Source organism: Massilia frigida (assembly GCF_011682175.1).
GTDB classification, from domain to species: domain Bacteria; phylum Pseudomonadota; class Gammaproteobacteria; order Burkholderiales; family Burkholderiaceae_D; genus Telluria_A; species Telluria_A frigida.
The window spans coordinates 1-115343 of record NZ_WHJG01000023.1 but is presented as its reverse complement, the minus strand read 5'-3'; the positions used below and the strand labels follow the sequence as shown (position 1 = coordinate 115343).

The following is a 115343-nucleotide window of genomic DNA, read 5'->3' as shown; positions in this document are numbered from 1 at the left end:
CAGATGGCCGCGTTGTAGCAGAGCGACGCTTCCATGATGTTCCATCCATAGTTCAGGCCGCCCTGGGATACGGCGGCGATATCGACTTCCTCGCGCCTGGACTGGCCGACGTCGGCGATGTACAGGCGCTCGGCGTCGAAGGCATAGCGCCATGGATTGCGCAGGCCGGACGCCCAGATCTCGGCGCGGCGCCCGGACTGGCCGGCGAAAGGGTTGGTCGCTGGAATGACGTACGGCTGCGCGCCGCGCGCATTGGCGACGTCCAGGCGCAGCATTTTGCCGAGCAGGAGAGTGAGGTTTTGCGCATTGCCGTTGGGGTCGCCCGCGCCGCCGCCGTCGCCCGTGCCCAGGTACAGGAAGCCGTCCGGGCCGAAGCTGACCAGGCCGCCGTAATGGTTGGTGGCGCCGGGGTGGGGGATGCGGATGATTTCCAGCACCGCCGATGGTTCGGCCAGGTTGCGGTTGGCGGCGGACACGCTGTGCCGTTCGATCACGATGTCGTTGCCGGCGTCGGTGTAATAGATGAAGAACCAGCCGTTGCTGGCGTACTGGGGATGGAAGGCCATCGACAGCAGGCCGCCTTCGCCGGTGACGGCGACCCGGTTGCGGATGTCGAGGAAGGGCGTGCCCAGCAGTGCGCCATCCTGCATCACCAGGATGCGACCGCTGCGCTCGACGATGAACTGGCGCGCGTCGCCGGCTGGCGCGGTAAGGAACACGGCGCCGCTCACGCTGGCCACTTCGCGTACGGCCAGCGCCAGGGTGCTGCTGCTGTAGCTGACGTTGACCACGGCGGTGGCGCCATCGGCCACGGTGGCGCTCTGGACCGGGACGGCGGCGCTCCAGGTCATGTTGCCGCTCAGGATGCTGTTGGCGCTGACGGTGTAGCTGCCGGGGGCCAGGCCCGACAAGGTCTGGCCGCTGCCGATGGTTTTTGCGTAGGATGCCGGGCCGCTGATGCGCACCGCCGCCGGCAGCCCGGCAGGCAGGTTGGCCAGGTTGACGCTCAGGGCGCCGTTGCCGGCCGGGCGCTTGCCGCCATCCGAGCCGCCGCAGGCGGACAGCAGGAGCATGGCAAGCGCGGCCAGGACGGTCCGCAGGTGGGGTGTGGGCATGTCATCCTCCGCAGTGTCTTGAGCGATTGACAATACGGGCCGTGCCGGCGGTGGTCTGTGCGCCATCGCACGCCGTTCAGCGGGCAGTGGCGGTAGCAGGGGTGCCGCTGCGCACGGCTAACTGATAGAACAGGAGCGAGGCCAGCGAGCAGCCCAGCAGCAGCGAAAACAGCATGGCCGGCGAGGCTTGGAACTGAAGCAGGGTCGCGATGGCGATGGGGCCGGCGGCACGCGACAGCAGCGCCGGCCCGGCCAGGGCGCCGGAAATGGCGCCATAGTTGCGCGCGCCGAACAGGATCTGCGGCAAGGTGCCGCGCACGATGGTCAGGATGCCGTTGGACAGGCCGTAGAGCACGCAGAACAGCGCCACCGCCGCCTGGTGCTGGCCCCAGAACAGCACGGCGAGCAAGGCGCCGGGCAAGAGCGCGAAGCAAAAAGTGCCGCTCGCTTGCGGGCGTGCGTGGCGGGCCAGGCGCATTTCGCCGATCCGGCCGGCGACCTGCATCGGCCCGATCAGCGCGGCCATCCACACCACGCTGGACAAGGGGTGGCCGTAGGATTGCAGGATGGGAATCAGGTGCGCCGACAGCGCCGAGAAAATGAAACTGTTGGCCGAGAAGGCAAAGGCGAGCTTCCAGAAGGCGGGATGGCGCAGCGCCTGGGCCAAGCTGAAATCGGTGCCCGTGGCGGCGGGTTTGCGCACCTCGGCTGCCTTGCTTGGCGTGCCCAGCAACAAATGCAGCGGCAGGCACAGCAGCAACTGGAGCAGGCCGTAGGCCAGGTAGGTGCTGCGCCAGCCGGCGCTGCCGTTCAGGTGCACCGTCAGGGGCCAGAACACGGTGCTGGCGAAGCCGCCGAACAGGGTGATGGTCGAGATCGCCTTGCGCGCGCCGATGCCGAACAGGCGGTTGAGGGTGGCGAAGGCGGCCTCGTACAGCACGGCCGGCATGGCCGCGCCGAGCACGGTCCAGGCCAGGTAGTAGGCGCTGGGGCCCCGCGCCTGGCTCAGCAGGATGAAGCCGAGCCCGCACAGCAGCGAGCCGCCGGCCATGACCAGGCGTCCGCCGTGGCGGTCGATCAGCATGCCGGCCGGGGTGGCGGTGAGGCCGGCCACCAGCAGGCACCAGGAAAACGCGCCGAACACGGCGGACGCCGGCAAGCCCAGCTCGCGCGCAATGTCGTGGGCCACGACGGCGAAGGCGTAGTACAGGGTGCCCCAGGATAGGATCTGGGTCGCGGCGAGAATGGCGATGGTCTTGACGGGGCGGAGAGGGTGGTCCATGGCGTGGCGTGCTTGCGCGTGGTTGGCGCAAGGGCGCATCCGGCAATTGTACGAGCAAGCTGAAAATATTGCTGACGGTCATGTTATTTCCGCGAATGAGGGCTGCTCAGGCGCTCGGCGGCAGCCGTCCGTACAGCAGCGCCTCGAACTCGTCCGCCGGCAGCGGTACGCCGAACAGGAAACCCTGGCCGTAATCGCAGCCGGCGCGGCGCAAGATCTCGTATTGCTGTTCGGTTTCCACGCCCTCGGCGATGACTTTCAGCCCCAGCTTGTGCGCCATGACGATGATGGCCTCGCACAGCGCCACGTTGGCCGCGTCGTGCTCCAGGTTGTAGACGAAGGACTGGTCGATCTTGAGGAAGTCGAGGTTGAACTTGCGCAGATAGGACAGCGAGGAATAGCCGGTGCCGAAATCGTCGAGCGAAATCTTGATGCCGGCCTGCTGGAAGGCCAGCAACAGCCTCGTCACCGCACTGTTGGAGGCCAGCAGCAAGCCTTCGGTGATTTCCAGTCCCACGGCGGGCGGGCCGGTGCCGCCGGTGAGGTCGATGGCATTGTCGGTCAGCCAGTGGCGGCAATTGTCGCCATTGGTGTGATAGAACTGGGCCGGAGACACGTTGACGTTCACCGTCAGCTGCTGGTCGACGCTGCGCCAGCGGCGCGCGTGCTCCAGCGCCTTGCGAAATACCCAGTTGCCGATCGTGACGATCTGCCCGGTGTGCTCGGCGATGGGGATGAAGTCGACCGGGCTGACCGCCCCGCGCGCCGGATGCTGCCAGCGCACCAGCGCTTCGGCCTTGCGGATGCGGCCGTCGTGCATGTCGATGATGGGCTGGAAATGGACCGCCAGCTGGTCTTCGGCGATGGCCCGGCGCAGCTCGTTGCTGATCGCCATGCGCGCCTGCGCCGCCTCTTGCATGCTGGGCGTGAAGTAGGTGAAGCGGTTGCGGCCGTTGTCCTTGGACTGGTACATGGCCTGGTCGGCGTTGCGCAGCAGCTCGCCCGCGCTCTGCGCGTCGCGCGGATACAGGGTGATGCCGATGCTGGCCGAGATATACGCCAGTTCGTTTCCGAGCAGGAAGGGCTTGGCCAGGTCGTTGCGGATTTTCTGGGCCACGTCGGTGACCGTGTCGACATTGTTCAGTTCGCTCAGTGTGATGGTGAATTCGTCGCCGCCCAGGCGTGCCACGGTATCGCTCTCGCGCACATAGGTTTGCAGGCGCTGGCCGACCTGCTTGAGCAGCATGTCGCCGACCTGATGGCCGAGCGTGTCGTTGATTTCCTTGAAATGGTCGAGGTCGATGAACAGCAGGGCCAGGGGCAGGCCGCTGCGGTGGGCTTTTTTGATGTCCATTTCCAGCCGGTCCTGGAACACATTGCGGTTGGGCAGGCCGGTCAGGCGGTCGATATTGACTTCGCGCAGGGCTTGCTCGACCAGCTGGCGGTCGCGCACTTCGGTCGAGAGCGAATAGGCTTGCTGCTGCAAGGAGGCGATCGTGCGCTGCAGCATGTGCACACTGGCCGCCGGATCGTAGCTCTCGGCCGGCAGCACGTGGCTGTGCAGGGTGCACACTTGGTTGAACATGGGCGCGTCGGCGACGGCCGGAAAGGCGTTCAGCGGATAGGCGCACAGCAGCTCGAAATCGAACTGGCGCTGCAGGTTGTTGAAGAAGCGCTCGACGCGGAGGGCGGCGTCGTGCTTGCCGACGGCATTGAGCGAGCAGTGCGAGGTGGCGCACAGGATCGCCACCATTTCGCCGAACACGCACACGCGCCCGCGGTGCTGCTCGCTGGCCTTGCGGATGACGTCGCCGATGGCGGTGCGGAAGCGGCGCTCGTCGGGCATGCCATTGTCCATGAACATGGGCAGCATGTGGTCGGCGTGCAAGGCCAGGTAGCTGCCGCCGGGGTTGTGGCCCTGCGCGTCGACCAGCCCGCGCGCGAACAGGCTTTCGTGCAGCATGTCGAGATGGCCACTGGTGGCGATGGCGATGCCTTGGTCGCCGCGTTCGAGGGCGTCGCCGATGTAGTCGGCCAGGCCCTTGATGAGAAAGACGTCGTCCTCGTAAAACTGGACCAGGTGATCGTTCATGCGCTGCGTGCAGATGGGTGACTGAACTGGTTAGACGCCGCCTTGCGCAATAGGTTCCGGCGCCGGCCTGGAAAGGTCAGCGCGCCAGCCCGGCCGGCAGCGTGCGGCAAGGCCTGTCGATGGGAGCGGGAGCGAGCGGGCGCGCACGCACTCACGCGCAGGCTGTCACGCCATGGCAAGGATGGCAAGCAGGCGGCGCGAAAGCGATGGCAAGGAATTAAGTCGGGGCGGCGGCGCCGGCGCTGCGGCGCGCGCCCTTCAGTGACTTACCAGCGGCGCAGGCGGCCGGTATCGAGGTGGACGAATTGCGAATCGGGGTAGTAGCCGACGCCGCCGCCGCGCGCGTTGAGCGCCGCCTTGTGCACATGCGCCAGGCTCTGGCCCGGCATGCGGATGTCGATGGCCTTGCCTTCGAGGTGCATGCTGTGGCGCGCCACGCCATCGCTGGCTTCGGCCAGCATCTGGTTGGTTTCGGGCGAGCGGTAGCCGGAAATGACGTGCAGGACCGGGTCGCGCCCGAGCTGGGTGCTGACCCGGTTGAGCAGCACCAGCAGTTGCGGGTCGATGTGGGCCACCGTGTTGTTGCGGTGGTCGCGCAACAGTTTGTTGATGTCGGTGAGCGATTCGGGCAGGAACTGGCCCTCGGCCCAGAACACGCTGCGCAGGCTTTCACCCGTGTGGGTGTTATACAGGCGCAAGGTGCGTTCGCCTGGTACAGCCTTGGCGGTGCGGGCCATGGCGGGAAGACTCAGTGCCGATGCCAGTACAACCGAACTCTTCAGAAAGGAGCGGCGTGGGTTCATGATCGATCCTTACGCTTATAACGAATACCCATGATACACACCCTTGGCGCCGCGCGCACGCAATTACGCGCGCAAACGGAAAAAGAGTCAAGTACAGCTAACACAAACAATGTTGGCAAATGTGGTGAAATTGTCACGGACCATTTTGGCATCTTTTCATAGAGGAAACGAAACAAGCTTTGGTGAAATGATTAAAAATATGAATTATTTACGTTGAGATTATTGCTACAACAATTATTTCCTTTGCTATAGTCTTTTGCACTTTTAAGAAAAGTAGCAAGCAGGCACCTCGACCTGTACGCCCATTGATCGAAATAATTCAAACATAAGGCAAGAGATGAATCGCACAGTCACCCCGCTGGGTACCCCACGGCGCGCCACCCGCGCACTCCACACGATCGCAGCCGTAGCCGCCCTGATGAGCGCGCTGCCGGCCATGGCCAGTCCTATCACCTTCGAATCGGTCCAGCCGAACGCCCTGGTCAACGGCGAATCGGTCAGCGAGGGCGGCTACAACATGTTGATTCTCGGTAGTCCGATTGCCGATGAGCTGAGCCTGACCGGCCCGTTCGCCGCCATCGCCAACAGCAACGATCCGGATACCTGCTTCTCGATCGGTTGCCCGGCTGGCGCCAGCGGCAATTTCCTTGCAGTTATCAACGATGGCGGCGTGAAATTCACGCGTTCCGGCCACCAGTTCCAGATCGGTGGCCTGAGCCTGGCGTTCCTGCCACCGGTTAGCATCCCTGACGGCAACTATGGCTTGCTGCAATTTTCCGGCATCCGTGCCGACGGCACCGTGGTGTCGAGCACCTCGGAATTCCCCGGCCAGAACGGCGGCGGCAGCTTCACCTTCGGTTCGGCCCTGATCGACCAGAAATTCCGCAATGAAGTGCTGACCAGCCTGACGGTCAATGCCTGCCTGTTCGACGGCAATGGCGGCTGCTACAACTCGCTGGCCAATCCGGCCAACGGCCAGGCCCAGTTCGCGCTGGACGATATCAGCTTCAACGCCGTGCCGGAACCGGGATCGTTCCTGCTGGTGGGCCTGGGCATCGGCGCCATCAGCCTGACGCGCCGCCGCAAGGCTGGCAGCACCCCATCGACCCCGGTTACCCTCTAAGCACGCAAGGAATTCCAATATGACACTCCGCCCTGTTTCCCTTGCCGTCATGCTGATGCTGGCTGGCCTCGCCACCACCACCTCCGCTGACGAAGTACGCCGTTCCTACATCGTGCAACTGGTCGACAAGCCGGTCGCCACCTACACCGGCCAGGTGGCCGGCCTGGCCGCCACCAAGCCGGCCGAAGGCCAGCGCCTGGACGTCGACGCGAGCGATGTGCAGAACTACATCAGCTACCTCGAAACCAAGAAATCGAAAGTCCTCAGCGGCGTCAACGCGGCCCAGGTCACCCACAAGTTCAACGTCGTCTTCAACGGCTTTTCGGCCATGCTGACCGACGCCGAAGTGCGCGCGCTGAAAAAAGATGCGGGCGTGGCCAACATCACGGCCGACTCCATCATGCAGATGGACACCAACTACACCCCGACCTTCCTCGGCCTGGATAAAGCCGGCGGCCTGTGGGAACAGGTTGGCGGCAAGGTTGCCGCGGGCGAGAACATCGTCATCGGCATCGTCGACAGCGGCGTGTGGCCGGAAAATGCCTCGTTCGCCGACAAGGTCGACGCCAACGGCGTGCCGAGCCACTCGGGCACCACCCTGGCCTACGGCGCGCCGCCGTCGACCTGGAAAGGCAGCTGCGACACCGGCGAAGGCTTCGCCCTGACCAACTGCAACAACAAGCTGATCGGCGCGCGCTACTTCAAGTCGCCTACCCAGGCCCTGCACTGGACCGAATTTAGCTCCCCGCGCGACTCGGTCGCCGGCGCCGAAGGCCATGGCGGCCACGGTACCCACACCTCGACCACCGCCGGCGGCAATGCCAACACCCCGATCGTCAATGGCGCCTTGACCCTGGGTCTTGCCAGCGGCATCGCGCCACGCGCCCGCATCGCCTCGTACAAGGTGTGCTGGACCGACGCCGCCTCCGGCAAGAACGGTTGCGCCACCGCCAACAGCGTGGCCGCGATCGAGCAAGCCGTCAAAGACGGCGTGAACGTGATCAACTTCTCGATCGGCCCGAACGCCGGCGGCGGCGCTTTCAACGAAGCGACCGAAGTGGCCTTCCTCGGCGCGGCCAGCGCGGGCGTGTTCGTGGCAGCCTCGGGCGGCAATTCCGGCCCTGGCGTGGCCACGCCCGCCCCGGTATCGCACATCAGCCCATGGCTGACCACGGTCGGTAACTCTTCCCACAACCGCCTGTTCGTCGGTACCGCCACCCTGGGTAACGGCACCAAGCTGACCGGTTCGTCGAGCAATGCCTCGACCGGCTCGGCACCGCTGATCCTGGCGCGCGACGCCGGCCTGGCCGGTGTCGATCCGGCCCTGCCGAAACTGCTGCAGTGCTTCGGCGCGGCCGATGGCGAGCAGCCGCTGATCGACCCGGCCAAGGTGGCCGGCAAGATCCTGGTGTGCGACCGCGGCGCCAACGTGCTGGTCAACAAGAGCCAGAACGCCAAGGATGCCGGCGCCGTCGGTGCGATCATCGCCAACGTCGTCGTGACCAACAACGCCATCCTCAACCAGTCGCATGCACTGTCGACCGTGCACCTGCCGGTCGCTGAAGGCACCACGCTGAAAAGCTACATCGCCGCCAATCCGACCAGTGCCATCGCTTCGCTGGGCGACCTGAAAGGCGTGGTCAATCCGAACGTGGCGGCACCGGTGATGAGCGGCAGCTCCTCGCGCGGACCGAACGTGGCCAACGCCAACATCCTGAAACCGGACGTCACCGCACCGGGCAGCGACGTGCTGGCCGGCGTCACCGCCGACCTGACCCGCGCGCAGCGCGATGCGATTGCCGCCGGCAATCCGTCGACCATGTCCGACTGGGCCTTCTACTCGGGTACCTCGATGGCCAGCCCGCACGTGGCCGGCCTGGCCGCGCTGCTCAAGCAACTGCACCCGACCTGGTCGCCAGCGGCAATCAAATCGGCGCTGATGACCAGCGCCGGCAGCACCCAGCCGGACGGCGTGACCGCGGGCGTGAAATGGGATACCACCGCCAAAGCCACCGGCACCTTGCCATGGGGCCAGGGCGCCGGCCACGTGACGCCGAACGGCGCCGCCAATCCGGGCCTGGTGTACGATGCCAGCGAGATCGACTACGCACGCTTCCTGTGCGGCCTGAATGCCGGCGTGTACAGCGCCGCGACCTGCCAGGCGATCGGCACCATCCAGCCGTACAACCTGAACCTGGCGTCGCTGACCGCCAGTAACGTGCTGGGCAGCCTGACCCTGAGCCGTACCGTGACCAACGTCGGCACCACCGCCGCGACCTACAACGCCACGGCCAGCCTGCCTGGCTACAAGGTCGAGGTGCAACCGCCGACGCTGACCATCGGCGCCGGCCAGAAAGCCAGCTTCAAGGTCAAGGTCACCCGCATCGATGCGCCGGTCGATACCTGGACCTACGGCAGCCTGGTCTGGTCTGACGGCGTGACCAACGTGCGCAGCCCGCTGACGGTGCGCGGTTCGGCCCTGGCGGCAGCGGCGTCGGTGTCGAGCGAATTTGCCACCGGCAGCAAGCTGATCACCATCGGTACCGGCTTCACCGGCGCCATGACGGCGGTCAAATCGGGCCTGCTGCCTGCGGTCGTGGAAACGCGCACCATCGGCGAAGCCGGCACCGACGCCGATATCTACCAGGCAGCTTGCCTGGCCGGCGGTGGTCCTGGCGTGAACGTGCACACGGTCAACGTGCCAGCATCGACCATGGCAGCGCGCTTCTCGCTGTTCAACGACGACACCAGCGGCGGCGCAGCATCCGACCTGGACCTGATCGTGGTTGGCCCGAACGGCGCCATCACCTCGAGCGGCAACGGCGGCTCGAACGAGCGCGTGCAACTGGTTTCGCCAGCAGCGGGCGCCTACAAGGTGTGCGTGATCGGTTACGAGCCAGCCGGCGGCGAAGCCGAGTACAAGCTGTCGTCGTGGGTCTTGCCAGCAGGCGCCACCAACGGCAACTTCAAGGCACTGGTACCGGCGTATTCGTATGTCGGCGGCACCGGCACGGTCAGCATGAGCTGGTCGGGCCTGGCGGCCAACCAGCGTCACCTGGGCGCACTGCGTTATGTGGTGGCAGGCGCTACCCAGGGCATGACGATGGTTGAAGTCAATACCGACGATCCGCTGCCACAGTTCGACGCTCCGCGTCGCGCCGCGCCACTGGCGAAGTAAGCTTGGCACGAGCAGGCGCGCCGCCCGGCGCGCCTGTGAAAAAAGGCTGCGGCATTCTTGCCCGCAGCCTTTTTTTATGGAGCGCCGCTGTTGCAGCGGCGCTATCGGTCAGCGCGCGTCGACCCCGCCCAGGCCGCGCGCTTGCAGCACGCAGCGTCCGGCGTTGCAGGTCGCGCCCGGGTCCTGTTCGACCGAGCAGGTCGACATCATGCCGCTTTTCTCGTTCACTTTCTTTTCGGCGGCCGCCTGTTCGGCCGCCAGCCGCGCCAGCAGTTCACCGTTGCTGCGCTTGGTCGACCATGGCAGGAAACCGGCCGGTCCGCCGCAGGCCTTGCTGCCGACCGGCAAGGTACGGCACTGGCTGGCGTTGTCGCAGGCGGCGTCGCCAATCTCGGCCGTGATGCGCGCGCCGAGCGAACTGGCCGTATCGCTGGCAGCGGCCGGCGCCGGCTTGGCGGGCGCGGCCGATGCGGCCGATGCCGTCGCGGACGTGTTGGACGGTCCGCCGCAGGCGGTGCCGGAGGCGATCAGCGCGGCTGCGAAGCACAGGCGCAAGAAGGAGGAGGGGATATGTTTTTTCATGCTCCCATCATCCCGGATCGATGCCACCTTGGCAAGCGTGGCACGATTCGCCGCTGCTTGGCGTCAGTTGCGTCCCGCCATCACGCCGCCATCCACATCCCACACCGCGCCCGTGACCCAGGCTGCGTCGTTCGACAGCAGGAAGGCCACTGTGTGCGCGATATCCTGGGCCGTGCCGATGCGTCCGATCGGGTGAAAGCCGTTAAAGCCCGCCAGCGCGGCCGCCACCTGGTCCTTGGGAATGAAGCCTTCGTACACCGGCGTGTCGACCACGGCCGGCGAGACGGCGTTGACGCGGATCTTGTGCTGCGCCAGTTCCAGCGCCAGGTGCTGGGTCAGCGCATGGATGCCGGCCTTGGCCATCGAATAGGCCGACGACGGCGTGGCGGCAACCGCCTGGCGCGCCCACATCGAGCCGATATTGACGATCGCCCCGGGCGCACCGCGCGCCACCATGGTGGCCACCACCGACTGGGTCAGGAAGAAGATGCCGCGGTTGATCGCCTGGTACTGGTCGTAGTCGGACGCGCCGTGCTCCAGGAACGGCTTGGGGAAAAAGATGCCGGCCGCGTTCAGGATCAGGTTGATGTGCGGATGGTCGGCGGCCAGTTGCTGGCGCAGGCGCGCCAGGTCGGCCGCGTTGCCGATGTCGCCGGCCAGGGTGTGCACGCGGCCGGGGGCGTCGAGCTCGTCGGCGGCGCGCGCATTCTTGGCCGCGTCGCGCCCGAGCAGCACTACCGCGCCGCCGCCGCGCAGCACCAGGCGGGCCGAGGCCAGCCCCATGCCGCTGTTGCCGCCGACGGCGAGAAGGGTTTGTCCTGCAAAGGTGGTGTTCATATGATGCCTTTCTATACCAACTAGTTGGTAGGTTATTGTTGCCAAAAAAATGCCGGCCAATGCCGGCAACCGGGATGCCGGATCAGACCAGCATGTTCGATACATAAGTGGTGCCCGCCAGGGCCGGGCTGGCGTCGCTGCCGAAGCCGCGCCCGACCATCATCGCCCCTTCCAGCGCGCTGAGCAGCCCGTAGGCTTGCGCATCGGCGCCGCCGCGCACGCGCAGCAGGCCGGCGCGTTCGCCCTCAAGGATGGTGTTGGCCAGCCAATCCAGGTTGAGCTGGAAAAACGCGCGCACTTCGAGCGCCAGCTCGGGCGACATGGCCGCCGCTTCCGCGCCCAGGATGCCGCACACGCACAGGCGCCGGTCTTGCTGGTAGGTGGCCGCGAACAGCTCGCCGTAGCGGGCCAGGCGCGCGGGCGCGTCCTCGCCGGTCTCGTCGATGGCGCGCAGCAGGGTGGCGAAACGGTCGCCATAGCGCTGCACGATGGTGTGCACCAGATCGGCCTTGGTGCGGAAATGGTGATGGATGCTGGGCTTCTTGATGTCGATTTCGCGCGCGATGTCATCGTACGAAAAGCCGTTATAGCCGTACTGCTGGATCAGCCGCTGGGCCGCGTCGACCACCCGCTCGGCCGAGGCCGACAATGTCGCAAATCGTTTTTCCACCTTGCCTCCACGCACCTACCAACTAGTAGGTTTGAATCATGCCCAAGGTCTGGCGCGGCGTCAAGCGTTTTTGGCGCAGGCGCTCGGCTGGAGCACCGGCAAGGCGGTCAGGCGCGGGACGAGGAATTCGATGCAGGCGCGCAAACGCGGCGCCATGTGGCGCGCGCTCGGCACCAGCAGCTGCACCGGCAGCGGCGCCGGTTCGTAGGCCGGCAACAGGCGCACCAGAGTGCCGGCGGCAAGCTGCTCGGCCACCTGGTAAGAGAGCGGACGGCCGATGCCGCGCCCGGCCAGCACCGCCAGCAGCATGGTGTCGATTTCGTTGACGATCAGGCGCGGCGCCAACCGTACCGCGAATTCGCGCCCATCCTCCAGAAACCGCCATTCGGTGCCCGCGCGCTGCTCGGAAAAGATGATGTCGTGGGCGTCCAGTTCGCGTGGGCTGGACGGCGTGCCGCGCCGCGCCAGGTAGGCCGGGCTGGCCACCAGCATGCGCCGCACCTGGCCCACCTGACGCGCCATCATGCCGGTATCGGGCAGGGGACCGATGCGCACCGCCAGGTCCAGGCCGTGCTCGATCATGTCCAGGTTGCGGTCGTTGAACACCAGCTCGACCTGCAGGGCCGGATGCAGGTCGAGGAAGTCGATCATGGCCGGGGCCACGTGGCGGCGCCCGAACACATTCGGCACGGTGATGCGCAGGCGGCCGCGCAGGGGCGCGTTGTCATCCTCGCGCACGGCATCGTCGTAGTCGGCCAGCACGCGGCGCGCCATTTCGGCCAGGCGCAAGCCCGCTTCGGTGGCGGCCAGGCGGCGCGTGGTGCGCTCGACCAGGCGCGTGCCGACCCGCTCCTCCAGCGCGGCCAGGGCGCGCGTGACGGCCGGGGCCGAGCGGCGCAGGCGCCGTGCCGCGCCGCTCAGGCTACCGGCGTCGAGGATCGCCACGAAAATCTGCAACTCATCAAAACGGTCCATGCATTCTTCCACCAATTGAAATAATCATTTTCAATTTACCACTATTCTCATTAAAGCGTGCAAGGGATAGCATACATTTCCTCTTCCACTTTTTGAATCGAGATGCCATGCAAGCCACTTCCCTGATCCTCCACGGCCTGACGGTGTCGGGCCATGTCCACCGCGTCGAGCTGCTGCTGCGCATGCTCGACCTGCCGTTCCGCTTCGTGCCGGCGCCAGCCGAGGTGCGCGACAGCGCTGCCTTCCGCGCGCTCAATCCGCTCGGACAGATCCCGGTGCTGCAAGATGGCGAGCTGGTCATCAACGACAGCAATGCGATCCTGGTCTACCTGGCCAAACGTTATGCGCCCGGGAGCGACTGGCTGCCCGAGGATCCTGCCGGCGCGGCCGCCGTGCAGCGCTGGCTGTCGATCGCGGCCGGCGAGCTGGCCTTCGGCCCGGCCAAGGCGCGCGCCAACGCGCTGTGGAATGTCCCGGCCGACCTGGTCCAGACCAGCGCCGTGGCGCAGCGCCTGCTGGCCTTCATGGACCAGCATTTGACAGCGCACAGCTTCCTGGCGGCCGGGCATGCCACGCTGGCCGACCTGGCCTGCTACAGCTACGTGGCGCACGCGCCGGAAGGCGGCATTTCGCTGGCGCCGTATCCCGCGCTGCGCGCCTGGCTGGCGCGAATTGAAGCCTTGCCGGGGTTTGTGGCGCTGCCCGCCTCGCCTTTGCCGGCCGCCGCATGAACACGCCATTCCACGAAGGCGAGCTCAGGGCGCAGGCGCTCGCTGGCGTGAGCAGTTCGGGGAACGGCATCCGCGCCTTCATGCCGGACCAGCACCGCGACTTTTTCGCGGCGCTGCCGTTCGTGCTGGCGGGAACCGTTGACGCCGATGGCCGTCCGCGCGCCCGCGTGCTAAGTGGCAAGCCGGGGTTTATCGACAGTCCCGATCCGGCCACCCTGCGCATTGCCGTGGACGACAGCGGCATGCAGGCCGGGCAGGCGCTCGGGCTGCTGGGGCTCGACTTCGCCACGCGCCGGCGCAACCGCGCCAATGGCATGGTGCGCAGCGTGGGCGCGGGCGAGTTGCTGATCGAGGTGCGCGAGAGTTTCGGCAACTGCCCGCAGCACATCGTGCTGCGCGACGTGCATGCGGTAGCGGCTGTGCCGGCGGTGGTGCGCGAGTTCGACGGGCTGGATGAGCGCGCCATGATCGCGCGCGCCGAGACCTTCTTCATTGCCACCAGCGGCGGCGCGCACGGGGTCGACATCTCGCACCGTGGCGGGCCGATGGGTTTCGTGCGGATGGAAGGCGACACCTTGATCGTGCCCGATTTCGGTGGCAACCGGTTCTTCAATACCCTGGGCAACTTGCTGCTCGACCCACGCGCGGCACTGTTGTTCATCCATGACGAGACGGGCGCCGTGCTGGAGCTGGAAGGCCGCGCGCGTATCGTGTGGGAGCAGGGCGCCGCGGTGCCTGGACAGGCGGGTGGACGCCACTGGCGCTTCACAACGGAGCGCGGGCGCATCAGCCAGGGCGGCTTGCCTTTGCGCTGGAGGCGCTAAAGCAAGCAGCCCGAGCCCGCGACGGCCTGCGGCTGGCGCTGGCCGCCGGTTCAGGCGGCCTGGGGGACCTTAACGGGAAACGTTCATCTGGAACACTGCCACGACCGGTAGACGGCCCTGGTAGTTTTCATTCAAGCAGGTAATTTTCCACTCATAGCTGCCCGGATCGAGGCGAACATTACCCCAGTTAAACGAGGGCGCCATGCGCGCGACGTTGTACCAGCCGTATTGCCGATCCTGAAACTCTTGCCTGCGGCGCGCCCCCAGGCTGCAGTAGGTCGTATTGGTGCTGTTAAACGCCAGTGTAAATGCTTGCGCGGTTGGAATCGTACGCACTTCGCCGCTACGCAGGGCGGCGCCATCGACGATGAAGTTGGCGCTCGGGCTTGGCGGCATCGGGGCGATCTGCGCTGACGCGAGCGCGGTGCCGGTCATGCCGTTGGCACCCGTGCAGGTCGCTTCCCAGCGGTATAAGCCGGGATTGAGGCGGACCGGCCCACCCCAGTTGTAGCGCACCCCGACGCTCGGTGCGTGATACCACAGGCTGCCATTGACATATCCCTTGATGGCGCAGTTCTGGGCGCCGACCGAGTCGAAAGCGAGGGGAAAATTAGCGTCACTGTAGATCGGTGCTTGCGGCGACATGCCAGCCACCCCAGGCGCCGGACTGGACGGGAGGGTGCCGATCTTGAATTCGACGGTCGGGCGCACCGCGTAGCCTTGGCCGCTCAGACTGACGGTACGCACCGCCACCCCGCCACTCGTGGCGCCGCCGCTCACCAGACGCGCGCGCACCGCCGTTTCTACCTGGCTTGGCGTCACCAGGGCCGGATTGGTCCTGATCAGATAAGCCGCCATGCCGGCCACGTGCGGCGCCGCGAAGGAGGTGCCGTCGCCTTGGGCATAGGTCGCCGTGTTGCCGGTCATCCAGGTGGACTTGATGTTCTTGCCTGGCGCCCATGCATCAACGCAGGACCCGAAGTTCGATCCGGGCTCGGGCCCGAAAATGCTGGTGACGGAGGGCTTGGGGGCGTTCATCGCCATGCCGCCATTGAGCGGCTGCACCGGCTGGCCATTGTTGTCGATCGCGCCGATGACCATCGCGCCGTCGGCGGGCAGTTTGTCGTTAAAACTGTAACTGCATGCATCCAGAAACTGGTTGCCGGCCGATTGGACGAAAAACGCACCGGGATAGCCTGTGGCCGGGTTCGGTGTGATCAGCGCACGGATACTCTCTTTAACGCCGATGATGGTGTCGATCATCGGGATATTCGTGGAGAAGTTGACGACGCCGATCCTGCGCCTGCCTTGAATCTGGCGCTTGACTTCTTCCATGGCCGCGATGATGTTGGCGGCGCTTTGACTTCCGGGGGAGCAGGTGCTGTCGCCGTAGGCCAACGAAACCAGGCTGACGCCGGCGTCGACGCCGGTGACGCCGAAGTTGTTATTGATGGCTGCGGCAACGCCTGCGACGAACGTTCCGTGCTTGTATTTGCCGGTGATGCATTCGTTGTTCGTCGCCCAGCGGTTGTGGACATTCAGGTCGGGATGAACGTCGATGCCGGTGTCGACGATATAGATGGCCACGCTGTCGTCCGCAGTGGCAGCCTTCCCGCCGCCGACTGCCTGTATGCCCCATGGCAAGGTTGCGCTGCCGACCGCTACGTCGTCCCAGACCCCGCCGGCACTGGTATCGACCTGGACGTTGGGGCTGACCGCCTTGATGCGGCTGTCGCGGCTCAGTTGCTGCACCTGTTGAGGCGTCAGAAATGCGGCGAAGCCCTGAATCGTCCGGCTATACAGATGGGTTGCCTTGATTTGGTGAACCTGTTCGGTCTCGCGCAGCAACTGGAGGACTTTCGGATCATGCGACGATTCAAAGCGGGGATCGGGCGCAGTCTGGTTCAGGTACGGTTGCGATGCGCCATCGGCGAAGGTCACGATATAGTGAATGTTACCGGCGGCATCCTTGAGCGGCTGCGCGGCCTTGGCGCCGTTGCGGTCCGCCTGTGCGCGGCTCATCGCTTGTTCCGGCATGTTCATCTTGGGGACGATGGCGCGCTGTTCCGGCGGAACGGTGACGATCTTGTTGTCAGCCGCCTGCGCAGCGCAAGTGGCTGCAAGCGAGGCGATAGCGCTGGTCATGACGAGGGTAAACAGGGTCTTGCCAAATTGTTTGCTCATTCGTTTCCTTGTGGTGTGTGGGACATGCGCGGGCCCGCACTCCCGGCATCTTGCGATGCAAGGGGTGCGGAAGAGTTAATTATAACACAACTCTTTGCTAAATAGTCATTGTTTTGATATTGATAATTCAGCGTTGTGCAACTGCGCGTTGCGCCGGTCGAGGAGGGCTTGCGTGCCGCGGGAACGAGGGCAATGGCCGCATCATGCGCGCGCGGAGATGGTGCGACAGGAGGGCGCGGCCGGGGGGGGCTTCGTCATGGTCCTACCGGATGACGTGTCGGCCGGCCTGCCGTGGCCCATGCCGAAGCCGTTGATCCGGGTGCTCAGGCTGGCCGCCGAGATGCCCGCCGCCGGGCGAACAAGGTGTCGCCCTGGTTCACGCGGTGAGCTTGGTCGAAGTCGACGGCGGACTTCTCATGGGGGGCGCCGGCCCTTCGGCGGAGCACCGCATTTGACCCCGGTTTGCCAGGCTTGACCTGGTTTTGCAGCGCGCTTGGCGCATGGTTTTTTAGGTCGGCGAGGCAATGCCAATATACTGTCCGGCATGGAAAACAATCACCTCGTGTTGCGTGAAATAATCGATCTGTTCGTTGAACCGTCGCGCAAGGCGCGCTTTGTCTATTTATGGGAAAAACCGAAACGCCGCGCCCAGCTGCTCGACGAACTGCTGCATGATGCTGGCTACTTGCGGTACGACCGCAGGCAGGAACTCGATCCGCCCTTGTCCGATCCCGACCAGTTGCTGGCGCTGATGCGCAAGAAGGGCGCCGGCAAGACTTGCCACGCCTTCGGCTGCTCGGAATTCGATGGACTGGAAACCGACTTGCGCGCAGCGCTGGCCGAGGTGGCCGGGCGCATGTGCGAGGTGGTCCTGTATTCACGCCAGGCGCAAGTGGCGTTCGTGGAAGAGCATGACGGGTATCAGTTCATCCTGTCGGTGAAGTGATGCCCGCCGCCATGCCCGATCAGAACTTGTAACGCAGCCCGGCCAGCACTTCGCGTCCGGTCACGTTGTTGACCACCACGCTGTTGCGCGCGCGGCTGGCGAACTGGTCGTTTTCCTCGTTGGTGAGGTTCACGCCTTCCAGGGTCAGCTCCAGCTTCTCGTTGACCTTGTACGATACCGACACATCGACGTTGAAGGTCTTGTTCTTGCCTTCGACATCGTTGTTGTTCTGGCCCGGCACGCGCGTGACGAATCCCGACCGCTGCGAGGTCGAGACGCGTGCGCTGAACTTGCCGTCGTCGTAATACAGGGTGGCGTTCCACGATTTCGGCGACAGATTGAGCAAGTCGTCGGTGACGGTCTGGTTGCTGGCCGGCGAAACCGCGTAATCCATTTTCGATTTCACATAGGTGTAGTTCAGCAAGCTGCCAAAGTTGCGGCCCCAGCCCGGCAGGAAGGTGAACGGTTGCTGGTAGTTCAGTTCCAGCCCGCGCAGCTTGCCGCCTTCGGTATTGATCGGCGCGCTGAACTGGAACACTTCCTCGCCCGTGAAATTGGTCGGCAGCAGCGCCAGCGGCAAGCCGGTATCCTTGAACTTCACGTCGTTGCGGATGCTCTGGATGTAGGTGGCGATGTTCTTCTGGAACAGACCCAGGCCGATGAAGGCGATCTTGTCGAAGTACCACTCGAAGCTGGTGTCGAAGGCATTGGCGCGGAACGGCTTGAGCATCGGATTGCCGCTGGTGATCGACAAGGTGCCGGTGGTGGCCACGCTGCCGCCCAGGGTCAGGTTGGCCAGCTGCGGGCGCGACATCACCTTGGCGGCTGCGGCGCGCAGGATGACGTTCTTGGTGATGCTGGCGGCGATGTTGAACGACGGCAGCACGTCATGGTAGTCGTTGTCGACCGTGACGGCGGTGCCATTGCCGACGGCCTGGTAGCCGGTCGAACTTTGCTGCGTTTCGACATAGCGCACGCCCAGGTTGCCGCGCAGCGGAATACCGCCCAGCTCGCTCGTGAACTCGCCCATCAGGAACAGGCCATTGTCTTCTTCCGTCACCGAGCGGTTATTGCCGCGCGCATTGGCGTTGGTGATCGACGACAGGGTGAAGTCGCCAGGGCCGCCGGCCGGGCCGCTCTTGATGCAGTTGCAGTAGATTGTGGTTTTTATGGGGTTGCGGCCACGTTTACGGTGACCGGATTACCCGCGCGCGCCGCCGCCGCGACCAGGTAGCGTTCCCAGTCCTGACCCGTGAGGATCTCGCCGGAACGGCTCCACGCCGCGCCCGCGTAGTAGCGCAAGGGCTTGCCCGAGGCGACCGGCGCCACCACCAGATGGTTAAGCGGGTCTTCGGTAAAGCCGCTGGCCGACGGCAGGATAACGGCGCTGCCCATGGCGCCATTGCTGGCCTGGCCGACCCATTGCATCAGGATGCCGGGCGCCTTGTTGCTGACGGCAATTTGCGGGGTCTGGCCCTTGTCGGTCGGGGTCTTGTTCAAGCCCACGGCGATGTCGATGCCCGGCTTGCCGGCGAAGGTGAACGTGCTGTCGATGCGGTCCAGGTAGTGGCCGGCGTCGACCGTGAAGCGCTTGACCTCGGATACGGCGCTGCCGCCCGCATCCCAGCTGTCATAGCTGAGCTCGAAAACGGCGCGCACCGGACCGTTGGCCAGCACTTTCCAGCCGGTGAAGTTCTTGCTGGTGAACAGTACGGTGCCATCCCACACCCCGGTCCCGCCGGCGCCGCGCGTCTTGCCGACGTTGTACATGTCCATGCCTTCGCCTTCATCCTTGTGATAATGGTCGTGGCCCTTGTTGTACCAGCGCTCGACGACTGGATACGGCACCCGCTTGAACCACAGGTCGAGCCCGCTTGTGACCAGCACTTCCTTGCCGCTGCCGGCCGGGGCCGGCGCGCCCAGGGCCGGGCCGTAGGTGCGGTGTGCCAGCTTGTCGTTTTCCCAGGCGAAATCGTCCAGCCGCTCCGGCACGAAGCGGGCCAAGGCTTTCACCGGAAACGGCGGCGCCACCGTGTCGATTTTTTCGACCGTGAAGATGGCGCGCTTTTCGCCGGCTGCAAAGCTGTGCTGGAAAATCAGTTCGCCGTAAGCGATGCCGGTGTTTTTCGGGTCCTTGGCCAGCGGCGCGACATTGGTCACCTGGTAAGGCAGGACGCGGCCGGCCGCATCCTTGACGGCGATGCGCTGGATCAGCGCGCCGGGCAGGGCGCGGTTGATCTCGCTCCACGGCAGGACGATGGTTTCCGACGGCCGTTCGATGTCGAGCTCATGGCTGACCGTGATGGTGGCCGCGGGGCCGGCCTGGACCAGCGGGGAAGCCGCCGCGGCGGCCAGGGTAAGGATGGCGAATGATGGGGACATGGCGCTCTCAGTGATGTTCGCGATAGTTGGTCTGGCCGGCACCCTTGGACATGTAGTGATAGGTGCGCACCTTGTACTGGACGTCGACGTTCGGATTATTGATCAGCTTGATCATCTCGGCGCCGGCCAGCAGGGTCGGGCCGTAGCCGTGCAGGGCGAACGGGCTGGTCGGACGATTGTAGTAATACACCTGGTCGCTGGCGAAGGTGGTGCCGACGCAGGTGCCTTCGACCTGGCCCTTGTCGTTGATGCGGGTCGACAAGCCGGCCCAGCCGGCCTGGGCGATGGAGCCGTAGGTTGTCGGGCTGATCCAGCCCTGGTTGATGGCATGCGCGAACACGTAGACGAACATCGCGCTGGCCGAGGTTTCGAGGTAGGAATCGTTACGGTCGAGCATCTGGTGCCACAGGCCGCTGCCGGACTGGCGCTCGCCGATGCTTTTCAAGGTCGTGCGCAACTGGGCCAGCACCTGCGGATAGCCGGGATGGTCTTTCGGCAGCACGTCGAGCAGGTCGGACATGCTCATCACCGCCCAGCCGTTGGCACGCGCCCAGAAAAAGTTCGGCGCGTCGGGGTGGTTGGCGTTCCAGCCGTGGGTGTACAGGTTTTGCTGCTTGTTGAACAGGTAGCCGGTCATTTGCATGACGTTCTTGACGGCGTCGTCGAAGTGGGCGCGCTTGCCGGTCATGCGGCCCAGCTCGGCCAGGGCCGGGACCGACATGTACAGGTCGTCGGCCCACAGCGAGACCGCTTGCGGGCGCTCGCGCGCCATGGTGCCGTCCGCCAGGCGGAACTGCTTGTTGACCACCCAGTCGCTGCAGGTGGCGATGATGTTCGACAGGTCCGGGCCGATCTTCAGGGCGCGCGCGCGCATCATGGCGGCGCACATGGAGCCGGCGTCGTCGAGCGCGCGCGGGTCGAGGAAGCGCGAAAAGCTGTTGGCGCGTTCGAGCTTGAATTGATTTTCCTGGGCACGGAAGTAGGGCAGTTTGTCGGCGAAGAAGTTGAAGTGGCGCGCGGTCAGGTCGGTGAAGCGCTTGTCGCCGGTCGCTTCCCGGGCCTTGACCATGCCGGCGTGGACCACGCCCATTTCGTAGACCATGATGCCCATGTCCGAATGGCTCGCTTCGGTGATGGCGTTGGCGTTCGGCTTTTGGAAGTCAAGGATGGGCGCGCCGGTTTTCTTGTCGACCACGCGGGTCGGGGTGGCCGTTTCCATGAAGCCGCGGATGCGGTGCAGGGCGGCGGTGATCTCGGCCACCACGGGCTTTTTATATGGGACCGGATAGCTGCCTTCGCCCGGATCGCTCTGGTTCTTGTTGTCCGGATTGCGGTACGGGCCTTCGGCGTGGGCCGGGCTGCCCATGACGGCCACCGCGGCGATGGCGGCAAACAGTTTAAGTGCTGTATTCACATTGTCCCCTGTTATCAGTGATGATTTTTTAAGCGCTATTTGGTCAGGCCATTCTAGTTTGGTCAGGCCAAATGCGCAAGGCGGACTAGCCACTTGCGTCGCCCCATGGCATACTTTATCGACACGTGGATGATCTGGGAAGGTCGGCGATGGGGAATGCTGTTCGATGCTTGGTAGGTGTATTTGCCGGGGTGCTGCTGGTGGGGTGCGCTGATATGGTAACGAATTGCGCGTCAATGTCGGTGCCTGAAGCCGTCAACGCCAACGATTCCTTCCTCTACACTCAAGACCCTCATTCCCGCGCCGAGTGCCGCCTTGGCGCGGGAATGACGGATAAGACGATGGTGGCCGAGGAGGCTGTCGCTGCAACGGCCGCCGTACCGTACAACGCCGTGACAACCTACGCCAAGCTGGTGAAGGCCTACCCCTTCATTCAGATCGCCGACACCTGCGTCAACGCCGAGATCGTCACCATCAGCGCCATGGGCTATGTGCGCCGTGGCGCACACCTGCTGCAACTGGACCTGGTCCTGCCCGCGCAAACGGCGCGCGACAAAGGACCGGTGCCCGCCGTGGTGCTGGTCCACGGCGGCGGCTGGCGTTCCGGCGAGCGCGGCAACATGGCGCCGCTGGCGGCACGCCTGGCCGCGCGCGGCATCGCCGCCGCCGTGATCGACTACCGCCTGGCCGACGAAGCGCGCTACCCTGCCGCCATCCACGACGTCAAGGCCGCCCTGCGCTGGCTGCGCGCCAACAGCGCGGCCCACGGCATCGACCCGCAGCGCATCGCGGTGGCCGGCGGCTCGGCCGGCGGGCAGATCGCCAGCCTCGTGGGCGTGACCAATGGCGCGGACAAGTTCGATGCCGATGGCGCCGCCAGCATCGTATCGAGCGCCGCGCAGGCGGTCATCAACATCGACGGCCTGTCCGATTTCACCTCGCCGGCCGCGCGCGCGAACGAAGACGATCCTAAGAAAAAACCATCGGCGGCCGGCTTCTGGTTCGGCGCCAGCTACGCCGACGCAGCCGCACTGTGGCGCGAAGCGTCGCCCACCTCTTACGTCAACCGTGACACGCCGCCCATGCTGTTCATCGGCAGCGGCCAGGCGCGCTTTTCGGTCGGGCGCGACGACATGGTCGACAAGCTGCACGCCGCCGGCGTCGCCGCCCAGGTGGTGATGCTGCCCGATTCGCCGCACTCCTTCTGGCTGTTCGACCCGTGGATCACGCCCACGGCCGATGCCATGGCCGGCTTCCTGACGACCCAACTCCCTATTCCAACAACAACGAGACAACAACCATGACGACAACTCATCCCGCGCTGCGGGTCTTGCCACTGATCCTGCCGCTGGCGCTGGCCGCCTGCCAGGGCGCGCCCGGCACGCCGCAACCGCCGTGGACGGCGGACCTGGGCAACGGCCAGTACCAGAACCCGATCCTGCACGCTGACTATTCCGACCCGGACGCGATCCGCGTCGGCGACACCTACTACATGACCTCGTCGAGCTTCAGCAACACGCCTGGCCTGCCGCTGCTGCAATCGAGCGACATGGTCAACTGGGAACTGGTCGGCCACGCGCTGCCCAGGCTGGTGCCGGAGAACGTGTTCGCCACGCCGCAGCCGGGCAAGGGCGTGTGGGCACCATGCCTGCGTTTTCATGACGGCAAATTCTGGATTTTCTATCCCGATCCGGACTTCGGCATCTACGTCATCACCGCCACCAACTTCCAGGGGCCGTGGAGCGCGCCGCACCTGCTGGCCGGCGGCAAGGGCCTGATCGATCCGACCCCGCTGTGGGACGACGACGGCAAGGCTTACCTGCTGCACGGCTGGGCCAAGAGCCGGGCCGGTTTCAACAACGTGCTGACCTTGCGTAGCATGGCCCCGGACGGGCGCAGCCTGCTCGATGGCGGCGGCCAGATCGTCATCGACGGCAACAAGCTGCCGAATTACAAGACGCTGGAAGGGCCGAAGTTCTACAAAAAGGATGGCTATTATTATGTGTTCGCGCCGGCCGGCGGGGTCGAGGAAGGCTGGCAGTCGGTGTTCCGTTCGCGCAGCATCACCGGGCCGTACGAAGACAAGATCGTCATGACGCAGGGCAAGTCCAGCACCAACGGCCCGCACCAGGGCGCCTGGGTGACGGCGCAGGATGGCAGCGACTGGTTCTTCCACTTCCAGGACCGGCGCGCCTACGGCCGCCTGGTGCACCTGCAGCCGCTGCGCTGGAAGGATGGCTGGCCGCTGATTGGCGAGGAGGTCGATGCCAGCGGCGTGGGCCAGCCGTTCGCGCGCCACGCCAAGCCGCTGGCATCGGGCGCGGTGCGGGTACCGCCCACGGGCGACGAGTTTTCCAGCGCGGCGCTGGGGCTGCAATGGCAGTGGAGCGCGAATGGCAAGCCGGCGTGGTATTCGCTGGCGGCCCGGCCGGGCCAGTTGCGCCTGCAAGCGCAGCCGGGCACCAATCTGCGCGAGATGGCATCGGTGCTGACGCAGAAGCTGCCGGCGCCGGCGTTCACGGTCGACACCCGCATCGAACTGTCGGCCACGCGGGAGGGCGAGCGTGCCGGGCTGGTGCTGCTGGGGATGAAGTATGCATGGCTGGGGCTGCGCCGCGCCGGCACCGGCTCGCAGCTGGTGCTGGGTGTGTGCGAAGGCAACGAACACGCGTGTACCGAGAACGATCAGCTGGTGGTGCCGATTGACGCCAGCACGGCTTACCTGCGCATGACGATGGCGGACGGCGTGGCATCGTTCTCATACAGCCTCGACAACAGCAAGTTCATCGGGGCCGGCCAGCCGTTCAAGGCCAGCATGGGACGCTGGGTTGGCGCGCAGATGGGCTTGTTCAGCGCGGGCGGCACGCAGGGGCATGCCGATGTCGATTATTTCCGGGTCAGCCGCTGACGCTTAAAACGCCGGGTCGTTGGCCGCCATGCGCGAACGGCGCCAGCGCCAGACGTTGAAGGCGGTCAGCGCGGCCGGCACGGCGGTGACGACCAGCCAGGCGCTGGCATCCATGCCGCGCGTGATGACCACGCCGGCGCCGAGGGCAAAGGCGATCGCGCCGCGCAGCAGGATCCAGTTGAGCTGGGCTTTTGAATTAATTTTTTGCATGGGTCGATTTCTGGGCAATATGGGCGCCGCCGACGGGGGCGAAGGCGGTGCGGGTCAAACAGTCCGCTAGCGTATCACGAACACCGCTCAGGGCGCCGCCTGGCCCGGTTCCGGGTTCCATCCACGGCCGCCGCCGAAGCCGGCAAACACCGCCGCGCGGCTGGACAGGCGCGCCGCTTCCTGCGCGCTCAAGAGGTAGCCGCCGGCGCGCTGCGACAGGTCGAGCGGCTTGCCGTCCAGGCCGGTGCTGCCGAACTCGCGCCAGCCGCTGCTTGCACTCGCGCCGGCCGGGTTGGGCGCAGGCTCGCGCTGCACGCCCTTGCCGGCCCAGCCGGCTGGAGCGATGTGCTCGGCCATCTTGCAATTGATGTAGGCCACGTTATCCCAGGTGGCCGCCGTGCCCGGGCTGCGCGCCAGGTAAGTGGCGCCGGGCGGGACCTTGTTGGCCAGCGGGCCGGGACCGGGGCCGTGGGTCAACGCGCTGTTGAAGAACACGAAGCCGGGGTCCGGTGCGCTCACCGTACGCGCTTGCACCACGTAGCCGCCGCTGGACGGATTGGCGCTGTCGCCGACCGAGCGCAGTTCGCTTTCCTCGAACAGGGCTGCGCGGTTGGCGCCCCAGATGAAGTCGACGTTGCCTTCGATCAGGGTGCGGTAGAACCAGGAATAGCCTTTGACCTGGATCGTATCCTGCTCGCTGAAAAAACTGGCGTTGCGCGCAATCAGGCGGCCGCGATCGTTGTTGAAGTAGACGGTCTCCGCCTGCCCGGCGATCTTGTCGGAGCGCAGGGTGGTGTTCTTGAGGGTGAGCGTGTCGAGCGTGAGCAGGTCCGACGTTTCGGCCATCAGCAGCGCGCGGCCTCCCGTGAACGAGGGCGACTGCGGGCTTTGGCTTGCGCCCGAGCCGGGGTTGTAGCCATCGTTGTTGCCATTATGGATGACGACGCCATCGCGGCTTTCGCCCTTGATGGTCAGGTTGTCCTTGCCTCGGATGAACAGCATCTCGTCGTAGCGGCCGTTCTTGACGGCGATCGTGACCGGCGTGGCCTGGCCGGCGTGCTGCATTGCGTGGTCGAGGGCGCCCTGCACGGTGCGGAAATCGGCCGGGCCATCATCGTCCACGCTGAGAACGGGGCCGGCAGGAGCGGCGGCGCGGGTGCGGAAGGTCCAGCCGGCGGCCTTGCCGATGCCGGTGAACGGAGCGCCGTTGATGCTTGCGCCGGCGAACACGCCCGGCTCGACAATCACGTAGTAGGCGCTGCCGTAGGCGAGGCGGTGGGCGTGCGGGCGGATGGTGGCGCTGTTGCCGTCGATGCCGATCGGGTTGCGGCGGATGTAGCGCTGCTGGTCCTGGCCGGGGTAGCCGATGGCCGCGACTTCATCGCCGGGGCGGATGATGTCGACCAGCTTGTCATCGGACTGGCGGTAGATGCGCACCGAGCCGGTGCTGCCGGGGCGGGGTGGCTGGTCGAAGCGCAGGCGCAGCAGGGTGTCGGGCGGGACCGCGTCGGCGCGCGCGCGGGGCGAGAGGGCGCCGGCCAGGCCGGTTTTGTACGCGGCGGGCGGCGCGAAGGCCGGCGCGATGCTGGCGTCGATGATGCTTTGCACGCTCGGGTCGGTCACGCTGGCGAGTACGATGCTGGAACTGCCGGTTTTTTTGGGCGTGACCACGATGGCGTTGCCGCGCACGGTGGCGCTGGCCACGGCCGGGTTGCTGGAGCGGACCGTGAAGCGCGCCGGCGTAAGGCCGTCGCCGGCAAAGGCGCTGATGGGCAGCGTCGATGGCGGATCGCCAGCCTGCGCCTTGAAGCTGCTGGCGCCGACGGCGGGGGCGATGCGCATTGGTTTATGGGCTGGGTCGCCCACGCGGATGTCGTCGAGCTCGAAGCCTTTGCCGCTGCTGTAGATGCCGACCGCGCCGGGGATGGCCGAACCGGGCACGGTGGCGGTGGTGAGTTTTTCGCCGTTGAGGTAGACGCTGAGCGCCTCGCCAACCATGTCGAAGCGGACGGTGAGGAAGCGGCCCTGGCTGACGATGGCGCGCCTGACCTGTTTCAGGCGGCCGAGTTTGCCGTCGTGCTGGCGCACGATATCGGCCTGGACGGTCGGGCTGGCGTCGGCCATGTGCAGGCCGGCGCCGACCCAGTTGTTGGCGTCGACATGACGGCCCAGCAAGTACAACTGGCCGGGCGGGCCGGGCAAGGCGCGGATGCGGGCCTCGACAAAATAGTCGGCGGCGGGCGGCACCTGCGACAACAGCGCTCGCACCGCGGCCGGTCCCGCGTCGAGATGAAGCACCCTGGAGACCGATAACGGCAAACCGGGGTCTGACCTCTGATTCGAAACATTGCTAATCAGAGGTCGGACCCCGGTTGTAGGAGATTTTACCTTTGTGTCAGCCAGAATGTCAGCGGGCAGCAACAGGGCGAGGAGCAGAGAGGAGGTCAGGCGCTTGGACATGGCTCAGGATTCAGGGGGAAAGGCGGTATGCAAGGCAGTTGACCAACCGGTGCCCAACCGGGGTCTGACCTCGGATTCGAAACATTTCTAATTGGAGGTCAGACCCCGGTTGTAGGAATGTTGAACTGTGTTTTGGCATGGACATGGCTCAGGGCTCGGGGGCGAAGGCGGGGCGCAGGGCGGGGATTTGGCGTTGCAGCTCGCTCGCGACCATGCCGGAAAACAGGGCCGCGCCTTTGGCGCCGACGTGGGTGCGGTCGAAGCTGATTTTTGGGGTCCCTTGCGGTTCGACGGCCGCGCCTGGCGCCGCTACCACCTGCGCCGCATTCGTGGCGGCCGGCGGCGCTTGGGCCAGGGTGTCGGCTTGCGCCGATCCCATCGCTTGCACGGCGTCGGCGCTGATCTTGTTCAGGTCGATCAGGATGGCGCCGCTTTCGCGCGCCACGCGCCGTACTTCCGATGCCCAGGGGCCCAGGTCGTCGCGCAGGTAGCGGCCCTTGAAGCTGCGCCGCGTCAGCGGCGTGACCAGCACCGGTACGCCGCCCAGCGCGCGCGCTTCGCTGACGTAGCGCGCCATGTTTTGCGGGAACTGGGTGACGAGGTCGGTCGAGCGCCCGGGCTTGCCTGGCTGGTCGTTGTGGCCGAACTGGATCAGCACGTAGCTGGCGCTGTAGGCCGCGCCATCGCGCAGCAGCGCTTGCACTTCGTCCCAGCGCCCCTCGGCGCGAAAGCTGCCGGAGCTGCGCCCGCCGCGCGCGAGGTTGATGCAGGCGACGTCCGCACGCAGGCGCTGGCACAGGGCGTCGCCGTAGCCGGACCGGGTCGCCATGGTCGAGTCGCCGACGAGGATGATGCGCGCCGGCCGGGCCGCCTCGTCGGCCGCCTGCGCCGGGGCGCCGGCCGCGAGGCCGATGCAGGCGGCGGCCATCAGCGTGGAAAAGGGCTTCACCATCAGAAGGCGTAGTTGACGCGCACGTTGTAGGCGCGGCCGATCGGCTTGGCGATGTTTTGCGCGAACACCACGCGCGAGCTGAGACGCTGGTTCGACAGCGGCGGGTCGACATCAAGCAGGTTGTTCACGCCAAACGTGAACTTGAGCTGCTTGTTCCACGCGTAGTTGGCAGTCAGGTTGTACAGGATGTACGGCTCGATTTCATTATAAAACGGTTGGCCCGGCTTCTGGCTCGGCAGGGCGTTGGTGTCGATGTAGCTCGAGGTGTAGGACTGGGTCAGCTGGGTGCCGAAGCCGCCATTGCTCCACGACAGGCGCAGGTTGTGCTTCCACTTGAAGACGTAGGTGTTGGCCGAGGTGGCGCCGGTCGAGAGTGCGCCGGGCTGGCCGACGCTGTCGATCCAGTCGCCGCCTTCTTCGTTCTGGCCTTCGTACTTATTGACGTAGGTGCCGTCGAAGGACAGGCCGAAGCGCCCCATGGTGGCGGTCGGCAGGGTGGAGTTCAGGCTGGCGTCGATGCCGCGCGTGCGCAGGCCGCCCATGTTCAGGCGCGTCTTGGTGATGTAGGCCAGGGTGCCGTCGGCATTGCGCACGAATAGCCTGTTGTATTTGTTGACGTCGCCGAAGATCGTGTCTTCGGAAATCTGCGCGATCGTGCCTTTCATGTCGACGTTCCAGAAGTCGAGCGAGGCGACCAGGTTCTTGACCGGTTCGATCACGATGCCGGCAGTGAAGGTCTTGGATTTTTCCGGTTCGAGGCCGGGATTGGCGCCGGTCAGCACGGTCAGGGTGCTGCCGCAGACCTTGGCCGCGTCCAGGTTCAGGCCCGCGTACTTGGGATCGGTGGTGAGGGTGCCGGTGCCGCTGATGCCGGGCGTGGCGCTCGGGCACAGCACCGGATCATCCAACTTGGACGTCGAGGGCGCGCGCGTTTGCGGGGTGCCGTACAGCTCGGGCAGGGTCGGGGCACGGAAACCAGTGCTGGCGGTGGCGCGCAGCATCAGGGCCTTGGATGGTTCGTAGCGCACGCTGGCCTTGGGGTTGACGGTGGTGCCGAAGTCGCTGAAGCGGTCGGCGCGCACGGCCAGGTTCACATTGAGCTGCTTGGTGAAGGGGGCGTCGAGTTCCAGGTAGGTGCCCAGCACGGTGCGCGCGCCATGCGGGTAGCGGTTGGGCGTGCCGGAAACCTTGTAGACCACCGCGTCGCCGATGTCGCCGGAAGCGTCGCGGTAGGTTTCGCGGTGCAGGTCGGCGCCGACCGCCAGCGCCAGCGCGCCGCCGGCCAGCGGCATCAGCTCGCGGTTCATGGTCAGGTCGGGGCCGTAGTAGTGGACTTCGGCGCGGCGGTTGACCAGGCCGTCGGCGGAGATGCTGTCCAAATAGGCTTTGCCGGCCTGGTCCTGCTGGCCGAACGGGTTGAGCACGCCGTCGGCCACGCCTTTGTACAGTTCGGGCGTGCGCGCATAGCCGCTCAGGAAGCTGACGCTGCGCTTGCTGTAGGCGTAGTTGAAGCCCGCCTTGTAGTCCCAGCCCTTGAACTGGCCTTCTTCGGTGAGTACCAGGCGGTGGCTGTTCTGGCGGTCGTCGGTGATGGCCGGGCCGAGTTCGTCCAGGCTCCAGGTCAGGGCCAGGTCGGCGCCGTTCAGGCCGGCCACGGCGGGCACGCCGCCGGCGCCGCCCGGATACCATTGCCTCTTCTTGGTGATCATCAAGGGCTTGCGCAGGCCGGGATTGAGCTTGTCGTAGTCGGTCTGGGCGCCGAAGGGCTGGCGCGGATTCAAGGCGTCGATGTAGGACTCGGAACTGAGCAGCTCGACCGTGAGCATGTTGCCGTCGCCGTGGCGCAGGCTGTCCTTGGTAAGAAACGTGGTTTGCTTGTTCTCGGCCAGCAGTTGCGGGTACAGGTTCGGGTCGAGCACGCAGGTCTTGCTGCCGGCGCCGCTTGGCTTGGCCGAGGGCACGGTGTACTGGCCCGGATAGGGGGCGACGCAGCCGGCGCCAAAGTAGGGGTTGCCGGTGACGCTGGCCGGCTTGCCGTTGGCGTAGACGGTGTAGTTGGCCGGCGAGGACGAAGAGCCGGAGGTGTTGCTGGTGAAGGCGGTGCCGCCCAGGCGGGCGATGTCGTCCGGATCGCTGATGTTGGGGCGGTCGCGCTGCATCAGGGCGCTGCGTTTCTGGGTGTCGAAGGCGGCGTAGATGTTCCAGCCATCCTTGGCCAGGTCGCCGGTGCCGGTGGTCAGGCTCAAGCGCCGCTGGCCGCCGCCGCCGCTGCGCTCGGGTGCCACGACACTGGCGCTGATGCTGGTGCCGGAGATCGCGCGCTTGGTGATGAAGTTGACCACGCCTGCGATGGCGTCGGTGCCGTAGATGGCCGAGGCGCCGTCGCGCAGCACTTCGACCCGTTCGATGGCGCTCATCGGGATGACGTCGACGTTGATCGCGCTGTCGCCGATGGCTTCGTTGGCCAGGCGGCGGCCGTTGAGCAGGACCAGGGTGCGGTTGGTGTTCAGGCCGCGCATATTGATCATGGTGCCGCCGCCACCGCCGCCGACCGGTTCGTTGGTGGCGCCGGCGGTGAGCGAGGTGGCCACCTCGGACATCGTGGTCAGGCCGCGGCTGGCCAGTTCCTCGGCCTTGATGGTGGTCAGCGGCAGGGCGTTTTCACTGGCCAGGCGCTTGATGGAGGAGCCGGTGACGTCGACCCGCGCCATGGCGGCGTCGGCCTGCTGGGCGCAGGCCTGGTTCAGCAGGGTCAGCACCGCGATCGCGATGGAGGAAAGCAGCAGCTTGGGTTGCGCGAACCGGGATGGTGTTGGCACGGCGAGTCTCCTGATTGAATTGCTTTTATGGTTAGGCCAATTCTAGTTTGGCCTGACCAATTAATCAAGGTGGACTTGCCAAATGACTCCTCGTTCCCGCCACCACAACGTCGTTCCCGGCCTTGGCGGCCCCCTTGGCGGGAACCCAATTCCGTTCCGCAGCCGCAGACTGATTTGCGAACTTGGGTTCCCGCCAAGTGCCGCCTTGGCGCTGGAACGACGTGGTGGGGTGGCAAGAAAAAGATGTGGTGGTACTCTCGGAGTACTGAGTGGCGAGCAACGCCTCTGCGGTTCACCCCCGCGAAAACGTCCGCGTTACCCGTTCCAGGTGCGCGCGCATGGCTTGGCGCGCGCCAGCCACGTCATGCGAGGCAATCGCCTCCAAAATCTTGCGGTGATCGGTCAAGGTGGTCACGCGCAAATCCTCGGTCTGGAAATGCTCCTTGAGCTTGTGCCACAAACTGCCGCGCTGGTTCCACAGATAATCGACCACGCCCACCAGCGCCGTGTTCCCCGTGGCGCGTGCAATCGCCAGATGGAAGTTGCGGTCGGCCTGCTCGTTGCTGGCCCGGTCCTCATGGTGGTGCTCCATCTCCAGCACCGCCGTCAAAATCGCGTCAATCGCCGAATCGGTGGCCATCTTGGCCGCCAGCGCCGCGACTTCAGACTCGATCATGCGGCGCGCGGCCAGCACCTCGAACGGCCCAGGCCCCACTTCGGGCACATCGGCCTGCGCCGTGGCCTGCTCGCTCACGTACACGCCGGAGCCGCCGCGCACTTCCACGATGCCGCTCAGTTCGAGCACGATCAGCGCTTCGCGCAGCGAGGCCCGGCTCACGCTCAGCTTGGCGGCCAGGTCGCGCTCGGCCGGCAGGCGCTCGCCAGCCTTGATACTCTCGTCGCGAATGAGTTCTTGAATCCGGGTGGCCACCACACGGTACAGGCGCGGCTCAGGCGAGTTCGATTCTTGCGGCGCAGAGGGTTTCTTCATTGATTGCTGGATCCGGGTAAGGCGTGAGGGAGGGGGTGTGCATGCTCGCCTGATTTTAGTTTGCAATGGCTAATGTTGCAAGGTTCTCCCCCATGTGCGCGCTACCAGTTCGATTCACGCTCCGGGGTCGATGAAATGTGGTGGATCGACAAATCGGCGCCCTGGAATTCCTGTTCCGGATCGAGCCGCAAGCCCATGGTCCTTTTCAGCACGCCGTACACGAGGTAGCCGCCGGCCAGCGCGATGGCCACGCCGAGCACGGTGCCCGCCAGTTGCGAGGCGAATGATACGCCACCGAGGCCGCCCAGGCTTTTCAGGCCGAACACGCCGGCCGCAATGCCGCCCCAGGTGCCGCACAGGCCGTGCAGCGGCCACACGCCGAGCACGTCGTCAATTTTCCAGCGGTTTTGGGTGAGGGTGAACATGGCCACGAAAATCGCCCCGGCGATGGCGCCGGTGGCGAGCGCGCCGAGCGGGTGCATCAGGTCGGAACCGGCGCACACGGCCACCAGTCCGGCCAGCGGGCCGTTGTAGGTGAAGCCGGGATCGTTCTTGCCGAGCAGCAGCGCGGCCAGGGTGCCGCCGACCATGGCCATGAGCGAGTTGACGGCGACCAGGCCGTTCATCTTGTCGAGCGTTTGCGCGCTCATGACGTTAAAGCCGAACCAGCCCACCGCCAAAATCCAGGCGCCCAGCGCGAGAAAGGGAATCGAGGAGGGCGGATGGGCGGCGATGGCGCCGTTGCGCCCGTAGCGCCCGCGCCGCGCACCGAGCAGCAGCACGGCGGGCAGGGCGATCCAGCCGCCCACGGCGTGCACCACGACCGAACCGGCGAAGTCGTGGAACTCGGCGCCGAAGGCGGCCTTGAGCGCGGCCTGGATGCCGAAGCGCTGGTTCCAGGCGATGCCCTCGAACAGCGGGTAGATGAAGCCGACCAGCAAGGCGGTGGCGATCAGCTGGGGATGGAACTTGGCGCGCTCGGCAATGCCGCCCGAAATGATGGCGGGAATCGCGGCGGCGAAGGTGAGCAGGAAGAAGAATTTGACCAGCTCGTAGCCGTTGCGCGCCGCGAGCACCTCGGCGCTGGCGAAAAAATCGACGCCGTAGGAAATGCCGTAGCCGATGAAAAAATAGGCAATCGTGGAGACGGCGAAGTCGGCCAGGATCTTGACCAGGGCGTTGACCTGGTTTTTTTTCCTGACCGTTCCCAGTTCCAGGAAGGCGAAGCCGGCGTGCATCGCCAGGATCATGATGGCGCCGAGCAAGATGAAAAGCGCGTCGGCGGCGTGGTTGGTTCCGTTCATTGGACGATTCCCGATAAAGGTGCATGAAAGTGCTACTGCCCTTAAAGAAAGCAATAATCGTTCCATTTTGGTGCGAGCGGCCAAGCGCTTGATTTCATGGGGAAATGCGGCCGCCCGCGCGCCACCGCCCAGGGGCCGTGCACCACGGCGGCGCATCCATGTTGGTGCGCCTCAGGCGCCGCGATCGTGCCCGCGCAGCAAAAGGTCGAACTGGGGCGCGCTCAGCGGCCGGGAAAACAGATAGCCCTGGCCGAAATCGCAGCCGGCGGCGGTCAGCAGGTCGCGCTGTTCCTGCGTTTCGACGCCTTCGGCAATGACTTTGATGCCGAGCTTGTGGCCCATGACGACGATGGCTTCGCACAAGGCCAGGTCGTCCGAGCCGGCCACCATCTTGAGGACGAAGGATTGGTCGATCTTGAGGTAATCGATGTGGAATTTTTTCAGGTAGGAGAGGGAGGAATAGCCGGTGCCGAAGTCGTCGATCGACATCTGGATGCCGCTTTCGCGGAACGAGAGCAGCTGTTCGCGGATGCTGCAGGTCGATTCCATGAGCATGCCTTCGGTGATTTCGACCACGATTTCGGTGCCGACGTAGCGCCCCAGCACCGGATGGGCGCGCACGTGCGGCGGATGGCTGGCGTGGCTGGCGCCGGGCGAGTGGCGCCGGAACTGGGCCGGCGACATGTTGACGCTGATCTGGAAGTCGGGATCGATGCTGCCGCGCCAGCGCATGGCCTGGTGGAAGGCTTGCTGGAATACCCAGTCGCCGATGCCGACGATCAGGCCCGATTCCTCGGCCAGCGGAATGAATTCGGCCGGGCTGACCGGGCCGCGCTGCGGATGCTGCCAGCGCAGCAGGGCTTCGGCCTTGCGGATGCGTCCGCTGGCGAGGTCGACGATGGGCTGGTACAGCACGCGCAGCTGGTCCTGCGCGAGCGCGGCGCGCAGGTCGTTCAGGGTGCGCATCTTTTTCTGCGCGGCACGCTGCATCGATTGCATGAAGTAGCCGAACTGGTTGCGCCCGCGGTTCTTGGCCGCGTACATGGCCTGGTCGGCATTCTTGAGCAGGGTGTCGACGTCGGTGGCGTCGTGCGGGAACAGGGTGATGCCGATGCTGCCGGACAGGTACACGGTTTCGGCCTTGATGGCGAACGGTTCGGCCAGCGCGGCCAGCATGGCGTGGGCCACCCGCTCGACGCTGTCGAGGTCGTCGAGCTCGCCGAGGATGACGGTGAATTCGTCGCCGCCCAGGCGCGCCACGGTGTCGGCCTGGCGGATGCAGGCCGACAGGCGCGCGGCCACTTCGCGCAGCAGCTTGTCGCCGCTATCGTGGCCGAGGGTATCGTTGACTTCCTTGAAGTGGTCGATGTCGATGAACATCAGCGCCAGCGGCAGGCCGGAGCGGCGCGATTTGCGCAGTTCGTGTTCGAGGCGGTCATGGAACATGCTGCGGTTGGGCAAGCCGGTCAGGAAATCGAAGTTGGCCTGGCGCCAGATGGTGTCTTCGGCCAGTTTCTGGTCGGTGATGCCGGAAAACATGTTCACGCGGAACTTGACCTGGCCACGCTCGTCGTAAATGGTGTCCACGCGCAGCCATTCGGCGCATTCGTCGCCGTTCTTGTGGCGCGCCCACACCTTGCCCTGCGCATGGCCCGCCTTTTCCAGGCGCTGCAGCATGTCGCCGTTGTGGACCTGGCCCAGCGCGCCGGCCAGCAGCATGCTGGCCGGCCGGCCGATCAATTCCTGTTCGGTGTAGCCGCTCAGGCGGATAAAGGCGGGATTGACGGCCACGATGCGGCCGTTGGGCTCGGTGATCATGATCGCTTCGCCGATCGCCTCGTACACCATGGCCGACAGGTTCAGCGCACGCTCGGTCTTTTTCCATTCGCTGATGTCGGTGGAAATGCCGATGATGCCGATCAGGCGGCCCTGCCCGTCGCGGATCGGCGAATCGGTCACGTGCATGGGGAAGGTGCGGCCGTTGCGGTGGCGCACCAGGAATTCGCCCGACCAGCTGCCGCCGGCTTGCAGCCGTGCCATGATCTGGGCGGCCCGCTCGGTGCAGTTTTCGGCCGGGACCAGCTCGACGATGTTGCGTCCCAGCGCGTCGGCGGCCGGCCAGCCGTAGAGCTTTTCGGCGAAAGGGTTCCAGTACAGGATGGAGCCGGCCAGGTCGGTGGCGATGACGGCTTGCTCGACCGAGGCCAGCAGGCTGGCCTGGAACTGGATCTGTTGTTCGCAGATTTTCAGTTCGGTGATGTTGTCATGCACCAGCACCACGGCCGGCGCCCCGGCATGGTCGAGCGCGGTGATTTTGAGCGAGAACCAGCGCTGCTGGCCGGGCGCGTCGCAGGGATAGTCGAAGGTGGCGCTGCGGCGCCGCCCGGCCAGGGTGTCGCGCAGCAGCAGGCCGACCGGGGCGGCGTCGCCGCAGCCGTCCGAGGCGGCGCGGTCGCACACGTCGAGGTAATTGATGCCTTCGCAGACAAGGGCCGGATCGCCGCCGTTGGCCTGGGCAAAGTCGCGCCATGCCTTGTTGGCCGACAAGATGGTGCCGCGCTGGTCGATCAGGACGATATGCTCCAGCAAGGCGTCGATCGTGACCTCGGGGATGGAGTCGGGTAAGGCAGCTAGCATCGTCACACGGCCTCCCTGCGGCAGAGGGGGCAGAGCGCGCCGCGCATCCGCCAATCGTATTGGACAGCCGTGCCGAAAAAAAGTGCAGTCTTGTGGAAAATTATTTTGATCCGGCGGCGCTGGCAGCCAGGCGGACGGGAGTGTCGTCGCGGTGCCAGGCCTGGCACCGGGCGCAGAGACTTATTTCGGGGCGCTCAGGCAGGTTTTCATGAAGGCTTTGCGCTCGTCGCCTTTTTTGCCGGTGGCTTCGGCGTTGCAGGTCTTCATCTTGTTTTGCTGGGGCGTGGCGGCCGGGGCCGCTGGTTTGGCGCTCAGGCATTCCTTCATGAAGGTCTTGCGCTCGTCGCCTTTCTTGCCGCTGGCGTCGGCGTTGCAGGTCACCATCTTGTTTTGCTGGGCCGACTTGGGCGCCGGCGCCGCTGCTTCGGGCGCGGCGAAGGCGGCACTGGTGAACGCCAGCAGGGCGCAGGTCATCAACATGTTTTTCATCGGGGTCGTCCTCAATGGTTAGGTTATTCCGGAGTGCAACGGAGTAAATATACGTCAGATGGCTGCGCCGCCACCACTTTTTCTTGCCGCCAGGGCTTTTTGGGGCACTTCCTGCTGTCCATGATTTGAAGCGGTATAATTGCTTTTTCACGGTTCATAAGCGGTTCAACAGGAAGAATGACGCCATGAATACACCTTCCACCGAGCACGATACGGTGCGATCCGACGAGACTGGCGCTTACCGCAGCGGGGTGGCCGCGCGCCTGGCGGGCTTGCCCGTCGAAACCTTGCGGGTGTGGGAGCGCCGCTATGGCGTGTCCGAGCCGCAACGCTCGGCGCGCGGGCAGCGTTTGTATTCGAGCGCCCAGGTGCGCAGGCTGAGCCTGATCAAGCAATTGGTCGACCAGGGCCATCCGATCGGCGCCATGGCGCGCCTGCCGCTCGACCAGCTCCAGCATCTGGCCGAGCCCTTGGTACCCGACACCGGGGCCAGCGGCCCGATCCGGGTGGCGGTGGTGGGTGCCGGACTGGCGCGCCAGCTGGCCGCCGGTGGCCGCGAGCGGCTCGCGCTCGAGGTGCGCCAGTCCTGCGCCAGCCTCGATGAGGCGGCTAGCGCCTTGCGCGGCGTGGCCGCCGATGTGCTGCTGATCGAATTGTCCGAGCTGGACGATTCGGCCTTGCCGCAGGTGGCCGCCGTGCGCCTGGCGTGCGGCACGCCGGCGGTGGTGGTACTGTACCGTTTTTGCGCCAGCGCCACGATCCGCCATTTGCGCGCCCTGGGCTGCCTGGTGGCGCGCGCGCCGTCCGACATGGCCGAGGTGGCATTGCTGTGCCAGGTGGCCTTTCCGGCGCGGCGCGCGCATCTTGCGGCAGCGGCCAGGGGCGCTTCGCCGCGTTGCGGCGAAGCGCTGGCGGCGCGCCGCCTGGACGACCAGGCGCTCGCGGCCCTGGCGGCGGCCAGCAATAGCGTGATGTGCGAGTGTCCGCGCCATCTGGCCGATATCCTGATGATGATCGGCAGCTTCGAGCGCTACAGCGCGCAGTGCGGATCGCGCAATCCGGGCGATGCCGCCTTGCACCAGGAGTTGGGCCAGGCGGCGGCACAGGCGCGCACCCTGCTGGAAAACGCACTGGAACGGCTGGCGCGGGCCGAGGGCTTGCCGCTGCCGGATGGACTGGCGTGAGCCGGACCGCACTTTTTATCATCTTTCACAGGAACTGAGCATGTCGAACGGATTGACTACCGAATACCAACCGAGCACCGTGACGGTGTCGGAGCGCATCCGCGAGCGCCTGGTCGCCAGCAAGACGCGCTTCCACGCCAACGACAATATCGCGCGTTTCATCGAGCCGGGCGAACTCGACGAGCTGCTCGATGAAGTCAGCGCCAAGCTGCAAGGCGTGCTCGAAAGCCTGGTGATCGATACCGTCAGCGACCACAATACCCAGGATACCGGGCGCCGCGTGGCCAAGATGTTCATTAACGAAGTGTTCGGCGGGCGCTATGTGCCGATGCCGCCGGTGACCGAATTTCCGAATGCCTCGCATTTGAACGAGCTGATGATCATCGGCCCGATCACGGTGCGCAGCGCCTGTTCGCACCATCTGTGCCCGGTGATCGGCAAGGTCTGGATCGGCGTGATGCCGAACGAGCATTCGGCCCTGATCGGGCTGTCGAAATATGCGCGCATTGCCAACTGGATCATGAGCCGTCCGCAAATCCAGGAAGAAGCGGTGGTGCAGCTGGCCGACCTGTTGCAGGAAAAGATGCAGCCGGATGGCCTGGCCGTGGTGATGGAAGCGGACCATTTTTGCATGCAGTGGCGCGGCGTGAAGGATATGGATGCGAAAATGATCAACAGCGTCATGCACGGCTCGTTCTTGAAAGATCCGGCGCTGCGGCGCGAGTTTTTGTCCCTGATTAAACGCTGACCTTTCGGAGAATCACACCATGCTCGTCCGTCTCCTGTACGCCAGCCGCGCCATCGCCGCGCCGCAGCCCGATACGATCCACGACATCATGTGCCAGTCGCACGCGCACAATCCCGCCCAGGGCATCACGGGCATCCTGTGCCACAGCGAGCAGGTGTACATGCAAGTGCTCGAAGGCGGGCGCGAGGCGATCAACGCGCTGTACGCGAAAATCGTGCGCGATCCGCGCCACACCGATGTGGTGCTGCTGCACTACGAAGAAATCAATGAGCGCCGCTATGCCGGCTGGACCATGGGCAAGGCGAACCTGGCGCGCATCAATCCATCGACCCTGCTGCGTTTTTCCGATTTGCCGGGGCTGAACCCGCATGCCATGTCCGGCAAGAATTCGCTGGCGCTGGTCGACGAGTTGATGGCCAGCGCGTCGGTGGTCGGCCACCCGTAGGGGACCGGCCGCACAGGGTGCGGCCGGGGCGCCCGCGAACCCCGTCGTCGACAGGGGCTGCCCGCGAACCCCGTCGTCGACAGGGGCCGCTGGTAGGGCGTGGGGAAAAGCTTACTCTTCGTCAGCCGACACGTCGCCGGTCTTGCGGTTGTATTTGAGCGTGATCTTGTTCAGCTCGCACAAATCGAATTCATCCCACTCGACTTCCGAACCATCGTCGTCGAAGGTGATGCTCAGGCTTTGCAGGCAGTGCGCCCTGCTTGAAAATTTGATCAGGCGCGCTTTGTTGGGTGACAGGATTCCCTCGCCCAAACGGTCGTTGCCCCAGGTTTTGCTTTTGGCTGGCGCGATGTGGACCGCGCGGATCGGATAGCCGGTCTTGTTGACCAGCGTGAAGTCGGCATCACCGGCAATCGCGGCGTTGGCAAGCAAGGCGCTTGCGATGACGAGCATCTTGATTTTCATGAGTTCTCTTTCGTTATAGTTGTTTTGACCAGTCGTCCCGCCCATGGGCGGGTACCGCGCCGGATAATACATGGATGGGGCGCGTACGTACAGTGGCGTGCATTGCATGCCGCGCGATGAGGGGATACGTCACTGAACGGAACGCACGCACGCCGCCCGGACCGGATCCGATCCGGGGTAGCCAGGCCAGCATGCATTGCTGGCCTGCGCCCGTGCGCTGGCGCTAGGCGAGGCGCTAGGCGACGCGCTAGGCGACGCGCTAGGCGACGCGCTAGGCGACGTTGATCTGAACCCTGCGCGGCTGGGCGTGCGCGGCCTTGGGGATGCGGATCTTGAGCACGCCATGGTTCAGCTCCGCGCTCGCCTGCTCGCCGTCGAGCTCCCTGGACAGCGCGAAGCTGCGCTGGTAGTGCTGGTGCTTGACCTCGGCGTAGCGCGATTCCATTTCCGGCGGCACGTCGAGCGACACGGTGCCATTGATGGTGAGGCTGTTCGTTTCGAGGCGCAGGTCGAGCTGGTCCCGGGAGACGCCTGGTATGTCGGCCAGCAGCGTGATGCCGTTGGCGTCTTCGATCACATCCACCGGCGGTATCAGGACGCCGCTGCGGGCGAGGGCGGTGCCGCCGGTCTGGTCTGTGGAGCGGGATTGGGTCAGCGCGCCGGCGCCCGCTTCCGCAGTGCCCTGGGCGCTAGCGTTGCCATCTTCCATGGCCGCAGCGCCTTGACCGCTCCGGGTTCCGTCTGCCATCGCCGCACTGCCCTGGCCGCTGCCAGTGCTGGCAGAACCACCGGCCGCACCGCCGCCTGCGCCCGATCCGCTTATCGCTTCGCCGCCTGCCTCGCTGCCGGCGCCACTAGTGGCGCTGCTGCCAGCGCCGGCATTGCCGATGCCGCCCGTACTGCCGGCGATCCCTGCATCGGCCGGATTGCCCATGGGTGCCGGATTGCCTGCCTGGCCGCCAGCTCCCGCCGTGCCGCCGTGTTCGTTTTCCTTGGTTGTCATGCTGCCCTCCCGGTCAGTGCACTGAAATGCGGCGCGGCTGGCTTGCCTCGCGGCGCGCCACGCTGACGTGCAGGACGCCGTCGCGGTAGTGTGCCGCCACCGATTCGGGGTCGATGTCCTCAGGCAGGCTGACAACCCGCTTGAAGCGGCCCGCGAAGCGCTCGTTGATGTGTACCGTGGCGTGCTGCTGCGCGCTCGACAAGTCGTCGGCACGCTCGCCGGCGATGGTCAGTACCCCTTGTTCGAGCTGCACCTCGATCGAGGCCGGGTCGAGCCCGGGGACAAACGCGACCATCTCCACGCTGTGCGGCGTGCTGCCGACGTTGAGCGCGGGGAAGCCGCCACGGCCAAGGCCGCGGATGCTGGGTCCCAGGTCGAAGGCTTGCTCGATGTCGCGCTGAAGGCGGTCCATCTCGCCAAAGACATCGCCAGGAAACATGGATCGATACATCATCATGGTGTTCTCCCGTGTGGATAATGGGAGTTTGACCTTGCGCCCCGGGCGAGGTTCGCCGTCATGTGACGCGCGGGCGTTTCGGCGGCGCGTGTTTGCGCTTGATCAAAGATGTGTGCCGCCGTGGCGCGAAACTGGTGCGCGCCACGCGGCAGGGGGGACTTTACAGCAGCTTGAGCAGGGCTTCGGCGCCCGCTTCCGACGAGGCCGGATTCTGGCCGGTGACCAGCAAGCCGTCGGTCAGCACGTACGAGGCCCAGTCCGGGCCTTTGGAGTAGATGCCGCCGTGTTCCTTGAGCATGTCTTCCACCAGGAACGGCACCACCTTGGTCAGGCCGACCGCTTCTTCTTCGGTGTTGGTGAAACCGGTGACGCGCTTGCCGGCGACCAGCGGCTTGCCATCCGGACCCTTGACATGGCGCAGCACGCCGGGGGCATGGCAGACGGCGGCGACCGGCTTGCCGGCGGCGATCATGGTTTCGATCAGGCTGATCGACTGCTTGTCTTCGGCCAGGTCCCACAGGGGACCATGGCCGCCCGGATAGAACACGGCGTCGAATTCGGCGGCCTTGATATCGGCCAGCTTGAGCGTGGCGGCCAGGGCCGCTTGCGCCGCCGGGTCTTGCTTGAAGCGGCGCGTGGCGTCGGTTTGCGCATCGGGCTCATCGCTCTTGGGGTCGAGCGGCGGCTGGCCGCCGGCCGGCGAGGCCAGCACGACGCTGACGCCCTTGTCCTTGAGCACGTAGTACGGCGCCGCGAATTCTTCGAGCCAGAAGCCGGTCTTGTGACCGGTGTCGCCCAGTTGATCGTGCGAGGTCAATACCATCAATACATTCATGTGGACTCCAGTGTTGGGAAAGAAGCAATCCTGGCAGTGTGGCACAGATGTCGTTGCGGCGTCGTCCAGCAGCTTTTCATGCGGCTTGCAGTTCGTGGTACAGGGCCAGCATTTCCTGGCTCAGCTTGTGGCGCGGGTCGAGGTGGATCATGGGCAGGTTGCGGTCGTGCGATTCGCGGATGCGGATCGAACTCGACAGCTTGTTGCCGAGCACCGGCAAGCCTTCCGCGCTCAGTTCGTCCACCAGGCGCTGCGGCAGCCGGGCGCGCGCCTGGAACTGGTTGACGATGATGCCTTCGATCTCGAGCGCGGGGTTGTGGTCGGCCTTGATCTCGGCCACGTTGGCCACCAGGGTGTACAGCGCCTGGCGCGAAAAATCGTCGCAGTCGAAAGGAATCAGGCAGCGCTCGGCGGCGATCAGCGCCGACTGGGTGAAGAAGTTGTAGGCGGGCGGGGTGTCGACGAAAATCTCGTCGAAGTCCCTGGCCAGCTCGGTCAGGGTGTCGCGCAGCTTGTAGATCTTGTGGCGCGATTCGAGCTTGGCTTGCAGGTCGCCCAGCTCCGGGTGCGACACCATGAGCGAGAGGTTCTCGAACGGCGTGGGGTGCACGAACTCGCTGGCCGGTTTGGGAAAGACGATGAAGTTGAGCATTTGCTCGAAGTAGGCGCCCATGGTCGGCGTCACCTCGTTCATGGCCGCGCCGAGCAGGTAGCGGCTGGCGTTGCATTGCGGATCGATGTCGATCAGCAGGGTTTTCTTGCCCTGCTGGGCCGCGATGGCCGCCAGGTTGACCGCGATCGTCGACTTGCCGACGCCACCCTTCTGGTTGAAAATCACACGTTTCATCTGCCGGCCCGGGGAAAGTGATTGATTGCTCAATACTAGCATGCTGCGATGCAGCATCGGGACGGCGCGTGCGCTTGATGCGATGTGTTGCAACAGGCGGGCGCCGGCCGGGCACGTGGTCACGGCCGGCGCCGGGCGATCAGTCTTCCAGCAGGCTGCGCAGCATCCAAGCGTATTTTTCGTGCGTTTGCATGCGCTGGGTCAGCAGGTCGCAGGTAGGCTGGTCGTTGGCTTGCTCGGCCACGCTGAACAGGGCGCGCGCGGTGCGCACCACGCTGGCCTGGCCTTCCATCAGGTCGCGGATCATGTCCTTGGCGTTGGGTGTGCCGCTGGTCGGCTTGATCGTGGTCAGGGCGGCGAACTGCTGGTAGGAACCGGGCGCCAGCTCACCCAGCGCGCGGATGCGCTCGGCGATCAGGTCGACCGCCAGCCACTGCTCGTTGTACAGGGTCATGAACATGGTGTGCAGGGTCTGGAACATGGGACCGGTGACGTTCCAGTGGTACTGGTGGGTCTTCAGGTACAGGGTGTAGCTGTCGGCGAGCAGGCGCGACAGGCCTTCGACGATCTGCTTGCGGTCGGCGTCGGCAATGCCGAGGTCGACCATGGGGGCTGGCGAGGTTTTGCTGTTCATGGGTCTATGCTCCTGTATGAGGCGTGGATGGGAAAAGGGTGGAGAATATAGGCGATTTCAGGCCATCGCGTGCGCGGCGGCATGGATCTGGCCGACGATCTCGTAGGAATGCAGGCGAGCCTGGTGGTCGAACACTTGCGAGGTGATCATCAGCTCGTCGGCGCCGGTGCGCTCGATGAACTGGCGCAGCTGGCGCGCGACCGTGTCCGGCGCGCCGATGGCCGAGCACGACAGAACCTGGTCGAGCATGGCGCGTTCCTGCGGGCCCAGGGCGTCGAGGTAGCCGGACAGCGGCGGCTGCAGGCGTCCCGGGCGGCCGCTGCGCAGGTTCACGAACGCTTGCTGCATCGAGGTGGCCAGCAGCGCGGCCTGGTCGTCGGTATCGGCGGCGAACACGTTAAAGCCGAGCATCACGTAGGGCTTGTCGAGCTGGGCCGACGGGCGGAACTGGGCGCGGTACAAGTCCACCGCCTGCATCATCTGGGCCGGGGCGAAGTGCGAGGCGAAGGCGTACGGCAAGCCCAGGTGGGCGGCCAGCTGGGCGCCGAACAGGCTCGACCCGAGGATCCAGACCGGCACCTTCAGGCCCGCGCCGGGCACGGCCATGACCGGGCGGCGCGCGGTCTCGGCAAAGTAATCCATCAGCTCGGCCACGTCTTGCGGAAATTCGTCGGCGTCCGATTGCAGGTTGCGGCGCATGGCGCGCGCGGTGGCCTGGTCCGAGCCGGGAGCGCGCCCCAGGCCCAGGTCGATGCGGCCGGGATACAGCGACTCGAGCGTGCCGAACTGCTCGGCGATGACCAGCGGCGAGTGGTTCGGCAGCATGACGCCGCCGGCGCCGACCCGGATGGTGGTGGTGCCGCCAGCCACATAACCGAGCAGCACGGCGGTGGCGGCGCTGGCGATGCCCGGCATGCCGTGGTGTTCGGCCAGCCAGTAGCGGTTAAAGCCCCAGCGTTCGGCATGCTGCGCCAGGTCGAGCGTGTTCTGGAACGAGACGCGCGCGTTGCTGCCTTGGGTGATCGGGGACAGGTCGAGTACGGAAAAGGGAATCATTATCTGTGCCTTGGGACGGTAGGGGGGGCGGCGCGGCCTCTGCTTGGGCAGCGCAGTCTTACCCACATGGGGACGGGGGTGCCGTTTAAAAGGCGTGTCGTCCCCATGCCGTCAGGCCACCCGGAGCGCGGGCGCGCTGTATTGACAGGCGCCCGGCGTGGCGCTTCAGCTCAGCCGTCCCTGGCGTGGCGCGCGTCCCGGGGCGCCGCTGCCGCCCATGCCGTCCAGGCGGAACACGCCGACCACCTGCGACAGGCGCGCGGCCTGGTCCTGCATGCTCCCGGCGGCGGCGGCGGCTTGCTCGACCAGCGCGGCATTCTGCTGGGTCGCCGCATCCATCTGGGCGATGGCCTGGTTAACCTGGGCGATGCCGGCGCTCTGCTCGTGGCTGGCGGCTGAAATCTCGGCCATGATGTCGGTCACGCGGCGCACGCTGGCCACCACATTGTCCATGGTGCCGCCGGCGTCGGCCACCAGCTTGTTGCCGACCGATACCTTCTCGACCGAGTCGCCGATCAGCGCCTTGATTTCCTTGGCGGCCGCGGCGCTGCGCTGGGCCAGGTTGCGCACTTCCGAGGCGACCACGGCAAAACCGCGGCCCTGTTCGCCGGCGCGCGCCGCTTCCACCGCCGCGTTCAGCGCCAGGATATTGGTCTGGAAGGCGATGCCATCGATGACGCTGATGATGTCGACGATTTTGCGCGACGAGTCGTTGATCGAGGCCATGGTGTCGACCACCTGGGCCACCACCACGCCGCCCTTCATGGCCACCTCGGAGGCGGTGGCGGCCAGCTGGTTGGCCTGGCGCGCATTGTCCGAGTTTTGCTTGACGGTGCCGGTCAGCTCTTCCATCGAGGCTGCGGTTTCTTCCAGCGAACTGGCTTGCTGCTCGGTGCGCGAGGACAGGTCGAGGTTGCCGGACGCGATCTGGCTCGACGCGGTGGCGATGGTATCGGTGCCCATGCGCACCTGCATGACAATCTTGGCCAGGTCGTCGCGCATGGTGCGGATGCCGTGCAGCAGGCTGCTGGTATCGTCGTGCTTGAGGTCGATATTAATGCTCAGATCGCCTTCGGCGATGCTGCGCGCGATGCCGGCCGCATAGCCAGGCTCGCCGCCGAGCTGGCGCAGCAGGCCGCGCCCGATCACCAGGCCGAGCGCGAGCAGCAGCCCGGCCAGCGCCAGTGCGCCCAGCGAAAAGGTGAGCAGGCGCGCGCGGATGGCGGTGTCGACGGTATCGATGTACACGCCCGAGCCGACGATCCAGCCCCAGGGCGCGAAGCCCTTGACGTAGGACACTTTCTGGACCGGATCGTCGCTGCCCGGCTTGGGCCACATGTAGAACGAGAAGCCGGCGCCGCTGGCCTTGACGATGTCGGCGAATTCGACGAAGAGGTGTTTGCCGGTCGGGTCCGTGTTGGCGCTGACGTTGGTGTTGTCGAGCGCCGGCTTGATCGGATGCATCAGCACCACGGGCGTCTGGTCCTGGACCCAGAAGTATTCGGTCTTGCTGTAGCGCAGCACCTTGATGGCGGCCAGGGCGTTTTTCTGCGCCTCGGCCTGGGTCATGCCGCCTTTTTCGGCCAGGCCGTGATAGTAGGCGACGACCCCGTGCGCGGTTTCGACAGCCTGGCGCACATTGTTTTCACGTTCCTCCAGGATGAGGCGCCTCTCGGATACCAGGAACAGGGCGGTCAGCACCGCGATGCCGACGATGCTGCTGATGATCAGGGTGGCGAGCTTCCTGGCGATGCTCATCGATTCAAGAAAGGGAATACTCATGGCAACATCCTTTACGTGCATTCTGCGAGCCCGGCATCGGCGCCGCGCTCCGTGATGCTGTTGGAAAGCCACCGGGGCTGGCTGGCGACAGAAAGCGATTGCGCCGGCATCGCTGCGGGCTTGCCGGTGTGCCTTGCGCGGGTGAGCGCGGCCAGCCGCCGGCGGCTTGACGGCAAAGCGGCATCGGCGCCGCTGTCAGGCCGGAAATGACATATCGATGAAAAAGATTACTTTATAGAAATTGGAGAGTCAATTACTGGATGCCGGTGGCGGCGGAAATCGCTGCGGTCCGCCTGAAAAGCAACAGGCCGGCGCGCGCCCAAAATGGATATCTGGAAATAATGTGTCATTGCGCAGTCACCCGGAAGTCACTTTGTCGTAACATTAGGGCAATATTATCTTTTATGCTTGTCCGATAGATTGTGATCCAGATGATTTTCCAGGAAAGACATGCTCATGTTGTACTACACGCCAAGACCCCGTTCGATGCCGCTGGCTGCGCGCATCCTGTTTGCCGCGCTGATGGGCGCCAGCCTTGTCGCCTGCGGCAACGACGACCCGGCCCCGTCCACGCCGGTGGCGCACAATCCCGCGCCCGCGCCTGGCGCCGCCGACCCTTCGCGCGCCTGCAGCGCCAAGTCCGCCAGCATGCGCTGCGCCCCATGAGCGCGGTTTTCCCCCGCGCCACCCGATAGGCTTTACCGACCATGACGATCACACCCAACAGCAGACGCGCGTTCTTGCGCAAGGCCGCCCGCATTGGCGGCAGCGCCGCGGCGCTCTCCATGTTTCCGCCCGCGATAGGCAGGGCCCTCGCGGTCGCGGCCAACAACCGCACCGGCACCATCAGGGATGTCGAGCACATCGTCATCCTGATGCAGGAAAACCGTTCCTTCGACCATTATTTCGGCACCCTGAAAGGGGTGCGCGGTTTCGGCGACCGTTTCCCGATCCCGCTGCCGGCATCGGCCGCGATGGGCAAGCACCGGGTCTGGTACCAGCTCAACGACAGCGTGGCGGCGGCGCCGCGCGTGATCGCGCCCTTCCACTTAAATACCCAGCAAAGCTTCAATGCGATGCGGGTGGCCGGCACGCCGCACAGCTGGCCGAACGCGCAGTACGCGTGGAACCACGGCATCCTGGCCAACTGGCCGGCGCACAAGCAAAACCATTCGATGGGGTACTACAAGGAAGCCGATATTCCTTTCCAGTTCGCGCTGGCCAACGCGTTTACGATTTGCGACGCCTATCACAGCGCGTTCCAGGGCGGCACCAATCCGAACCGCGTGTTTGCCTGGAGCGGCGCCAATGACCCGCTCAAGCAGGGTAACGGCCCCGTGATCGGCAACAGCTACGACAGCGTCGAGCACGATCCCAGCGGCGGCTACGCCTGGATCACTTATCCGGAGCGGCTGCAGGCGGCCGGCATACGCTGGCAGGTGTACCAGAACATGGCCGACAACTTCACCGACAACCCGCTGGCCGGCTTCAGGCGCTTCCGCGATGCCTTTGCCAATGTGCCCGGCTCCGATCCGCAGTTGCGCGAACGGGGCATGAGCACGCGCGACCTCGACCAGCTGAAACTCGACGTGCAGGCCGACAAGCTGCCGCAAGTCTCGTTCATCGTCGCCACCGCCGAAGGCTCGGAGCATCCCGGGCCATCGAGCCCGGCGCAGGGCGCCGAGTACACGGCGGCCGTGCTGGACGCGCTGACCTCGAACACCGAGGTCTGGAGCAAGACCGTGCTGTTCCTGATGTTCGACGAAAACGATGGCTTTTTCGATCACGTGCCGCCGCCTGCCGCGCCATCGTACGTGCAATGGCACAGCGATGCGAGGCAAGCCGTGCTCGCTGGCGCTTCCACCGTCAGCACCGTGGGCGAATACCACGAGTTCGCCACCACCGAAACGATGGAAGCGCCCGCGCTCATGCACCGCCCCTACGGCCTGGGTCCGCGCGTGCCGATGTATGTGATTTCGCCGTGGAGCAAGGGTGGCTGGGTCAACTCACAAGTGTTTGACCACACTTCCGTGATCCGCTTCATCGAAACGCGCTTCGGGGTGATGGAACCGAGCATCACCCCGTGGCGCCGGGCCGTTTGCGGCGACCTGATGAGTGCATTCAACTTCAAGGATCCGGACGGCGCGGCCTTTTCCGGCGCCTTGCCGGACACCAAGGCGCTGGCCGCGCGCGCGCGCGCGCTGGGCGCCACCACCACCCCGGACTTGCCGCCCTTGCCGGAACTGCCGTCCCAGGCGAGCGGCACGCGGCCATCGCGCGCCTTGCCGTACGAGCTGCACGTGAGTGCGCGCGTGCATCCGGACACGGTGGACGTCGAGCTGCTGTTTTCCAACACGGGAGCGGCGGCGGCGGTATTCCATGTGTACGACCAGAACCAGTTACAGACGCCGCCACGGCGCTACACGGTGGAAGCGAACAAGGACTTGAACGGGGTGTGGGCGCTGGGCGACCAGCAGGGCAGGTATGACCTGTGGGTGCTGGGCCCGAACGGCTTTCACCGCCACTTCAGCGGCAGCGCCTCGCGCCAGGGGCCGCAGCCGGAAATCCAGGTGTGCTACGACATTGCCAACGGCGGCGTGTCGGCCAAATTGCGCAACAATGGCAGCGTGGCGGCCACCTTCGTACTCAAGGCCAACGCCTATCTCGACGCGCCGGCCTGGAGCGTCACGGTGGCGGCCGGTGCGCTGTCGGAGCAAGCCTGGCCGCTGTGCGACTGCGGCAACTGGTACGACTTCAGCGTGCGCGTGACGGAACTGCCCGGCTACGTGCGGCGCTTTGCCGGGCGCGTGGAAACGGGCAAGGATTCGGTCAGCGACCCGGCCATGGGCGGGCTGGCGCTGGCCGGCGATTAGTCAAGGACGCGGCGCTGCCTACGGCGCCGCCGAGAACGAATCGTGCGATGGGAACTTGGCTTTCATCCATTCGCGGTTCAGTTGCAGGGCCGTGACGAGGTCCTGCGGCAGCGTGTCGAGAATCTCCGGGTCGTCGCTGGGGGTATCGGCCAGCAGGCTGGCCAGGTGGATGATGCCGCCGAGCTTGCTGAACGGATGGGCCTCCAGCGGGTCCGACGAGCATGCCAGCGCGCGCACGATGGTCTCGGGGAAGTTCCAGCGCCGCCCCAGCTCGGCCGTGATTTCACCTTCGCAAAAACCCAGCAAACGCTGTTCGCGCTCCCAGCGCGCGCCGGGCAGGTGCGGCTGCTGTTCGATTTCCGCGAATGCGGTCGGTTCGGCCTGGTAGATCAGCAGTTCGCCCAGGCGCACCATCATCCCCGCCAGCCAGGCATCCTGGCCATCGCTGCCAAGGCTGCCCGAGAGCCACTTGGCATAGCCGGCGCACGCCATGCTGCTTTTCCAGAATTCATCGCTGTCCAGGCCCGGCAAGTCGGGGAAGGTTTCGGCGAAGCAGGCCGCCAGCGCCAGGGTGCGCACGTGCGACATGCCGGTCATGGCGATGGCGTCGTCGAGCGAATTGACGCCGCGCGAGACGCCGAAACGGGCGCTGTTGGCCAGGCGCATCAGCTTGGCGGTGAGCGCCGGATCGCGCGCGATGATGGAACTGATCAACTTGGCCGAGGCATCTTCATCATCGAGCGTCTTGATGAGGGAATGGGCCACTTCGGAGATCACCGGGAGTTTGACGTTCTGAAAAAATGCGGAGAGTTCGGACATAGTGCTTCCTTTGATGGTCAGTCGCGGCGTGGTGAACGGGGAGGCAAACGGAACAGCTTGGACAGGACAAGGGCGGCGCCGCCGGGGTGGGCCAGGCGCGTCGATGGGTGAACGGCGGTGCGGACATGGGCAGGCATGCTTCGGTTTCCCCAGCTTGCGTTGATGAATCAGTCTACTATGAGTAATGCCCCATGCAAACAAAATCCGCAGCGTGGCGGACCGGCCCGAAGCGCCCCCAGCTGTTTGCGCGGCCATGCGCGCGCGCCGGATGTGCAATCCCGCTAGGGACTATTGCATCCACGCTGCATGAAGGTTTCGCGACGGTGCTCAAACGCATCATGCAAAGGTGTTGTTTTAGCGCTGTAAAAGGCTAAACTGATGCCTTACGACATTGATTTTAGTCAATGCTTGGAGAGAGTCGCAGAGCAAGATGAACAAGGCTTTGGTACCGGACAACCACCCAAGGAGCAGACGCCATGAATCATTGGACAAGGGCCGCCGCCTGTGCGCTCGCGGCAATCGGACTGACGGGATGCGGGGGCGCCGCGCATGCGCCGGACACCCGCTTGCGCCTGACGGTGCTCTCCAGCGCGCCCCAGTATGTGTCGGGCGGCGACGCCCGCATCGCTGTCGCGGTGGCCGGCGACGCGCATGGCAAGCTGCTCTTCCGGCTCAACGGCCAGCGCATCGATCCCCCCCTGACGGCCGCCGGCACGCGCGTGGAAGGCGTGGTGTCCGGCCTGGCGGACGGCGACAATGTGCTCGAGGTGACGTACGTGAATGACAGCGGGCGGGCGGTATCCGATTCGCTGGTGCTGACCAACTACCCGGTGACGGGCCCGATGTTTACCGGTCCGCAGCAGCAGCCTTTCGTGTGCCGCACCCAGGAATCGGGCCTGGGCCAGCCGCTGGTGGATAACCAGGACGGCATCGGCCATCCGGTGTTCGATGCGCCGGGCGTCGATGCGCCGGGCGTCGGTGCGCCCGGCACACGCGTGCTCGGGTACAGCCGGTACTGCGCCATCAAGCCGCAGATCCACTACTTTTACCACACCGGCGAGAGCTTCAAGCCGTTCGACGCCGCCACCGGCTACGCCAAGCCGCCGGCCGACCTGAAAACGATCACCCTCAACGGCGCCAGCGTACCGTTCGTGGTGCGGGTCGAAGCCGGCACCATCAACCGCTTCGCGTACACCATCGCCATGCTGGCGCCATTTGCCGGGCGCGCCGATGCGGCGCCGCAGTTCGATACCACGGCCTGGAACCGCAAGCTGGTGTACTGGCTGCGCGGCGGCGTGGGCATCGGCCATCAGCAGGGCACGGCGATCTGGTTCAGCAGCGGCATGCGCGGCATCGAGCGCCAGATCATTTCCCGGGTACTGGCGCAGGGGTATGCGGTGGCCAATTCGTCCGGAAATGAGGCGGGCGTGCACTACAACATGCGCCTGGCGGAAGAAACGGCCATGATGACCAAGGAACGCTTCATCGAGGCGGTCGGCCAGCCGGCCTTCACGATCGGCATCGGCGGCTCGGGCGGGGCGGTGCAGCAGTATCTGTTTGCGCAAAACCGGCCGGGATTGCTGGACGCCGGCATTCCGGTGCAATCGTATCCGGACATGGTCACGCAAACGATTCCGGTGGCCGACTGCCCGCTGCTGGAGCAGTATTTCAGCGACGAGGTGGCGCTCGATCCCGCCTCGGCGTGGAAGACCTGGAGCCGGCGCGCGCTGATCGAGGGCAGCAATGCCAGCGATACGGTGGTCAATCCCATCAACGACAAGCCGGGATCGACCGAGTGCATCAACGGCTGGCAGGGCGCGGTGCCGACCGTGGTCAATCCGGTCTATAAAGACCCGCGCTACGAGCTGGTGGCCCAGAATTACGGGTATCCGCCGGATGTCTTCGCCAAGGTCAAATGGACGCACTGGAACGACCTGGCCCATATCTACGGCACCGACAGCCAAGGCTTTGCGCCCAATTCGATCGACAACGTCGGCCTGCAGTACGGGCTTGGCGCGCTGCTGGCGGGGCGGATCGGCAAGGATGAATTCTTGCGCATCAATGCCTGCGTCGGCAGCTGGAAAGCGCCCTCGCAGTTCGTCATGTGGGATAGCGCCGCCGACCCGTTCGACGCGCGCAACATGCAGCGCAGCGCCACCTGCCGCGACCCGGCCGGCCTGCCCGCGCCCCGGCGCGCGGGCGAGCTGTCGGCAATGCACGCGGCCTACACATCCGGGCATGTGTTCACCGGGCAGCGGCTGGGCATTCCGATGATCGATGTGCGGCCCTACCTGGAACCGGTGCTCAATATGCACAACGCGCGCCAGGCTTTTTCGGTGCGCGCGCGCCTGCTGGACGCCAACCGCGCGGCGGCAAACAAGCAGGTGATCTGGTTTACCACGCCCGCGGCGGACCAGCCGGCGCACGTCATCGATGCGCTGGGGGTGCTGGACCGCTACCTGAGCACGGGCAGCGCGCCCGCCCAATTTGCGGACGCCTGTTTTGATGCCAGCGGCGCCGTGATCGCGGCCGGCGCATCGGTCTGGGACGGCATCCTGAACCAGCAGCCGAAAGGCGCCTGCAGCGCCGCCTTTCCCGTGTACGCCAGTCCGCGCATGGTGGCCGGCGACGCGGTCAAGGGCGATATCTTCAAGTGCAAGCTGAAACCGGTGGCGGCGGCGCTCAGGGATGGCACTTATCCGGAGGCCGCCCGCTTCAGCGCGCGCGACAAGGAATGGCTGGAGCGGATTTTTCCGCAAGGCGTATGCGATTATCGCTTCGGCGACCAGGGCCGCCCGGCGCGCTGGTGACAGCGCAGCGGCGCGCGGCGCGGCGCCGGCCTACCTGGCCGCGTCGCCCGATGCTTCCGGCATCGGCTCGGCGGGCGCCGCCAGCACCTGGGTCCAGTAGACGCGCGGGCTGTCGCCCGCGTGGTTGACGGCGTAGCCGGCGCCCATGTCGGTAAATTGCGCATCCATCAGATTGGCGCAATGGCCGGGGCTGGTGAGCCATCCGGCGACTGCGTCCGCGGCCGATTCTTGCCCGACCGCGATGTTTTCGCCGATGCGGCGCCAGCGGTAGCCGGCCTCGAGCGCGCGTTCGCCCACCATGCGGCCATCCTTGCCCGCGTGGCTCAAATAGCGTTGCCTGGCCATGTTGCCGCTGTGGCCCAGCGCCGCGCTTGCCAGTTCCTCGTTCCAGGCCAGCGGCGGCGCGGCCTCGAACGGCTGCGCGCCGCAGTTGCGGGCGCTGGCGCGGGCCTGGTTGACCGCGTCCAGGATGCGCTGTCCGGCTTCGCGCGGCGGCGGCAGGCGCGAGGCGGCCGAGGGCGGGGCCGGCTGGGCCAACACGATCAGCCAGCTGTCGCCGGTGCGCCTGGCGCCGATCTCGGAAAATTGCGTGCTCAGCAGCGTCTTGCAATAGCTGCGTTCGATGCTGGCCATGACGCGCACGGGATCGGACACACCCGCCACAAAGATCGCGTCGGCTTGCGCCACCGGATAGCCGGCGCGCGCGAGGGCCGGGGCCAGCAGGGTCCCCGTCCCGATCTGCACGTTGGACAGGGCCGGATGGGGCGCCAGCGGCGCGACCGGCCCCATGCTGCGGCCCTGGCAGGCGTGCGGCGCGGCGCGGTACGCGTTGATCAAGCCGATGAGCACGGTGCGCGGCTGGGCGCTCGCAGGCAGTGCGGCCAGGAGCAGGCTGGCGGCCAGCCAGCGCAGCCGGCTGCGGATGGCGCCGTGTGGCGGGACGGTGTGGGGAACGAGGATGGTCATGGCGGCGATTCTAACAGCGGCCGCCGGACAGGTCGATTGCGCCAATTCCCGGGCATCGGGGCCGGCATGTTTGCTATGCTATCGCTTTTCCAGCGGCCGGCGCCATCGCCCGGTCCGGCGAACCTCATTTACGGAGTAGTGCATATGGCCTCGTTACAAGAGCAGTTTTTGAAAGCCGGCCTGGTCGACAAAAACAAGGTCAAACAGGCCAACCAGGACAAGAACAAGCAGAAGAAGGTCGAGCGCCGCACCGGTACCGAGAGCGTCGACGAAGCGCGCCTGGCCGCCCTCGAAACCCAGCGCAAGAACGCCGAGCGGGCGCGCGAACTCAATGCCCAGCGCGATGCGGCGGCCAACGAAAAAGCGATCGGCGCGCAGATCACCCAGATGGTGCAGAAGAATCGCCAGAGCAAGGGCAATGGCGATATCGCGTACAACTTCACGCACAACAACAAGATCGAGCGTTTCTACGTATCGGCCGCGGTCCAGGCGCACCTGGTGGCCGGTCGCCTGGTGATCATTCGCCAGGGCGATTCGACCGAACTGGTGCCGCGCGTGATTGCCGATAAAATCGCCGAGCGCGATGCCTCGATCGTGGTGCGCGTGAATAAAACCAGTACCGAAGTCGATGCGGACGATCCGTACGCGGCGTTCCAGATTCCCGATGACCTGATGTGGTAACGGGCATCCGGCTGCCGCTCAGGGCGCGCGGACAGGTCCCGCGCGTTCCGAAAAGCGGGCGCGGTACTGCAGCGGGTTGACGCCGAAATTGCGGAGAAAAACCCGGCGCAGCGTTTGTTCTTCGGCGTAGCCAATCTTGAGGCAAATGGCTTTCAGGGGCAGGGTGCTCGATTCCAGTGCCCGGCAAGCCGCTTCCATGCGGATCGCCTCGACGGTCTTGGCCGGCGTGCGGCCCACCGTCGCAGTGTAGACGCGCACGAAGGTGCGCAGCGACATGTTCGCCATCGCCGCGAGCCGGGCCACGCCGAGGTCTTGGTCGATGTGGCTGGCGATCCAGGAATGCAAGCTGGCGAAATTGCCGTCGTCGCGCGCTTGCGTGGCCAGCGGCACGCTGAATTGCGATTGTCCGCCGGCGCGCTTGATGAACATCACCAGCTGGCGCGCGGTCTGGATGGCGATCTGGTGGCCGTGGTCCGCTTCGATCAGCGCCAGGCTCATGTCGATGCCGGCGGTGACGCCGGCCGAGGTCCAGAGCGCGCCATCCTGGATGAACAGGGCATCCGCATCGACCCGCACGTGCGGGTGGCGCTGCTGGAGGCGCTCGGCCCAGGCCCAGTGGGTCGCCACGCGGCGCCCGTCCAATTGGCCGGTGGCGGCCAGCACGAAAGCGCCGCTGCATACCGAGCACACGCGCCGCGCGCCGGCCGCGTGGCGGGCGATCCAGGCCACCAGGTCGGGGCAGACGGTGAATTCCTCGCCCTTGCAGCCGCCCGCGACGATCAGCGTATCGATATCTGTTCCGTCCAGCGTGGCCAGGGCCCGCGTGTCGACCGCCAGCCCGGCGCTGGACATGACGCTGCCGCCGCCGACGGAAGCGACGACGGTGTCATACGGCAGCGCCGCGCCGGCGGCCTGGCCAAGCCGGTTGGCGGTGGCGAAGGCTTGCAGCGGACCGGCCAGGTCGAGCAAGTTCATGTCTTCGTAAGCGAGAAAGACGATGCGCCGCGTTGTCGAACCAGGCATGCGGTTTCCTTATGTAAGCCAATGCCGAAAACGCATTATCGCGCCTGGCGTGGATACTCCGCTTCCAGCACGACGAAACGGGCGGCGGCCACGCCGTAGCGGGCAGTGATGTCGTCGAGCGCCTTGTCGAGCACCCGGACGGACGGGGTGGCGTCGAATTCGGGCAGTACCCAGTCGAGCTGCCTGCCCTGGCCGGCGACCATGTCGGGAACCAGCATCAAGCCGTTGCGGGTCCTGAGCGGCGCGTCGGACTGCGCCAGCGCATGGACGCGCGCGCGCAGGGTGGCGGTGTAGGCGTCGGCGCTGAGCGAGAGCGCCAGTTCGTCCACGCCGGGGGCCACGGGAATGCCGATATCCTGGCTGGGACGCAGAAAATACGAGGTGACGGCCGTCACGCGGTCGCCGAAGGTGATGCGAAACGCGTCGCTATCGTGCGCGCTGCTCCAGTCGCCAACGCCGAGCTGCGTGGCCAGGACCTGCGCGCGTTCGGTGCCGCCAATGGCTTCGACCAGGGCCAGGGAGGCTGGAATCGCCGCGCTGATGCCGGCACTCGAGACGATTTTCCCATCGGCGACGTAGCGCGCGTTTTTCACCCAGACGGTGTCCGGATAGCTGGCCACGCGCGCCTGGTGGGTGCTCCAGTGGCCGGTCGCGCGGTGGCCGCGCGTCAGGCCGGCCCTGGCCAGCACGATCGAACCATTGCAGATGCTGACCATGGTCGCGCCTTTTGCCGCCTGGGCGCCGACCCAGGCCAGCAGGGCCGGGTCATCGTTCTTTGCCATGGCGGGAACGACGACATAATCGGCACCGTCGGGATAGCGCTGGTCGAACTGGGCGACGGTATTGTCCGGATTGATTTTCAACGGAGGCAGGTGCAGCGGCCCGGCGTGGGTGGCCACGCTGACCACCTCGGCGACGCCGGATCGGGCCAGCACGCCATAGGGGAGCACGAAGTCGGACATCACCGTGCCGCTGTTTTCGCCAACGACTGCGATGACGGGGCGAGTGCGCCCGAAGCGCGGCGCGTAGGTGTCGATTTTTTCGCCGGGCCGGACGCTGGCCACGGCCGGCGCCACGACAGGCGCGCCCTCCTGGGCGATCGATGGACCCGTCAAGGCGAGGGAGGCAAGTGCAATGAGCACGAGGCGGGTGAATCCAGTCATGGTTGAAACTCCTGTCAGGCCATCAAATAGTCGCGCGACGCCGGCGCAAACGTCGAGGCCAGCGGGTAGCAGGGCTATCTTACGAGGAGGTAGTTTTGGCGTAAATGACAAAATACAGTCAATTTACGCCACGGTGCCGCCGGCCGGCCGGGAACATCGGCGCCGGAAACAGCAACGCCAACCTGCATGGGTTGGCGTTGTACTTGACGCGAAGGCGCTCAAGACCATCCCCGCCGCAGCGGGGAGCGGCGCGAGATTACTTGGCTGCCGGGGCCGGGGCTGCGGCTGGCGTGGCGACCGGCGCTGCTGCTGGCGCTGGGGTGCTGGCGGTTTTTTCCGCTGGCATGGCTACTTTCGCTGCCTTGGCGTGGGCCTTGGCGGACTTCTTGTGGGTTTTTACTTCGGTCTTGGTGGTGGTGGTGACTTCTTCCTTGGCACCGGGAGTGACCGTGGTTTCCTTGGTGTCGGTCTTGACCACGTGCGCATCCTTGGTGTCGGTCTTGACGACCTTGGTTTCCTTGGATTCGGTCTTAACGACGTGCGCTTCGGTTTTCGCGGCCGGGGCAGCTGGGGCGGCAGGAGCGGGAGCTTGAGCGAAAGCAGCGGTAGCGAACAGGCCGGTGATCAGGGTAGCGATAGTTTTTTTCATGATGTGGTTTCCTTGGAATTGGTATAAACGGTTTATTTTGTTTGTATGAAGCGTCTTGCTTACTTGCTTGCCTGCGCAGCCGGTTTGGCGGCTTCGACGGCGGTCTTGATATCCTGTGCTGGTGCTTTGACTTCGGCTTTGGTTTCAACCTTTACTTCAGCCTTCGCTACCGGTGTTGCTGGTGCCGTAGCCGGTGTCGGGGACTGCGCGAATGCGGCGCTGGCGAACAATCCGACGGTCAGGGTAGCGATTACTTTTTTCATGGTCAGTCCTTTTTCTGGGTTGAGGTTCGGTGCACATTTGCCGTGTCACTGAGCTGAAAACGCCGCCCGCAACCGTTGAGTTGACGGCCTTTACACGTGCTTACAACTTGCTGTATTTGCTTACAACCAGGCCAGCTGACGCCGAAGCGGTCGTGGCAGGCGATGGTGGCGCAACCGAGGGTGTCCGGGATCAGGGTGGCGAGAGAGTAGACTCCCGCTATCTGAAACTCCAACGAAGGGACCTTCATGAACATTCGCTTGATGGCACTCGTGGCTGCGCTGGCAGCCGGCTTGAGTGCCGGGGCGTGTGCGCGCACGAACCTGAGCAGCGTGTACACCGACATCGCTGGCAAGGCATGCAAGAAATCGGTCGATGACAAAACCAGTGGCGCCTACACATTGACATGCCCCGGCGTGGGCGATTACCGCCTGCGTATCCTGGACGACGATGGGCGAAATTCGATTGATGTCGTGAGCCCGGAGGCGCGGATCGTCGCGCTCGATTACTGGGATGTTGTCACCCAGGGCTTTTCCACGCTAGGGAAAAAGGCCGAGTGGCGGGTTGCCAGGATCGGCGGAAAGACGGTTCCGGTGGCATTGATCGTGCGCCTGACGGTGATGGATCAAAGCGATCCGGAGCGCCCGAAGCGGCGCCCGGTCCTGGTGGTGGCGCAGATCGGCAAGAACACGGCGTGTGTCGTGAACGTGGTCGACGCGAGCTCGGGCGCCGCCAATGCGGCGGCCAGGGCCGCCGCCGATGGCCAGGCGCAAGCCTGCCTGAAGTCCGTTGCGCGCTGATCGGCTCGCCGGCACGCTCATGACGCATGGCCGCTGTGGCGCATGATGGCCGTGTGCCACAGCGGTTCGCCCGCAGGGGGCATTCCGGCAAGCTTGAGCAGCGAATCGATGTAGTCGGCGTAGCCAGGATCGGCCAGTTCCTTGACCAGGGGCAGGTTCAGCAGGGCAAACGCGGCATGCCAGCCATCGCCTTCCTGGCCCGGCTGGCGCAGCGCCAGTGCCGGATTGAACTGGTAGCGCCCGGTCGACAAGCGTTTGAACAGGCGCCGGTTGTACGCATAGTCGCGGCTGACCTCGTTGCGCGCCAGGACGCCCGAGATAAAGGCGCGCTTGCCGCGTTCCGGCGCCAGCACCGTGGATGGCCATTTTTCGTAGGCCGCCAGCAGCATGCCGGCGTCGAAGCTGCCGCGCTCGCCGGCATCGGCCCGGCCAAAGCAGGACTTGAACAGCACCCACATGGTTTGAAACAGCGGATACTCGGATTGGCGGCGGTCGATGCGCACCAGGCGCTCACCGGCCATGACGTCGATGCAGGGTGGCGCCACCAGCTGGTAGACAGCGCCGAACGGACCGCTGGCGTAGGCATGGTCGCGCAAGGCGGTGGCCATGGCCCAGTGCAGCGCGTTGCGGCCCAGGTGGTCGGTGGCGGACAGGTCGGCACCGCGCGCCAGCAAGGCCTCGATGAGGGGCAGGTTGCCGGCCGCCGCCGCCATCAGGGGCGTCTGGTTCATCGGCGTGCGATGCTCGACGCCATGCTTGTCGCACAGCCGCAGCACATCCTTGATGTTGCGCGAAAAATAGGGCATGTAGTGGCGCCGCCCGAGCGTTGCGCCGAGCTTGCGGAAATGGTAGGCCTGCCCGTAGCCGGCGCAGCGCGCCAGCACGTCGGCCAGGACCGATTCGTCGAAACAGGCGGCATACTCGTATAGCTGGCCCTTGTGCTTGCTGCCGGCGGCGTGCTCGCGGAACACCTTGGACAGGCTCTCGCGCAACCTGGCTTCGTCGAACACCGGCCAGGGCACCGGGGTGCTCTTGAGGATCAGGCGCTCGATCGCGTCGGCTTGTTCCTGCTTGCCCTGCAAGGCCAGCTTGCGCGCTTCCTTTTGCCAGTCTTCCAGGCTGGACGCGGGCGTATCATGCTTGGGCGCCGCGCCCGTCTGCGTCATATCGAGCAGGCGCAACAGCGGATGCGCGGCGTCCGATTCGACCAGGTAAACATGGCGGACGGCGCGGGTCAAGGCCACATACAGGGCATTGACATAGAACTTGTAGATTTCGAGCGACTTGTCGGACTTGTCCCGGGCACGGCTGTACTGCAGATCGTCGCCGGCGATGTCGGCCGCGCTGATGCCGTCGGCGATCTCGCCAAACCTGGCGCGGTGGTCGGAGATGAAGCGGAACAGCACGATGCTGTCGTATTCAAGGCCCTTGGCTTCGTGGACCGAAAAGATCAGCGGCGTGTCGAAGTGCTGTTTCGCTTCCTCCTTGTCCTCGTCGCGCAGCACCAGCACCGCACAGCGGGTGGAGCGGCGCGTTTGCGCGTTCAGCTCGCGCCGCGCGCTATCGCTGTCGGCCAGCAGGCTGACCGCGCCCGCTTCCTGGTTGACGGCGTCGACCAGGAAATTGCTTTCGCGATCGATCGAGCCGAAGCGCCGGTGCTTGATTTTCAGCAGCGTGTTGGCCACCCGCGTGACCTGGGTGCTGTTCCTGAAATTAGCGCGCAACACCTGCAACTGCTGGCGCTCGGCCAGTTCGGGGTCGCGCCAGAACAGGGATTTGACTTTGCTCCAGGAGAAAAAATTCGGGTGCACGATCTGGTTCGCGTCGCCGCACAGCAGGAACTGGCCCGGCTTCCTGAGCGCGCGGAGCACCAGCGCCAGTTGCGCCACGGTCAGGTCCTGCACCTCGTCGACCACCACGAAGTCGTAGCGCGCCTGCACCTCGGCGCGCCAGTCGTGCGCCACCAGGTTCAGGTCGAACAGTTGAGCCTGCTTTAGCCACGCGCGGTAGCGCTCGAACAAATCGTAGACGGTATCGCGTTCGGCCGCGCCAAAGATCGACTGGCGCGTGCCTAGCGCGCGGTATTGCTCGCGCGTGAGCACGGCGGCGGCATCGGCGGCCAGCACGCCGCGGATTTCCTCGAATGCCTGATGGGCGTCGATGCCCTTGCATTGCTGGCGCATGCGCGCGAACCAGGCGGAAAAGTCGCGCCAGGTGGCCTCGCGGCCGGGCAGGACCCGCACCGATTCGAGAAATTCGCGGTAGGACAGGAAGGTCGCTTCCTGGCCTGCCGGTTCGAATCCATCGGCGTAATACAGATCGCGCGCGGACTGCGCCAGGTAGGCCGAGTGGGTCACGTACAGGACGTCACCCTGGGCCTGCTTCATTTTTTCGAGCGTCAGCGCGGTCTTGCCGCTGCCGGCGCTGCCGACGATGACCAGGGGCGCGTTTTGCATGTAGATGGCGTGCTGCGCATCGTCGAACGACATCACCTTGTCGAGCCAGTGCAGCTGGCGCCGTTGCGGATGCAGGTAGGGGATGGGCGCCGCCTGCGTGATGGCCTCGGCCGCGTCGACTGCGGGAATACTGTTCTCGTCAATGCGGGCCCCGCGCATGAAGCGCGACTTGGCGTAGTCGTGCTGTTCGATCACTTCCAGCAGCAGCGCGTAGACTACGCCGCGGTAGCGGATGGTGGAGAACAGCAGGCGGTCGGCGTAGTCGAGCTTGGCGCGATAGATCTTGGCGGGGGTCAGGTTGGCCAGTTTCTTGACATCGACCGCACGAAAATCGTCGCGTTCGATGGCTTGCCGCACCTTGTCGTAGTGGGCTTTGTTGCGGGGCGGGCAAAAGTTACTGTATTCAAGGATGTGCATGGGGATGGCGCGCTGGTGGCGATTTTTTCAGTGGCTATATATATCTTAGCGGGGCGAGCCAGTGTGAGGCGCGGAAATGAACGCGTTGGCGCAGGGGCAGGGGCCGGCAAAGGGTGGCGCATGGCGCACACCGGCCGGCGGGGCCTGGCGCCGGTGCGGCTGTTGCGTGATGTAGCGTACGGACCAGACCGGTTTTTCAGGGCATTCTGGACCCATCGACATCACACAACATTAAAGGGAGCAAGATCATGGGTAAATATGTCATTGGATGGATGCTGGGCGTGCCAACCGTCGTGCTGGTGGTGCTGTATTTCCTTTTTAACTGAGGCAGGGCGCCCGGCCGGAAGGCCGGAGCGGGCGCGGCGCGCTGGTGCCGCTGCGGATGAAAGGCCACCTTCGGGTGGCTTTTTTTTCGCTTCAAAAAAAGCGCGGGCGCACCCGTCGTGAACCAAATCGTCTTGCACAGGTCTGATGCAGGGAGTGCCCGCTTGCGGCGATAATAGCGGCTCTTTTCCGTTAACCGACATCCCACATGCAGATCCCATACTTCGACCAGGCCGACATTCATGACAATATAGACGACGCAACCTGCGAGCGCGGCAGCGACTATTTCAGGCGCGGGAAAGTGCATGCCTGCCACGTCAGCGGCGAGGACATCGAGGGTGTGGTCGGCGGCAGCGGCCGCTACGTGTATGAGCAAACGGTCTATGTGAGCGACGATGGCGGGGTGATGATCGACGGCAATTGCACTTGCCCCATGGAATACAATTGCAAGCATGTGGTCGCCGTGCTGTATGCCTACCTTGAACAGCAGGCGGTCCAGGTCCCCTCCGGCGCCGCCCTTCCGTACGCCAGCTCGGCCTGGCTCGACCGTCTGGTCCAGGCTAGCAGCTTGCCGCAGCGCGAGGCGGCGGTGGACAAGGTGGCGTCGCAGCTGGTCTTCGTATTCATTCCCGGCAAGCAGGGCGAGCTTGAGCTGGTGGTGTGCCGCTCGCGTCCGCGCCCCGGCGGTGGCTACACCAGCGCCACCGCGATCAGCCATTGCTACGAGCTGGCGGTCGACGCTTCCGGCGCGCGCCAGCGGGCCCTGGTGCGCCTGTTCCTGGCCCTGCGTCCCGATGGCGACAGCTACGGCACGGTGGCGCAGCCGCGCGAGGCGCTGGGCGCGCAGTTGCTCTCTCAATTGCTGGACGAGGGCCTGCTGCTGCAGGCCGGCTCGCGCAAGGAACTCAAAGGCAAGATGCGGCCGCTGGTACGCGGTGCGCGCCGCACCGCCGCGCTCGCCTGGCGCCCCGAGAACAGCGTCATGCGCCTGGTATGGGAAGCCGAAGGCGGCCCCATCGGCACGATCCTCCCGACCGATCCGCCGATGTATCTCCACGACGGCCAGCTGGGCGAACTCGAGATGCCGGCCGCGCTGCGCGCGCTGCCCGCCGCAACCTTGCTGGACATGGTAAAGCAGGCGCCCCAGGTCGAGGCGGTGCAAGCGGTCCGCCTCGCCGCCGAGATGCAAGCCTTGCAGCTGGACCGCCTGATGCCGCTCCCGCCGGCCATGGGATTGACGGTGCGCGACGATATCCACCCGACCCCCTATCTTTTGCTGGGCAGCATGGAACAGAGTATCCACGGCGGCCGTGAATCGGCTTGGCACGATTACGCGGTGCTGGCCTTCGACTACGATGGCAAGCGCGCCTCGGTCGATGCCAGCCAGGTGCTGATGCGCACCACGGCCAGCGGCAGCGAGCGGATCGAGCGCGACCGGCGCGCCGAAGCGCTCGCCCATGCCACCCTGGAAGGCTACGGCTTCCAGGGCAGCAGCGCGCCCGCGCTGGAGCATTTCTTCGGGGCCCTGGAACTGGCCAGCAGCGACGCCTGGCTCGCCTTCGGGCGCAGCGGCTTGCCGGCCCTGCGCGCGCAAGGCTGGCTGCTGGACCTGGCGCCCAGCTTCCGCTTCGACGTGCGCCAGATCGACGACTGGTACGCCGCCGTCGAGCAGGGCGGCGAAGGCAATGCCTGGTTCGAGCTGGAACTGGGGATCGTGGTCGACGGCGAGCGCGTCCCCCTGCTGCCGATCCTGTTGCAACTGATCCGCGGCGCGCCCGCGCAGTTCGATGCACAGGCGCTGGCGGCCCATGCCGACAGCGAGGTGTTGATGGCGCGCCTGCCCGGCGGCGGCCGCGTGGGCCTGCCCTGGAGCCGCATCCGGCCGATCCTGGCCACCCTGGGCGAACTGTATTTCCTCGAACGCATCGGCAATGCCATTCGCCTGCCCAGCCTGGACGCGGCCCGCCTGGCCGAGCTCGAGGCCAGCGCCCGGCTGCGCTGGATGGGCGGCGAGACGCTGCGCTCCCTCGGCCGGCGCCTGGCGGGATTTGGCGGCGTGCAGGCGGTGGCGCCGCCGCGCGGCCTGCAAGCGACGCTGCGCAATTACCAGCAAGAAGGCCTGGCATGGATGCAGTTTCTGCGCGAATACGGCCTGGCGGGCATTTTGGCCGACGACATGGGCCTGGGCAAGACCATCCAGACCTTGTCCCACATCCTGCTGGAAAAGGAAGCGGGGCGGCTGGACCGCCCGGCCCTGGTGGTGGCGCCCACCAGCCTGATGGGCAACTGGCAGGAGGAAGCGGCGCGCTTCGCGCCGACCTTGCGCGTGCTGCTGCTGCATGGCGCCGAGCGCGCCGGGCGCTTCGGCGCGATGGGCAGCCACGACCTGGTGCTGACCACCTATGCGCTGCTGGCGCGCGACGAAGCGGCGTTGCTGGAGCAGGAGTTCCATTTGCTGATCCTGGACGAATCGCAATACATCAAGAACCACCGCTCCAAGGCCGCCGGGACGGCCACCCTGCTGCGCGCGCGCCATCGTCTTTGCCTGACCGGTACGCCGCTGCAAAACCACCTGGGCGAACTGTGGTCGCAATTTCATTTCTTGCTGCCCGGCTTGCTGGGCGACGAAAAGCAATTCAACAGCGACTTCCGCAAGCCCGTGGAGCGCGACGGCGATGCCGGGCGCAACGCCTTCCTGACGCGCCGCATCAAGCCATTCCTGCTGCGCCGCACCAAGGACCATGTGGCCAAGGAATTGCCGGCCAAGACGGAAATGCTGAGGGAAGTCACCCTGGACGGCGCCCAGCGCGACCTGTACGAGACGGTGCGCCTGGCGATGGACAAGAAGGTGCGCGCGGCGATTGCCAGCAAGGGCGTGGCGCGCAGCCAGATCGTCATCCTGGAAGCCTTGCTCAAGCTGCGCCAGGTGTGCTGCGATCCGCGCCTGGTGAGCTTGTCCGGCGGGCGCAAGAGCGGCGCGCAGTCGGCCAAGCTGGTGGAGCTGACCGTCATGCTGGAAGAGTTGCTGGACGAGGGCCGCAAGATCCTGGTGTTTTCACAATTTACCAGCATGCTGGCGCTGATCGAGGACGAGCTGCGTGCGCGCAAGATCGGCTATGCCTTGCTGACGGGCGACACCAAGGACCGCAGCGCCCAGGTGGCGGCGTTCCAGAGCGGTGCGGTGCCAGTCTTCCTGATCAGCTTGAAGGCGGGTGGCGTGGGCCTGAACCTGACGGCGGCCGACACCGTAATCCATTACGATCCCTGGTGGAACCCGGCGGTGGAGAACCAGGCGACCGACCGCGCCTGGCGCATCGGCCAGGACAAGCCGGTCTTCGTCTACAAGCTCATCGCCAAGGCCACGCTGGAGGAAAAAATCCAGGAGATGCAGCAAAAGAAGGCTGCGCTGGCCAGCGCGGTGCTCAGCGGCGGCGACACCCAGGGCTTGCAGATCACCCAGGACGACCTGCAGGCCATTTTTGCGCCCTTGAGCGTGCAGGCGGCACCGGCCTGAGAGCGGCGCTCAGTCGCGCTCCAGCGGATTGGCTAGGCTGCGCTGGCGCCACTTCAGGCTCACGTTCAGTTCGGACACGTGGCGCGGTGCCCAGATCCGGCCGGCGCCGAGCGCAAGCGACAGATTGCGCGACAGCCTGAACTCGCCAGTGGCGCGGGCGCCGAGGCGCCGCAAGGTGGTGCCGGCGATGAATTTTTCGGCTTGCAGCTCCAGCTGGGCCGACCATTGCGCCCCCTGGCGCGTGGCTGCCGCGTGCAGCGCGCCTGCCACGCCGGCATGGTGGGGCAGGCCGGCGCCGGCTTCCACGCGCGCGCCGGGCAGCAGCGAGAACACCGTGTCGCCGCCCAGCCGCCAGGCCATGCCGGAATGGTAGGCCACGCTGGTCGCCATGTGATCGCGCTCAAGATAGGACTCGCTACGGGTGGCCAGTTGCAGGCGCCAGGCGCGTGGCTGGAACAGGGTCGAGGAAGGAATCGCCGACTGCGCCACCAGCCAGTCGATGCGCCGCAGGCGGGCCTGCTGGCCGTGCACTTGCAGTTGCGGATTGAGCACGGTGATCTCGGCGTGCGGTTCGTAGCCGGGCAGGGGATTGGTCAGCGTGTGCTGGAATGCCGCGTACTCCAGGCTGACGCTGCGCTGCCGCGCGCGCTGGCGTGCCCCGATGGCCATCAGGCCGCCATCGTGGCCGTCTTCCGGCGTTGCGGGTTCGGCCCGGCTGGCGAGCGGCTCGGGATCGTCGAGCTCAAGGCGCGCCCTGGTGATCGCGCCGAGGATGTCCTTGCGCGTGGCGCGCTCGCCTTCGTCGCGGTCGATCAGGACGGACGCATATTCATACGCCAGTTGCAGCGCGCCAGCGCGGCGCGCCGATGGCAGCGCGACGATCTGGTCGATGCCGGCCTGGCCGAGCGCAATCCGGTGTGCGGCGGCGGCGTCCTGCGCCGTCACCTGGGTTTCAAAATCGCGCACGCGCTTGGGGGCCGATGGCCATACCCGGTGCGCGCCGAGCATGCTGGCAGCGCGCAGGGCGCGGATGGTGTCGACCGGCACCGTCAGCATGCCGAAACGCTTGAGCAGACCGGCATGCGGGCGCGCCACGTCGATCAGGGTGAGCGTGCGATAGGCGCAGTTTTCGTGCAGGAAGGCGTAGTCGAAGGCGCCGTCCTTGATTTCCCAGGTATGCAGGAGCACGCGCCGCACTTCGGCGGGCGTGAGCGCGAGTTCGTACTCGTGAATGTCGCGGCCTTCGCTCTCGGTATACGTGCGCAGGCGGCGGTAGAAGGGCAGCTCGTCGGCCACGCCGGGGAAGCCGCCGAACAGGCCCTTGAACACGAACGCCAGCGCACTGTCGCGCGCCTCGGTGCGGGCTGCATAGTTGATTGTGGGACTGAGCAGTTCGCTGTTGGAATGCTGGTAAATCTTGAGGAAGGTGTGGCCGAAGGTGGACGAGGGGTTTTCCAGATAAGCGGAGGCGAAGTTGATGCTGATGCGCCGGCCCGCAAAGCCCGCCAGCCATTGCGACAGCTGCGGGCATCGTTCGATGGCGCCGTCGGCACCGTCGTCTCCCAGCCGCATGCGCAGCCATTCGTAACGCGCCGGGAAGCGGCAGGCGAAATCCTGGCGCTGGGCGGGCGCGTGGAGCGCCGCCACCGCGGCCAGCAGCTCGGCGGCGGGCGAGCTTTTGCCTTCGGGGGACAGGAAAAACTGCGGACGATCGGCCTGGCTGCGCCTGCTGCCGTCGCTGCGTGCGCGGTAGTGCAACAGTGCCAGCCAGGCGGGGTCACTGGCGATCTGTTGGTCGGCGACCTGGCGCGCATCGTCTTCCAGTGAAGCGCCGGCCGCCGGCGCTGGGTGGCTGGCGCACACGCCCAGGCAGGCGCCGGCCAGGACGCGGCGCAGCCGGTTCATTCTTTGGGGACGGCGCAGGTGCGGCCGCTGTCGTATTGCTGCGCAAGGCGCTCGGCGAACAGGCGCGTATCGCTGGCGCTGGCCAGCGTCTGGCGCAGCCACGCGAGTTTGAGCGCGCCATCGGCGCAGTGCGGGAAATAGGCGGCGAGGGTTTGCAGATACGGTCCCTGCTTGCGGATCAGATCGGCGCCAATGCGGCGGTGGGAAAACAGGGCGAAGTTGCGCAGGACGCGGGCGTCGGCGGAGAGAAGCGCCGGGCTTGACGCGGCAGGGCCGGCGTCAACAGCGAACTGGGCGCAGCCGCAGGAGGGCGCGGATGCACCGGCTTGCAGCCCGGTCAGGGCAAGGGCGGCCAGTGTGCTCATGGCGCCCATGTGGCTTACCTGGCGACCGGTTGCAGGTCGATCATGTATTCGCCGGGATCGTATTCGCGCGCGGCGCCGGTCGAGGTATCGATCGAGGTGCTCAGTGGGCTGGTCAGGAGGATGTTGCCCCACATCCATGGGTTCATCTTGGTGGTCAGCGCCACTTCGGTGGGTGCGAAGCCGGCTTTTTCGACAAACAGGGCGCCGTGCTTGCGCGACAGGGTGACCGTCAGCGGGGTGACGCCGACGGGGACCTTGTTGGTCACGCTTTCGTTGCCCTGGCTATCGGTGGTCTTCACTGCGGTGTAGACGGTGGCGCCCGCAGGATTGCTGGATACTTTGACTTGCTGGGTAGTGCCGGAGTGCATGCTGGCGCAGCCGCTCAGGGCAAGCGCGGCCGCAGCCATGGCGAACGCGGGGGTGAACTTCAGGGAAAAACGCGTCATCGTGAATCTTTCGGACTATCTGGACAGGGGATAAGGAGCTTGGCGGAGATGTTATTTATCGCCAAGAAATATTTCCCTAAGGATATCACAGCTACCAAAAGTATTAAAGAGGGAGAGGGCTTATTCCCGCGCGTTCGTCGCTTTTGCACATCGCGCTGTGGCGTGCTCGCACACCGGCACACAAATCGACTGCGCCGCGCCATTTTGTGCCCGGCAGGTACACTGCTTTTTATTGAAAACAGCTGTCGAGGCCAGGATGCGCATGATGGATTTCAGTTCGTGGCAAGGGGGGATGAGCACCATCGTCGGCTTGGCGATCTTCACCTTGCTTGGTGTGGGCATTCGCATGCTCATGATGCAAACGATTCAGCAACGGCGCGAGCGCATGAACCGCCAGATCAACGAGCGGCTCAAAACGCTCATTTCCGCTTATCGCACCCTGGGCGGGTCGTTTACCGGGCAACTGACGGTCGATCCGACGCATTTGCGCGACTTGCGCGGCAGCGCGCCATCCGGCGCGGACGACCGCAGTGCGCAAGATGGGAAATCGAGTTCCGAGCGTTCGCGCCGCATCCGTGACGCCGTCGAAGCCGCGCTGGCCGATATTCTGCTGCTCGGTACGGAAGAGCACTGCCGCCTGGCGGGACAGGCGGCAGGCGATCTGGCGGCCGGCCGTCCGATCCACACGGCCGAACTGGACATCTCCTTGCGCAGCTTTATTCGTGCGGCCCTCGATCTGGCACCGATACCGGGTGATGTGATGATTCCGCTGCAAGGACCGACGCGCGCGCAGGGCAGCGGTGGCCGTGGCAAGGGCGACGCTGGCAGGGCCGGCAATACAGGGGGCGGCGGCGATATGGGAGGCGCTGGCATGGGAATGGAGATCGCGCCCGGCATGGGACGCAAGGATGGCGACCTGCCTGTTTAATACCGATTGCGAGCGGGGAGGTTGATCGTCGCCGCCTCGCCCTTATCGTACCGAGACGCGGAGCGATGAGGGCGCGATCAGTGACAACGCCAACCCATGGCTGGCGTTCTGCTTCTTTCTGGTTCTTACATAGCGCGCTTGCGAAAGCTGAACAGCTCCGTGAGAAAAAATGCCCACGGTATGCAGAACATGGCGGGTATCAGCGCCATCCCTGCGGGAACGCCCGATCCGGCTTTCAACACGATGGCAAGCACCATTACAATGGCCGCAATAATGAAGGACACGGTGCCAATATAGCCAAGCACTTGAGTCAGGCCGGCATACGACGGCGGTACGCGCTCTCCGCGGGCGTAACAAAGCCAGATGCGCCGCGCCACAAGGGCAAGCATCACGAGAAACAGCAGCCAGCTCAGAATGCTCGGCAGGAAGTACCCAAGTGCGCCGGGAACGAGCGAGCCGAACGGCGAGAGTAGCCCAAACAGTTGCGCGCCAGGAGGTGACATTCCAGCCAGTTGCAGCAAGGCTAAAACGGGGCCGACAGTATAGGAAGGGACGACCAGCCCGAAGCATAGCCAGTATGAAAAAGTACGCATGTGATTGAGGTCTCGGGTGGTGGAAAGCGTTTGAGCGGACCGGCGGCCGCAAACGGCCGCCGGGTGCAGTATAGCTGCCCGATGGAGCCGAGCCGGGTTGACTATGTCCGGCGGCCCAAACAACACTTGATTGACGGCGCCCCATGCCCCCGCCGTCAGGCACCTCACCGTCGATAAAATGGAAGTGGACAAAAACACGACCGGCGGCTGCAACAGCCATGGTGATTCTGACTTGAAACAATAAAGTGGATCGGGCAGGCATCCTGCTGCATTCCCCGCTGGCCTGGCCCACGGCACTGGTGAGCATGTCTCAATCCGCCCGGCAATATTCGCCGGGCGGACCACTTAAAGACGCGAAGCAACTCTTTGGCGTAAACCCGACAGAACCGGGCCAAAACTGACCTCAGGCGGGTGCGGGTTTTGACAATACGGCAAATGTGCTGGATACTCAATTTGTGGAAACGCTTCCATGGCCATCGTTGTTGATGACGACTTCGGCTGGAAGTGGTGGTAGCCCGCACGTAAAACCCCAACTATAACTACGGAGACTTTCAACATGAAGATGAAGACGATTAACGTCTTGCTGGCATCATTATTGACTGCAGGCACCATCGCCGGTTGTGGCGATAACACCGGGCACGAGAGCCCCGATGCCGCGAGTGCCAAAGGCACCATGGCTGGCACCAGGTCCGCAATCGGCAATGCCAGCGCCGCCATCTGCACGCTACAGGCAGAAAATTATTCCAACGCGTTTGACACCACTGCTGGCAATACAGGGAACCAATACCGCACCGACAACGTCGATATTGAAGCGACCAGCGACACCGGCGGCGGTTATAACGTCGGCTGGACTGCCAACGGCGAATGGCTGGCACACAACAACGTCACCTTCCCGACCAGCGGCGCCTATACCATTGCCTACCGTGTTGCGGCCCCTTCCGCAGGCGGAGTGATTTCGGCCGACCTTAACGGAGGCACGATCCCGCTGGGCAACACGGCGGTTCCCGCAACGGGCGGCTGGCAAAGCTGGACCACGGTGCAGCGCACGATTAACGTGAATGCCGGCACGTACAACCTGGGCACGTTCATCAGCAGCGCGGGCTTCAACCTGAACTGGATCAGTATCGCCGGCGCAAGTTGCGGCACAACGCCACCACCCGACGGCTGGACCTTGGCCTGGGCGGACGAGTTCAACGGCACCTCATTGGACACCGCGAAGTGGAACATCGAGGTCAACGGAGATGGCGGCGGCAACAACGAGCTGCAGTACTACACCGCACGTCCGGAGAACATCCGTGTCACCGGCGGCGAACTGGTCATCGAGGCGCGCAAGGAAGCCTATATGGGCAAGCAGTACACCTCGGGTCGGATTACCACCCAGAACAAGGCAAGCTGGCAGTACGGCCGGATCGAAGCGCGCATGAAAATCCCGACCGGCAAAGGCACGTGGCCGGCTTTCTGGATGCTGGGTAACTCCATCACCAGTGCGGGCTGGCCCGCAAGTGGTGAAATCGACATCATGGAGCACATCAATTCTGAAGCGGTCACGCATGGCACCATCCACTGGTCGGATCAGAACAACGCGTATGCCAATTATGGCGGCCCATCGGGCAACCTGGACTTCTCGCAGTACCACGTCTATGCCGTGGAGTGGGATGCCTCGGCGATCCGCTGGTATGTGGACGGTAGCAAGTTCCACGAAGTCAATATCGCAGGCGGCATCAACGGCACGTCGGAGTTCCATGCGCCGTACTTCCTCCTGTTTAACCTGGCCGTCGGCGGCAACTGGCCTGGCAGCCCGGATGGCTCTACCGCCTTCCCGAACCGGATGCAGGTTGACTACGTTCGCGTCTATCGCAAGTAATCCAGCGCCGGAGAGGAAGCATATCCTCTCCGGCATTCATGGCGCAGTTCGACCGTCTACTTGAGCAGGAGGGAACTGGTGAGGCCGCCAAGCGCGGACAGCTGCCTATACGTAGTCTTTTACAAAATTGAAGTAGGCGTGCGGGCCGCAGGCAGAATGGCGGATGACCGATTTCCTGATCGTGTTGATAACGGCAATATAGTCCTTCATTGTCAGCCCGTCCTGATTGCCAATGTGCTTGACACCAAGCTCGACCACGTGCGCGACGATGCCGTCGATGGCTGGGCGGCTCAAGACCGTTTCGTTCCTGGCGAAGCCGAATTTCTGCTTCAAGGCCACGATCGCATTGTCGAGAGCGACGATGCATAGTCCATCGGTCATGTCAGGCTGCATACGGTATTGCGCAATCAGGCCCGTTTCGATAGCCTGGCAAAGAGAGCGTTCCCGTTTCGAGTCCATGCGAAATCCAGTTCTGTTCAGTAATGTGCCACCCGCACAAGGCGGAAGGGCGCTAAAAGGTCATTGCCGCTCGCGTGATCCGCCGATGGCGGGAAGTAAACCAGACACGAGGTTAGCGCTTGCCGCAAACAACAACGCCACCCGAAGGTGGCGTTCTATTTATTCTTGGTGGCCCGGGGCGGAATGGCTACCAAATCGAAAAAATCGTTATAAATCAACGACCTCCGAACTCCTAATCGAACCATGTGGTGGTCCACCTAGTTGGTGCACCCCGGCGCCGATTTTATCCGTTTTTCCTTTGCCGCGCTTACCGCGAAATCAAAGCCTTGGGTGCGCCAACAGAGTTGACCCAAATTCCCCGCCATTTGGAATCGTTTTTCTTCTTAATTCGGCCCCCGATACGGGGCACGCTGGTGCACCACCTCGACATTGTTGAACCGTTTTGCGGCTACGATCAGGGCATCACGCTGTGTGGCGTCGGTCGCCTCCTGGACCGTGAAAGGCTGGGCCTCGACCGCCAGCTTACCGACATAGTCGCAAATTTTCTGGGCATCAGCGGCGGCCCGAAAAATCTCGTTCTTGTCATTTTTTAGCGCCTGCAACCAACTCGCCAAATAGGCCGAATGTTGGGCAATCATGGTCGGGCCAGGTGGCAAGCCGATGACGCCCTGCATCATACTGCTGACCAGTTCGGCTCGTAATTCTTCACGCGCGTATTCCGACGAGCCAAACCGCGCGTCCATGTGCAGGCGCGCAAGTCGTTTTGGATGGCCGGTCGAGTGCCCTGCGGCCTCATGCAAAAGGGTTGCGTGGAAGTCTTCCAAACTGCTGAACTCGCTGGCCGGTGGAATGCGGACCTCGTCAGTGCGCGGGTAATACGCGGGCTGGAAGCCTTGCCCAAAATTGACTTTGAGTCCGGTGCGTTGCAGCGCAAAGATGATTTGCTCTACCGCATCGGCACAAGTGATATTGCATTCGCGCGCGGGCATGGGCGCCATGCCGTCGATTTGGCTGGCGTTGAACACGGTATAGGCCCGCATGATCAAGGCCTTGGTGCTGTCCTCAGCCAGCAAGTCGGCGCCAGCATCTGCTTCTTGGGCGGCCTGTCTGCGGTTGATTTCCACCATCTTGACGATTTGCGTGCCGCGCTCGCCTTTGCGCACTTGCAGGCCCATGTATTCCGCCTGTTTGTATGTCAACCAGCGCGGATCGCCTTGGCCCTGCATGCCAAGCACTACCTGATTGATTCCTTTGTAGATCTGCCCGCTGCTGGCATTTAGGTGCAGGCACCCCGATGACCAGCTTTTACGCCAGGGCGGAGTTCCACTCACCATGGCTTTGATGATGTCGTCTGTAATTTGCTGGCGGATGTCCATGATTCTCTCTCGATGCGTTGCGCCAGTGCTACTACAACGTCGGTTGGCTATCGGGATACCATCGCAAAACCCGATCTGTGTGTCTCTGCCGCCGGTCGCTTTGCGGGTTCAGGCAGCTAATTGCTCAACCCAGCCATCCACTACTTTTGACCAGAGCTTGGGCGCTAGGTTCACTGGCGTGAGCTCGGGCGTGCTGGCATCTTCTTCGAGGCTGGTCATTGCCGCGTGCAAATCGTCCAGGGTTATGCCGGCGTCCTCCCATGATGTGTAGAGGGACCATGCCTCGGGCGTATTGGTTTGCGAAAACGTCCAATTCCCGGCAATGACTGCATGGATTTCGCGCGCGATCAGCGGCGCGGCAGCCTGCGGCTGCTTGTGCGGATTTTCCAAGGCGGCAGCCGCGCCGTTGGCGCGGCTGGGCGGCGCTGCGTCGGCGTCAGCCGCACGCGCGCCGTCAGTATTGTTCTTTAACTTTGTTAAAGCCATTACTGATAGAGAGAGGTCGGACGCATCGCCAACCGCCATGTCTGCTGGGTTTTCGTCAAATGGCGGGATGTCGTCGTCCGGGGAAATGATGCTCTTTGGCCGGGGGGGATTCGGGAAAATCTGTTCAGGAACGTCCCCCCGAACAGCAGGCGCTACGGCCTGGTTTGTGAGTGCTGATGCCTGGCGCGCGATAGGCGAAAGCGGCAACTCGAACATAATGCCGCCATTGTCTCGATTGGGGTGTCGCACCAGCAAGCCGACGGCTGCCAGTCGAAGCACGAAGTCGGCAGCCTGAGTGTCGTCAATGTCGCCCATCCCCCTGCCTTGCACGCCTGGCGCGGTAACGAGTTTGGCGATGTCCTGAAAGGTCAGGCGTTGCTTGCGGAAGTTGCCCACCATGCCGGTCTTGAAATTGGCAAGCCATTTGAATTGCATGTAGGCCCAGCGCTCGCGGAATCCGAGTTTTTCTAAGGCACTCCATTCGTCCTTGTTAAAACTGATATAGGCGTCCCGCGGTGCGGGTGCGGCTGCTTTCTTGGCGGACTTTCTATTTGTGGTGGCCACGTTATTCTCCGTAGTGCGAGGCTTGACGCCCCGAATGATCGGTACAGAACGCCCCCTACTGTTTCGAATTTGGAGGGTTGTGTTGTTAAGGCTTACGGTTTGGGGCATCCCGGTTGCTTGATTGGCGGCGTGATCGATAGTTTCTGTTCACGCCGCTCTTGTAGCCGCTCCGGTAGGTTCAGAAACCGTGGGAGAACGCCTACCTGGGGCGGCTTGGGGACGGCGGGACTTGCTGGTATTGTGAGTGGTGTAACCACGTGCACGATGGGCAAGGTAGGTTTGGATGGCTGCGGCAGAAGTTGCCCTGGTAAGACATCCAGCTCATCAAGCAGCTTTATGATGTCGTCATTGTCAGAATAGTCCGCCGTAGGCATGGCGATGGCACTCGCGCCCTGCTGGCGTTCGGCCATGACCTTAGCCAAAATAGCCTCTTGCCGCGCATCGCCGGCAATGACGATTAATCGCTGATTTAACGCTTCGCGCATTGCCAGCTCGACAAAGCTTCCGCTGCCGGTGAACGAGATGGTTTGCCATCCGCGCTCGCAGCCCAATGCCACAACGCGCTGGGCGGCGAGTTTTTCATCCATGCCGCCCAATACGATCAGCTTTCTCCCTTGATCGGCAATGCGACCAGATTGCTTGAAATACAGCGTAGCGCCGTCGGCATGTCGAAAAACGCGAGTCAGGTCGTCGCCCAACACGGTCTGCATTCGCAGGGGGTAATCGTCCTCGACGATGGCCCGGCGAAGGTTTTGAGCCTGTTTTATAGTGAGCGGGGCGGCCATACTCGCGCCGGGCATTACAATGCTGGGCGACGTGTTGATGATGGCCAGCTCTGCCTGATCGCGGCCCGGTTCGAAGGGTTGCGGCCAAGTGGCGTGCTGCGAATCGGATGGGTCAAAAGGATTGGGCAGTATGGTGCTGTCGGTCATGGTGTGGTCTCCTTGATGTGGTGTTGTTTTTTTTTGAGCGATGGCGCGGGCGTGGGACTTGGGTTTGAAACTATCTACCGATGGCACGGCGGCCAGTCCGAACTCGGTCTCGATCCGGCGGACGATAGCCTCGGACTTGCGGAAGTCGTTAGCATCCGAAATAGTCTTGCCATCGAAGCCAATGCGGCACGCCATCAAGTGCATGTGCTGGTGGTCGGTGTCCTGATGGACAACTGCGACCCACGGGGCGTTGCCAAAGCCCATAGCCTCGATGTAGCGCTCGGCAATGGTCAGCCACTGCGCATCCGTCAGTGGCGGATCGGTCGGCGCGGGACTGAGCATGAGGTGAGCGACCGCCTTTGTCAGCTTCGGGTTGAGGCGCCGCAAGACGCCGAACTCCTTGGATAGCTCGCGCGGTGTGCGCCCTGCCATTACCCCAGCCACTATGCGCCCTCTGCCACTGCCCAAGAGGTAAGCCGACAAACCCCGAAAGCCTCGCCCTTTGGCAGCTATCTTGCCGATCATGAGCGTTCCCCTGGGGGGACCAGTAGTTCAAGCCGCAAAAGGCGCACTTGCTCAGCCAACTCGGCGACGACCGCGTAGATTCCCTCCGGCGCCAAGCCCGCGTTGCATGCGTGCGCAATTTGATTGAGGTTGCTCGCCAGAGGCGCCAATTCTTGCCATCGGGCCAAGTTACCAGCTGATGGCGGCGACTCGATACGCTGGCGCAATGCCAAGCGACGCAAGAACGTGGACATCGGCAGGCGGGCAGCTGCGGCGGTGGCGCGGATTTTTTCTACCTCCTGCTCATGGAGGTAGAGGTCGAATCGTTGACGCAGTTCGCGGCTTGGTTTTAGGGGGCGGGTCATGGCTTTGGTCTCCTGTGGTCGGCAGACCAAGCGTTCTGAACCCGTTGAAAACGGGTGAAGAACATAGCTTGCTGCTTACCGTCCGCTATATGCCTCTCAAAGCCGCTCCCGAAAGTCAAGGGCGCTGGCTGGAAGTAGGGCAAAAAAATGGATGGTGCCGCTCACCACCCATGGTTTTGAATCTAGTATCAGACGCCTGTCCGAATCGGCATGAGGGCCAGAGTCAGGACTTCGGGGCATTCCACGACCATCAGAGCGATGGCGGTGATCAGGGCATGGTGGTAGAAGGCATTCCAGGTCGGCCCGTGCCCGCGCATTTCCCCGAAATGTTCAAGGCTCTCAAACTGGTATTTGATGCAACCTATGGCGTCCTGGCGATAAGCGCGAAAGACGGTCGCCGCCAGTTTTTCATCATTTAACGGGTGCGCGCTGCTAAACAACCGGCTCGCACGTGGGGCATGACAAATTTCATCAAGTTGCTTTCGCGTCAAATTTTGTAGAATCCAATTCCGGAACGTCGGGCATTGGGCTAGCAGTGCGAGGGTCTTCTTGCTGTGCTTCATGGCATTCTCCTTAAATCCGCTTAGCGCTCGGTGGTGTTACCCCTGGCTCTGCTGTATCTTGGGCGATGAGGAAGGCTTCGATACGTGGCCACAGCCCGCCCTCAACGGCCATGTCCTCGCAAGTTACCAACCCCGCCGATACGTCATACCAGATGGGTAGCCTCAGGCTAGCTCCATGAGTGAGTAGCAACACGACGATGTCTTCCAACCCCCCACGTAACGCGGCGGCGAGCGGCGAAAAATATAGGCCAGGAATAACCGAATCGAGCAGGTGGCTATGCAGATGGTCATAACGAAAAAGCGTGTTCGGGTTGGCGCCTTTGTTCAAAAGCCAGGCAACAAGCGGCAGCGATTGGCAGCGGACGGCTTCGTCCAAAAGGCACCACGCTTTTCCCTGACGAATCCAATTAGCTTGATCCGCTGTCGCTACCGCCTTGACCAACCCGGCAAGGTCGCCGCGCTTGATTGCATCGAACGCCTTCTCTACCTGCTTGACCTGCGGCGTGTGCTTGGTGGTTTTGCTGCGGCCGTTTTTGCGCTTTTCCGGTTTGGTGGGTTCACAACCGGCCTCATAGGCCATGCTCGACCAAAGAATTTGTTTTAGCAGGTTTCTCATAGAAGCTTCTAACGAAGTTGACATTTGTTTCTCCATCAAACGGGCATGGCTAACTCCAAGCTGCGTCGCCCTCAAAAACGCAATCCGGGTGGTGAGTGCGGAAGCACTCATCAGGATGAGTTTTTTAGGACCGCCGGCTCAGAATGTTCCCGAGCTGACGGCCCAGTTCACGGGCAACCGGCACGGCGACCGCATTGCCGGCATGTTTCAGAGCGTGGCTGGTGGTCTGGTGATGCGATGCCCATTCCGGCATGCCTTGCATACGGCTGGCCTCGCGAGGTGTCAAGCCGCGTGCCTTTCCATTGACGAGATAGACTCCGGTGCAGGTAGCACGGCCACCGCCCGTTGCAGTCAATGCGGCCCCAAGTCCCTTGGCGCTGTAAAGTCGGTAGCCCTGTGCGTCCAGCAACCTCTGTGTTTTGACAGTTTTGAGTAGTCCAACCTCGATCAGCGACGATTGCCGTTCGGTCGGGACTACGCGGTGCAGCACAAATTGGTCGTCAGCAATGGAATGCGGCACGTTGTGTTCCAAGATGTCTTCAACGCAGGCCGTCGGGGCTTGCTCGGTCGGGAACACGTAGCCCATGATGTCATCCACCGGTAAACCTAGCCGGGTTGCCACGATGAAGGAGCGTTCGCGGCTCTGCGCTAAGCCAAAACCGGATGCGTTCAGCGTGCGGTGCTGCACTCGGTAGCCCGCACGCATGAGCGTGTTTAGCACCACCTCGGCATCAGCGCCCCCGTCATGCGTCAGTAGCTGGCGGGCACATTCGATGATCACGACCTTGGCGTCGATTTCGCCCGCCAGACGCAGGGAGTGCCGATAGACATCATTTCGCACCGGATCGGCAAGCCCTTGGTGCTTGCCGGCTGTGGAAAACGCCTGGCATAGTAGGCCCAAGGTCAAAATGTCGCATTTGAGTTTGGTGCCATCCAGCGTGCACAGATCGTGGTGGATATCGCGCGGTTTGACGTTTCTCTGATAGACGCGGCGGGCTTCGGGGTCGATTTCGCAGGCAAGCACCACCTCGGCACCAAGGCTGGCCAAGCCCAGGCCAAAGCCACCCAGGCCGCCAGAGCACAAGTCAATCACCGTGGTTCCATGAAGGATCAGCGTCTCATCGTTCTCGCGTGATTGGACAATAGCTTCGGTGGCCCAGGTTTCCACGGCTTGCACCTTTTGACGCCATTCCGGCGTTTTGGCAAGCGCGCCGAGTTGCTGGCGGATCTTCCCCAAGCCAGTATCAAGCCCATGCTCGACTGCCTCGCTGCGACTTTGATAGACGATGGAGCCAGTGTGTGGCTGCAAGCCATCATGCGGCAGGTGGCCGCATAGGCAGCCCCAAATGGGTTCTGCAATCCACTGACGATCGCCCAGGCAATGGGCCTGGATTGTCAGGCGGATTCCACCTCCTGCTGCCGGGTGGTTCATAGCGAAATCAGGCGTTTCGACGACACCACGGGCGTTAAAGTGCCAAGGCACAGAAGCCGGAGCAACGTCTGGGGATTTTTTTAAGCTGGAATTGCGCTTCGCGGCGCGAGGATGACTGACAGATTGAGCGTTCACTTCGGACCTCCGAACGAAAGCCATGGCTAGCAAAGCCATAGCTCGTTCGGACGCCGGTTTCGCGGTAATGACCGCTAGCGGCTCTCTCAGCGGCAGCTGAGGCTCATTTTCGACAGCCCGTCCAAGGAAAAATCTCCCCGCCTTTCGGCTACGCTGTATCGAGTAGGGATCAACCCAAATCTAGTCCGGTCCTGCTTGTCCAGAGAGTTTCTGCCATCTCTCGGGGAGCGCTTCTGCTAGTCGTCTGACTAACTTGGGGCCGGGATGCATCAATTTTAATTCAGGAAATTGGTCTGTGCCTGTTTTGGCACCCTGTATCACTTAAATTTTATTTCACAATAACTCGTGAAAACAGCAGCCAAGTAGTTCCAAGCGACCGTTCCTATACCAAGATGGTTTAAGTACGGTCCACCCGGGCTTGTTCCGCCTTTACGCAAGCTTGTGGGCGATTTGTTGGAACACATCCCGGCCCTGCCCGTCGCGCTGGACGGCGAACAGGAATAGGCAGCGGCCACCACTTGATTGTTCCCACTGATGCCCCACCTGCTGCTTTTCGCGCGAATCGTCGTTGGTCTTGTAGGGTTCGCCCTTGTATTCGACAGCCAGCACGCGGCCATCGGTCAACTCGGCCACGAAGTCGGGATAGAAATAGTCCGTGGCGGTTGGCAGCCAGAAGGAAAACTTTTCCTGTCGTTCGATGTTGCGCACCCACTGCTTGACCTTGGCGTGAGCGTCAATACTCTGCGCGCAGCGGAACTCTTCGGCAATCGCTCCGGCCTGTGTCTTTTCGCGCAGGTCGTGAATCACGGGGTAGAAGTGTTTTGAAAACTCATAGCTGCCTTGATACATTTGCCGCGCCGGATATTGGCCAGGATGGTAGTGGAAGCTGTAATGCGCCAACTCCTCGATTCTCGGAACAGCCATTTCCATCAGTCTGCCCTGAAAGCCTTTTGCCATGGCAATCTGGCGTAGCCGCTTGACTTCTTTAACCAGCGCCTGCGCCAGCTGGAAGCGGGCGCGAACAAGGGATGTCAGCGTAAAGCTGCGCTCGGCGATCAGGTGGGTAATCATCTTGACCAGATACGCCTGCATCTGCGCCTGTCCGATGTCGCTCTGGCGCACTTCTACGTCCATCCACCGAATCAAGTCCTGCTGACTGGTGTGGCTCACGGTTTCATTGAGTAAAAGCTGCTGGGCATCGGTATGCTTATAGGTAACTTTGGCGCCATTGACATCAATCTCGAACGAGTTGACGGTCTCGGTGATGCCGAATCCCGCGAGCTGCACCTGCTGGTCCAACAAGCTCCAATCGCCCAGGCTGGAAAGCGTTTCGCGTTCCACAACTTCGAGGTGGCCGTCGAGGTTCAGGCAAAGCTGGGGAATGGCGGCAAACTCCAACCCCAACTGTGCTGGGGCTCGCATGGCTTGGCGCACCGCCCGGTGGGCGTCGAACTGCTCCTTGACCTTTTCCCGCGCCTTGGCAGGCATGGCATTACTGATGAATGCCTCGGCCTGCGCCAGTATCTCGCTACTGACTTCGCCATTGAGCAAGACGGTGGCACCTTGCGTGGTCTGCATGACCCGCACAACCTGCTTCAATTCCTCGGGCCAGTTCTGCGTGTCCGGTGCTTGCGGCAGGTCGATGTGGCAATCCGGCATCGCTGGCGTGGCAGCACCACCCGCGCGGGCGACGGCTGGTGTGCCGCCTTCGCCGCCGGTCAGCGGCAGCGATTGTTGAGGAATGATGAATGAGGCCGTTTCTAACCTCTCAAATCCCATGTTCTGCACCATGCGATCTTTGAGCGTGGCCGCCGCCTGTGCGAAGTTGTCGGCCACGATGTGAGCGTAGGCACGGTTCAGCGAGTCCTGTGTCCGGTTTTTTGCATACGGCATGCGCAGCACGCGGCCCAGCAACTGCTCCACGTCCTTGGACGAGTTGACCGATTGCAGGCTTGCCAGCACATAGGCAAACGAGCAGTCCCAACCTTCTTTTAGCGCCTCAACGGTAATGACATAGCGAATGGTCGTGTCGGGATCAAACAGGTTGATGCCGTCCAGCTCTTTCTGCGTGCCGGTGGCCACCGCGATTTGATTTTCCGGGATACGTTCCTGCTCGATCAGGTGTTGCCGCACCACGTCCACCACGGCCTCACCGCCCTTGGGCTGGGCCTGCACGAGCACGATAGGCCGAACGTAATCCGGTTCGCGCTGCGCGGCCAGCTCCAATCGGTCGCGGGTCAGCACGGCATCGCGCAGACACTCGCGCCAGCCCTGCGGATGTTCGACCAGCACAATGGGGAGCTTGATCATCTGCTCGGCCTTCAACTCGGCGGCGGCGACGTGATATAGCACATTGTTCCCGGGCACTGGGGTCGCGGTCATCTCGATGACACAGCTCGGATTAACGCGCCCCAGGGATTTGAAAAAGCGGTCGGTGCGATTGTTGTGTGCCTCGTCCACGATGACGATGGGGCTTTGCAAGTGCATCCAGTTCGCCACCGAATACTTGACCCGGCCCAAGTCCTTGACGGTCAGAAAAGGCTGGGATAGCAAGTCGGTCTCGGACACTTTTTCCAGGCCTGCGGTCAGATGCGGCGCCAGGTTGTCGAAGTGCGGCGCCAGTTCCTCGAAAAACGAATAGACGTTGCGCTTTGCAGTGTCGCTCACGTTAAAGGATTGGATGGTGGCCACGACCACGATGGCAGCCTTGCCGACATCATGCGGGCTCACGGTTTGCAGACTCTCCAAGTCGCACACCTGCACGCGGTCGCCAAAGTAATGGGCCAGCGCTTGCCGATAGGGATGGCGCGCATTTGCCAGCGCTTCGAGGGTCTGCGTGCGGATGGTGTCTGAGGGCGTGAGCCACAGCGCAATCGGCGCATCGCTATCCAGCACGGCCTTACCAGCCATAGCAACGGCGTGCGCCGCCATGATGGTTTTGCCGCCCCCAGTTGGCACGCGCAGGCAAACGCAGGGGACATCGCCGAACAAGGCTTGATAGGTCTCGCCAATGCGTTTCTGCCCTGCAAGGATGGTCGCATAGGCATCCGCTACGGGCTTGCTGCGGGTGTCGGTCAGAAACTGGGTGAGCGTCCCAAGGGCAGTTTGTTGGTAAGTTTTGAGTGTCAGCATGGCTCTTATTCTTCTCGCTGGTCAGCGCATTTTTACGTCATAGGGTATTTGTTTGAAGGTGATGCCCTCGGCTGCGAGGCGCGAAGCACCTAGGCGCGACATTTCGCCATAAACCACTTTCGGCCCCGCGTGCGGAAATATTTCGTTGATGGCTTGCAGCACGGCGTGAGTTAATACGTTGCCACTTGCGGGGTGCCGGTCGCCTAAGGCGCCGTTGTAAAGCAGGTAGTAGGCAACGCCGTTTTGAATGCCCAGTAGCGGCATGTCGAAAACCTGGTGGCCGGGCTCTCCGTTCTCACAGTGCCAGACATACGCAGCCAGCGAGGCGAACTTCACTTTCGCGCTAATGCGACCATCGGTGTCAAAGGTGGGATCGCCCAGGGTGCAGAAGCGGAACCCGCCACCGCCCCGCCATTCCACATTGGTGCTGATACCGCCTTGCTCACCCTCAATGACCTTCTGCAATCGGGGTAGGCAGTGGGTGCGGGCATGGTCGCCCATTTCGATGCCGATGTAGCGGCGATTCATTTTGTGGGCCACTGCGGCAGTGGTGCCAGAACCAAGGAACGAGTCGAGGATCAGGTCGCCCGCTTCGGTGCAGGCTTCAAGAATCGTGTTTATGAGCCCTTCTGGCTTGGGAAAGGAAAATTTATTCTCCAGACCGAACAGTTCCATGCTTTCATATGTTCCATGCTGAGTGTAGTGTCCCTCGATGATCGAATAGGGCTTACGCCGCCGCTCGTCTCCATCTGGATCGCGCAGATACTGCTTGTATGAAACGCTGAACTTCCCCTTCTTCTCTGCGATAACAATTTCGCCATTGGCTTGCGCCGACACGACTCGTTCTTGCGACCATTGCCATTGCTTATCGGGCCAGATTTCATGCCCGTCTGGATGCATGATGGCATAGCGAAGATTCGGACGGGCATCCATGCTCGTTGTGGCCAGTGGTTGAAGTCGATAGGGTCCTCTGGTCGCGTGTTTTGCGTCCGAGAACTTGTAATATTTTTTAGCTGCCTCTGGGTCCGGTGGGAGCCACATCTCAGGGAACAGTTCAAGACGCTTGGTATAGCAAAGCACATGCTCATGAAGTCCCACCACCCACTTGGCCTTCGCGCCGCCTCCGTAGCTCTTTTTCCAGATGAAGCTAGTCAAAAAATTCTGACGACCAAAGACTTCATCCATCAGCACTTTGAGGTAATGCGCCTCACGGTCGTCAATGGACAACCAAATAGAGCCATTCTCTGCCAGCAGTTCCCGCAGCAATACTAGCCGGGGATACATCATCGAAAGCCATTGACTATGTTCAAGCTTGTCGTCGTAGTGCTCGAATGCGCTTTGGGTGTTGTAGGGCGGATCTATGAAAATGCACTTGACCCTGCCCGCGTAGAACGGAATCAGGGCTTTCAGCGCGAGCAGGTTGTCGCCCTGGATTAGCAGGTTGTCAGCATTGGCGCCGCTGATGTCCCCGTGGACGGACTCCTGTTTTAGCAAGTGGTAGGGCACCTCGCGGGTGGTCTCTTTCGCTTGATTTTTGTTTACCCAGTCTAAAAATGGCATGTGTTCGTTTTCTTTGTTATAAAATCGCCCGGTCTTGCCGGGCAATTACACTTCATACTAGTGTGTACGGAAAGCTCTGTTTTTTGATGCAGAAAGTATGGTTACGTTAAGCGGCTAAGTGTTTCGTTGTCCACGTGTTCCAGCATCCCTTGATGTATTTAATTTTTTCGATATCAATGAAGGGATAATAAAGGGCTTTGAACCCATACTGTGCCTGTAATTTAATCGCCACAGTGCTGCGGTAATGTTTGCCCTTGACGCTCTGGTTTTTGTGGCCGGTCCATTGGTCGGCTTGAACCTCATCCATATCACTCACACCGAGCATATCGCAGACGGTATCTCGAAAGCTGTGCATGACTTTCATTCGGTGGATATGCACTCCGATCTTCCTGAGGTAGTCGTTGCCGTCGCGAGATAAGTTCCGCTCCCGTTTTCCGCGCGAGTCCAAAGGCAGCGTCGGGAAAAATCGCGTTGCGCCGATTGATCGCATGTCATCGATGTAGTCCTGAATGCCAATTTCGTAAAGATCGGGGTGAAGTGGAACGAGGCGCCTTGATACTTTGTTTTTGGTGCGTCGCGCATCTGGCACTTTCCTTTTGCTCTGAATAGAGAGTGGTTTTTTTCGAGGTATATGCCGGATAGCGATGCAGGGAATCCCCTGTTCTTCAATGAAGTCATCCAAGCCCAAGCAAGCAAGTTCGTTGAGCCGCGCGCCTGTATAGAGGGCCAACAAAGCGGGCCAGAATTGTGTTGGCCGCTTGGCGCTTCCGAACGATGCCGGATCGAAAATCGTCTTCAATTCAGTTTCTGTGAATGCCTCAGCGCCACCTTCCTCTTCTCCGTCAGAGTGTCTCAACGTTCTTTCCATCGGGTTGGCACCTAAACGGCGCCCAGACCGGATAGCGATGTCCATAAACCCCAGAATATTGGTTCGGATGGAGTTTGCAGACTCGGCAGCAAGCGTTTCCAATTCGATGAGTTCACCATTTGGACCGGTTCCAGCAGGCGGCGACGCTAGCATTTCCTTTGACGTTTTTATTTGATGCCCACGCTTATTGGCATGCAACGGCACGTGGGCCAATGCCTCCACGAATTCCATAAATTCGCTTTCGTCGATTTCATGCACCATGCGTTGCTTTCCGCCAACCATGGTCGCGAACAATTCAAAGCTCTCGGTGTAGGATTTCTTTGTCGAAGGCGCAATGCCTTTTTTCGTGAGCATGTAACCGTCGAATGCTTCTTGCAATTTCGCTGGGCGCGGCGGCAGAGGTTGGGTCGGCATATCTGGTTTTGCCAGCATTTCCGAAATTTCGGCTTTGAGCTTTCGGGCTTCATCTTCGAGTCTAGCCCGCGCCTCCGGAGAAACACCATCAGCACGTTCAGCCTCGCGTCGGGCCTGCGCCATCGCCAACAGGGTTTTCATTTCCTGATCGGCGACCCTGGGGTCGCTACTGGTTTCAATGCGCGTCGCGCTGAACGAACCATCGGCACCAATTTGTAGGCCTTCGACGATTAATTTCTTAACATCATTCGGGTTGATGCTTTTGGGGTCGATCGTCATGAGCTGGTCTAATTTGGTCAAAAATGGTGAAATTTGCGACCAAATTTGGTAGCCAGTTATCCTAGCATGGCGCGGACATCTTATGCCCAAAGATCGCACCACCTCGGTTTGGCCGATAGCGCGAGCAATTGAGGTGGGCAAAATGATGCGGAAATAGAAGATGCCATGCCGGGAGCGGCGCAGATGGGAGGGGAGTAGCATGTGATTCCTCGTTAGAGGGTGGATCACCTACATGGTGCACCGGACTGTGCCGGAAACGAAAAAGCCTTGACGAATCAAGGCTCTGGAATCTTGGTGGCCCGGGGCGGAATCGAACCACCGACACAAGGATTTTCAATCCTCTGCTCTACCGACTGAGCTACCAGGCCAAGTACATCTACATCTGCAACATTTGCCCGCTGGCGGGCAACTTCAACAAACAAAAACGCCACCCACAGGCGGCGAAAATGCATTCTTGGTGGCCCGGGGCGGAATCGAACCACCGACACAAGGATTTTCAATCCTCTGCTCTACCGACTGAGCTACCAGGCCAAGAGGCATGATTATAGACACCCGGTCCGCGCTTTGCAAGTCCGACCGACAACTTTCTCGACAAATCCTCTGAGCGGGGCGAAAACTGTCTTGTTGCCAGCCGCTATAATGCCCTATATGACTAGTCCAAATTCTTCTTCCGCGCGCCATCAGAGCGCGGTGTGTATCGTTGGCAACGGCGCCATCGCCAAGACCGCCGCCCTCGGCTTCGCCCAGGCCGGTCACAGCGTCACCGTGCTGGTCCCGCCATCGGCTTCAATCACCCCGGCCGCCGCCGGCGAACCAGCCTGGGATGTGCGCGTCTACGCGCTTAACCACACAGCCCACGGACTGCTGTCCTCGCTCAAGGTCTGGGGTGCGCTCGACATGGACCGGGTGGCCGCGGTCGACACCATGGCCGTCAATGGCGATGGCGCGCGCCCGGGCGACCTGGCGTTCGATGCCTTCGGCGCCCATGTCGGCGCGCTGGCCTGGATCGTCGAAGACCGCAACCTGAACCAGGCGCTGGACGCCGCGCTCAGGTTCGCCGCCAACGTCACCATCGTCCAGGGCCGCGCCGTGAGCCTGGCGCTGGAGGCCGACGGCGCCAGCGTGCGCCTCGCCGACGGCAGCGCCATCGCCAGCGCCCTGGTGGTGGGCGCCGACGGCGGCCAGTCGTGGGTGCGCGGCCAGTGCGATATCGGGGTCGATTACCGCGCCTACCACCAGCGCGCGGTGGTGGCCAATTTTTCCTGCGACAAGCCGCACCACGGCGTGGCGCACCAGTGGTTCACCGGCGAAGAGGGCATCGTGGCGCTGCTGCCGCTGCCCGGCAAGCGCGTCTCGCTGGTCTGGTCCGCGCCCGATGCGCTGGCCGACACCCTGATGAATGAAAGCCTGGGCGAACTGGCCGTGCGCCTGGCCGTGCTGGCCGGCGACAAGCTGGGCGAACTCAAGCCGCTGCAACCGGAGGCGGTCAAGGACTTGCCGCTGGCGCTGATCCGCCCGCACGCCATTGTCGCGCCGCGCGTGGCGCTGGTGGGCGACGCCGCCCACGTGGTCCATCCGCTGGCCGGGCACGGCATGAACTTGGGCTTTGCCGACGTCGCCGGCCTGCTCAAGACCATCGCCGCGCGCGAGCCGCAGCGCGCCATCGGCGACGAGCGCGTGCTGGCGCGCTACGCCCGCGCGCGCAAGGAAGACATCCTGCTGATGCAGGTCGCCACGGACGGCCTGGCGCGCCTGTTCGGTACCAATCTGGAGCCCGTGCGCATCGCGCGTAATTTGGGATTAAACTTGCTGGATAAGTTGCCTGTTCTCAAGCGTCGACTGATGTCGCACGCCATGGGCAAGTAGCGCTGTTAATGAATCGGAGATCATCATGTTAAACAAAAAAATCGCGCTGCTCGTCCTGACGGGCTTGTTCGCCGGCGCAGTGAGCGCCAAGCCGAGCGTGGAAGAAACCATCCGCAAGCGCGTCGAGCCCAAGCTGGGCAAGGACGTGAAAATCGAGTCGATCAGGAAGACACCCTACAGCGGCCTGTACGAAATCCGCGCGCACGGCGACATCATCTACACCGACAAGCGCGGCAAGTACCTGATTTTCGGCCAGGTGGTCAACACGCAGTCGCAGCGCAACCTGACCAAGGAACGGGTCGAACAGATCAACATGATCAAGTTTAACGAACTGCCGTTCGAACACGCGCTCAAGCTGGTCAAGGGCGACGGCAAGCGCATGATGGCCATCTTCGAGGACCCGAACTGCGGCTACTGCAAGCGCTTCCGCCAGACCACGCTCAAGGAAATCGACAACGTGACGGTGTACACCTTCATGTACAACATCCTGTCCGAGGATTCCTCGGTCAAGTCCAAGAACATCTGGTGCGCGCCGGACCGCAACAAGGCCTGGGATGACTGGATGTTGGACAACAAGGCGGCGCCGGCGGCCGCCGCGACCTGCGCCAGCCCGAACGAGAAGGTCTTCGAACTCGGTCGCAAGCTGCGCATCGAAGGCACGCCGGCGATCTTTTTCGCCGACGGCAGCCGCATTCCGGGCGCGATCGATACCAAGGGCCTGGAAGCCAAATTCACCAGCCTGGGCACACCGGGCAAGCCGGCCAAGCCGGTGGCAGCGGTGGCAGCGGCGGTGCCCGCCGCCGTCGCGAAAAAATAGACCAGAATAAAACAGCAGTCCAAAGCGCAGCACCACCAAGAGGGAATTACAGATGGTTACTTTGAATATCAACGGCCGCGAGATGCAGGTCGATGCCGATCCTGCCACCCCCATCTTGTGGGCGTTGCGCGATAACCTGAACATGACGGGCACCAAATTCGGTTGCGGCGCAGCCTTGTGCGGCGCCTGCACCGTGCACCTGAACGGCGACGCGATCCGCTCCTGCATCACGCCGATTTCGGCCGCCGCCGGCCAAAAGATCACCACCATCGAAGCGATGGAGGCCGACCCGGTCGGCAAGGCCGTACAGGATGCGTGGGTGCGCCACGACGTGCCGCAATGCGGCTACTGCCAGAGCGGCCAGGTGATGAGCGCCACGGCCCTGCTGCGCACCAACAAGAAGCCGACCGACGCCGACATCGACGGCGCCATGAGCGGCAATATCTGCCGCTGCGGTACCTATCAACGCATCCGCGCAGCCATCAAGGATGCGGCCACCACGTTAGCCTGAGGAGAGCCGCATGCGTACAGAATGGATTAACCAGGCGGCGTTGACACGCCCGCTTGAAGGCGGCATGTCGCGCCGCAGTTTCATGAAAGCAGGCGCGGTGGCCACCAGTGGCCTGGTGCTGGGCTTCTTCATGCCGGGTGCGAACAAGTTTGCGCGCGCGGCCGATGCCGCCGCCAAGCCGGTGTACGCGCCCAACGCGTTCCTGCGCATCGCGCCGGACAACAGCATCACGGTGATGGTCAACCGGCTCGAATTCGGCCAGGGCGTGCACACCGCGCTGCCGATGCTGATCGCCGAGGAGCTCGACGCCGACTGGACGCAGATGCGCGGCGAACTGGCGAGCGCCGGCGACGTCTTCAAGGACCCGGCGTTCGGCATGCAGATCACGGGCGGCTCGGGCACCATCGCGCACTCGTTCATGCAGTACCGCGAAATCGGCGCCAAGGCGCGCGCCATGCTGGTCGCCGCCGCCGCCGAACAGTGGAAGGCCAATCCGTCGCAGCTGAGCACTGCCAGCGGTTTTGTAATGCATCCGGACGGCCGCAAAGCCAGCTACGGTTCGCTCGCGGATGCGGCCATGAAGCAGCCGATGCCGGCCACGGTGGTGCTCAAGGATGCCAAGGATTTCCGCTTCATCGGCAAACCGGTCAAGCGCCTCGACGCGCTGGCCAAGTCGAGCGGCAAGCAGCAGTTCGGGATCGATTTCACCCTGCCCGATGCGAAGGTGGCCGTGGTGGCGCGCCCGCCGGTGTTCGGCGCCAGGGTCGCCAAGCTGGACGCCGCCAAGGCGCGCGCGATCAAGGGCGTGATCGAGGTACTGGAAATCGCGCTTGACCGCGGTGGACGCGGCGTGGCGGTGATCGCCGACGGCTACTGGCCGGCCAGGCAGGGCCGCGAGGCGCTGCTGATCGACTGGGATACCAGCGCGGTCGAGAAGGTCACGACCAGCAAGCAGATGGCCGAGTTCAAGGCGCTGGCCAAAAAGGCCGGTACTGTCGCCAGACAGGCGGACGTGAGCAAGCTGGCGGGCGCGCCGAAGAAAATTTCGGCCTTCTACGAGTTCCCGTACCTGGCGCACGCGCCGATGGAGCCGCTCAACTGCGTCATCGACCTCAAGGCCGACAGCTGCACCGTGTGGGCCGGTACCCAGATGCAGACGGTCGACCAGGCCGCCATCGCCGCCACCGCGGGGCTGAAGACCGGGCAGGTCACGCTCAACACCATGATGGCGGGCGGCGGCTTTGGCCGGCGCGCGGTGCCGACCTCGGACTACCTGGTCGAAGCGGTCAATGTCGCCAAGGCCTACAAGGCGGCCGGCAAGAGCGGTCCGTTGAAAGTGATCTGGAGCCGCGAAGACGACATCAAGGGCGGCTACTACCGTCCGTCGCACGTGCACCGCGCCGATATCGGCCTCGATGCCAAGGGCAATATCCTGGCCTGGGATCACGCCATCGTCGGCCAGTCGATCATCAGCGGCACGCCGTTCGAGCCGGCCATGATCAAGAATGGCGTCGATGCCACCATGGTCGAAGGCATGGGCGCGCCGTACGAGGTGCCCATGAAGCTGACCGTCCACAACGCCAAGGCCAACGTGCCGGTGCTGTGGTGGCGTTCCGTCGGCTCGACCCACACCGCCTTTGTGATGGAAACCCTGGTCGATGAAGCCGCGCACGTGGCGAAGATGGACCCGGTGGCCTACCGCAAGAAGCTGATGGGCGAGAAGCACACGCGCCACCTGGCCGCGCTCGACCTGGCGGTCGAGAAATCCGGCTACGGCAAGCGCAAGCTGGCCAAGGGGCGCGCATGGGGCGTGGCGCTGCACGCGTCGTTCGGCTCGGTGGTCGCGTATGTGGTCGAAGCGTCCGTCGTGAAGGGCGTACCCAAGCTGCATAAAGTCACCGCCGGCATCCACTGCAACCAGGTCGTCAATCCGCTCACGATCGAAGCGCAGGTGCAGGGCGCGGTGCTGATGGCGCTCGGGACCACCTTGCCGGGTGCGGCGATTACGCTCAAGGATGGCGTGGTCGAACAGCAGAACTTCAGCGACTACACCGTGGCGCGCATGACCGACATGCCGCAGGTGGACGTCTACACGGTGGCGTCCAGCGATGCGCCGACCGGCATGGGCGAACCTGGCCTGCCGCCGCTGGCGCCGGCGTTTGCCAATGCGCTGTTCACGCTGACGGGCAAGCGGCTGCGCAAGCTGCCGTTCGACCTGAAGGCGGCTTGACCGCGCTTGCTGGAATGACCCCTGTCGGCATTTTGCTGGCCGCCGGCAGGGGACGTCGTTTCGATCCGACTGGCGCAGCGAGCAAGCTGCTCCAGCCTTTGCCTGGCGGCGCGCTGCTGGTCGCCGCCAGCGCCCGTGTTCTGCTCTCCTCTGTCGACAAAGTGATCGCTGTGGTGCGGCCCGGCGACGGCGGCGTGGGCGACTGCCTGCGCGCGCTCGGCTGCATCGTCACGGTGTGCCCGGACGCCGACAGCGGCATGGCCGCCTCGCTGGTGCACGCGATCCGCCATTCGCTGCCCGAGGCCCCATCGTGGCTGATCGCGCTGGGCGACATGCCCCATGTACGTCCCTCCACCATGCTGGCGCTGCGCGCCGCGCTGGAGCAGGGTGCGCCGATCGCGGTGCCGGTGCACGCCGGCCAGCGCGGCAACCCGGTCGGCTTTGGCCGCGTCCACCTCGACGCGCTGCTGGCGCTGCGGGGCGACCAGGGCGCACGCGCCATCCTCAAAGCGCATCCGGTGAGTGTTGTCGCGGTCGACGATCCGGGCATTTTTTCGGACATCGATACCGTCGCGGACCTGTTAAAAACAAGTACACTCGCGTAAGGTTGACAGCCTGCGCTGGTCCATCTCCACGAACTACCCACTGATCATGAAAAAACCGACATCCAAGAAGCCGGCGGCTATCAAGTACGCCATTGTTCCCAAAGACCTGGGCGCGCACCTGTTCGACGTGACCGTCAGCGTGGCCGCGCCGTCGCCGGATGGCCAGGTGTTCGCCCTTCCGGCGTGGATACCGGGCAGCTACATGATCCGCGAATTTTCGCGCAATATCGTCCAGATCCGCGCCGAATCGAACGGCAAGCCGGTCGCGCTGACGAAGCTCGACAAGCATTCCTGGCAGGCCGTCCCGGTGGCCGGCGCACTGACCGTGCAGTACGAAGTCTATGCCTGGGACCTGTCGGTGCGCGCCGCGCACCTGGACCAGACCCACGGCTTCTTCAACGGCACCAGCGTGTACCTGCGCGTGCTGGGGCAGGAACAAACTGCGCACGAAGTCGACATCCAGCGTCCGCCCGACGCCGCCGCCAAGACCTGGCGCGTGGCCACCTCGCTGCCCGAACTGGGCGCCAAGCGCTACGGCTTCGGCACCTACGTCGCCGGCGGCTACGATGAACTGATCGACCATCCGGTCGAAATGGGCGACTTCGCGCTGGCCACCTTCAAGGCGCACGGCATCGCGCACGACATCGTCGTTTCGGGGCGCGTGCCCAACCTGGACATGGCGCGCCTGCAGGCCGACCTGAAAGCCATCTGCGAAACCCAGATCGCCTTTTTCGAGCCGCGCACCCGGCGCGCGCCGATGGACCGCTACGTCTTTCTTACGCTGGCCGTGGGCGACGGTTACGGCGGCCTGGAACACCGCGCATCGACCGCGCTCATTTGTGCGCGCGCCGATTTGCCGAGCAGCGCGGCACCGCGCACGGCCGACATCGGCGAAGGCTACCTCAAGTTTCTGGGCTTGTGCAGCCACGAGTATTTCCATACCTGGAACGTCAAGCGCATCAAGCCGGCCGCGTTTGCGCCGTACGACCTGCAGAACGAAACCTACACGCCGCTGCTTTGGCTATTCGAGGGCTTCACCAGCTACTACGATGACCTGATGCTGGTGCGCAGCGGCATCATCGGCGAAGCGGCTTACCTCAAGCTGCTCGGCAAAGCCGTCAGCGGCGTGCTGCGCGGCAGCGGACGCACCAAGCAAAGCGTGGCCGATTCCAGTTTCGACGCCTGGGGCAAATACTACCGCCAGGACGAGAACGCGCCCAACGCCATCGTCAGCTACTACGGCAAGGGCTCGCTGATCGCGCTGGCCTTCGACCTGACCATCCGCGCCAAAACCGGGGGCAAGAAGTCGCTCGACGATGTAATGCTGGCGCTGTGGCAGCGCTACGGCCGCGATTTTTATCCAAGCGTGGGGCGCGGCGTGACCGAGGCCGAGGTCGAAGCGCTGTTCGACGAGATCAGCGGCCTGAAACTCAAGCCCCTGTTCGACAAATACGTGCGCGGCACGGCCGACCTGCCGCTGGCCAGGCTGTATGCGCCGTTCGGCGTCAAGATCGAGGACGCGCGCAAGAACGCCAAACCGGCCTTCGACGTGGGCACCGGCCGCGATGGCGGCGACTGCAAACTGACCCAGGTGCACGAAGACGGCGCTGCCCAGCAGGCCGGCCTGTCGGCGGGCGATATCCTGGTGGCGGTGGAGGGCTTGCGCGTGTCGGGCAACCCGTCCAATCTGGATGCACTGCTGTCGCGCTACAAGGTGGGTGACACAGTCGCGGTGCATGCCTTCCGGCGCGATGAACTGATGACGTTCAGCGTGCAGTTGCAGGGCGACCGGGTGCCGGACGTGAAACTGTCGCTGGTCGACGAGCGCAAAAAAGGCGCCGGACCGGCGCGGCCAAGCGCGGTGCGTTGACATGGCCGCAAGCGACATGCATGGAGAAAGCGACGAGTCGTTCGCTTTCGATGTGTACCGAACGATCGTCCTGGGCCGCTACATGCAGCATTGGGGCATGCCGGAATACCGGCGCGTGATCCGGAAAAGCGCGGACCAATCGTTCTTTGAAATGTACACCTTCCCGTCGACGGATTCCATGCAGCCGTTCCGCATTGCGTCGGTCGGCCTGGCGACGCACATCAAGCCCGATGGCGAACGCGAGGGCAAGGAATACTTCATGGTCCTGCCGGACGATATGGGTGGCGCCGAGCGCGACGAGGTGTTCAACTATGTCGCCGACATTGCCGTTCATCTGGTCAACAACGTGCGCCGGTCCTGCCACTTGCCGCGTTTGCTGGGGCCATCACCGCTGGCGCCAGCCAACTGGGGCGCCAAGGCCTTGCTCATCGCCGAAGCGACCGGCGAGAGCGAAGAGTTCAACATCGTCAGTATCGGCGACGGATTCGAGATGGAGATCGAGTGGCTGATTCCGCTGCGCGAGGCCGAATACAAGTTCATTCTGGAGAAGGGCATGGACCCGTTCGACGACCTGGTACAGGAGTCGGAGCAAAGCCTGGCCGACGTCAACCGGGAAGGGCTGGTCAGCTGAACGCACGGCCCGGACTTGCCGCCCGGGCGCTTGCATGGTGGCGGCTGGGCGTCAGCTGAACAGGCGCTGCAACTCCACGCCCGGTTCCGGCGCGCGCATGAAGGCTTCGCCGACCAGGAAGGCATGCACGTTCGCGTCGCGCATGCGCTTGACGTCGCTTGGCCCCATGATGCCCGATTCGGTCACCACCAGTTTTTCGGCCGGGATGCGCGGCAGCAGGTCGATGGTCGTTTGCAGCGACGTTTCGAAGGTGCGCAGGTTGCGGTTATTGATGCCGACCAGTTTCGTATCGAGCTTGAGTGCCGCCGTCAATTCATCGCCATCGTGCACTTCGACCAGCACGTCCATGCCCAGTTCGTGCGCGCAGGACTCCAGTTCGGCCATCAGGCCGTGATCGAGTGCCGACACGATCAGCAGGATCGCATCGGCGCCCATGGCGCGCGCTTCGTACACCTGGTACATGTCGATCATGAAGTCCTTGCGGATCACCGGAATGTCGCAGGCGGCGCGCGCCTGTTTCAGGTAGTCGACGTGGCCCTGGAAGAACTGCACGTCGGTCAGCACCGACAGGCATGCCGCGCCATGGCGCGCATAGCTCTCGGCGATGTTCGCGGGACGGAAATCCACGCGCAGCACGCCTTTCGACGGCGACGCTTTCTTCACTTCGGCGATCACGCCCGCCTGGCCGGCGGCGATGTGCTTGCGCAGGCTCGCTTCAAAGCCGCGCAGGGTGCGGCGCGCTTCGGCGTCGGCTTCGACCTGGCGGCGCAGGCTGGCCAGGTCGCGGTATTTTTTTGCGGCGGCGACTTCGTCAGCCTTGACCGCCAGGATCTTATTGAGAATATCGGACATGATGTGCTTTCAGTGTTGTTTGGAGAGCGCGAGCTTGATGCCGAGCCAGATGAACAAGCCTCCGGTCACGCGGTTAAGCCACAGCGATACGCCCGGGCTGACCTTGATGCGGGCACTGGCCTGCGCGGTGAACAGCGCGAGCGAGGTACACCACAGCATGCCGTTCAGGTTGAAAATGCAGCCAAGGACGACAAAGGCGAGCGCCTTGCTGGGGGCATCGTGCGCGATAAACTGCGGCACGAAGGCGAGGAAGAACACCGCCACCTTGGGGTTCAGGACATTCGTCAGGAAACCCTGCGCGAAGATTTTCGCATACGGCAGCGGAGGCACGGTGGCCACAGCGGCGGCCGGGTCGGTCCGTTTGCTGCGCAGCAGGCCGATCGCCATGTAGATGATGTACGCCGCGCCGATGTACTTGACCAGCATGAAGGCGGTCGCCGAGGTGGCGAGAATGGCCGACAGGCCAAGCGCCGCCGCCAGCACATGGATCATGGTGCCGGCGCCGATGCCGAGCGTGGCGGCCACGCCGGCGCGCCAGCCCTGCGTGGCGCTGCGCGTCATGATCAGGAGCGAGTCGGGGCCGGGCATGATGTTGAGCAGCAGGCCGGAAAGGATGAACAGGGGGAGGTCGTGGATGCCGAACATGGTGGAGAAGTCCTGGCCGTCATTCCCGCGCCAGGCGAGGGAATGACGGTTTCAAGTTGTGAAGCAAAGGGGGCTGCCTGTCGATACGACGACGATCAGGCACCAAGCAGCTGGGTCACTTGTACGAACTGGTCGACCTTGGCGCGCGCGGCGCCCGATTCGATCGCGGCGCGTGCCTTTTTCAGGCCATCCTCGATTGAGGTGGCAACGCCGGCCGCGTACAGCGCCGTGCCGGCATTGAGTGCCACGATGTCGAAGGCCGCTCCCGGCTCGCCGTTGAGCGCTTCCATCATCTTGATTTTCGATTCTTCCGCGTTCGCCACCTTGAGGTTGCGGCTGGCGATCATCGGCAGGCCGAAGTCTTCCGGATGAATCTCGTACTCGCGAATTTCGCCGTCGACCAGTTCACCGACCATGGTGGCGGCGCCGAGCGAGACTTCATCCATATTGTCGCGGCCATACACCACCACCGCATGCTGCGCGCCCAGGCGCTGGAGCACCCGCACCTGGATGCCCACCAGATCCTGGTGGAACACGCCCATCAGGATATTCGGCGCGCCGGCCGGATTGGTCAAGGGCCCCAGGATGTTGAAGATGGTGCGCACGCCCAGCTCGCGCCGCACCGGCGCCGCATGCTTCATGGCGGCGTGGTGGTTGGGGGCGAACATGAAGCCGATGCCGGTCTGCGCGATTGATTGCGCGATCTGCTCCGGCGAGAGGTTGATGTTCGCGCCAAGCGACTCGATCACGTCGGCGCTGCCGGACGATGACGATACGCTGCGCCCGCCATGCTTGGCCACGCGCGCGCCGGCGGCGGCTGCCACGAACATCGCCGTGGTCGAAATATTGAAAGTGTGGGCGCCATCGCCACCAGTGCCGACGATGTCGAGCAGGTGGGTGGTGTCGGCCATCGGCACCTTGGTCGAAAACTCGCGCATCACCTGCGCGGCAGCGGCGATTTCGCCGATGGTTTCCTTCTTCACGCGCAGGCCGAGCGTGAGCGCGGCAATCATGGTCGGCGACATTTCGCCCGACATGATCTGGCGGAACAGGTGCAGCATCTCGTCGTGAAAAATCTCGCGGTGTTCGATACAGCGCAGCAGTGCTTCTTGTGGGGTGATCGGCATGACAGCTCCTTGATCTGGGCAGGGCGTTACGAGGGCTTAGCGTTCGAGAAAATTCTTCAGCAAGGCATGGCCATGCTCGGACAGGATCGATTCGGGGTGAAACTGCACACCCTCGATATCGAATTCCCTGTGCCGTACGCCCATGATCTCGCCGTCGTCGGTCCATGCCGTCACCTCCAGGCAGGCCGGGAGCGACGCGCGCTCGATCGCCAGCGAGTGGTAGCGGATGACCGTAAACGGACTCGGAAGATTCTTGAACACGCCCACGCCGGTGTGCGCGATCAGTGAAGTTTTGCCATGCATGACCTGCTTGGCGCGAATGACCTTGCCGCCGAACGCGGCGCCGATGGCCTGGTGGCCGAGGCACACGCCGAGGATCGGCAGCTTGCCCTTGAACTGCTCCAGGATGGAGACCGAGATCCCGGCTTCGGCCGGGGTCTTGGGACCGGGCGAGATGCAGATGCGGTCCGGCTGCATCGCGCTGATCTCGTCGATCGTGATTTCGTCGTTGCGGAAGGTAGCAACTTTCTCGCCCAACTCACCGAAATACTGCACCAGGTTGTAGGTGAACGAGTCGTAGTTATCGATCATCAGCAGCATCTCAGAGCTCCCCATCCAGGCCGTCTTGTACTTGCTCGGCTGCGCGCAGGACCGCGCGCGCCTTGTTTTCGGTTTCCTGCCATTCCATTTCGGGAATCGAATCGGCCACGATGCCGGCGGCGGCCTGCACGTACAGCATGCCGTCCTTGATCACGCCGGTGCGGATCGCGATCGCCACGTCCATCTCGCCGCCAAAACTCAGGTAGCCGCAGGCGCCGCCGTAGATGCCGCGCTTGGTCGGTTCGAGTTCGTCGATCACTTCCATGGCGCGCACTTTCGGCGCGCCGGTCAGGGTGCCGGCCGGGAAGGTGGCGCGCAGCACGTCCAGGTTGGACATGCCGCCCTTCAAAGTGCCTTCGACGTTGGAGACGATGTGCTGCACATGCGAGTATTTTTCGACCACCATGCGTTCGGTGACCTTGACGCTGCCGGTTTCCGAGATGCGGCCCAGGTCATTGCGCGCCAGGTCGATCAGCATGACGTGTTCGGCAATCTCTTTCGGGTCGGCCAGCAGTTCCTTCGACAGTTCGGCGTCGCGTTCCGGCGTGGCGCCACGTGGGCGGGTGCCGGCGATCGGACGCAGGGTGACTTTTTTGGTGCCGTCGGAGGCGGTCTCGTTGCGCACCAAAATCTCTGGCGAGGCGCCCACGATCTGCATGTCGCCAAAGTTATAGAAGTACATGTACGGCGACGGATTCAGGGAGCGCAGCGCGCGGTACAGGGTCAGCGGATTGTCCACGTAGGGCTTGCGGATGCGCTGGCCGATCTGCACCTGCATCAGGTCTCCGGCCATCACGTATTCGTGGGCGCGGGCGACGGCCTTGAGGTAATCCTCCTTGCTGAAGTCGCGCACCGCTTCGGTACGCACCGAGCTCGATGTCACCGGCGCGTCGACACCACGGCGCAGCATCATGCGCAGGTCTTTCAGGCGCTGGCGCGCCTTGGAATAGGCTTCCGGCTGCGCGGTGTCGGCGTACACGATCAGATACAGCTTGCCCGACAGGTTGTCGATGACAGCCAGTTCCTCGGTCACCATCAGCTGGATGTCGGGCAGGCCCAGGTCGTCCTTCGGCTGGGTGTCGGCCAGCTTGCGCTCGATGTGGCGCACGGTGTCGTAGCCGAAGTAGCCAGCCAGGCCGCCGCAAAAGCGCGGCAGGCCGGGACGCAGCGCCACTTTGAAGCGCGCCTGGTACTGCTCGATGAAGTCGAGCGGATTGCCATCGTGGGTTTCGATCACGCTGCCGTTCTTCACGATCTCGGTGCGCGTGCCAAAGGTGCGCAGCACCGTCGTTGCGGGCAGGCCGATGAAGGAATAGCGCCCGAAACGCTCGCCGCCGACGACGGATTCGAGCAGGAAGGTGTTCTTTCCGGTGTTCTGGGTCTGGGCCAGCTTGAGGTAGAGCGTGAGGGGCGTTTCGAGATCGGCGAAGGCTTCCGCGATCAATGGAATACGGTTGAAGCCTTCGTTGGCCAGCGATTTGAATTCGAGTTCGGTCATGCTTTTCTCCATGCCGCCATGGCGCATCCGCGGGCGGTGGGTTTCAAAAAACCTGACGGCGCACAGGGGCAGCCGACAGCAATCACTACAGGGTTACTTAGCCCAGGATTGCCAGCGTCGCCAAAGCCAGGCCTCAATCGAGCCGGTTTGGGTGACATTGTGTTTTTTGATGAAAAACATATGTGGTGAAAGGTTAGTATGCGTTGTGGTTGTGGGAACGAATCAGGGTTGCCGCTTCTACAAGTGAGGTAACTATACCATCGGAATCGGTTTCGTGTATAGCCCGCCCGTGGTTGTAACCATACGGTACCGTCAACACGAAGCAGCCGGCCGCGCGTGCCGCCTCGGCGTCGTTGGACGAGTCGCCGATGGCCACCACCTGCGATGGTGGCAGGTCGAAATCGGTGCACACTTGCAGCAGCGGCATGGGGTCCGGCTTCTTGCGCGCCAGCGAGTCGCCGCCGTACACAATCTCGAAATAGGGCGCCAGGCCTTTTTGCGCCAGCAGCGGCGTGGCAAAGGCGATCGGCTTGTTGGTTACGCAGGCCAGGCGCAGGCGGTCGGCTTTCATCGCTTCCAGGCCGTCGATCACGCCGTCATAGATCACGCTATGGTCGCCGTTGATGGCCAGGTAGTGCCGCTGGTACAGGGCCATGGCTTCATCGAAGCGCTGCTCGACGCCGGCGGCGTCGTGCTCCAGCGCGAGCACGGTGCGGATCAGGTTTTCGGAGCCTTTGCCGATCATCAGCGCGATCTGTTGCTGCGTGATTGGCGCGTAACCGAATTGTCCGCGCATGGCGTTGATGGCGACGTGGAAATCGGGCAGGGTGTCGAGCATGGTGCCATCGAGATCGATGATCACCGCGCGGATCGGGGCGTGGCTGGAGTTGGTCGAGTTGGTCAACATGGAATGAAGTCGGTAGATGGTGCCCATCCGGCTGGGCGCCGCCGCGATGGCGGAGATGGCGCGGCGCACCAGTCGATCCGGGAGTGGGCGGCCTGTTCGTGCGAAGCCCGGCTGCCACCATCCCCGCGCCACCTGGATCATATCATCAGGCAGCGAGGGGAAGTGCTTACTTGGCCGGTGCTGTCTCGGGCGCTGGCTCTGGTGCTTCGGACGCATCAGGTGCGTCTGCCTGGCCGGATTGGCCTGGTGCCTTATTGGTGCGGATGATGGTCGTGAGTGTCGAACCGCCCGCTTTTTCGCAATCGGGTGCCGCACCGGTCCACTTGATCGCCTCGCCGCGAACGACAGGGCGGATCAGGCGCCATGGGAGCACGCCAAAGCGTTGCGAACCGGCGTAGTTGACGATGGCGTCGCCACCTACATCTTTGGCGCGTTGGGACAGGTCCCCGACCAGCTCCGAGACGCCGCCATACGTGCCCTTGGCCACTTTGACTTTCCTGATTACCTTGTATGGAAACTCGGCTGGCGGGACGCCGGCGAAAAAGCAGAACTCGCTCGGGTCGGATTTCGGTGTCATATCGTCCGCCGCAGAGGCAGTGTTGAGGAAGGCCAGCGACAGGATGCAGCAGAGTGAGATCTTATTCATGTTGAAGTGATTCTTTCGTCAAGTTTTCGTGCTAGTAGGCAAGATTATAAATACAGGCAGCGAGTATGATCTGAAACTGGCAATTGATCAATTGGCATGTGCTGTTGGCCTGTGTTACGTTGCGAAACCGCAAATTTGGCCGGAAAGCCGGGAATAGCCGGACCGGCCACGACGATATCCGGACCGGCGGCGGTGATGTTGTCGATGTTGATCACGTCCTCGACTGCGCGCAGAATGTTGCGGCCCGCGTTGCCGATCATGCGGTGCGCCAGCGCGATGCGAGGACGATCATGATGGCGCGGGTCGAGGCATGGTTTGGCTTGGAAGAATTGGTGAACATGGAATAGACGCGGTCAGTTCGGGGTGATGCAACTGAATCTGACATCGTGTCTTCTTACAACGTACCCGGCTGACACGCGCGGTCGGCGAGCCGGCCACAACGTAGGTGTCAGGCTTTAACAGAGACAGAGATGGGCGCAGATATTCATTTGGTCGTGGAGGCATGCGACACCGGGCAATTCGTTCACCCACGAGGAATTGCATATTTCAATTGGCCGAGGCGGACCGCACTGTTTGCAGCGATGACCAGCCTCTATGGACGCGCTTGCCTTATACCGGCGCGTGGATTTCCTGAGCCAGCTTCATCAATGGCTTATTGGCACTTTGGCCTGGCTGTGATCGACGACGGAGATCTCGACGCTGCTCTGGCCATGCCCTCCATTCCCAGATCGGAGGCTGAATTGGCGCTTCTCGAGCGCAGTAGCCAGCCGCTCAACTTCTTGAATGATTTTATTTCTGCACCCCACCATGCGTACTGCAGTTGGCTCACGTTACCTGAGTTCAGGAATGCCTTCGCGAATAAAAACATCGTTGAATCGGATTTGTCGCTGGAGTGTCTGTCAACGATGGATATGATGGCAAACCTTGAAGCGCGCGGATACCGCTCCCGCATGGTGTTCTGGTTTGACGTATGAAGCAGAAGCCGGGGTGGTGAATGCCGGGGAGTCAGTCGGCTTGGATCTGGTATGTATTCAAGATGTCAATCAGTTCAGCGGCAGCCTTGGCTCCTTCCAGAACGGTCATCGGAAATTCTCTCCGCAGGGCGCTCACGAGCGCGAGCCGTGCGCCGTCTTGGGCAAGAGCGATCAATTCAGGCGATGAAACCTCATACCCGCCAAGCACCACAGGATGTCCTTCCTCCGATATCGGCGCGCGTTCGATGGCGCTGATCGCCGACGCTGCAATTCCGTACTCAATCAGCGCTTCGCCAGCGTTGCCTTGTACGCGCCAGCGCACGGCAGGGTTTCGCTTCAGAAGCAAATGCATCGGGAGTATCTGCGCCAGTCCCCGGGAAGGGCGTTCGAAGCCCGATAAGTCGACGATCAAGTCGCAGTGATCGGACAGGGCGCGTACGTGCGTTTCGATGTCGTTCGCGTTGTTTCGATGCGCCCACGGCGCAAGGCGCAGTCGCAGGGGAACTTCGTCGTACCAGGTCACGGGCGGCTGCAAGTTGAGGTAGCCGCGGATGCTCTCGAGCTGTTCCTCGGCGACTCCGCCGCAGCGCTCGGGAGGAAAGCAGTCGAATACAGCACAGAGCATGGCGTGCGCCGCACTGCCATGATCGGGGCTCCACAGCGAAAAATGTCGCGGCTCAACGCCGGGCGAAGCGAATGTGCCGCCAATCCTCATGCCATCGCAGCCAGATTCGCTCCACCGGTCGTCCCATCCTGCCAGCATGGCCGAACAACGGGCGTGGATGGCCGCCATGGCGCGCGCGTCCACCGGCAGCGTGAATACCAAGCGCGGAAGAAGTCCTGCGGGATGGGCTTCGAATGTCGCAGCGCCGGTAACGTCGCCCTCGACCCGAATCGAGCCGCCCCGATGGAACGACGGCGCAAATCCGAGGCGAAGGTCGAAATACGGCATGGCGGCGCTTTACGCGCGGCCCTGTGGACCGACCTTGGCCAGCTCCACGCGCATGGCGTCGATCACGGCCTTGTAGTCCGGCTGGCCGAAAATCGCCGAACCGGCCACGAAGGTATCCGCACCGGCGGCGGCGGCGGCGGCGATATTGTCGATCTTGATGCCGCCGTCGACTTCGAGCAGGATGTCGCGGCCCGACTCGTCGATCATGCGGCGCGCCATGGCGATTTTCTTCAGGGCTTCCGGAATGAAGGACTGGCCGCCGAAGCCCGGGTTGACCGACATGATCAGGATCATGTCGATCTTGTCCATCACATGGTCGAGGAAGTGCAGCGGCGTGCCGGGATTGAACACCAGGCCGGCCTTGCAGCCGTTATCGCGGATCAGCTGGAGCGAGCGGTCGATGTGCTCGGACGCTTCCGGGTGAAAGGTGATGATGTTGGCGCCAGCCTTGGCAAAATCCGGGATCAGGCGGTCGACCGGCTTGACCATCAGGTGCACGTCGATCGGCACTTGCACGTGCGGGCGGATCGCCTGGCACACCAGCGGGCCGATGGTCAGGTTGGGAACATAATGGTTGTCCATGACGTCGAAGTGGATGATGTCGGCGCCCGAGGCGACGACATTGCGCACTTCCTCACCCAAACGGGCGAAATCGGCGGACAGGATGCTGGGAGCGATGCGGAACGTGGTCATGGCGGCTGGCAAGGAGCTTGCGGTTAATGAAGATGCGCTATTTTACGCTGTCCCACGGAGCGTCCTTGCAGCGCGGCCGATTTTGCGGTGCAATGTATGATGCCCCGCCGGGCCTTTGTCGGACCGGTGCCTGAAAATCCACTCGGGCAACTTTTATAGTCTCAATCAAGGAAATCCAGATGGCCGCTTACGAATTTACTGTCACTGTCAGGACCCAGTACCTGCCGGAGCAGTCCGATCCGAGCCGAACCAATTACGTGTTCACCTATTCGATCACGATCAAAAACACCGGCACCGTCGGCGCGCAGCTGATCTCGCGGCACTGGGTCATCACCGATGCGAACAACCACGTCGACGAAGTGCGCGGCCTGGGCGTGGTCGGCCACCAGCCGCTCTTGCAGCCGGGCGAACAGTTCGAATACACCAGCGGCACCCAGCTGGCCACCCCGCAAGGCTCGATGACCGGCGAATACTTCTGCGTGGCCGAAGACGGCCATCAGTTCGAGACCAGGATTCCCGAGTTCGTGCTGTCGCTGCCACGCACCCTGCACTGATATCGGTGATCAGTGGGCGGTGTCGTCGGGTAGTTCCTTTTTCTTTTCCGGCGCGTTCAGCTCTTGAGTGTTATTGGTCGCCTTCGGTCCCGAATACATCGTCCACCATACGATAAACACCAGCAGGAACAGCGCCACGCCTGCTTCAAGCATTAATACCCACATATCGACTCCCATGTCTTCAACACGCAGCAGTTTACTCGTTTCGGCCGGCGCCGTCGCGCTGGCCCTCGCGGCATGCACCACGCCTGAACCCAGGCCGGTGGCGCCGCCGGTCGTCATGCCGCCGCCGGTGATGCAGATACCGCCGCCGGTGGAGCCACCGGTGGTCCCACCTGCGAAGGCCGAACCGGCCCCGCTGATGACGCCATCGACCTTCGGCGCGCTGCCCGGCTGGGAGCGCGACGACCTGCGCCAGGCCTGGCCGGCGTTCATGACGTCGTGCGGGGTGCTGGTGCGCAAACCCGAATGGAAAACCGCGTGCGTCGCCGCGCGCACGGTCGATGCAAACGATGGCGCGGCCATCCGCAGCTATTTTGAAGCCTACTTCGTGCCGAACCAGGTGCGGGCGCAGGACGGCGCCGACACGGGCCTGATCACCGGCTACTACGAGCCCTTGCTGCGCGGCGCCCGCAAGCGCGGCGGTGCCTTCCAGACGCCCCTGTACCGGGTGCCGGACGACCTGCTGACGATCGACCTGGCCAGCGTCTACCCGGAGCTCAAAGGCAAGCGCCTGCGCGGGCGGCTGGTCGGCAAGAAGGTGATCCCGTACGATAGCCGCGCCGATATTGAACGCGCCAACGTGGCCGGCAAGGAACTGCTGTGGGTGGACGATCCGGTCGAAGCGTTCTTCCTGGAGGTGCAGGGTTCGGGCCGGGTCAAGCTGGCCGACAGCGGCGAGACCGTGCGCGTGGCCTACGCCGACCAGAACGGCCATCCATACAAGGCGATCGGGCGCTGGCTGATCGAGCAGGGCGAACTGACATCGGCGGAAGCGACCGCGCAGGGCATCAAGGCGTGGATCGCAGCGCACCCCGAGCGGCGCCAGGAACTGTTCAACGCCAATCCGAGCTTCATTTTCTTCCGCGAAGAGCGCCTGCCCGATCCATCGGTGGGACCGAAGGGCGCGCTGGGCGTGGCATTGACGCCGGCGCGTTCGGTCGCGATCGACCCGGCGTATTTACCGCTCGGCGCGCCGATTTACCTGGCCACTACCGAATCGGGTAGCGACGTGCCGATGCAGCGCCTGGTGATGGGGCAGGATACCGGCGGCGCCATTCGCGGCGCGGTGCGCGCGGACTTCTTCTTCGGCTTCGGCTACGAGGCGATGGAAAATGCCGGCCGCATGAAGCAGCGCGGCCAGCTCTGGGTGCTGCTGCCCAATCCCTGATGCAGCCGCGGATTCGCTACAATCGCACATTACTCCACGCTTTACTAAAGAGGATTTCATGAACTATGCAGACCTGCTGATCGAGACCCACGGCAAAGTAGCCGTGATTCGCCTGAACCGTCCCAAGGCGCTCAACGCCCTGAACGACAACATGATGGACGAACTGGGCGACGCGCTGTACAAGTTCGACGCCGACAGCAGCATCGGCTGCATCATCCTGACCGGCAGCGAAAAAGCCTTTGCGGCCGGCGCCGACATCGCGGCGATGGTCGACTACGACTACGGCGACACCTACGGCGGCAACTACATCGGCCGTAACTGGGAACACATCCTCAACGTGCGCAAACCCGTCATCGGCGTGGTGCAGGGCTTCTGCCTGGGCGGCGGCTGCGAACTGGCCATGATGTGCGACTTCCTGATCGCGGCGGACACCGCCAAATTCGGCCAGCCCGAAATCAAGGTCGGTGTTACCCCGGGTGCTGGCGGCACGCAGCGCCTGCCGCGCACCATCGGCAAGGCCAAGGCCATGGACATGCTGCTGACGGCGCGCATGATCGATGCCGCCGAAGCGGAGCGCACCGGTTTGGTATCGCGCGTGGTCGCGGCCGACAAGGTGATGGAAGAAGCGCTGGCTGCGGCCACCACGATCGCGTCGATGTCGGTATCGGTGGCGATGGCGATCAAGGACAGCGTCAACCGCGCGTTCGAGACCACGCTGACCGAAGGCGTGCGCTACGAGCGCCGCTACTTCCACGCGGCGTTCGGCACGCCGGCGCAGAAGGAAGGCATGCAGGCCTTCCTGGCCAAGCGCACGGCCAACTTCGACGGCCTGTAAATCAGTCCCTGGCGCGCCAGTTGCCGTGAAAGCCGAACGGTATCCGGTGCGGCAGGCAAACCGTGGCGACCGGGCCGGCCGCCACGTCCGTGGCGTCGATGACCAGCAGGTCGCTGCGGCCTTCCTGCGCGCGCCACGCCACCGCCAGCAGCCAGCCATCGCCTTCGGGCGACTGCGCCGAACGCGCGACGAAGACCGGTTCGGAGATAACGTCGCCCGCCGGCAGTGTATATAGCTGGCGCGTGCCCGACGCAAAGTCGAAGCAGGCCAGCGCGTCGTACAGCACGCTCTCCGAACCGCTCCTGATCCGCTGCTCGCTGTGGCAGCAGTAAAAACCGACGCGGTTGCGGCGCCCGATAAAGCGCTCGTCGATGCGCGGGAATTCCGCCGCCAGATCGTCGAGGATGGTGCGCTCGAAGCCGTCGCCATCGCCCTCCAGGTCAAACGTCCAGCGGCACAGGCGCGCCGCCATCGCGGCCTGGTCGCCCCGGCTGCCATCGGCGTTGAGCATGCCCGGCGCGGTGGCCGACTCCATCACGTAAGCCACGATGCGGCCGCCGTCGTCCCACGCGTTCATCACATGGAACACGTGGCAGGCATCGCCCGCGAACCAGCGCAACTTGTCCATCGGCTGCCCGCGCACGCCGATGCCGACATAGCTGCGCTTGTCCGCTTCCCACGCAAACAGGGGTAGTCCTTTCATCGCGCGTTCCACGCTGATGGTCAGCGGCGTAACCGGAAACAATACATGGCGTTCGGTCAGCATGAAGTCGTGCATCATGCTGGCGTAGGGCGCACGGAAGGTATCGAGCGTGGTCACCGTGCAGCGCGCATCAAGGACGCCGTACAGCATGTTGGGTTCACCCGGGCTGTCGGGCAGGTAGGCAAAAAAATGCAGCTCGCCGGTGGCCGGATCGGCCTTGGGATGCGCGGTGAAGCGCTTGTTCACGGCGCCGCCGAAATCCTGGTGCCCCTTTGACGCCAGCGTGTGCGGATCGATTTCAAACGGCTGGTGCGACTCTTCCAGCGCAAACAGGCGCCCCCCGTGCCACACCATGCTGGTATTGGCGGTGCCGCTGTTTTTGCCGTGCATCGACGGGTCGCTGGTGGCCGGGTTGCCAAAGGTGCCGAACAGGGCGTGGCCGGCATCGTCTTCGAGCTGCCATTTCGGCGTGCGCGCCCAGCGGTTGGCATAGGCCACCTTGCCATCGTCGATGAAGAAGGCGTGCACCATGCCGTCGCCGGAGAACCAGTGATAGCGGTCGTCGCGCGGCGCGAAGCGGGGATTCGGTCCGACGCGGTACAGCGCACCGCGCAGTTGCGGCGGCAGCGCGCCCTGGACCGGCAGCGCGGCGATGTCGCGTTCGGTGTCCATGGGAGCGTAGTTCCCGGTAAAAAAATGGCCCGGCATGGTGATTCCTTGGTGAGTTCAGAGACTTTGTGCGGCTTCGCGGACGTAAGCGATCAGCGGCGCGTCGATGCCGGAGCCGATGCGCAATGCGGGCTCCCGCTCGAAGGCATGGCGCAGCTTGGCCTGGAGTGCGGGATTTCCCGCCGCCTTGGACAGCGATAGTGCCTGCCACTGGCGCGCCAGCGCTTGCACCTCGGCGCTGGCCGGCGGCGTGCCTTGGGCCAGGTGGTCGCGCAAGGCGCAGATGAGGATGGGCCAGGCGTCGGTTTGCTTGATGTAGTGCTGGCGCAGCAGGGCCATCTCGGCCTCGCTGCAGTAGGCGGCGTAGATGGCCAGGCGCCGGTGCGCCATGGCGTGCGAGATGAACTGCATCGCGGCGCGGTCGACGCCACTGAGCATATGCAGGGTCGGTTCGTTCCAGTTCATGGCGTAGAGCTTCATCAGCATGGCCTCGTCGCCGCCCACGTCGTCGAGCAGGGCGGCGATCCAGCTTTGCGCAAGCGCGCCCGCCTCAGGGCTGTCCGGTTGCAGGCCGCGCTCCATCAAGTCGCGCAGGGTGGCGGTCAGGTGCGCGTTGTCGCCGGTGCGTTGCTGGCGCCGCGTTTTCAGTGTGTGCAGTTCGGCGTCGGTGAAATAGCGTTCGCTGGCGGCCATGCGTTCGAGGGCGGCCAGCCAGTTGTCCATGGACGGCTCATGGTGCCCGGCGAGCTGCGATTGCAAGTCGCGCAGGTGGCCGTGCAGGGCCGACGCTTGGGCGATCTGGCGTTCGAGGGAGGCGATCTGCTGCTCCACCACTTGCGGCAGGCTGGCGCCGCCATCGGCCAGCATGGCCTGGATCTGCGTCAGCGGCAGGTCGAGGCGGCGCAGCGCCTGGATGCGGTACAGCCGGGCGACATCCGCGCCGTCGTACAAGCGGTAGCCCTTGTCCGAGCGGACCGACGGTGCAAGCAAGGCGATATCGTCGTAATGGCGCAGGGCGCGTACGCTCAAGCCGCTGCGCCGCGCCAGTTGTCCTATTTTTAGTAGCATGCCGGTTTCTCCATTTACAAGATGGTAAACCGTCACGCAATGAGAGGGTCAAGCGCTGGTGTGGATAAATACATGCAAAGCCGGGGACAGTCCCCGGCTTTGCGATGCAGACCGGTTAGATCGGTCCGTTGATGCTCATGCGCTGGGTATGCGTCCAGCGGTGGTCCGACGCCGATACGGCGGAGTTGTAGGTGCGGTAGGTCTGCCCTTCACCCGGCCACGGGTCCATGATGTACACGTAGTTCACACCATTGGTGGTCGCGTAGCCGCGTCCGACCATGATGTGGCCGCCGCCGTTGCTCCAGCCGTAGCGCATCACGAACGGGCGGTTGGCATTGATGTCGGCCACCACGCTGCTCCATGACGAGGCCACGCTGTACGCGCCGTTTGCCACGCCCCACGCTTTCAGGATGTTTTGCACGCTGCCGTTGGAGCCGTACATATTGTTCGGCTGGTTGGCGTAGCTGTTCCAGTTGAAGTAGGTGTTCCCGCAGGCGTAGTTCAAGCCGAACGCCCAGTTTACGATCTGGCACTGGCTCGGTGTCTTCTTGTAGAAGTTCAGCACCGCCTTGCTCGACGCGGACCAGCACCACTGGCTGTGTTCCTGGGTGGTCAGCGGAACGGCGAGCGTGCGCCATTGCGCCATGGCCGCTGGCAGCGCCAGTAAAAGCGAAGCACCGACGACGAGCTTTTTGATATTTGTGTTCATGTTATCTCCTGATTCGTTCTAAGGATGGTGTAGCCGATGCCGGGCTTACTTCGAGGCGTCCATGGTTTGCTTGACCGCGCTGCGCAGCGGCTGCAGGATGTCTGCCTCGTCCATCAGCGCTTCGCTGGCTTTGCCTTCCTTGACGGAACGCTGCTGCATCAGCAGCGATTCGCGTGCCGAATGCAATGGCGCGTAGCGGGTGCGGCCATCATCGCGTCCAACCACTTCGAGCAGGTCCGAGCGCGCCTGGTAGATGCGCACGAAGCGCACATTGCTGCGCTCAGCATCGCCGTAGTAGCCCATCGATGCATCCACATCCTTCGCCAGTACGGCGGCGCCATAGGCGACCGTTTCGTAGTTCCCGTTATTGAGCTCCACCGTCGCCATGCCGATCGGGCGCTGGTTCAGCAGAATCACGAAGCGCCACTGGCCAGTGGCCTTGGCCATCTGCTTCATGCTGCCGCGCCCTGCCAGCAGTTCGTTCGGATCGATCGTGTAGACCGGGAAGCCGTAGCCGATCTTGGCGTCCTTCAGATCCTGCATGTCGTTGATTTCAAGCGGGAAGTCGACTGGCGTGCCGCTGGTGCCGCGCAGCTGCATCTGCTGTGACACAAACTGGGCGAGGTCGCGCTGGGCCGCGGCCTGCGCCGCCGCCGCGGCGCGCTTGGGCACCGCTTTGAAGGTGCTGATTCCATCCGACTGGGCCATTGCCGGCGCGCCGGCCAGGGCCAGGCTGGCGCCGCACAGCAGGGCGGCGAGCATGGTGCGGGTTGAGAGCATTTTTGTTTGCATTATCGAGTTCTCCTCACATTGGTTGATACAAAAACCCCGCCTGTCCAAACGGGGTGGGTACTGCAACAACAAGGCATGCAGGCATGCCGGACACCGGTGTCAACGCACCTTGTCAGTGCGTTGGGAAATCGAGGGAGCGGCGCATCAAGTCGCCGATCATGTCGGCGCTGACGGCCGACAGGGGCCAGCCCGGATGGCCGTGGCCCGTGTTGTAGAAGACGCAGGGCGATGTGCCCTGGCCGACCCGGATGTCGCGCATAACGCCATTGCATTCGGCCGTGCCGGCCATGCGGAAGCGATCCGTCCCCAGGCCCGCGTTGGAGGCCGGCAGCTGGCCGCCGTTGGCGAACCAGGTTTCCATCGCCGCGCAGCGATGTTTTTCGAGCAGCGTCGTGGCAAAGCCACGTTTCGCCAGGGCGTAAGCGGTCCTGACGCCGGTGATGCCGCCGCCAATTACTGCAATGGTTTTCATGTGTCGTCCGGGTTCCAGAAACGTCGATAGGAGAGTCCGCGCGCTGGTGCGCGTCGGATACCCCCTCTGTGCTGGACCTGAGAGATTCACCGGCAACGCGCGATGCGTGGACGGTTTGCTCCTTCGGTGCACCGGATGACGAATTCCGGTGGCTCTTCAGAGTTCAAATGGGTTATCGGTCCTTGGGCCTGAGAGATTCCGGGGCGGTTGCTCCTTCGGCGCCGCCGGCATACAAGACCAGCTTGTAACCGACAGACTCTCCCGATAACGCCTTAGCATTGCGCTAAATATGCATGAAGCATATGTATGCAGAATACATCAGGAAATGACGCCAATACAACCATTTTTAGTGATAGGTGTTGTTTCCCAGACAATACCGACAGAGCGCTCGGTTTACGATTTGCCGGAAACCTGGTCCCATTCCAGGGAAAAACGCGCCAGGAATTTCTTCAGGCGGTCGGCATCGTTCGGTTTGCTTTTGGCGCTGCGCGAGACGGCAAACAGCTTGCGCCCCGCATCGGACAAGGTGGTGGACTGGCGGCATACCTTGACCACGGCGGCCAGTTGGATGGCGTCGAACAGGTCGAGGCCGGCGGCGGCCTCGTCACCCATCAGTTCGACCAGGTCGACCTCGGCCGCGCTTGGCGCGCGCGTGTAGTGGTGCCACAGTTTTTGCAGCCGCGCCACTTCGGCGCTGACGATGCTTTCCGAAATGCCGCCGGCCTCGGCCAAGGTGGCCATCCTGGTCACCGAGGCCGACAGGTCGCGGAAGTTGCCGGCCCAGACGGCGTCGGGCGACATCGCGAAGCGCATGTAGCGTTCGCGCGCTTCCTTGTTGAAGCGCACCATTTGGCCGTACTCCTGGCTGAACTGGTTCAACTGGTAGACCAGGTTGGGCTCGATGTCTTCGGGCCGGTCGACCAGGCCGGGCAGGGCGTAGGTCCATAAATTGATGCGGGCGTACAAGTCTTCGCGGAAGCGCCCGGCCACGACATCGCTGGCGAGATCGCGGTTGGTGCCGGCGATGAGCTGGAAGTCGCTCTGCACTTCGTTGTCGCTGCCGACCGGATGAAAGCGCTTTTCTTCGATGGCCTTGAGCAGCATCGCCTGTTCATCCGGCCCCAGTTCGCCGATTTCATCGAGGAACAGCAAGCCCTTGTGCGCGCTGCGCAGCAAGCCCGGGCGGTCGGCGGCGGCGCCCGTGAAGGAACCTTTGACGTGGCCGAACAGGGTCGAGGCGGCGCCGTCGCCGTGCAGGGTGGCGCAGTTGAGCTCGACGAATTTGCCGTCGAGCTGGTGGCGCGTCTTCTTCAATTCGTAGACGCGCCGTGCCAGGAAGGACTTGCCGGCGCCGGTCGGGCCCATCAGCAGCATGGGCGCGCGCGACTTGATGGCAACGCGCTCGATCTCGTCGATCATGGTGTTGAAGCGGGCGTTGCGGGTGGCGATGCCGGACTTGAGGAAAGCCACGCCTTCGGCTTGCTCGCGCGAAAAGCGCTGGGCGATCTGGTCGTAGCGCGAGAGGTCCAGGTCGATCAGCGCGTAGCTGCCCGGCTCCGTGCTGGACTGGCGCCGTGGCGGCGAGCTTTGCAGCAGGCGGCCGGGGAAGAAGCGCGCTTCGGTCATCAGGAACATGCAGATCTGCACGACGTGGGTGCCGGTGGTGATGTGGATCCAGTAATCCTCGTTATCCGGATCGAAAGGGTAAGTCTTGGCGAAGTCGAACAGGGCGCCGTAGACCTCGCCGAAATCCCAGGCGTCGCTGATCGGAATGTGGTGCGGGACGACCGTGGTTTCCGGCGAGACTGCGGCGATGTCGGCCGTGACCGCGTCGACCAGCGGGCCGAATTTGCCGCTGAAGAGCATCTCGAAGCGATCGACCGCGTATTCCTCGTGCTGGGTGATGGCGATGCTGGGGCGCCACTTCTCCCAGCGCGCCGGACCTTTGCCGCTGTCGAGCTGGGTGCCGACGAAACCGATGACTACGATGCGTTTCTGTTTCATATCCGTATAAAGTTTTATCTGGTCGGATAATTTATCACGGGGTTGTCTGCTTGTCCATTTCTTGCTGTTCTTGCTTGAGAAATTGATAATCTTTTTTAAATCAAGGACTTGCGTTGTTCTGGCTGAGCTGGCTGCGGACCTGGCACAGCATTTGCAATAGAGGAGATACAAACGAGATTAGTGAGGAAGTAAAAATGGCAAACGCACAGTTGTTCCAGACCTTGAAGGGAATCTTTGTCCCTCGTGCCGACGGTCTTAATTCGGCAGGCGCAGCGGCTTACAGCATGACGCCGCGGCACCAGCTGGCGCAGTATGCGGCCACCGGTTGCTTGAATTCGACGTACTACGTCAATGCGCAATCGCAGCTGGCAACGGTGCTGGAACTGTGCGAAAACGTCGATACCAAATTCATCGCGCAAACGGCGATTTACTGCCGCGAACGTGGTTATATGAAGGATATGCCGGCGCTGCTGACGGCCGTGCTGGCCGCCAAGGGCGCGCCGGAACTGACGCCAGTGTTCCGCCGGGTCGTCAATAACGGCAAGATGCTGCGCAATGTGGTGCAGATCATCCGCTCCGGCGCGGCGGGCCGTAAATCGCTGGGCACGCGGCCGAAAAAGCTGGTGCAGCAATGGTTGAACCGCGCTTCGGAAAAAGAGCTGCTGTCGGCGTCGATCGGGAATATGCCTTCGCTGGGCGATGTGGTGAAGATGGTGCATCCGAAGCCATCGCAAGCCTGGCGTGAAGCGTTTTTCGCCTGGTTGATCGGCAAACCGTTCAATGCGGAGGCGCTGCCGGATGCGCTCAAGGCGTTCGAGGCATATAAGGCCGACCAGTCGCAGCCCGTGCCGGAAGTGCCGTTTCAGATGCTGACGTCGCTGACATTGTCGGCGCAGGCGTGGGCGCAGATTGCGCGCCAGGGCGGCTGGCACATGGTGCGCATGAATCTGAATACGTTCGGGCGCAATGGCGTGTATGCGTTGCCCGGCATGATCGAAGTGATCGCCGATAAGCTGCGCGATCCGGAGGCGATTGCCAGGGCGGGGGTGTTTCCTTATCAGTTGATGTCGGCGTATATGGCCGCGTCAAACGACGTGCCGCGGGCCATCAGCGACGCCCTGCAGGATGCGCTGGAGCTGTCGCTCGCCAATGTGCCCAAGGTCGAAGGCAAGGTGGTGATTTGCCCGGATGTGTCGGGATCGATGCAGTCGCCGGTGTCGGGTTACCGTGGTACGGCCACCTCGACGGTGCGCTGTATCGATGTGGCCGGACTGATTGCGGCGGCCATGCTGCGCAAGAATCCGGATGCGCTGGTGCTGCCATTCGAGAATTATGTGCGGGTGTGCGACCTGAATGCCCGCGATACGGTCATGACCAATGCGCAGAAGTTGGCGGCGATAGGCGGTGGCGGTACCAATTGCAGTGCTCCGCTGGCGCAGATGAACAAGCAGAAGGTGATGGCCGACCTGGTGGTGTATGTGTCCGACAATGAATCGTGGATCGACCAGCGTGCGGGTGCCACGGCAACGATGGCGCAATGGGCGGTGTTCAAGGAGCGCAATCCGGCGGCGCGGCTGGTGTGCATCGACTGCACGCCGAACAGTACCAGCCAGGCGGCGGAGCGTGCCGATGTATTGAATGTGGGTGGTTTTTCGGACGACGTATTCAAGATCATCGCTGCATTTTCGGCCGGCCAGCTGGGCGCCGGGCACTGGGTGGGCGAGATCGAATCGATCGCGCTGGAGTAAGGAAAGTTGACGTACCGGTTTTGAGTGCAGCGCGAATGCAGATGCGAATACATTTTCCCATGTTCCATTTCGCATCGACTCTTTGTCGCACTGTGCTCAATCGTTTTACCCCGAATGCGGGCAGGACTACATAGGGAGCTGCTTTTGGCTTGGCGCCGGCAGCTGATGTCCTGCCGAACCTTGTCGGGAATTTGTTGTACAGGTTTTGAGTGCAGTGCGAATGCTTGATGCGAATACATCTTCCAAAATTTACTTCGCATCGGATCTTTTGTCGCATTGTGCTCAATCGTTTTACCCCGAATGCGGGCAAGGACTACATCGATGTTGTGCTTTGGCGTTATGCCGGCAACAAGTGTCCTGCCAATCTTGTCGGGAATGGTTTCAGGGCGAATGCAGTCCGGATTACATTGCGTTCCCGGTTCGAGTCCGGGCGGTTGCGCGAGCGGCCGTAGCTCAATTGGTAGAGCAGATGTCCGGGCGATGTTGTCGCCCCCCCTTGTTTCGATGAATGCGGATGAAATTACATGGACGAGCGTCGAAGCGTGCTTCGGCAAAATCCGGTTCGATTCCGGTCGGCCTTGTGCCTGGCTCATTATTTCATCACCCTTGTCATCACCTTTTATACTGAGAAAAATTATGAAAAACGAAAATTACGATGTCCTGAACGTGGAAGATGGCCGCCATGTCAAAATGTGGACCAAAGGCGTCCCGGTGGAGGACGTGGCCAAGAAGCAGCTGGCCAATACCGCCAAGATGCCTTTCATTTACAAGCATATCGCGGTCATGCCGGATGTCCACCTGGGTAAAGGTTCGACCATCGGTAGCGTGATCCCGACGCTCGGTGCGGTGATTCCGGCGGCGGTGGGCGTGGATATCGGTTGCGGAATGATGGCGGCCAAGACCACCCTGACCGCGAACGACCTGCCGGATAACCTGTCCGCCCTGCGTAGCGCTATCGAGCGCGCCATCCCGCACGGTATGTCGCCGAAAACGCGCGGCTTCCGTGGCCGCGATGAGGGTTCGTGGAATACGCCGCCAGCGGCTGTGGATGTCGCCTGGGGCCAGTTGAAGGAGGAATTCGACGCCATCTGCCTGAAAACGCCGAAGCTGAAAACCACGAATAACTACCGTCACCTCGGTACCCTGGGTAGCGGTAACCACTTCGTCGAGGTGTGTCTGGACGAGGTAGGTTTTGTGTGGTTCATGCTGCATTCGGGTTCGCGCGGCGTGGGTAATGCCATCGGTACCCACTTCATCGAGCTGGCCAAGAAGGATATGCGTACGCACTTCATCAACCTGCCCGATCAGGACCTGGCCTACCTGGCGGAAGGTACGCAGCACTATAACGACTACATCCAGGCGGTCAGCTGGGCGCAGAAATTTGCGCGCACCAATCGCGATGTGATGATGCAGAACCTGATCACGGCGGTGCGTACCGTGATCACCAAGCCGTTCGAGACGCACGTGGAAGCGGTGAACTGCCACCATAATTATGTGCAGAAGGAGCATCACTTCGGTAAAGATGTGCTGATTACCCGTAAAGGCGCCGTGTCGGCCCGTCCGGGTGAGCTGGGAATTATCCCGGGGTCGATGGGAGCGAAGAGCTTCATCGTGCGCGGAAAAGGTAATCCGGACAGCTTCAACAGCTGCAGCCACGGTGCCGGACGCACCATGAGCCGTACCGAAGCGAAGCGCCGTTACACGCTCGATGACCAGATCAAGGCCACCGAGGGCGTGGAGTGCCGCAAGGATGAAAATGTGATTGACGAGATTCCGATGGCGTACAAGGATATCGACGCGGTCATGCACGCCCAGCGCGATCTGGTGGAGGTGGTCCATATCCTCAAGCAGGTGGTGTGCGTCAAAGGTTGATGCGGCTGCTGCTTACTATATATAAGAAGAAGAGTTAAAGATGATTGAATTAGATGGCGCCGTCGGCGAAGGCGGCGGACAAATCCTGCGCAGTGCGCTGACCTTGTCCATGATTACCGGGCAGGCGTTTTGCATCAAGAATATCCGGGCCGGGCGCAAGAAGCCCGGACTGCTGCGCCAGCATCTGGTGGCGGTGCAGGCGGCCACGCAGATCAGCGGCGCTACCGTCACCGGGGCGGAACTGGGTTCGCAGACGCTGGTTTTTGCGCCAAAGGCGATCAAGGGTGGCGATTACCAGTTCGCGATCGGCTCGGCCGGCAGCTGCACGCTGGTGCTGCAAACGGTGATGCTGGCATTGCTGCATGCGGACGGGCCGTCGACGGTGCGCGTCAGCGGTGGCACCCATAATCCGATGGCGCCGCCGGCGCAGTTTCTGCAGCGCGCCTATCTTCCTTTGCTGCGCAAGATGGGTGCCGATATCGACATCGAGTTGCTGCGCTCGGGGTTTTACCCGGCCGGTGGCGGCTGCGTCGTAGCGACCATCGCTCCCTGCCCACAATTGCGGCAGTTGACGTTGATGGAGCGCGGTGCGCGCGTTGAGGGATATGCCGAAGGGATTGTGGCAGGGTTGCCCGCGTCGATTGCGCTGCGCGAACTGGAATGCGTCGGCCTGGGGATGAACTGGACCGGCGATCAGCTGCGCATGCGTGGATTGCCGGGCGAGCAGGGGCCGGGGAATGTCTTGCTCATTACCCTGGAATACGAGCATGCGACCGAGGTGTTTTGCGCTTTTGGCGAAAAAATGGTCAGGGCCGAGACCGTCGCCAAGGACGCCATGCACGAAGCGCGCCGCTATATCGCGTCCCAGGCGGCGGTGGGCGAGCACCTGGCGGACCAGATGATGCTGCCGATGGCGCTGGCTGGCGGCGGCAGTTTTACGGCGGACGTGATCTCGCAGCATGCCATCACCAATGCGGAGATCATCGGCCGTTTTCTGCCGGTCGCGATCACGCTGGAAGAGGGCGAACAGCGCAGCACCTGTACCGTTCGTGCGACGGCGTGAAAAGAGTCCTTGCCAGCGTGGGGAGGGCTTTGCTATAGTTCGCCTCCCCGCTGAAAGGGTTAACGAAATCAAGTAGTTAGCAGGCAGTTGGGAGCGTCCCGAAAGAGACGCGGTAGCAAAGAAGGGGTTGACGA

At 63.7% G+C, this 115343-nt stretch carries 98 protein-coding genes, 2 tRNA genes, 1 pseudogene and 2 riboswitches (1 of these 103 running past the window's edge); of the genes and pseudogenes, 32 read left to right on the top strand and 69 right to left on the bottom strand.

Annotation, left to right across the window (positions count from 1 at the left end; genetic code table 11):
- From F2P44_RS20790 to mepK, 4 genes are all read right to left on the bottom strand, one after another.
- Positions 1-1115: the 5' portion of a PQQ-dependent sugar dehydrogenase gene (locus F2P44_RS20790; RefSeq protein WP_167088951.1), read on the bottom strand. Its footprint begins 313 nt before the window's first position; only the first 1115 of its 1428 coding nucleotides appear in the window; the start codon lies at positions 1113-1115; its stop codon lies beyond the left edge, outside the window.
- 76 nt (positions 1116-1191) lie between these two features.
- Positions 1192-2397 (bottom strand): MFS transporter, encoded by a 1206-nt coding sequence (locus F2P44_RS20785; protein ID WP_167088950.1) that lies wholly within the window; start codon positions 2395-2397, stop codon positions 1192-1194.
- A 106-nt stretch (positions 2398-2503) separates the two neighbouring features.
- Positions 2504-4489, bottom strand: a complete 1986-nt coding sequence (locus tag F2P44_RS20780) for a putative bifunctional diguanylate cyclase/phosphodiesterase (protein ID WP_167088949.1) — start codon at positions 4487-4489, stop codon at positions 2504-2506.
- A 266-nt stretch (positions 4490-4755) separates the two neighbouring features.
- A complete protein-coding gene (gene mepK, locus F2P44_RS20775) occupies positions 4756-5292 on the bottom strand; it encodes a peptidoglycan L,D-endopeptidase MepK (protein WP_167088948.1) in 537 nt (178 codons plus the stop codon).
- A 337-nt stretch (positions 5293-5629) separates the two neighbouring features.
- Here mepK and F2P44_RS20770 point away from each other — a divergent pair, with 337 nt between their 5' ends.
- Together F2P44_RS20770 and F2P44_RS20765 are read left to right on the top strand one after the other, a co-directional pair.
- Positions 5630-6415, top strand: a complete 786-nt coding sequence (locus tag F2P44_RS20770) for an NF038120 family PEP-CTERM protein (protein WP_167088947.1) — start codon at positions 5630-5632, stop codon at positions 6413-6415.
- Positions 6416-6434: 19 nt separating this feature from the next.
- Positions 6435-9593, top strand: a complete 3159-nt coding sequence (locus F2P44_RS20765; RefSeq protein ID WP_167088946.1) for a S8 family serine peptidase — start codon at positions 6435-6437, stop codon at positions 9591-9593.
- 108 nt (positions 9594-9701) lie between these two features.
- Here the strand turns inward: F2P44_RS20765 and F2P44_RS20760 are convergent, their stop codons facing one another.
- The 4 genes from F2P44_RS20760 to F2P44_RS20745 form a co-directional block, all read right to left on the bottom strand.
- Positions 9702-10175 (bottom strand): hypothetical protein, encoded by a 474-nt coding sequence (locus F2P44_RS20760; protein WP_167088945.1) that lies wholly within the window; start codon positions 10173-10175, stop codon positions 9702-9704.
- Between the two features lie 63 nt (positions 10176-10238).
- Complete coding sequence (locus F2P44_RS20755; protein WP_167088944.1) at positions 10239-11012, bottom strand: SDR family NAD(P)-dependent oxidoreductase; 774 nt, start codon at positions 11010-11012, stop codon at positions 10239-10241.
- Between the two features lie 82 nt (positions 11013-11094).
- Complete coding sequence (locus tag F2P44_RS20750) at positions 11095-11682, bottom strand: TetR/AcrR family transcriptional regulator (RefSeq protein WP_370662728.1); 588 nt, start codon at positions 11680-11682, stop codon at positions 11095-11097.
- A gap of 60 nt (positions 11683-11742) precedes the next feature.
- On the bottom strand, positions 11743-12657 hold the full coding sequence (locus F2P44_RS20745) for a LysR family transcriptional regulator (RefSeq protein ID WP_167088943.1): 915 nt from the start codon (positions 12655-12657) through the stop codon (positions 11743-11745).
- A 107-nt stretch (positions 12658-12764) separates the two neighbouring features.
- Here F2P44_RS20745 and F2P44_RS20740 point away from each other — a divergent pair, with 107 nt between their 5' ends.
- Both F2P44_RS20740 and F2P44_RS20735 read left to right on the top strand, forming a co-directional pair.
- Positions 12765-13388: a glutathione S-transferase family protein gene (locus F2P44_RS20740; protein ID WP_167088942.1), complete on the top strand. Its 624-nt coding sequence runs from the start codon at positions 12765-12767 to the stop codon at positions 13386-13388.
- The gene (locus F2P44_RS20735; RefSeq protein WP_167088941.1) at positions 13385-14212 is read left to right on the top strand and encodes a pyridoxamine 5'-phosphate oxidase family protein; all 828 of its coding nucleotides are present in this window, start codon (positions 13385-13387) and stop codon (positions 14210-14212) included. The genes F2P44_RS20740 and F2P44_RS20735 overlap by 4 nt, the downstream gene beginning before the upstream one ends.
- A 69-nt stretch (positions 14213-14281) precedes the next feature.
- Here the strand turns inward: F2P44_RS20735 and F2P44_RS20730 are convergent, their stop codons facing one another.
- Complete coding sequence (locus F2P44_RS20730) at positions 14282-16396, bottom strand: S8 family serine peptidase (RefSeq protein WP_167088940.1); 2115 nt, start codon at positions 16394-16396, stop codon at positions 14282-14284.
- A 562-nt stretch (positions 16397-16958) separates the two neighbouring features.
- Here F2P44_RS20730 and F2P44_RS20725 point away from each other — a divergent pair.
- Positions 16959-17342, top strand: a complete 384-nt coding sequence (locus tag F2P44_RS20725; protein ID WP_167088939.1) for a hypothetical protein — start codon at positions 16959-16961, stop codon at positions 17340-17342.
- Positions 17343-17361: 19 nt separating this feature from the next.
- Here the strand turns inward: F2P44_RS20725 and F2P44_RS20720 are convergent, their stop codons facing one another.
- The 3 genes from F2P44_RS20720 to F2P44_RS20710 form a co-directional block, all read right to left on the bottom strand.
- Positions 17362-18438, bottom strand: coding sequence for a TonB-dependent receptor (locus F2P44_RS20720; protein ID WP_370662729.1), 1077 nt, complete (start codon positions 18436-18438; stop codon positions 17362-17364).
- Between the two features lie 71 nt (positions 18439-18509).
- Positions 18510-19724 carry a DUF4861 family protein gene (locus tag F2P44_RS20715; protein ID WP_167088938.1) on the bottom strand — a complete coding sequence of 405 codons (1215 nt, stop codon included), beginning with the start codon at positions 19722-19724 and terminating at the stop codon, positions 18510-18512.
- Between the two features lie 7 nt (positions 19725-19731).
- Positions 19732-21138 (bottom strand): glycoside hydrolase family 88/105 protein, encoded by a 1407-nt coding sequence (locus F2P44_RS20710; RefSeq protein ID WP_370662727.1) that lies wholly within the window; start codon positions 21136-21138, stop codon positions 19732-19734.
- A 326-nt stretch (positions 21139-21464) separates the two neighbouring features.
- On the opposite strand from F2P44_RS20710, the gene F2P44_RS20705 reads away from it, so the two are divergent.
- Complete coding sequence (locus F2P44_RS20705; RefSeq protein ID WP_167088937.1) at positions 21465-22442, top strand: alpha/beta hydrolase; 978 nt, start codon at positions 21465-21467, stop codon at positions 22440-22442.
- A complete protein-coding gene (locus tag F2P44_RS20700; protein WP_167088936.1) occupies positions 22439-24046 on the top strand; it encodes a glycoside hydrolase family 43 protein in 1608 nt (535 codons plus the stop codon). Before F2P44_RS20705 ends, F2P44_RS20700 begins: the two co-directional genes overlap by 4 nt.
- A 3-nt stretch (positions 24047-24049) precedes the next feature.
- Here F2P44_RS20700 and F2P44_RS20695 read toward each other — a convergent pair whose 3' ends face one another.
- The 8 genes from F2P44_RS20695 to F2P44_RS20660 all read right to left on the bottom strand — a co-directional run bounded on the left by F2P44_RS20695 (position 24050) and on the right by F2P44_RS20660 (position 35908).
- Entirely contained in the window at positions 24050-24256 is a 207-nt protein-coding gene (locus F2P44_RS20695) for a hypothetical protein (protein ID WP_167088935.1), read from the bottom strand.
- A gap of 87 nt (positions 24257-24343) precedes the next feature.
- Positions 24344-26554 (bottom strand): pectinesterase family protein, encoded by a 2211-nt coding sequence (locus F2P44_RS36170; RefSeq protein WP_167088934.1) that lies wholly within the window; start codon positions 26552-26554, stop codon positions 24344-24346.
- A 310-nt stretch (positions 26555-26864) separates the two neighbouring features.
- On the bottom strand, positions 26865-27668 hold the full coding sequence (locus tag F2P44_RS20685) for a rhamnogalacturonan acetylesterase (RefSeq protein WP_229423655.1): 804 nt from the start codon (positions 27666-27668) through the stop codon (positions 26865-26867).
- On the bottom strand, positions 27668-30487 hold the full coding sequence (locus F2P44_RS36165; RefSeq protein ID WP_167088933.1) for a TonB-dependent receptor domain-containing protein: 2820 nt from the start codon (positions 30485-30487) through the stop codon (positions 27668-27670). The genes F2P44_RS20685 and F2P44_RS36165 overlap by 1 nt, the downstream gene beginning before the upstream one ends.
- Positions 30488-30779: 292 nt before the next feature.
- Positions 30780-31478, bottom strand: a complete 699-nt coding sequence (locus F2P44_RS20675; protein WP_167088932.1) for a FadR/GntR family transcriptional regulator — start codon at positions 31476-31478, stop codon at positions 30780-30782.
- A gap of 101 nt (positions 31479-31579) precedes the next feature.
- Entirely contained in the window at positions 31580-32782 is a 1203-nt protein-coding gene (locus tag F2P44_RS20670) for an ammonium transporter (protein ID WP_167088931.1), read from the bottom strand.
- Positions 32783-32953: 171 nt separating this feature from the next.
- A complete protein-coding gene (locus tag F2P44_RS20665; RefSeq protein WP_167088930.1) occupies positions 32954-35419 on the bottom strand; it encodes an EAL domain-containing protein in 2466 nt (821 codons plus the stop codon).
- A 180-nt stretch (positions 35420-35599) separates the two neighbouring features.
- On the bottom strand, positions 35600-35908 hold the full coding sequence (locus F2P44_RS20660) for a PsiF family protein (RefSeq protein WP_167088929.1): 309 nt from the start codon (positions 35906-35908) through the stop codon (positions 35600-35602).
- Between the two features lie 185 nt (positions 35909-36093).
- Here F2P44_RS20660 and F2P44_RS20655 point away from each other — a divergent pair, with 185 nt between their 5' ends.
- From F2P44_RS20655 to F2P44_RS20645, 3 genes are read left to right on the top strand one after another with little or no spacing between them, the layout of a single operon-like run.
- Positions 36094-37092, top strand: coding sequence for a MerR family transcriptional regulator (locus F2P44_RS20655; RefSeq protein WP_167088928.1), 999 nt, complete (start codon positions 36094-36096; stop codon positions 37090-37092).
- Between the two features lie 40 nt (positions 37093-37132).
- Positions 37133-37840, top strand: coding sequence for a GTP cyclohydrolase I (folE, locus tag F2P44_RS20650; RefSeq protein WP_054266098.1), 708 nt, complete (start codon positions 37133-37135; stop codon positions 37838-37840).
- A gap of 19 nt (positions 37841-37859) precedes the next feature.
- A complete protein-coding gene (locus F2P44_RS20645; protein ID WP_167088927.1) occupies positions 37860-38285 on the top strand; it encodes a BLUF domain-containing protein in 426 nt (141 codons plus the stop codon).
- Positions 38286-38396: 111 nt separating this feature from the next.
- Here the strand turns inward: F2P44_RS20645 and F2P44_RS20640 are convergent, their stop codons facing one another.
- From F2P44_RS20640 to F2P44_RS20605, 8 genes are all read right to left on the bottom strand, one after another.
- Complete coding sequence (locus F2P44_RS20640; protein ID WP_167088926.1) at positions 38397-38750, bottom strand: hypothetical protein; 354 nt, start codon at positions 38748-38750, stop codon at positions 38397-38399.
- Between the two features lie 271 nt (positions 38751-39021).
- Positions 39022-39753 carry an Hsp20/alpha crystallin family protein gene (locus F2P44_RS35665; protein WP_229423654.1) on the bottom strand — a complete coding sequence of 244 codons (732 nt, stop codon included), beginning with the start codon at positions 39751-39753 and terminating at the stop codon, positions 39022-39024.
- Between the two features lie 13 nt (positions 39754-39766).
- Positions 39767-40204 carry an Hsp20/alpha crystallin family protein gene (locus F2P44_RS20630; protein WP_167088965.1) on the bottom strand — a complete coding sequence of 146 codons (438 nt, stop codon included), beginning with the start codon at positions 40202-40204 and terminating at the stop codon, positions 39767-39769.
- A 166-nt stretch (positions 40205-40370) separates the two neighbouring features.
- Positions 40371-41045 carry a type 1 glutamine amidotransferase domain-containing protein gene (locus F2P44_RS20625; RefSeq protein WP_167088925.1) on the bottom strand — a complete coding sequence of 225 codons (675 nt, stop codon included), beginning with the start codon at positions 41043-41045 and terminating at the stop codon, positions 40371-40373.
- A 76-nt stretch (positions 41046-41121) separates the two neighbouring features.
- On the bottom strand, positions 41122-41892 hold the full coding sequence (locus tag F2P44_RS20620; protein ID WP_167088924.1) for a ParA family protein: 771 nt from the start codon (positions 41890-41892) through the stop codon (positions 41122-41124).
- A 139-nt stretch (positions 41893-42031) separates the two neighbouring features.
- The gene (locus F2P44_RS20615; protein WP_167088923.1) at positions 42032-42526 is read right to left on the bottom strand and encodes a Dps family protein; all 495 of its coding nucleotides are present in this window, start codon (positions 42524-42526) and stop codon (positions 42032-42034) included.
- Between the two features lie 57 nt (positions 42527-42583).
- The gene (locus tag F2P44_RS20610; RefSeq protein ID WP_167088922.1) at positions 42584-43582 is read right to left on the bottom strand and encodes an LLM class flavin-dependent oxidoreductase; all 999 of its coding nucleotides are present in this window, start codon (positions 43580-43582) and stop codon (positions 42584-42586) included.
- 165 nt (positions 43583-43747) lie between these two features.
- Entirely contained in the window at positions 43748-45364 is a 1617-nt protein-coding gene (locus F2P44_RS20605; protein ID WP_229423653.1) for a methyl-accepting chemotaxis protein, read from the bottom strand.
- Between the two features lie 450 nt (positions 45365-45814).
- On the opposite strand from F2P44_RS20605, the gene F2P44_RS20600 reads away from it, so the two are divergent.
- Both F2P44_RS20600 and F2P44_RS20595 read left to right on the top strand, forming a co-directional pair.
- Positions 45815-46030, top strand: a complete 216-nt coding sequence (locus tag F2P44_RS20600) for a hypothetical protein (protein WP_167088921.1) — start codon at positions 45815-45817, stop codon at positions 46028-46030.
- A 41-nt stretch (positions 46031-46071) separates the two neighbouring features.
- The gene (locus F2P44_RS20595; protein WP_167088920.1) at positions 46072-48237 is read left to right on the top strand and encodes a phosphocholine-specific phospholipase C; all 2166 of its coding nucleotides are present in this window, start codon (positions 46072-46074) and stop codon (positions 48235-48237) included.
- An 18-nt stretch (positions 48238-48255) separates the two neighbouring features.
- On the opposite strand, the gene F2P44_RS20590 is transcribed toward F2P44_RS20595, so the two are convergent.
- Positions 48256-49056, bottom strand: coding sequence for an HDOD domain-containing protein (locus tag F2P44_RS20590; protein ID WP_167088919.1), 801 nt, complete (start codon positions 49054-49056; stop codon positions 48256-48258).
- 476 nt (positions 49057-49532) lie between these two features.
- Between F2P44_RS20590 and F2P44_RS20585 the strand changes: the two genes are divergently transcribed.
- Positions 49533-51866, top strand: coding sequence for a DUF6351 family protein (locus F2P44_RS20585; protein WP_167088918.1), 2334 nt, complete (start codon positions 49533-49535; stop codon positions 51864-51866).
- Positions 51867-51896: 30 nt separating this feature from the next.
- Here the strand turns inward: F2P44_RS20585 and F2P44_RS20580 are convergent, their stop codons facing one another.
- Positions 51897-52832, bottom strand: coding sequence for a CAP domain-containing protein (locus F2P44_RS20580; protein ID WP_167088917.1), 936 nt, complete (start codon positions 52830-52832; stop codon positions 51897-51899).
- Positions 52833-52976: 144 nt separating this feature from the next.
- On the opposite strand from F2P44_RS20580, the gene F2P44_RS20575 reads away from it, so the two are divergent.
- Positions 52977-53513 carry a DUF2058 domain-containing protein gene (locus tag F2P44_RS20575; RefSeq protein ID WP_167088916.1) on the top strand — a complete coding sequence of 179 codons (537 nt, stop codon included), beginning with the start codon at positions 52977-52979 and terminating at the stop codon, positions 53511-53513.
- 18 nt (positions 53514-53531) lie between these two features.
- On the opposite strand, the gene F2P44_RS20570 is transcribed toward F2P44_RS20575, so the two are convergent.
- From F2P44_RS20570 to F2P44_RS20555, 4 genes are all read right to left on the bottom strand, one after another.
- Positions 53532-54536: a GlxA family transcriptional regulator gene (locus F2P44_RS20570; RefSeq protein ID WP_167088915.1), complete on the bottom strand. Its 1005-nt coding sequence runs from the start codon at positions 54534-54536 to the stop codon at positions 53532-53534.
- 35 nt (positions 54537-54571) lie between these two features.
- On the bottom strand, positions 54572-55699 hold the full coding sequence (locus F2P44_RS20565; protein WP_167088914.1) for a DJ-1/PfpI family protein: 1128 nt from the start codon (positions 55697-55699) through the stop codon (positions 54572-54574).
- A 256-nt stretch (positions 55700-55955) separates the two neighbouring features.
- The gene (locus F2P44_RS20560) at positions 55956-56348 is read right to left on the bottom strand and encodes a hypothetical protein (RefSeq protein WP_167088913.1); all 393 of its coding nucleotides are present in this window, start codon (positions 56346-56348) and stop codon (positions 55956-55958) included.
- A 59-nt stretch (positions 56349-56407) separates the two neighbouring features.
- Entirely contained in the window at positions 56408-56611 is a 204-nt protein-coding gene (locus tag F2P44_RS20555; RefSeq protein WP_167088869.1) for a hypothetical protein, read from the bottom strand.
- A 246-nt stretch (positions 56612-56857) separates the two neighbouring features.
- Here F2P44_RS20555 and F2P44_RS20550 point away from each other — a divergent pair, with 246 nt between their 5' ends.
- The gene (locus F2P44_RS20550; RefSeq protein WP_167088912.1) at positions 56858-57409 is read left to right on the top strand and encodes a hypothetical protein; all 552 of its coding nucleotides are present in this window, start codon (positions 56858-56860) and stop codon (positions 57407-57409) included.
- A gap of 17 nt (positions 57410-57426) precedes the next feature.
- Here the strand turns inward: F2P44_RS20550 and F2P44_RS20545 are convergent, their stop codons facing one another.
- Complete coding sequence (locus F2P44_RS20545; RefSeq protein WP_167088911.1) at positions 57427-60282, bottom strand: UvrD-helicase domain-containing protein; 2856 nt, start codon at positions 60280-60282, stop codon at positions 57427-57429.
- A gap of 532 nt (positions 60283-60814) precedes the next feature.
- On the opposite strand from F2P44_RS20545, the gene F2P44_RS20540 reads away from it, so the two are divergent.
- Complete coding sequence (locus tag F2P44_RS20540) at positions 60815-64120, top strand: DEAD/DEAH box helicase (protein ID WP_167088910.1); 3306 nt, start codon at positions 60815-60817, stop codon at positions 64118-64120.
- Between the two features lie 9 nt (positions 64121-64129).
- Here the strand turns inward: F2P44_RS20540 and F2P44_RS20535 are convergent, their stop codons facing one another.
- Genes F2P44_RS20535 through F2P44_RS20525 form a run of 3 tightly spaced genes read right to left on the bottom strand, consistent with a single transcriptional unit; the run spans position 64130 to position 66836 of the window.
- Entirely contained in the window at positions 64130-66025 is a 1896-nt protein-coding gene (locus F2P44_RS20535) for an Lnb N-terminal periplasmic domain-containing protein (protein ID WP_167088909.1), read from the bottom strand.
- Positions 66022-66399 carry a hypothetical protein gene (locus F2P44_RS20530; RefSeq protein WP_167088908.1) on the bottom strand — a complete coding sequence of 126 codons (378 nt, stop codon included), beginning with the start codon at positions 66397-66399 and terminating at the stop codon, positions 66022-66024. Before F2P44_RS20530 ends, F2P44_RS20535 begins: the two co-directional genes overlap by 4 nt.
- 5 nt (positions 66400-66404) lie before the next feature.
- On the bottom strand, positions 66405-66836 hold the full coding sequence (locus tag F2P44_RS20525; RefSeq protein ID WP_167088907.1) for a hypothetical protein: 432 nt from the start codon (positions 66834-66836) through the stop codon (positions 66405-66407).
- A gap of 256 nt (positions 66837-67092) precedes the next feature.
- Here F2P44_RS20525 and F2P44_RS20520 point away from each other — a divergent pair, with 256 nt between their 5' ends.
- A complete protein-coding gene (locus F2P44_RS20520) occupies positions 67093-67764 on the top strand; it encodes a hypothetical protein (RefSeq protein WP_167088906.1) in 672 nt (223 codons plus the stop codon).
- A gap of 125 nt (positions 67765-67889) precedes the next feature.
- On the opposite strand, the gene F2P44_RS20515 is transcribed toward F2P44_RS20520, so the two are convergent.
- Entirely contained in the window at positions 67890-68357 is a 468-nt protein-coding gene (locus tag F2P44_RS20515; RefSeq protein ID WP_167088905.1) for a hypothetical protein, read from the bottom strand.
- Between the two features lie 556 nt (positions 68358-68913).
- Between F2P44_RS20515 and F2P44_RS20510 the strand changes: the two genes are divergently transcribed.
- Positions 68914-70221 carry a carbohydrate-binding protein gene (locus F2P44_RS20510; RefSeq protein ID WP_223165074.1) on the top strand — a complete coding sequence of 436 codons (1308 nt, stop codon included), beginning with the start codon at positions 68914-68916 and terminating at the stop codon, positions 70219-70221.
- Positions 70222-70326: 105 nt separating this feature from the next.
- Here F2P44_RS20510 and F2P44_RS20505 read toward each other — a convergent pair whose 3' ends face one another.
- From F2P44_RS20505 to F2P44_RS20445, 13 genes are all read right to left on the bottom strand, one after another.
- Positions 70327-70680, bottom strand: a complete 354-nt coding sequence (locus tag F2P44_RS20505) for a hypothetical protein (protein WP_167088904.1) — start codon at positions 70678-70680, stop codon at positions 70327-70329.
- A 383-nt stretch (positions 70681-71063) separates the two neighbouring features.
- Positions 71064-72056, bottom strand: a complete 993-nt coding sequence (locus tag F2P44_RS20500; protein WP_167088903.1) for an ArdC family protein — start codon at positions 72054-72056, stop codon at positions 71064-71066.
- Between the two features lie 108 nt (positions 72057-72164).
- A complete protein-coding gene (locus tag F2P44_RS20495) occupies positions 72165-73106 on the bottom strand; it encodes a hypothetical protein (RefSeq protein WP_167088902.1) in 942 nt (313 codons plus the stop codon).
- A 92-nt stretch (positions 73107-73198) separates the two neighbouring features.
- Positions 73199-74563, bottom strand: a complete 1365-nt coding sequence (locus F2P44_RS20490; RefSeq protein ID WP_167088901.1) for a relaxase/mobilization nuclease domain-containing protein — start codon at positions 74561-74563, stop codon at positions 73199-73201.
- Positions 74560-74907, bottom strand: a complete 348-nt coding sequence (locus F2P44_RS20485) for a plasmid mobilization protein (protein WP_167088900.1) — start codon at positions 74905-74907, stop codon at positions 74560-74562. Before F2P44_RS20485 ends, F2P44_RS20490 begins: the two co-directional genes overlap by 4 nt.
- 188 nt (positions 74908-75095) lie before the next feature.
- Positions 75096-75470, bottom strand: a complete 375-nt coding sequence (locus tag F2P44_RS20480) for a hypothetical protein (RefSeq protein WP_167088899.1) — start codon at positions 75468-75470, stop codon at positions 75096-75098.
- Between the two features lie 10 nt (positions 75471-75480).
- On the bottom strand, positions 75481-76086 hold the full coding sequence (locus F2P44_RS20475) for an ankyrin repeat domain-containing protein (protein WP_167088898.1): 606 nt from the start codon (positions 76084-76086) through the stop codon (positions 75481-75483).
- 124 nt (positions 76087-76210) lie between these two features.
- Entirely contained in the window at positions 76211-77653 is a 1443-nt protein-coding gene (locus tag F2P44_RS20470) for a DNA cytosine methyltransferase (protein WP_167088897.1), read from the bottom strand.
- 429 nt (positions 77654-78082) lie between these two features.
- The gene (locus F2P44_RS20465) at positions 78083-80785 is read right to left on the bottom strand and encodes a DEAD/DEAH box helicase (RefSeq protein ID WP_167088896.1); all 2703 of its coding nucleotides are present in this window, start codon (positions 80783-80785) and stop codon (positions 78083-78085) included.
- Between the two features lie 21 nt (positions 80786-80806).
- Positions 80807-82345, bottom strand: coding sequence for a site-specific DNA-methyltransferase (locus F2P44_RS20460; protein ID WP_167088962.1), 1539 nt, complete (start codon positions 82343-82345; stop codon positions 80807-80809).
- A gap of 106 nt (positions 82346-82451) precedes the next feature.
- On the bottom strand, positions 82452-84107 hold the full coding sequence (locus F2P44_RS20455) for a site-specific integrase (RefSeq protein WP_167088895.1): 1656 nt from the start codon (positions 84105-84107) through the stop codon (positions 82452-82454).
- 91 nt (positions 84108-84198) lie between these two features.
- Positions 84199-84274: transfer RNA gene (locus tag F2P44_RS20450), tRNA-Phe, on the bottom strand.
- Positions 84275-84361: 87 nt separating this feature from the next.
- Positions 84362-84437: transfer RNA gene (locus F2P44_RS20445), tRNA-Phe, on the bottom strand.
- A 117-nt stretch (positions 84438-84554) separates the two neighbouring features.
- Here F2P44_RS20445 and F2P44_RS20440 point away from each other — a divergent pair.
- Genes F2P44_RS20440 through F2P44_RS20410 form a run of 7 tightly spaced genes read left to right on the top strand, consistent with a single transcriptional unit; the run spans position 84555 to position 92436 of the window.
- Positions 84555-85772 (top strand): FAD-dependent monooxygenase, encoded by a 1218-nt coding sequence (locus F2P44_RS20440; RefSeq protein WP_167088894.1) that lies wholly within the window; start codon positions 84555-84557, stop codon positions 85770-85772.
- Between the two features lie 25 nt (positions 85773-85797).
- Positions 85798-86589 (top strand): DsbC family protein, encoded by a 792-nt coding sequence (locus F2P44_RS20435; RefSeq protein WP_167088893.1) that lies wholly within the window; start codon positions 85798-85800, stop codon positions 86587-86589.
- A gap of 52 nt (positions 86590-86641) precedes the next feature.
- Entirely contained in the window at positions 86642-87100 is a 459-nt protein-coding gene (locus tag F2P44_RS20430) for a (2Fe-2S)-binding protein (RefSeq protein ID WP_099874104.1), read from the top strand.
- 10 nt (positions 87101-87110) lie between these two features.
- On the top strand, positions 87111-89330 hold the full coding sequence (locus F2P44_RS20425; protein WP_167088892.1) for a xanthine dehydrogenase family protein molybdopterin-binding subunit: 2220 nt from the start codon (positions 87111-87113) through the stop codon (positions 89328-89330).
- Positions 89327-89935 carry a nucleotidyltransferase family protein gene (locus tag F2P44_RS20420; protein ID WP_308610257.1) on the top strand — a complete coding sequence of 203 codons (609 nt, stop codon included), beginning with the start codon at positions 89327-89329 and terminating at the stop codon, positions 89933-89935. The genes F2P44_RS20425 and F2P44_RS20420 overlap by 4 nt, the downstream gene beginning before the upstream one ends.
- 46 nt (positions 89936-89981) lie before the next feature.
- Complete coding sequence (locus F2P44_RS20415) at positions 89982-91805, top strand: M61 family metallopeptidase (protein ID WP_167088891.1); 1824 nt, start codon at positions 89982-89984, stop codon at positions 91803-91805.
- Between the two features lie 16 nt (positions 91806-91821).
- Positions 91822-92436: a suppressor of fused domain protein gene (locus F2P44_RS20410; RefSeq protein WP_167088890.1), complete on the top strand. Its 615-nt coding sequence runs from the start codon at positions 91822-91824 to the stop codon at positions 92434-92436.
- Between the two features lie 51 nt (positions 92437-92487).
- On the opposite strand, the gene trpC is transcribed toward F2P44_RS20410, so the two are convergent.
- The 8 genes from trpC to F2P44_RS20370 all read right to left on the bottom strand — a co-directional run bounded on the left by trpC (position 92488) and on the right by F2P44_RS20370 (position 98971).
- Positions 92488-93288 (bottom strand): indole-3-glycerol phosphate synthase TrpC, encoded by an 801-nt coding sequence (gene trpC, locus F2P44_RS20405; protein WP_167088889.1) that lies wholly within the window; start codon positions 93286-93288, stop codon positions 92488-92490.
- A gap of 9 nt (positions 93289-93297) precedes the next feature.
- The gene (locus F2P44_RS20400) at positions 93298-93933 is read right to left on the bottom strand and encodes a LysE family translocator (RefSeq protein ID WP_167088888.1); all 636 of its coding nucleotides are present in this window, start codon (positions 93931-93933) and stop codon (positions 93298-93300) included.
- A 95-nt stretch (positions 93934-94028) separates the two neighbouring features.
- The gene (trpD, locus tag F2P44_RS20395) at positions 94029-95060 is read right to left on the bottom strand and encodes an anthranilate phosphoribosyltransferase (RefSeq protein WP_167088887.1); all 1032 of its coding nucleotides are present in this window, start codon (positions 95058-95060) and stop codon (positions 94029-94031) included.
- A 36-nt stretch (positions 95061-95096) separates the two neighbouring features.
- Positions 95097-95660: an anthranilate synthase component II gene (locus F2P44_RS20390; RefSeq protein WP_167088886.1), complete on the bottom strand. Its 564-nt coding sequence runs from the start codon at positions 95658-95660 to the stop codon at positions 95097-95099.
- A 1-nt stretch (position 95661) separates the two neighbouring features.
- Positions 95662-97158, bottom strand: a complete 1497-nt coding sequence (gene trpE / locus F2P44_RS20385) for an anthranilate synthase component I (protein WP_167088885.1) — start codon at positions 97156-97158, stop codon at positions 95662-95664.
- 193 nt (positions 97159-97351) lie between these two features.
- Entirely contained in the window at positions 97352-98065 is a 714-nt protein-coding gene (locus F2P44_RS20380) for a phosphoglycolate phosphatase (protein ID WP_167088960.1), read from the bottom strand.
- A 166-nt stretch (positions 98066-98231) separates the two neighbouring features.
- The gene (locus F2P44_RS20375) at positions 98232-98711 is read right to left on the bottom strand and encodes a hypothetical protein (RefSeq protein ID WP_167088884.1); all 480 of its coding nucleotides are present in this window, start codon (positions 98709-98711) and stop codon (positions 98232-98234) included.
- 44 nt (positions 98712-98755) lie between these two features.
- Entirely contained in the window at positions 98756-98971 is a 216-nt protein-coding gene (locus tag F2P44_RS20370; RefSeq protein WP_167088883.1) for a hypothetical protein, read from the bottom strand.
- 210 nt (positions 98972-99181) lie between these two features.
- On the opposite strand from F2P44_RS20370, the gene F2P44_RS20365 reads away from it, so the two are divergent.
- Positions 99182-99685 carry a hypothetical protein gene (locus tag F2P44_RS20365; protein ID WP_167088882.1) on the top strand — a complete coding sequence of 168 codons (504 nt, stop codon included), beginning with the start codon at positions 99182-99184 and terminating at the stop codon, positions 99683-99685.
- 31 nt (positions 99686-99716) lie between these two features.
- Here the strand turns inward: F2P44_RS20365 and F2P44_RS20360 are convergent, their stop codons facing one another.
- Entirely contained in the window at positions 99717-100637 is a 921-nt protein-coding gene (locus tag F2P44_RS20360; RefSeq protein ID WP_167088881.1) for a hypothetical protein, read from the bottom strand.
- 9 nt (positions 100638-100646) lie between these two features.
- Positions 100647-101330, bottom strand: coding sequence for a ribulose-phosphate 3-epimerase (gene rpe / locus F2P44_RS20355; protein WP_167088880.1), 684 nt, complete (start codon positions 101328-101330; stop codon positions 100647-100649).
- 179 nt (positions 101331-101509) lie between these two features.
- Here rpe and apaG point away from each other — a divergent pair, with 179 nt between their 5' ends.
- A complete protein-coding gene (gene apaG / locus F2P44_RS20350) occupies positions 101510-101884 on the top strand; it encodes a Co2+/Mg2+ efflux facilitator ApaG/CorD (protein WP_167088879.1) in 375 nt (124 codons plus the stop codon).
- Positions 101885-101893: 9 nt separating this feature from the next.
- Here the strand turns inward: apaG and F2P44_RS20345 are convergent, their stop codons facing one another.
- The gene (locus tag F2P44_RS20345) at positions 101894-102166 is read right to left on the bottom strand and encodes a hypothetical protein (protein WP_167088868.1); all 273 of its coding nucleotides are present in this window, start codon (positions 102164-102166) and stop codon (positions 101894-101896) included.
- Here F2P44_RS20345 and mltA point away from each other — a divergent pair.
- Together mltA and F2P44_RS20335 are read left to right on the top strand one after the other, a co-directional pair.
- Positions 102060-103274 (top strand): murein transglycosylase A, encoded by a 1215-nt coding sequence (gene mltA, locus F2P44_RS20340; RefSeq protein ID WP_167088878.1) that lies wholly within the window; start codon positions 102060-102062, stop codon positions 103272-103274. The genes F2P44_RS20345 and mltA overlap by 107 nt on opposite strands.
- A gap of 58 nt (positions 103275-103332) precedes the next feature.
- The gene (locus F2P44_RS20335) at positions 103333-104109 is read left to right on the top strand and encodes an enoyl-CoA hydratase (RefSeq protein WP_167088877.1); all 777 of its coding nucleotides are present in this window, start codon (positions 103333-103335) and stop codon (positions 104107-104109) included.
- A 1-nt stretch (position 104110) separates the two neighbouring features.
- Here the strand turns inward: F2P44_RS20335 and F2P44_RS20330 are convergent, their stop codons facing one another.
- The 6 genes and pseudogenes from F2P44_RS20330 to rtcR all read right to left on the bottom strand — a co-directional run bounded on the left by F2P44_RS20330 (position 104111) and on the right by rtcR (position 110526).
- Positions 104111-105520 (bottom strand): carotenoid oxygenase family protein, encoded by a 1410-nt coding sequence (locus F2P44_RS20330; protein ID WP_167088876.1) that lies wholly within the window; start codon positions 105518-105520, stop codon positions 104111-104113.
- Between the two features lie 18 nt (positions 105521-105538).
- The gene (locus tag F2P44_RS20325; RefSeq protein WP_167088875.1) at positions 105539-106549 is read right to left on the bottom strand and encodes a MerR family transcriptional regulator; all 1011 of its coding nucleotides are present in this window, start codon (positions 106547-106549) and stop codon (positions 105539-105541) included.
- Between the two features lie 115 nt (positions 106550-106664).
- The gene (locus F2P44_RS20320) at positions 106665-107258 is read right to left on the bottom strand and encodes a C39 family peptidase (RefSeq protein ID WP_167088874.1); all 594 of its coding nucleotides are present in this window, start codon (positions 107256-107258) and stop codon (positions 106665-106667) included.
- A 45-nt stretch (positions 107259-107303) separates the two neighbouring features.
- The gene (locus tag F2P44_RS20315; RefSeq protein ID WP_229423651.1) at positions 107304-108050 is read right to left on the bottom strand and encodes a hypothetical protein; all 747 of its coding nucleotides are present in this window, start codon (positions 108048-108050) and stop codon (positions 107304-107306) included.
- Between the two features lie 301 nt (positions 108051-108351).
- Positions 108352-108522: pseudogene (locus F2P44_RS20310) on the bottom strand (FAD-dependent oxidoreductase); the annotation flags it as partial.
- A 56-nt stretch (positions 108523-108578) separates the two neighbouring features.
- A riboswitch (glycine riboswitch) is annotated at positions 108579-108688 on the bottom strand.
- Positions 108689-108796, bottom strand: a riboswitch (glycine riboswitch).
- Positions 108797-108915: 119 nt separating this feature from the next.
- Positions 108916-110526: an RNA repair transcriptional activator RtcR gene (rtcR, locus tag F2P44_RS20305; protein WP_167088873.1), complete on the bottom strand. Its 1611-nt coding sequence runs from the start codon at positions 110524-110526 to the stop codon at positions 108916-108918.
- Positions 110527-110720: 194 nt separating this feature from the next.
- Between rtcR and F2P44_RS20300 the strand changes: the two genes are divergently transcribed.
- The 3 genes from F2P44_RS20300 to rtcA all read left to right on the top strand — a co-directional run bounded on the left by F2P44_RS20300 (position 110721) and on the right by rtcA (position 115209).
- Complete coding sequence (locus F2P44_RS20300) at positions 110721-112274, top strand: vWA domain-containing protein (protein ID WP_167088872.1); 1554 nt, start codon at positions 110721-110723, stop codon at positions 112272-112274.
- A gap of 636 nt (positions 112275-112910) precedes the next feature.
- Positions 112911-114146 carry an RtcB family protein gene (locus F2P44_RS20295; protein WP_167088871.1) on the top strand — a complete coding sequence of 412 codons (1236 nt, stop codon included), beginning with the start codon at positions 112911-112913 and terminating at the stop codon, positions 114144-114146.
- Between the two features lie 40 nt (positions 114147-114186).
- The gene (gene rtcA / locus F2P44_RS20290) at positions 114187-115209 is read left to right on the top strand and encodes an RNA 3'-terminal phosphate cyclase (RefSeq protein WP_167088870.1); all 1023 of its coding nucleotides are present in this window, start codon (positions 114187-114189) and stop codon (positions 115207-115209) included.
- Positions 115210-115343 lie beyond the last annotated feature (134 nt).

Coding starts and splice junctions, on each gene's coding strand:
- F2P44_RS20785 (WP_167088950.1), bottom strand. CDS start 2,397: ATGGACCACCCTCTCCGCCCCGTCAAGACCATCGCCATTCTCGCCGCG.
- F2P44_RS20780 (WP_167088949.1), bottom strand. CDS start 4,489: ATGAACGATCACCTGGTCCAGTTTTACGAGGACGACGTCTTTCTCATC.
- mepK (WP_167088948.1), bottom strand. CDS start 5,292: ATGAACCCACGCCGCTCCTTTCTGAAGAGTTCGGTTGTACTGGCATCG.
- F2P44_RS20770 (WP_167088947.1), top strand. CDS start 5,630: ATGAATCGCACAGTCACCCCGCTGGGTACCCCACGGCGCGCCACCCGC.
- F2P44_RS20765 (WP_167088946.1), top strand. CDS start 6,435: ATGACACTCCGCCCTGTTTCCCTTGCCGTCATGCTGATGCTGGCTGGC.
- F2P44_RS20760 (WP_167088945.1), bottom strand. CDS start 10,175: ATGAAAAAACATATCCCCTCCTCCTTCTTGCGCCTGTGCTTCGCAGCC.
- F2P44_RS20755 (WP_167088944.1), bottom strand. CDS start 11,012: ATGAACACCACCTTTGCAGGACAAACCCTTCTCGCCGTCGGCGGCAAC.
- F2P44_RS20745 (WP_167088943.1), bottom strand. CDS start 12,657: ATGGACCGTTTTGATGAGTTGCAGATTTTCGTGGCGATCCTCGACGCC.
- F2P44_RS20740 (WP_167088942.1), top strand. CDS start 12,765: ATGCAAGCCACTTCCCTGATCCTCCACGGCCTGACGGTGTCGGGCCAT.
- F2P44_RS20735 (WP_167088941.1), top strand. CDS start 13,385: ATGAACACGCCATTCCACGAAGGCGAGCTCAGGGCGCAGGCGCTCGCT.
- F2P44_RS20730 (WP_167088940.1), bottom strand. CDS start 16,396: ATGAGCAAACAATTTGGCAAGACCCTGTTTACCCTCGTCATGACCAGC.
- F2P44_RS20715 (WP_167088938.1), bottom strand. CDS start 19,724: ATGTCCCCATCATTCGCCATCCTTACCCTGGCCGCCGCGGCGGCTTCC.
- F2P44_RS20705 (WP_167088937.1), top strand. CDS start 21,465: ATGACGGATAAGACGATGGTGGCCGAGGAGGCTGTCGCTGCAACGGCC.
- F2P44_RS20700 (WP_167088936.1), top strand. CDS start 22,439: ATGACGACAACTCATCCCGCGCTGCGGGTCTTGCCACTGATCCTGCCG.
- F2P44_RS20695 (WP_167088935.1), bottom strand. CDS start 24,256: ATGCAAAAAATTAATTCAAAAGCCCAGCTCAACTGGATCCTGCTGCGC.
- F2P44_RS20685 (WP_229423655.1), bottom strand. CDS start 27,668: ATGGTGAAGCCCTTTTCCACGCTGATGGCCGCCGCCTGCATCGGCCTC.
- F2P44_RS20675 (WP_167088932.1), bottom strand. CDS start 31,478: ATGAAGAAACCCTCTGCGCCGCAAGAATCGAACTCGCCTGAGCCGCGC.
- F2P44_RS20670 (WP_167088931.1), bottom strand. CDS start 32,782: ATGAACGGAACCAACCACGCCGCCGACGCGCTTTTCATCTTGCTCGGC.
- F2P44_RS20665 (WP_167088930.1), bottom strand. CDS start 35,419: ATGCTAGCTGCCTTACCCGACTCCATCCCCGAGGTCACGATCGACGCC.
- F2P44_RS20660 (WP_167088929.1), bottom strand. CDS start 35,908: ATGAAAAACATGTTGATGACCTGCGCCCTGCTGGCGTTCACCAGTGCC.
- F2P44_RS20655 (WP_167088928.1), top strand. CDS start 36,094: ATGAATACACCTTCCACCGAGCACGATACGGTGCGATCCGACGAGACT.
- folE (WP_054266098.1), top strand. CDS start 37,133: ATGTCGAACGGATTGACTACCGAATACCAACCGAGCACCGTGACGGTG.
- F2P44_RS20645 (WP_167088927.1), top strand. CDS start 37,860: ATGCTCGTCCGTCTCCTGTACGCCAGCCGCGCCATCGCCGCGCCGCAG.
- F2P44_RS20640 (WP_167088926.1), bottom strand. CDS start 38,750: ATGAAAATCAAGATGCTCGTCATCGCAAGCGCCTTGCTTGCCAACGCC.
- F2P44_RS35665 (WP_229423654.1), bottom strand. CDS start 39,753: ATGACAACCAAGGAAAACGAACACGGCGGCACGGCGGGAGCTGGCGGC.
- F2P44_RS20630 (WP_167088965.1), bottom strand. CDS start 40,204: ATGTATCGATCCATGTTTCCTGGCGATGTCTTTGGCGAGATGGACCGC.
- F2P44_RS20625 (WP_167088925.1), bottom strand. CDS start 41,045: ATGAATGTATTGATGGTATTGACCTCGCACGATCAACTGGGCGACACC.
- F2P44_RS20620 (WP_167088924.1), bottom strand. CDS start 41,892: ATGAAACGTGTGATTTTCAACCAGAAGGGTGGCGTCGGCAAGTCGACG.
- F2P44_RS20615 (WP_167088923.1), bottom strand. CDS start 42,526: ATGAACAGCAAAACCTCGCCAGCCCCCATGGTCGACCTCGGCATTGCC.
- F2P44_RS20610 (WP_167088922.1), bottom strand. CDS start 43,582: ATGATTCCCTTTTCCGTACTCGACCTGTCCCCGATCACCCAAGGCAGC.
- F2P44_RS20605 (WP_229423653.1), bottom strand. CDS start 45,364: ATGAGTATTCCCTTTCTTGAATCGATGAGCATCGCCAGGAAGCTCGCC.
- F2P44_RS20600 (WP_167088921.1), top strand. CDS start 45,815: ATGCTCATGTTGTACTACACGCCAAGACCCCGTTCGATGCCGCTGGCT.
- F2P44_RS20595 (WP_167088920.1), top strand. CDS start 46,072: ATGACGATCACACCCAACAGCAGACGCGCGTTCTTGCGCAAGGCCGCC.
- F2P44_RS20590 (WP_167088919.1), bottom strand. CDS start 49,056: ATGTCCGAACTCTCCGCATTTTTTCAGAACGTCAAACTCCCGGTGATC.
- F2P44_RS20585 (WP_167088918.1), top strand. CDS start 49,533: ATGAATCATTGGACAAGGGCCGCCGCCTGTGCGCTCGCGGCAATCGGA.
- F2P44_RS20580 (WP_167088917.1), bottom strand. CDS start 52,832: ATGACCATCCTCGTTCCCCACACCGTCCCGCCACACGGCGCCATCCGC.
- F2P44_RS20575 (WP_167088916.1), top strand. CDS start 52,977: ATGGCCTCGTTACAAGAGCAGTTTTTGAAAGCCGGCCTGGTCGACAAA.
- F2P44_RS20570 (WP_167088915.1), bottom strand. CDS start 54,536: ATGCCTGGTTCGACAACGCGGCGCATCGTCTTTCTCGCTTACGAAGAC.
- F2P44_RS20565 (WP_167088914.1), bottom strand. CDS start 55,699: ATGACTGGATTCACCCGCCTCGTGCTCATTGCACTTGCCTCCCTCGCC.
- F2P44_RS20560 (WP_167088913.1), bottom strand. CDS start 56,348: ATGAAAAAAACTATCGCTACCCTGATCACCGGCCTGTTCGCTACCGCT.
- F2P44_RS20555 (WP_167088869.1), bottom strand. CDS start 56,611: ATGAAAAAAGTAATCGCTACCCTGACCGTCGGATTGTTCGCCAGCGCC.
- F2P44_RS20550 (WP_167088912.1), top strand. CDS start 56,858: ATGAACATTCGCTTGATGGCACTCGTGGCTGCGCTGGCAGCCGGCTTG.
- F2P44_RS20545 (WP_167088911.1), bottom strand. CDS start 60,282: ATGCACATCCTTGAATACAGTAACTTTTGCCCGCCCCGCAACAAAGCC.
- F2P44_RS20540 (WP_167088910.1), top strand. CDS start 60,815: ATGCAGATCCCATACTTCGACCAGGCCGACATTCATGACAATATAGAC.
- F2P44_RS20535 (WP_167088909.1), bottom strand. CDS start 66,025: ATGAACCGGCTGCGCCGCGTCCTGGCCGGCGCCTGCCTGGGCGTGTGC.
- F2P44_RS20530 (WP_167088908.1), bottom strand. CDS start 66,399: ATGGGCGCCATGAGCACACTGGCCGCCCTTGCCCTGACCGGGCTGCAA.
- F2P44_RS20525 (WP_167088907.1), bottom strand. CDS start 66,836: ATGACGCGTTTTTCCCTGAAGTTCACCCCCGCGTTCGCCATGGCTGCG.
- F2P44_RS20520 (WP_167088906.1), top strand. CDS start 67,093: ATGCGCATGATGGATTTCAGTTCGTGGCAAGGGGGGATGAGCACCATC.
- F2P44_RS20515 (WP_167088905.1), bottom strand. CDS start 68,357: ATGCGTACTTTTTCATACTGGCTATGCTTCGGGCTGGTCGTCCCTTCC.
- F2P44_RS20510 (WP_223165074.1), top strand. CDS start 68,914: ATGAAGATGAAGACGATTAACGTCTTGCTGGCATCATTATTGACTGCA.
- F2P44_RS20505 (WP_167088904.1), bottom strand. CDS start 70,680: ATGGACTCGAAACGGGAACGCTCTCTTTGCCAGGCTATCGAAACGGGC.
- F2P44_RS20500 (WP_167088903.1), bottom strand. CDS start 72,056: ATGGACATCCGCCAGCAAATTACAGACGACATCATCAAAGCCATGGTG.
- F2P44_RS20490 (WP_167088901.1), bottom strand. CDS start 74,563: ATGATCGGCAAGATAGCTGCCAAAGGGCGAGGCTTTCGGGGTTTGTCG.
- F2P44_RS20485 (WP_167088900.1), bottom strand. CDS start 74,907: ATGACCCGCCCCCTAAAACCAAGCCGCGAACTGCGTCAACGATTCGAC.
- F2P44_RS20480 (WP_167088899.1), bottom strand. CDS start 75,470: ATGAAGCACAGCAAGAAGACCCTCGCACTGCTAGCCCAATGCCCGACG.
- F2P44_RS20475 (WP_167088898.1), bottom strand. CDS start 76,086: ATGAGAAACCTGCTAAAACAAATTCTTTGGTCGAGCATGGCCTATGAG.
- F2P44_RS20465 (WP_167088896.1), bottom strand. CDS start 80,785: ATGCTGACACTCAAAACTTACCAACAAACTGCCCTTGGGACGCTCACC.
- F2P44_RS20460 (WP_167088962.1), bottom strand. CDS start 82,345: ATGCCATTTTTAGACTGGGTAAACAAAAATCAAGCGAAAGAGACCACC.
- F2P44_RS20455 (WP_167088895.1), bottom strand. CDS start 84,107: ATGCTACTCCCCTCCCATCTGCGCCGCTCCCGGCATGGCATCTTCTAT.
- F2P44_RS20440 (WP_167088894.1), top strand. CDS start 84,555: ATGACTAGTCCAAATTCTTCTTCCGCGCGCCATCAGAGCGCGGTGTGT.
- F2P44_RS20435 (WP_167088893.1), top strand. CDS start 85,798: ATGTTAAACAAAAAAATCGCGCTGCTCGTCCTGACGGGCTTGTTCGCC.
- F2P44_RS20430 (WP_099874104.1), top strand. CDS start 86,642: ATGGTTACTTTGAATATCAACGGCCGCGAGATGCAGGTCGATGCCGAT.
- F2P44_RS20425 (WP_167088892.1), top strand. CDS start 87,111: ATGCGTACAGAATGGATTAACCAGGCGGCGTTGACACGCCCGCTTGAA.
- F2P44_RS20415 (WP_167088891.1), top strand. CDS start 89,982: ATGAAAAAACCGACATCCAAGAAGCCGGCGGCTATCAAGTACGCCATT.
- F2P44_RS20410 (WP_167088890.1), top strand. CDS start 91,822: ATGCATGGAGAAAGCGACGAGTCGTTCGCTTTCGATGTGTACCGAACG.
- trpC (WP_167088889.1), bottom strand. CDS start 93,288: ATGTCCGATATTCTCAATAAGATCCTGGCGGTCAAGGCTGACGAAGTC.
- F2P44_RS20400 (WP_167088888.1), bottom strand. CDS start 93,933: ATGTTCGGCATCCACGACCTCCCCCTGTTCATCCTTTCCGGCCTGCTG.
- trpD (WP_167088887.1), bottom strand. CDS start 95,060: ATGCCGATCACCCCACAAGAAGCACTGCTGCGCTGTATCGAACACCGC.
- F2P44_RS20390 (WP_167088886.1), bottom strand. CDS start 95,660: ATGCTGCTGATGATCGATAACTACGACTCGTTCACCTACAACCTGGTG.
- trpE (WP_167088885.1), bottom strand. CDS start 97,158: ATGACCGAACTCGAATTCAAATCGCTGGCCAACGAAGGCTTCAACCGT.
- F2P44_RS20380 (WP_167088960.1), bottom strand. CDS start 98,065: ATGTTGACCAACTCGACCAACTCCAGCCACGCCCCGATCCGCGCGGTG.
- F2P44_RS20375 (WP_167088884.1), bottom strand. CDS start 98,711: ATGAATAAGATCTCACTCTGCTGCATCCTGTCGCTGGCCTTCCTCAAC.
- F2P44_RS20370 (WP_167088883.1), bottom strand. CDS start 98,971: ATGATCGGCAACGCGGGCCGCAACATTCTGCGCGCAGTCGAGGACGTG.
- F2P44_RS20365 (WP_167088882.1), top strand. CDS start 99,182: ATGGGCGCAGATATTCATTTGGTCGTGGAGGCATGCGACACCGGGCAA.
- F2P44_RS20360 (WP_167088881.1), bottom strand. CDS start 100,637: ATGCCGTATTTCGACCTTCGCCTCGGATTTGCGCCGTCGTTCCATCGG.
- rpe (WP_167088880.1), bottom strand. CDS start 101,330: ATGACCACGTTCCGCATCGCTCCCAGCATCCTGTCCGCCGATTTCGCC.
- apaG (WP_167088879.1), top strand. CDS start 101,510: ATGGCCGCTTACGAATTTACTGTCACTGTCAGGACCCAGTACCTGCCG.
- mltA (WP_167088878.1), top strand. CDS start 102,060: ATGTCTTCAACACGCAGCAGTTTACTCGTTTCGGCCGGCGCCGTCGCG.
- F2P44_RS20345 (WP_167088868.1), bottom strand. CDS start 102,166: ATGACGACCGGCGGCGCCACCGGCCTGGGTTCAGGCGTGGTGCATGCC.
- F2P44_RS20335 (WP_167088877.1), top strand. CDS start 103,333: ATGAACTATGCAGACCTGCTGATCGAGACCCACGGCAAAGTAGCCGTG.
- F2P44_RS20330 (WP_167088876.1), bottom strand. CDS start 105,520: ATGCCGGGCCATTTTTTTACCGGGAACTACGCTCCCATGGACACCGAA.
- F2P44_RS20325 (WP_167088875.1), bottom strand. CDS start 106,549: ATGCTACTAAAAATAGGACAACTGGCGCGGCGCAGCGGCTTGAGCGTA.
- F2P44_RS20320 (WP_167088874.1), bottom strand. CDS start 107,258: ATGAACACAAATATCAAAAAGCTCGTCGTCGGTGCTTCGCTTTTACTG.
- F2P44_RS20315 (WP_229423651.1), bottom strand. CDS start 108,050: ATGCAAACAAAAATGCTCTCAACCCGCACCATGCTCGCCGCCCTGCTG.
- rtcR (WP_167088873.1), bottom strand. CDS start 110,526: ATGAAACAGAAACGCATCGTAGTCATCGGTTTCGTCGGCACCCAGCTC.
- F2P44_RS20300 (WP_167088872.1), top strand. CDS start 110,721: ATGGCAAACGCACAGTTGTTCCAGACCTTGAAGGGAATCTTTGTCCCT.
- F2P44_RS20295 (WP_167088871.1), top strand. CDS start 112,911: ATGAAAAACGAAAATTACGATGTCCTGAACGTGGAAGATGGCCGCCAT.
- rtcA (WP_167088870.1), top strand. CDS start 114,187: ATGATTGAATTAGATGGCGCCGTCGGCGAAGGCGGCGGACAAATCCTG.